The organism is Aliarcobacter skirrowii CCUG 10374, from assembly GCF_003544835.1.
In the GTDB taxonomy this organism is placed as follows: domain Bacteria; phylum Campylobacterota; class Campylobacteria; order Campylobacterales; family Arcobacteraceae; genus Aliarcobacter; species Aliarcobacter skirrowii.
Genome location: NZ_CP032099.1, coordinates 979,280 through 1,094,622, shown reverse-complemented (window position 1 = coordinate 1,094,622; position 115,343 = coordinate 979,280). Strand labels below are relative to the sequence as shown.

Annotated in this window: 127 protein-coding genes and 2 tRNA genes (2 of these 129 running past the window's edge); 86 read left to right on the top strand and 43 right to left on the bottom strand. The window is 27.2% G+C overall.

Features of this window, described 5'->3' with window-relative positions; translation table 11 throughout:
* The 21 genes from ASKIR_RS05740 to galE form a co-directional block, all read left to right on the top strand.
* A protein-coding gene (locus ASKIR_RS05740) for an aldolase/citrate lyase family protein (RefSeq protein ID WP_115588329.1) crosses the window boundary here: on the top strand, positions 1–705 show its 3' portion. 66 nt of this gene lie to the left of the window's left edge; 705 of the gene's 771 nt are visible here — the last part of the coding sequence; its start codon lies beyond the left edge, outside the window; its stop codon occupies positions 703–705.
* Positions 705–1,352 (top strand): cytidylyltransferase domain-containing protein, encoded by a 648-nt coding sequence (locus ASKIR_RS05735; RefSeq protein WP_115588330.1) that lies wholly within the window; start codon positions 705–707, stop codon positions 1,350–1,352. Before ASKIR_RS05740 ends, ASKIR_RS05735 begins: the two co-directional genes overlap by 1 nt.
* A complete protein-coding gene (locus ASKIR_RS05730) occupies positions 1,345–2,268 on the top strand; it encodes an NAD-dependent epimerase/dehydratase family protein (RefSeq protein WP_115588331.1) in 924 nt (307 codons plus the stop codon). The genes ASKIR_RS05735 and ASKIR_RS05730 overlap by 8 nt, the downstream gene beginning before the upstream one ends.
* Complete coding sequence (locus ASKIR_RS05725) at positions 2,265–2,975, top strand: acylneuraminate cytidylyltransferase family protein (RefSeq protein ID WP_115588332.1); 711 nt, start codon at positions 2,265–2,267, stop codon at positions 2,973–2,975. The genes ASKIR_RS05730 and ASKIR_RS05725 overlap by 4 nt, the downstream gene beginning before the upstream one ends.
* A 55-nt stretch (positions 2,976–3,030) precedes the next feature.
* Positions 3,031–3,153, top strand: coding sequence for a hypothetical protein (locus tag ASKIR_RS10420; RefSeq protein ID WP_257122392.1), 123 nt, complete (start codon positions 3,031–3,033; stop codon positions 3,151–3,153).
* A gap of 84 nt (positions 3,154–3,237) precedes the next feature.
* A complete protein-coding gene (locus ASKIR_RS05715; protein ID WP_115588333.1) occupies positions 3,238–4,524 on the top strand; it encodes an AAA family ATPase in 1,287 nt (428 codons plus the stop codon).
* Positions 4,517–5,050 (top strand): hypothetical protein, encoded by a 534-nt coding sequence (locus ASKIR_RS05710; RefSeq protein ID WP_115588334.1) that lies wholly within the window; start codon positions 4,517–4,519, stop codon positions 5,048–5,050. The genes ASKIR_RS05715 and ASKIR_RS05710 overlap by 8 nt, the downstream gene beginning before the upstream one ends.
* Positions 5,051–5,081: 31 nt before the next feature.
* Positions 5,082–5,714, top strand: a complete 633-nt coding sequence (locus tag ASKIR_RS05705; RefSeq protein ID WP_115588335.1) for an HAD family hydrolase — start codon at positions 5,082–5,084, stop codon at positions 5,712–5,714.
* A complete protein-coding gene (locus ASKIR_RS05700) occupies positions 5,711–6,913 on the top strand; it encodes a hypothetical protein (protein ID WP_115588336.1) in 1,203 nt (400 codons plus the stop codon). The genes ASKIR_RS05705 and ASKIR_RS05700 overlap by 4 nt, the downstream gene beginning before the upstream one ends.
* Positions 6,906–8,357 (top strand): lipopolysaccharide biosynthesis protein, encoded by a 1,452-nt coding sequence (locus tag ASKIR_RS05695; protein ID WP_115588337.1) that lies wholly within the window; start codon positions 6,906–6,908, stop codon positions 8,355–8,357. The genes ASKIR_RS05700 and ASKIR_RS05695 overlap by 8 nt, the downstream gene beginning before the upstream one ends.
* A gap of 5 nt (positions 8,358–8,362) precedes the next feature.
* Positions 8,363–9,868 (top strand): glycosyltransferase family protein, encoded by a 1,506-nt coding sequence (locus ASKIR_RS05690; RefSeq protein ID WP_115588338.1) that lies wholly within the window; start codon positions 8,363–8,365, stop codon positions 9,866–9,868.
* A complete protein-coding gene (locus tag ASKIR_RS10425; RefSeq protein WP_272865746.1) occupies positions 9,865–10,506 on the top strand; it encodes an acyltransferase in 642 nt (213 codons plus the stop codon). Before ASKIR_RS05690 ends, ASKIR_RS10425 begins: the two co-directional genes overlap by 4 nt.
* A gap of 3 nt (positions 10,507–10,509) precedes the next feature.
* Complete coding sequence (locus ASKIR_RS05680) at positions 10,510–11,550, top strand: glycosyltransferase WbsX family protein (RefSeq protein ID WP_115588339.1); 1,041 nt, start codon at positions 10,510–10,512, stop codon at positions 11,548–11,550.
* A 33-nt stretch (positions 11,551–11,583) separates the two neighbouring features.
* The gene (locus ASKIR_RS05675) at positions 11,584–12,519 is read left to right on the top strand and encodes a glycosyltransferase family 2 protein (protein WP_115588340.1); all 936 of its coding nucleotides are present in this window, start codon (positions 11,584–11,586) and stop codon (positions 12,517–12,519) included.
* Positions 12,512–13,411, top strand: a complete 900-nt coding sequence (locus ASKIR_RS05670; RefSeq protein ID WP_206731237.1) for a glycosyltransferase — start codon at positions 12,512–12,514, stop codon at positions 13,409–13,411. Before ASKIR_RS05675 ends, ASKIR_RS05670 begins: the two co-directional genes overlap by 8 nt.
* Positions 13,412–13,565: 154 nt before the next feature.
* Entirely contained in the window at positions 13,566–14,771 is a 1,206-nt protein-coding gene (locus ASKIR_RS05665; protein ID WP_115588342.1) for a type II toxin-antitoxin system HipA family toxin, read from the top strand.
* Positions 14,740–14,958, top strand: a complete 219-nt coding sequence (locus ASKIR_RS05660; protein ID WP_066351173.1) for a helix-turn-helix domain-containing protein — start codon at positions 14,740–14,742, stop codon at positions 14,956–14,958. The genes ASKIR_RS05665 and ASKIR_RS05660 overlap by 32 nt, the downstream gene beginning before the upstream one ends.
* A gap of 213 nt (positions 14,959–15,171) precedes the next feature.
* Positions 15,172–16,098: a sugar transferase gene (locus ASKIR_RS05655; protein ID WP_115588343.1), complete on the top strand. Its 927-nt coding sequence runs from the start codon at positions 15,172–15,174 to the stop codon at positions 16,096–16,098.
* 65 nt (positions 16,099–16,163) lie between these two features.
* Positions 16,164–16,406, top strand: coding sequence for a hypothetical protein (locus tag ASKIR_RS05650; protein ID WP_066175799.1), 243 nt, complete (start codon positions 16,164–16,166; stop codon positions 16,404–16,406).
* Complete coding sequence (locus tag ASKIR_RS05645) at positions 16,407–16,739, top strand: type II toxin-antitoxin system PemK/MazF family toxin (RefSeq protein WP_115588344.1); 333 nt, start codon at positions 16,407–16,409, stop codon at positions 16,737–16,739.
* Between the two features lie 29 nt (positions 16,740–16,768).
* Entirely contained in the window at positions 16,769–17,824 is a 1,056-nt protein-coding gene (gene galE / locus ASKIR_RS05640) for a UDP-glucose 4-epimerase GalE (RefSeq protein ID WP_115588345.1), read from the top strand.
* Positions 17,825–17,841: 17 nt separating this feature from the next.
* Here galE and ASKIR_RS05635 read toward each other — a convergent pair whose 3' ends face one another.
* The 3 genes from ASKIR_RS05635 to hemB are packed head-to-tail and all read right to left on the bottom strand — an operon-like array spanning position 17,842 to position 20,556.
* A complete protein-coding gene (locus tag ASKIR_RS05635) occupies positions 17,842–18,501 on the bottom strand; it encodes a response regulator transcription factor (protein ID WP_066351179.1) in 660 nt (219 codons plus the stop codon).
* A complete protein-coding gene (locus ASKIR_RS05630; RefSeq protein WP_066351181.1) occupies positions 18,498–19,580 on the bottom strand; it encodes a PAS domain-containing sensor histidine kinase in 1,083 nt (360 codons plus the stop codon). Before ASKIR_RS05630 ends, ASKIR_RS05635 begins: the two co-directional genes overlap by 4 nt.
* A gap of 1 nt (position 19,581) precedes the next feature.
* Positions 19,582–20,556, bottom strand: coding sequence for a porphobilinogen synthase (hemB, locus tag ASKIR_RS05625; RefSeq protein ID WP_066351321.1), 975 nt, complete (start codon positions 20,554–20,556; stop codon positions 19,582–19,584).
* A 59-nt stretch (positions 20,557–20,615) separates the two neighbouring features.
* On the opposite strand from hemB, the gene ribA reads away from it, so the two are divergent.
* The 9 genes from ribA to ASKIR_RS05585 all read left to right on the top strand — a co-directional run bounded on the left by ribA (position 20,616) and on the right by ASKIR_RS05585 (position 28,044).
* Positions 20,616–21,191, top strand: coding sequence for a GTP cyclohydrolase II (ribA, locus tag ASKIR_RS05620; protein ID WP_066161212.1), 576 nt, complete (start codon positions 20,616–20,618; stop codon positions 21,189–21,191).
* Entirely contained in the window at positions 21,188–21,769 is a 582-nt protein-coding gene (gene rsmG / locus ASKIR_RS05615) for a 16S rRNA (guanine(527)-N(7))-methyltransferase RsmG (RefSeq protein WP_066351182.1), read from the top strand. The genes ribA and rsmG overlap by 4 nt, the downstream gene beginning before the upstream one ends.
* Positions 21,770–21,772: 3 nt before the next feature.
* Entirely contained in the window at positions 21,773–21,979 is a 207-nt protein-coding gene (locus tag ASKIR_RS05610; protein WP_066161214.1) for a PP0621 family protein, read from the top strand.
* Positions 21,980–21,981: 2 nt separating this feature from the next.
* Positions 21,982–22,362 (top strand): hypothetical protein, encoded by a 381-nt coding sequence (locus tag ASKIR_RS05605; protein WP_066351184.1) that lies wholly within the window; start codon positions 21,982–21,984, stop codon positions 22,360–22,362.
* On the top strand, positions 22,359–22,517 hold the full coding sequence (locus ASKIR_RS10265) for a hypothetical protein (protein ID WP_164698883.1): 159 nt from the start codon (positions 22,359–22,361) through the stop codon (positions 22,515–22,517). Before ASKIR_RS05605 ends, ASKIR_RS10265 begins: the two co-directional genes overlap by 4 nt.
* Positions 22,510–24,525 carry a glycine--tRNA ligase subunit beta gene (glyS, locus tag ASKIR_RS05600; RefSeq protein ID WP_066351185.1) on the top strand — a complete coding sequence of 672 codons (2,016 nt, stop codon included), beginning with the start codon at positions 22,510–22,512 and terminating at the stop codon, positions 24,523–24,525. Before ASKIR_RS10265 ends, glyS begins: the two co-directional genes overlap by 8 nt.
* Positions 24,526–24,553: 28 nt before the next feature.
* Complete coding sequence (locus ASKIR_RS05595) at positions 24,554–27,091, top strand: methyl-accepting chemotaxis protein (RefSeq protein ID WP_066351186.1); 2,538 nt, start codon at positions 24,554–24,556, stop codon at positions 27,089–27,091.
* Positions 27,092–27,154: 63 nt separating this feature from the next.
* Positions 27,155–27,838, top strand: a complete 684-nt coding sequence (locus ASKIR_RS05590) for a response regulator transcription factor (RefSeq protein ID WP_066351188.1) — start codon at positions 27,155–27,157, stop codon at positions 27,836–27,838.
* 8 nt (positions 27,839–27,846) lie between these two features.
* On the top strand, positions 27,847–28,044 hold the full coding sequence (locus ASKIR_RS05585) for a hypothetical protein (protein WP_066161218.1): 198 nt from the start codon (positions 27,847–27,849) through the stop codon (positions 28,042–28,044).
* 2 nt (positions 28,045–28,046) lie between these two features.
* On the opposite strand, the gene lgt is transcribed toward ASKIR_RS05585, so the two are convergent.
* Both lgt and ASKIR_RS05575 read right to left on the bottom strand, forming a co-directional pair.
* On the bottom strand, positions 28,047–28,865 hold the full coding sequence (gene lgt / locus ASKIR_RS05580; protein ID WP_066161219.1) for a prolipoprotein diacylglyceryl transferase: 819 nt from the start codon (positions 28,863–28,865) through the stop codon (positions 28,047–28,049).
* Position 28,866: 1 nt separating this feature from the next.
* Positions 28,867–30,147, bottom strand: a complete 1,281-nt coding sequence (locus ASKIR_RS05575) for a (Fe-S)-binding protein (RefSeq protein ID WP_066351192.1) — start codon at positions 30,145–30,147, stop codon at positions 28,867–28,869.
* A gap of 138 nt (positions 30,148–30,285) precedes the next feature.
* Here ASKIR_RS05575 and ASKIR_RS05570 point away from each other — a divergent pair, with 138 nt between their 5' ends.
* From ASKIR_RS05570 to ASKIR_RS05560, 3 genes are all read left to right on the top strand, one after another.
* A complete protein-coding gene (locus ASKIR_RS05570) occupies positions 30,286–30,849 on the top strand; it encodes a gamma-glutamylcyclotransferase (RefSeq protein ID WP_066351193.1) in 564 nt (187 codons plus the stop codon).
* A complete protein-coding gene (locus tag ASKIR_RS05565; RefSeq protein ID WP_066161222.1) occupies positions 30,849–33,059 on the top strand; it encodes a tetratricopeptide repeat protein in 2,211 nt (736 codons plus the stop codon). Before ASKIR_RS05570 ends, ASKIR_RS05565 begins: the two co-directional genes overlap by 1 nt.
* 68 nt (positions 33,060–33,127) lie before the next feature.
* On the top strand, positions 33,128–34,369 hold the full coding sequence (locus ASKIR_RS05560; protein ID WP_066351195.1) for a ComEC/Rec2 family competence protein: 1,242 nt from the start codon (positions 33,128–33,130) through the stop codon (positions 34,367–34,369).
* A gap of 12 nt (positions 34,370–34,381) precedes the next feature.
* Here ASKIR_RS05560 and ASKIR_RS05555 read toward each other — a convergent pair whose 3' ends face one another.
* From ASKIR_RS05555 to tatB, 6 genes are all read right to left on the bottom strand, one after another.
* Positions 34,382–34,711 carry a hypothetical protein gene (locus tag ASKIR_RS05555; protein ID WP_066161224.1) on the bottom strand — a complete coding sequence of 110 codons (330 nt, stop codon included), beginning with the start codon at positions 34,709–34,711 and terminating at the stop codon, positions 34,382–34,384.
* A 12-nt stretch (positions 34,712–34,723) separates the two neighbouring features.
* Positions 34,724–36,049 (bottom strand): sulfite oxidase, encoded by a 1,326-nt coding sequence (locus ASKIR_RS05550; protein WP_066351202.1) that lies wholly within the window; start codon positions 36,047–36,049, stop codon positions 34,724–34,726.
* A 169-nt stretch (positions 36,050–36,218) separates the two neighbouring features.
* A complete protein-coding gene (locus ASKIR_RS05545; RefSeq protein WP_066351203.1) occupies positions 36,219–36,959 on the bottom strand; it encodes an exonuclease domain-containing protein in 741 nt (246 codons plus the stop codon).
* Between the two features lie 9 nt (positions 36,960–36,968).
* The gene (gene queA / locus ASKIR_RS05540) at positions 36,969–37,991 is read right to left on the bottom strand and encodes a tRNA preQ1(34) S-adenosylmethionine ribosyltransferase-isomerase QueA (protein ID WP_066351204.1); all 1,023 of its coding nucleotides are present in this window, start codon (positions 37,989–37,991) and stop codon (positions 36,969–36,971) included.
* 1 nt (position 37,992) lies between these two features.
* Complete coding sequence (gene tatC / locus ASKIR_RS05535) at positions 37,993–38,724, bottom strand: twin-arginine translocase subunit TatC (RefSeq protein ID WP_066161228.1); 732 nt, start codon at positions 38,722–38,724, stop codon at positions 37,993–37,995.
* Positions 38,724–39,101 carry a Sec-independent protein translocase protein TatB gene (gene tatB, locus ASKIR_RS05530; RefSeq protein ID WP_066351205.1) on the bottom strand — a complete coding sequence of 126 codons (378 nt, stop codon included), beginning with the start codon at positions 39,099–39,101 and terminating at the stop codon, positions 38,724–38,726. The genes tatC and tatB overlap by 1 nt, the downstream gene beginning before the upstream one ends.
* A gap of 149 nt (positions 39,102–39,250) precedes the next feature.
* Here tatB and ASKIR_RS05525 point away from each other — a divergent pair, with 149 nt between their 5' ends.
* The 6 genes from ASKIR_RS05525 to ASKIR_RS05500 are packed head-to-tail and all read left to right on the top strand — an operon-like array spanning position 39,251 to position 43,331.
* Positions 39,251–40,006 carry a TerB family tellurite resistance protein gene (locus ASKIR_RS05525; protein WP_066351206.1) on the top strand — a complete coding sequence of 252 codons (756 nt, stop codon included), beginning with the start codon at positions 39,251–39,253 and terminating at the stop codon, positions 40,004–40,006.
* On the top strand, positions 40,006–40,236 hold the full coding sequence (locus tag ASKIR_RS05520; protein WP_066351214.1) for a (2Fe-2S)-binding protein: 231 nt from the start codon (positions 40,006–40,008) through the stop codon (positions 40,234–40,236). Before ASKIR_RS05525 ends, ASKIR_RS05520 begins: the two co-directional genes overlap by 1 nt.
* A gap of 3 nt (positions 40,237–40,239) precedes the next feature.
* On the top strand, positions 40,240–40,461 hold the full coding sequence (locus tag ASKIR_RS05515) for a hypothetical protein (RefSeq protein ID WP_170256945.1): 222 nt from the start codon (positions 40,240–40,242) through the stop codon (positions 40,459–40,461).
* Positions 40,462–40,481: 20 nt separating this feature from the next.
* Positions 40,482–41,234 carry an NAD+ synthase gene (locus tag ASKIR_RS05510; protein ID WP_066351216.1) on the top strand — a complete coding sequence of 251 codons (753 nt, stop codon included), beginning with the start codon at positions 40,482–40,484 and terminating at the stop codon, positions 41,232–41,234.
* 14 nt (positions 41,235–41,248) lie between these two features.
* A complete protein-coding gene (locus ASKIR_RS05505) occupies positions 41,249–42,385 on the top strand; it encodes a DegT/DnrJ/EryC1/StrS family aminotransferase (protein WP_066351219.1) in 1,137 nt (378 codons plus the stop codon).
* Between the two features lies 1 nt (position 42,386).
* Positions 42,387–43,331: a tetraacyldisaccharide 4'-kinase gene (locus ASKIR_RS05500; RefSeq protein ID WP_066351221.1), complete on the top strand. Its 945-nt coding sequence runs from the start codon at positions 42,387–42,389 to the stop codon at positions 43,329–43,331.
* On the opposite strand, the gene ASKIR_RS05495 is transcribed toward ASKIR_RS05500, so the two are convergent.
* Positions 43,328–43,720 carry a hypothetical protein gene (locus ASKIR_RS05495; protein ID WP_066161235.1) on the bottom strand — a complete coding sequence of 131 codons (393 nt, stop codon included), beginning with the start codon at positions 43,718–43,720 and terminating at the stop codon, positions 43,328–43,330. The two genes, ASKIR_RS05500 and ASKIR_RS05495, sit on opposite strands and share 4 nt — an antisense overlap.
* A gap of 168 nt (positions 43,721–43,888) precedes the next feature.
* On the opposite strand from ASKIR_RS05495, the gene ASKIR_RS05490 reads away from it, so the two are divergent.
* Genes ASKIR_RS05490 through ASKIR_RS05480 form a run of 3 tightly spaced genes read left to right on the top strand, consistent with a single transcriptional unit; the run spans position 43,889 to position 45,981 of the window.
* Positions 43,889–44,254, top strand: a complete 366-nt coding sequence (locus ASKIR_RS05490) for a YbgC/FadM family acyl-CoA thioesterase (protein ID WP_066355010.1) — start codon at positions 43,889–43,891, stop codon at positions 44,252–44,254.
* Complete coding sequence (locus ASKIR_RS05485) at positions 44,255–44,725, top strand: phospholipase D-like domain-containing protein (RefSeq protein ID WP_115588346.1); 471 nt, start codon at positions 44,255–44,257, stop codon at positions 44,723–44,725.
* Between the two features lie 35 nt (positions 44,726–44,760).
* Positions 44,761–45,981, top strand: coding sequence for a M48 family metallopeptidase (locus tag ASKIR_RS05480; RefSeq protein ID WP_115588347.1), 1,221 nt, complete (start codon positions 44,761–44,763; stop codon positions 45,979–45,981).
* Here ASKIR_RS05480 and ASKIR_RS05475 read toward each other — a convergent pair.
* Genes ASKIR_RS05475 through ASKIR_RS05465 form a run of 3 tightly spaced genes read right to left on the bottom strand, consistent with a single transcriptional unit; the run spans position 45,971 to position 48,291 of the window.
* The gene (locus ASKIR_RS05475; RefSeq protein ID WP_115588348.1) at positions 45,971–46,879 is read right to left on the bottom strand and encodes a DMT family transporter; all 909 of its coding nucleotides are present in this window, start codon (positions 46,877–46,879) and stop codon (positions 45,971–45,973) included. The two genes, ASKIR_RS05480 and ASKIR_RS05475, sit on opposite strands and share 11 nt — an antisense overlap.
* The gene (locus ASKIR_RS05470) at positions 46,879–48,093 is read right to left on the bottom strand and encodes a molybdopterin molybdotransferase MoeA (RefSeq protein ID WP_066408471.1); all 1,215 of its coding nucleotides are present in this window, start codon (positions 48,091–48,093) and stop codon (positions 46,879–46,881) included. The genes ASKIR_RS05475 and ASKIR_RS05470 overlap by 1 nt, the downstream gene beginning before the upstream one ends.
* A 3-nt stretch (positions 48,094–48,096) precedes the next feature.
* Positions 48,097–48,291, bottom strand: coding sequence for a hypothetical protein (locus ASKIR_RS05465; protein WP_066161241.1), 195 nt, complete (start codon positions 48,289–48,291; stop codon positions 48,097–48,099).
* 111 nt (positions 48,292–48,402) lie between these two features.
* Here ASKIR_RS05465 and ASKIR_RS05460 point away from each other — a divergent pair, with 111 nt between their 5' ends.
* Both ASKIR_RS05460 and ASKIR_RS05455 read left to right on the top strand, forming a co-directional pair.
* Complete coding sequence (locus tag ASKIR_RS05460) at positions 48,403–49,185, top strand: PP-loop family protein (protein ID WP_066351234.1); 783 nt, start codon at positions 48,403–48,405, stop codon at positions 49,183–49,185.
* Positions 49,182–49,682, top strand: a complete 501-nt coding sequence (locus tag ASKIR_RS05455; RefSeq protein WP_066351235.1) for a 2-thiouracil desulfurase family protein — start codon at positions 49,182–49,184, stop codon at positions 49,680–49,682. The genes ASKIR_RS05460 and ASKIR_RS05455 overlap by 4 nt, the downstream gene beginning before the upstream one ends.
* 36 nt (positions 49,683–49,718) lie before the next feature.
* Here the strand turns inward: ASKIR_RS05455 and ASKIR_RS05450 are convergent, their stop codons facing one another.
* Both ASKIR_RS05450 and ASKIR_RS05445 read right to left on the bottom strand, forming a co-directional pair.
* Positions 49,719–49,958, bottom strand: coding sequence for a hypothetical protein (locus ASKIR_RS05450; RefSeq protein ID WP_066351239.1), 240 nt, complete (start codon positions 49,956–49,958; stop codon positions 49,719–49,721).
* Positions 49,955–50,440, bottom strand: a complete 486-nt coding sequence (locus ASKIR_RS05445) for a putative metalloprotease CJM1_0395 family protein (protein WP_066354989.1) — start codon at positions 50,438–50,440, stop codon at positions 49,955–49,957. Before ASKIR_RS05445 ends, ASKIR_RS05450 begins: the two co-directional genes overlap by 4 nt.
* A 119-nt stretch (positions 50,441–50,559) precedes the next feature.
* Between ASKIR_RS05445 and ASKIR_RS05440 the strand changes: the two genes are divergently transcribed.
* Both ASKIR_RS05440 and ASKIR_RS05435 read left to right on the top strand, forming a co-directional pair.
* Entirely contained in the window at positions 50,560–51,117 is a 558-nt protein-coding gene (locus tag ASKIR_RS05440; RefSeq protein ID WP_066161246.1) for a CDP-alcohol phosphatidyltransferase family protein, read from the top strand.
* Positions 51,114–52,037 carry a Ppx/GppA phosphatase family protein gene (locus ASKIR_RS05435; protein ID WP_066161247.1) on the top strand — a complete coding sequence of 308 codons (924 nt, stop codon included), beginning with the start codon at positions 51,114–51,116 and terminating at the stop codon, positions 52,035–52,037. The genes ASKIR_RS05440 and ASKIR_RS05435 overlap by 4 nt, the downstream gene beginning before the upstream one ends.
* On the opposite strand, the gene ASKIR_RS05430 is transcribed toward ASKIR_RS05435, so the two are convergent.
* On the bottom strand, positions 52,034–52,828 hold the full coding sequence (locus tag ASKIR_RS05430) for a flagellin (protein ID WP_115588349.1): 795 nt from the start codon (positions 52,826–52,828) through the stop codon (positions 52,034–52,036). The genes ASKIR_RS05435 and ASKIR_RS05430 overlap by 4 nt on opposite strands.
* A gap of 159 nt (positions 52,829–52,987) precedes the next feature.
* Between ASKIR_RS05430 and ASKIR_RS05425 the strand changes: the two genes are divergently transcribed.
* The 5 genes from ASKIR_RS05425 to ASKIR_RS05405 all read left to right on the top strand — a co-directional run bounded on the left by ASKIR_RS05425 (position 52,988) and on the right by ASKIR_RS05405 (position 59,051).
* On the top strand, positions 52,988–54,685 hold the full coding sequence (locus ASKIR_RS05425; protein WP_066161249.1) for an acetolactate synthase large subunit: 1,698 nt from the start codon (positions 52,988–52,990) through the stop codon (positions 54,683–54,685).
* Positions 54,685–55,182 carry an acetolactate synthase small subunit gene (ilvN, locus tag ASKIR_RS05420; RefSeq protein WP_066161250.1) on the top strand — a complete coding sequence of 166 codons (498 nt, stop codon included), beginning with the start codon at positions 54,685–54,687 and terminating at the stop codon, positions 55,180–55,182. The genes ASKIR_RS05425 and ilvN overlap by 1 nt, the downstream gene beginning before the upstream one ends.
* 1 nt (position 55,183) lies before the next feature.
* Positions 55,184–56,131, top strand: coding sequence for a UDP-3-O-(3-hydroxymyristoyl)glucosamine N-acyltransferase (lpxD, locus tag ASKIR_RS05415; RefSeq protein ID WP_066351247.1), 948 nt, complete (start codon positions 55,184–55,186; stop codon positions 56,129–56,131).
* Between the two features lie 113 nt (positions 56,132–56,244).
* Entirely contained in the window at positions 56,245–58,308 is a 2,064-nt protein-coding gene (locus ASKIR_RS05410) for a DNA translocase FtsK (protein ID WP_066161252.1), read from the top strand.
* A gap of 35 nt (positions 58,309–58,343) precedes the next feature.
* Entirely contained in the window at positions 58,344–59,051 is a 708-nt protein-coding gene (locus ASKIR_RS05405) for an SDR family NAD(P)-dependent oxidoreductase (RefSeq protein WP_066351254.1), read from the top strand.
* Positions 59,052–59,080: 29 nt separating this feature from the next.
* Here the strand turns inward: ASKIR_RS05405 and ASKIR_RS10260 are convergent, their stop codons facing one another.
* Positions 59,081–59,233 carry a hypothetical protein gene (locus ASKIR_RS10260; RefSeq protein WP_164698885.1) on the bottom strand — a complete coding sequence of 51 codons (153 nt, stop codon included), beginning with the start codon at positions 59,231–59,233 and terminating at the stop codon, positions 59,081–59,083.
* Positions 59,234–59,337: 104 nt separating this feature from the next.
* Here ASKIR_RS10260 and hpf point away from each other — a divergent pair, with 104 nt between their 5' ends.
* From hpf to ASKIR_RS05335, 14 genes are all read left to right on the top strand, one after another.
* Complete coding sequence (hpf, locus tag ASKIR_RS05400) at positions 59,338–59,868, top strand: ribosome hibernation-promoting factor, HPF/YfiA family (RefSeq protein ID WP_066161254.1); 531 nt, start codon at positions 59,338–59,340, stop codon at positions 59,866–59,868.
* An 84-nt stretch (positions 59,869–59,952) separates the two neighbouring features.
* Positions 59,953–61,419 (top strand): ribosome biogenesis GTPase Der, encoded by a 1,467-nt coding sequence (gene der, locus ASKIR_RS05395; RefSeq protein ID WP_066161255.1) that lies wholly within the window; start codon positions 59,953–59,955, stop codon positions 61,417–61,419.
* A 2-nt stretch (positions 61,420–61,421) separates the two neighbouring features.
* A complete protein-coding gene (locus ASKIR_RS05390; protein WP_066351255.1) occupies positions 61,422–62,063 on the top strand; it encodes a uroporphyrinogen-III synthase in 642 nt (213 codons plus the stop codon).
* A 233-nt stretch (positions 62,064–62,296) separates the two neighbouring features.
* On the top strand, positions 62,297–63,565 hold the full coding sequence (gene purD, locus ASKIR_RS05385) for a phosphoribosylamine--glycine ligase (RefSeq protein ID WP_066351257.1): 1,269 nt from the start codon (positions 62,297–62,299) through the stop codon (positions 63,563–63,565).
* A gap of 9 nt (positions 63,566–63,574) precedes the next feature.
* Positions 63,575–64,006, top strand: coding sequence for an RDD family protein (locus tag ASKIR_RS05380; protein ID WP_066161258.1), 432 nt, complete (start codon positions 63,575–63,577; stop codon positions 64,004–64,006).
* Positions 63,999–66,131 (top strand): LPS-assembly protein LptD, encoded by a 2,133-nt coding sequence (locus tag ASKIR_RS05375; RefSeq protein WP_066351260.1) that lies wholly within the window; start codon positions 63,999–64,001, stop codon positions 66,129–66,131. Before ASKIR_RS05380 ends, ASKIR_RS05375 begins: the two co-directional genes overlap by 8 nt.
* The gene (locus ASKIR_RS05370) at positions 66,118–66,771 is read left to right on the top strand and encodes a phosphoribosyltransferase family protein (RefSeq protein WP_066161260.1); all 654 of its coding nucleotides are present in this window, start codon (positions 66,118–66,120) and stop codon (positions 66,769–66,771) included. The genes ASKIR_RS05375 and ASKIR_RS05370 overlap by 14 nt, the downstream gene beginning before the upstream one ends.
* Positions 66,772–66,777: 6 nt before the next feature.
* Positions 66,778–68,922 (top strand): polyribonucleotide nucleotidyltransferase, encoded by a 2,145-nt coding sequence (locus ASKIR_RS05365; protein ID WP_066351261.1) that lies wholly within the window; start codon positions 66,778–66,780, stop codon positions 68,920–68,922.
* A gap of 76 nt (positions 68,923–68,998) precedes the next feature.
* Positions 68,999–69,367 (top strand): response regulator, encoded by a 369-nt coding sequence (locus ASKIR_RS05360; RefSeq protein ID WP_066161262.1) that lies wholly within the window; start codon positions 68,999–69,001, stop codon positions 69,365–69,367.
* Positions 69,368–69,381: 14 nt separating this feature from the next.
* Complete coding sequence (locus tag ASKIR_RS05355) at positions 69,382–71,403, top strand: chemotaxis protein CheA (RefSeq protein ID WP_066351262.1); 2,022 nt, start codon at positions 69,382–69,384, stop codon at positions 71,401–71,403.
* Between the two features lie 6 nt (positions 71,404–71,409).
* Complete coding sequence (locus ASKIR_RS05350) at positions 71,410–72,255, top strand: CheR family methyltransferase (protein ID WP_066161264.1); 846 nt, start codon at positions 71,410–71,412, stop codon at positions 72,253–72,255.
* On the top strand, positions 72,252–72,926 hold the full coding sequence (locus ASKIR_RS05345; RefSeq protein WP_066351266.1) for a chemotaxis protein CheD: 675 nt from the start codon (positions 72,252–72,254) through the stop codon (positions 72,924–72,926). The genes ASKIR_RS05350 and ASKIR_RS05345 overlap by 4 nt, the downstream gene beginning before the upstream one ends.
* 20 nt (positions 72,927–72,946) lie before the next feature.
* Positions 72,947–74,020: a protein-glutamate methylesterase/protein-glutamine glutaminase gene (locus ASKIR_RS05340; RefSeq protein WP_066351268.1), complete on the top strand. Its 1,074-nt coding sequence runs from the start codon at positions 72,947–72,949 to the stop codon at positions 74,018–74,020.
* A gap of 148 nt (positions 74,021–74,168) precedes the next feature.
* Positions 74,169–75,221 (top strand): tyrosine-type recombinase/integrase, encoded by a 1,053-nt coding sequence (locus ASKIR_RS05335; protein WP_066161267.1) that lies wholly within the window; start codon positions 74,169–74,171, stop codon positions 75,219–75,221.
* Here ASKIR_RS05335 and ASKIR_RS05330 read toward each other — a convergent pair.
* The 5 genes from ASKIR_RS05330 to hemW are packed head-to-tail and all read right to left on the bottom strand — an operon-like array spanning position 75,218 to position 79,982.
* Complete coding sequence (locus tag ASKIR_RS05330; RefSeq protein ID WP_115588350.1) at positions 75,218–75,493, bottom strand: hypothetical protein; 276 nt, start codon at positions 75,491–75,493, stop codon at positions 75,218–75,220. The genes ASKIR_RS05335 and ASKIR_RS05330 overlap by 4 nt on opposite strands.
* The gene (locus tag ASKIR_RS05325) at positions 75,493–75,990 is read right to left on the bottom strand and encodes a coiled-coil domain-containing protein (RefSeq protein ID WP_066161269.1); all 498 of its coding nucleotides are present in this window, start codon (positions 75,988–75,990) and stop codon (positions 75,493–75,495) included. The genes ASKIR_RS05330 and ASKIR_RS05325 overlap by 1 nt, the downstream gene beginning before the upstream one ends.
* A 56-nt stretch (positions 75,991–76,046) precedes the next feature.
* The gene (locus ASKIR_RS05320) at positions 76,047–78,014 is read right to left on the bottom strand and encodes a M3 family metallopeptidase (RefSeq protein WP_115588351.1); all 1,968 of its coding nucleotides are present in this window, start codon (positions 78,012–78,014) and stop codon (positions 76,047–76,049) included.
* Between the two features lie 11 nt (positions 78,015–78,025).
* Entirely contained in the window at positions 78,026–78,877 is an 852-nt protein-coding gene (gene prmC / locus ASKIR_RS05315) for a peptide chain release factor N(5)-glutamine methyltransferase (RefSeq protein WP_115588352.1), read from the bottom strand.
* Between the two features lie 13 nt (positions 78,878–78,890).
* Positions 78,891–79,982 (bottom strand): radical SAM family heme chaperone HemW, encoded by a 1,092-nt coding sequence (gene hemW / locus ASKIR_RS05310; protein WP_115588353.1) that lies wholly within the window; start codon positions 79,980–79,982, stop codon positions 78,891–78,893.
* 55 nt (positions 79,983–80,037) lie between these two features.
* Here hemW and ASKIR_RS05305 point away from each other — a divergent pair, with 55 nt between their 5' ends.
* Genes ASKIR_RS05305 through folP form a run of 5 tightly spaced genes read left to right on the top strand, consistent with a single transcriptional unit; the run spans position 80,038 to position 84,075 of the window.
* Positions 80,038–80,529, top strand: a complete 492-nt coding sequence (locus ASKIR_RS05305) for an RNA pyrophosphohydrolase (RefSeq protein ID WP_066161273.1) — start codon at positions 80,038–80,040, stop codon at positions 80,527–80,529.
* A gap of 17 nt (positions 80,530–80,546) precedes the next feature.
* Positions 80,547–81,758 carry an aspartate kinase gene (locus ASKIR_RS05300; protein WP_066161274.1) on the top strand — a complete coding sequence of 404 codons (1,212 nt, stop codon included), beginning with the start codon at positions 80,547–80,549 and terminating at the stop codon, positions 81,756–81,758.
* Positions 81,759–81,760: 2 nt separating this feature from the next.
* Complete coding sequence (locus tag ASKIR_RS05295) at positions 81,761–82,312, top strand: HobA family DNA replication regulator (protein WP_066351279.1); 552 nt, start codon at positions 81,761–81,763, stop codon at positions 82,310–82,312.
* A gap of 3 nt (positions 82,313–82,315) precedes the next feature.
* Positions 82,316–82,939, top strand: a complete 624-nt coding sequence (locus ASKIR_RS05290) for a DNA polymerase III subunit delta' (RefSeq protein WP_228137898.1) — start codon at positions 82,316–82,318, stop codon at positions 82,937–82,939.
* Positions 82,936–84,075, top strand: coding sequence for a dihydropteroate synthase (folP, locus tag ASKIR_RS05285; RefSeq protein ID WP_066351282.1), 1,140 nt, complete (start codon positions 82,936–82,938; stop codon positions 84,073–84,075). Before ASKIR_RS05290 ends, folP begins: the two co-directional genes overlap by 4 nt.
* Positions 84,076–84,095: 20 nt before the next feature.
* Here folP and ASKIR_RS05280 read toward each other — a convergent pair whose 3' ends face one another.
* The 10 genes from ASKIR_RS05280 to ASKIR_RS05240 all read right to left on the bottom strand — a co-directional run bounded on the left by ASKIR_RS05280 (position 84,096) and on the right by ASKIR_RS05240 (position 91,979).
* Entirely contained in the window at positions 84,096–84,623 is a 528-nt protein-coding gene (locus ASKIR_RS05280; protein ID WP_066351284.1) for a DUF3833 domain-containing protein, read from the bottom strand.
* Entirely contained in the window at positions 84,620–85,846 is a 1,227-nt protein-coding gene (locus ASKIR_RS05275) for an SAM-dependent methyltransferase (protein ID WP_066351287.1), read from the bottom strand. Before ASKIR_RS05275 ends, ASKIR_RS05280 begins: the two co-directional genes overlap by 4 nt.
* A 2-nt stretch (positions 85,847–85,848) precedes the next feature.
* Positions 85,849–86,613, bottom strand: coding sequence for a DUF1365 domain-containing protein (locus ASKIR_RS05270; RefSeq protein ID WP_066351288.1), 765 nt, complete (start codon positions 86,611–86,613; stop codon positions 85,849–85,851).
* Positions 86,614–87,852: an NAD(P)/FAD-dependent oxidoreductase gene (locus tag ASKIR_RS05265; RefSeq protein WP_066351289.1), complete on the bottom strand. Its 1,239-nt coding sequence runs from the start codon at positions 87,850–87,852 to the stop codon at positions 86,614–86,616. It abuts the gene before it with no gap.
* A complete protein-coding gene (locus tag ASKIR_RS05260) occupies positions 87,849–88,337 on the bottom strand; it encodes a lipocalin family protein (protein ID WP_082946385.1) in 489 nt (162 codons plus the stop codon). The genes ASKIR_RS05265 and ASKIR_RS05260 overlap by 4 nt, the downstream gene beginning before the upstream one ends.
* 56 nt (positions 88,338–88,393) lie before the next feature.
* On the bottom strand, positions 88,394–89,641 hold the full coding sequence (locus ASKIR_RS05255; RefSeq protein ID WP_066351290.1) for an MFS transporter: 1,248 nt from the start codon (positions 89,639–89,641) through the stop codon (positions 88,394–88,396).
* Positions 89,638–90,396, bottom strand: a complete 759-nt coding sequence (locus ASKIR_RS05250) for an SDR family NAD(P)-dependent oxidoreductase (protein ID WP_066351292.1) — start codon at positions 90,394–90,396, stop codon at positions 89,638–89,640. The genes ASKIR_RS05255 and ASKIR_RS05250 overlap by 4 nt, the downstream gene beginning before the upstream one ends.
* An 87-nt stretch (positions 90,397–90,483) precedes the next feature.
* Positions 90,484–90,960: a glutathione peroxidase gene (locus ASKIR_RS05245; protein WP_066351328.1), complete on the bottom strand. Its 477-nt coding sequence runs from the start codon at positions 90,958–90,960 to the stop codon at positions 90,484–90,486.
* 60 nt (positions 90,961–91,020) lie between these two features.
* Positions 91,021–91,146 (bottom strand): SRPBCC family protein, encoded by a 126-nt coding sequence (locus ASKIR_RS10415; protein WP_257122393.1) that lies wholly within the window; start codon positions 91,144–91,146, stop codon positions 91,021–91,023.
* Positions 91,147–91,148: 2 nt separating this feature from the next.
* Complete coding sequence (locus ASKIR_RS05240) at positions 91,149–91,979, bottom strand: prephenate dehydrogenase (protein ID WP_066351293.1); 831 nt, start codon at positions 91,977–91,979, stop codon at positions 91,149–91,151.
* 105 nt (positions 91,980–92,084) lie between these two features.
* Here ASKIR_RS05240 and bamA point away from each other — a divergent pair, with 105 nt between their 5' ends.
* From bamA to ASKIR_RS05210, 6 genes are all read left to right on the top strand, one after another.
* Complete coding sequence (gene bamA / locus ASKIR_RS05235) at positions 92,085–94,325, top strand: outer membrane protein assembly factor BamA (protein WP_066351295.1); 2,241 nt, start codon at positions 92,085–92,087, stop codon at positions 94,323–94,325.
* A 1-nt stretch (position 94,326) separates the two neighbouring features.
* Positions 94,327–95,388, top strand: a complete 1,062-nt coding sequence (locus ASKIR_RS05230) for a dehypoxanthine futalosine cyclase (RefSeq protein WP_066351297.1) — start codon at positions 94,327–94,329, stop codon at positions 95,386–95,388.
* Positions 95,389–95,449: 61 nt separating this feature from the next.
* On the top strand, positions 95,450–96,688 hold the full coding sequence (locus ASKIR_RS05225; protein ID WP_115588355.1) for a M16 family metallopeptidase: 1,239 nt from the start codon (positions 95,450–95,452) through the stop codon (positions 96,686–96,688).
* 4 nt (positions 96,689–96,692) lie between these two features.
* Positions 96,693–97,994 carry a glutamate--tRNA ligase gene (gltX, locus tag ASKIR_RS05220; protein ID WP_115588356.1) on the top strand — a complete coding sequence of 434 codons (1,302 nt, stop codon included), beginning with the start codon at positions 96,693–96,695 and terminating at the stop codon, positions 97,992–97,994.
* Positions 97,991–98,266, top strand: a complete 276-nt coding sequence (locus ASKIR_RS05215) for a YggT family protein (RefSeq protein WP_066351304.1) — start codon at positions 97,991–97,993, stop codon at positions 98,264–98,266. The genes gltX and ASKIR_RS05215 overlap by 4 nt, the downstream gene beginning before the upstream one ends.
* A 1-nt stretch (position 98,267) precedes the next feature.
* Positions 98,268–99,914 carry a lytic transglycosylase domain-containing protein gene (locus tag ASKIR_RS05210; protein ID WP_066408536.1) on the top strand — a complete coding sequence of 549 codons (1,647 nt, stop codon included), beginning with the start codon at positions 98,268–98,270 and terminating at the stop codon, positions 99,912–99,914.
* On the opposite strand, the gene ASKIR_RS05205 is transcribed toward ASKIR_RS05210, so the two are convergent.
* Positions 99,883–100,359: a hypothetical protein gene (locus ASKIR_RS05205; protein ID WP_066161286.1), complete on the bottom strand. Its 477-nt coding sequence runs from the start codon at positions 100,357–100,359 to the stop codon at positions 99,883–99,885. The genes ASKIR_RS05210 and ASKIR_RS05205 overlap by 32 nt on opposite strands.
* A gap of 87 nt (positions 100,360–100,446) precedes the next feature.
* Between ASKIR_RS05205 and mobB the strand changes: the two genes are divergently transcribed.
* The 5 genes from mobB to ASKIR_RS05180 are packed head-to-tail and all read left to right on the top strand — an operon-like array spanning position 100,447 to position 104,965.
* Entirely contained in the window at positions 100,447–100,944 is a 498-nt protein-coding gene (mobB, locus tag ASKIR_RS05200) for a molybdopterin-guanine dinucleotide biosynthesis protein B (protein ID WP_115588357.1), read from the top strand.
* The gene (locus ASKIR_RS05195) at positions 100,945–101,787 is read left to right on the top strand and encodes a class 1 fructose-bisphosphatase (RefSeq protein ID WP_115588358.1); all 843 of its coding nucleotides are present in this window, start codon (positions 100,945–100,947) and stop codon (positions 101,785–101,787) included.
* A complete protein-coding gene (locus ASKIR_RS05190) occupies positions 101,771–101,980 on the top strand; it encodes a hypothetical protein (protein ID WP_336376872.1) in 210 nt (69 codons plus the stop codon). The genes ASKIR_RS05195 and ASKIR_RS05190 overlap by 17 nt, the downstream gene beginning before the upstream one ends.
* A gap of 13 nt (positions 101,981–101,993) precedes the next feature.
* Positions 101,994–103,961, top strand: a complete 1,968-nt coding sequence (gene metG / locus ASKIR_RS05185) for a methionine--tRNA ligase (protein ID WP_115588360.1) — start codon at positions 101,994–101,996, stop codon at positions 103,959–103,961.
* Positions 103,961–104,965, top strand: a complete 1,005-nt coding sequence (locus ASKIR_RS05180) for a peptidoglycan synthetase (protein ID WP_115588361.1) — start codon at positions 103,961–103,963, stop codon at positions 104,963–104,965. Before metG ends, ASKIR_RS05180 begins: the two co-directional genes overlap by 1 nt.
* Here ASKIR_RS05180 and ASKIR_RS05175 read toward each other — a convergent pair.
* Positions 104,962–105,618: a S24 family peptidase gene (locus tag ASKIR_RS05175; RefSeq protein ID WP_115588362.1), complete on the bottom strand. Its 657-nt coding sequence runs from the start codon at positions 105,616–105,618 to the stop codon at positions 104,962–104,964. The two genes, ASKIR_RS05180 and ASKIR_RS05175, sit on opposite strands and share 4 nt — an antisense overlap.
* Before the next feature lie 182 nt (positions 105,619–105,800).
* On the opposite strand from ASKIR_RS05175, the gene ASKIR_RS05170 reads away from it, so the two are divergent.
* From ASKIR_RS05170 to pckA, 3 genes are all read left to right on the top strand, one after another.
* The gene (locus tag ASKIR_RS05170) at positions 105,801–106,019 is read left to right on the top strand and encodes an OadG family protein (RefSeq protein WP_170256942.1); all 219 of its coding nucleotides are present in this window, start codon (positions 105,801–105,803) and stop codon (positions 106,017–106,019) included.
* 6 nt (positions 106,020–106,025) lie between these two features.
* A complete protein-coding gene (locus ASKIR_RS05165; RefSeq protein WP_118868767.1) occupies positions 106,026–107,834 on the top strand; it encodes a biotin/lipoyl-containing protein in 1,809 nt (602 codons plus the stop codon).
* 63 nt (positions 107,835–107,897) lie between these two features.
* A complete protein-coding gene (pckA, locus tag ASKIR_RS05160; protein WP_066161294.1) occupies positions 107,898–109,475 on the top strand; it encodes a phosphoenolpyruvate carboxykinase (ATP) in 1,578 nt (525 codons plus the stop codon).
* 55 nt (positions 109,476–109,530) lie between these two features.
* Here the strand turns inward: pckA and ASKIR_RS05155 are convergent, their stop codons facing one another.
* Complete coding sequence (locus ASKIR_RS05155) at positions 109,531–110,562, bottom strand: bifunctional 3,4-dihydroxy-2-butanone 4-phosphate synthase/GTP cyclohydrolase II (RefSeq protein ID WP_066161295.1); 1,032 nt, start codon at positions 110,560–110,562, stop codon at positions 109,531–109,533.
* 106 nt (positions 110,563–110,668) lie between these two features.
* Here ASKIR_RS05155 and ASKIR_RS05150 point away from each other — a divergent pair.
* Positions 110,669–110,743, top strand: a tRNA-Gln gene (locus tag ASKIR_RS05150).
* Positions 110,744–110,752: 9 nt separating this feature from the next.
* Positions 110,753–110,829, top strand: a tRNA-Met gene (locus tag ASKIR_RS05145).
* A gap of 6 nt (positions 110,830–110,835) precedes the next feature.
* Here the strand turns inward: ASKIR_RS05145 and ASKIR_RS05140 are convergent.
* The 6 genes from ASKIR_RS05140 to ASKIR_RS05115 all read right to left on the bottom strand — a co-directional run.
* On the bottom strand, positions 110,836–111,795 hold the full coding sequence (locus ASKIR_RS05140) for an LPP20 family lipoprotein (protein WP_115588364.1): 960 nt from the start codon (positions 111,793–111,795) through the stop codon (positions 110,836–110,838).
* Positions 111,796–112,851: a CsgG/HfaB family protein gene (locus ASKIR_RS05135; protein WP_115588365.1), complete on the bottom strand. Its 1,056-nt coding sequence runs from the start codon at positions 112,849–112,851 to the stop codon at positions 111,796–111,798.
* A 15-nt stretch (positions 112,852–112,866) separates the two neighbouring features.
* Positions 112,867–113,379, bottom strand: coding sequence for an LPP20 family lipoprotein (locus tag ASKIR_RS05130; RefSeq protein WP_115588366.1), 513 nt, complete (start codon positions 113,377–113,379; stop codon positions 112,867–112,869).
* 129 nt (positions 113,380–113,508) lie between these two features.
* The gene (locus ASKIR_RS05125) at positions 113,509–114,219 is read right to left on the bottom strand and encodes an anaerobic ribonucleoside-triphosphate reductase activating protein (RefSeq protein WP_228254667.1); all 711 of its coding nucleotides are present in this window, start codon (positions 114,217–114,219) and stop codon (positions 113,509–113,511) included.
* Complete coding sequence (gene nrdD / locus ASKIR_RS10410; RefSeq protein ID WP_109158265.1) at positions 114,170–114,334, bottom strand: anaerobic ribonucleoside-triphosphate reductase; 165 nt, start codon at positions 114,332–114,334, stop codon at positions 114,170–114,172. The genes ASKIR_RS05125 and nrdD overlap by 50 nt, the downstream gene beginning before the upstream one ends.
* On the bottom strand, positions 114,312–115,343 hold the end of the coding sequence (locus ASKIR_RS05115; RefSeq protein ID WP_115588368.1) for a ribonucleoside triphosphate reductase. It continues 1,083 nt past the right edge of the window; the window shows 1,032 of its 2,115 coding nt (coding positions 1,084–2,115); its start codon lies off the right edge, out of view; its stop codon occupies positions 114,312–114,314. Before ASKIR_RS05115 ends, nrdD begins: the two co-directional genes overlap by 23 nt.

Sequence of the window (115,343 nt, the reverse complement as noted above, 5' to 3'; positions counted from 1 at the left end):
GGTATAAAAGCAGAATTTGAAGCAGAAGGCTCATCTTTTAGAGATCTTATGAGGCTTAGAAGACTTACATCAAAAGCAGGTGTGAAACTTTATCTCAAGATTGGTGGAGTAGAAGCTGTACGAGATATAAAAGATGCTTTAGAGATAGATGTGGACGGACTTATCGCCCCCATGGTTGAAAGTAAGTTTGGAGCAAAAAAATTTTATGATAGCTTAAAAAAAGTCTATGGCGACCATAAAGTACATACTACTCTTAACCTTGAGACAAAAAATGCTATGGAACAACTGGATGAGATACTAGAATTTGCAAATGGTAAATTTGACAATGTCACAATAGGTCGTTCAGATTTAACAGCTTCATATTTTAATACAGAGATAAAGCCTGATAGTAATTTTACTTTTGAGCTTTTACAAAATATAGGTAAAAAAGTAAAAAATGCAAATTTAACTTTCACAGTAGGTGGAAGTACTTCGGCTAAAACTATTGAAAAAATAAATACAGAATATACAGACCTAAAAGAGATTATCTACAAACTAGAAACTAGAAAAGTAATTCTTCCTACAAAATCATTTTTGGAAAAAGAAAATGCTATAAAAGAAGCTTTAAAATTTGAAGAGCTCTATATTCTATCAAAAAAAGAGTTTAGTGATGTTCAGATAGGCTCTGAAATAGCTAGACTAACAGAACTAAAAAGGAGAATGTAATGATTTTTGCTATAATAATACCTGCTCAGGAAACAAATAAGTATCATAAACTAGGCGATTTAGCCCCATTTGGAGATACTACACTTTTAGAGTGGAAAATATCACAATGCAAAGAGTTTGCTTCATCGTCTCAAATATATATAAGTTCTGATAGTGAGATAATAGAAGAAATTGCAGAAAAAGAAGAAGTGAATTTTATTAAACGAAAAACAGGACTTAATTATCAAGATATGCTAGTTGAAACTATAGATAAAGTAGATACTACTGATATTATTTGGATAAATACAACTTCTCCTTTTATGAGTGCTAATGTTTATAAAACTATGTATGAGAAATATCAAACTGAAGCTTTAAGTTCATTAGTATCTGTAGAGAAGAAAAAAGAGTATATATTTTTTGATAACCACAAGCTAAACTTTAGCGATGATTTTATATCAAGAAAAGATGTAGAACCTATTTATATCATGACAAATGGCTGTTATATAATCAAAAAAGATATAGCACTACAATCTAAAAATCTTTTATCAAATAATCCTGAATTTTATGAAGTAGATTCTTTTGTAGCTAGTGAGATAAAAGATGTTCATGATTATACTATAGCAAAAGAGATGATCTCTATATACTTTAGAAAGGAGTTTGATGTCTAGTGTACTTATAACTGGTGGTGCAGGATTTATAGGAACTGCACTTGCTAAAAAATTAAAAATTTTAAATCATGATGTAACAATTATAGATTTAGAAAAAAAGTTTACATCTTTACATGATGGTTTTGCTAAATATAGTTTAGATATTAGAAGTTATGAAAACTTTAAAAAAATTGAGCATTTAGAATTTGACTATATATTTCATTTAGCTGCTCAAACTGCAAGTGCAATCTCTCAAGAAGAGCCAGAACTAGATGTTGATACAAATGTAAAAGGTACACTAAATATTTGTAACTATGCAAGAAAATGCAAAGCAAAAAAGATTATTTTCACATCATCTATGGCAACTTATGGAAATAAAGAAGGAAAGATCAAAGAGAGTGATATTCAAACACCTTTGTCAAACTATGGAGTATCAAAAGTGGCAGGTGAGTACTATATCAATATGTTTAAGTACTTTGGTATAGAAAGTACTATTTTTAGACTATTTAATGTCTATGGTCCAGGACAAGATATGTCAAACCTAAGACAAGGTATGGCAAGTATATTTATGGCTCAATCGATTATTTCAGAGGAGATAAAAGTTACTGGTTCTTTTGAAAGATATAGAGATTTTGTCTATATAGATGATGTAGTTGATGCTTTAATACTTGGACTTGATAGTATTACAGATGGTCAAGTTTATAATGTGGGTTCAGAAGAAGCAACTACTGTAAAAGAATTAATTGATTTGATAATAGAAGTCAATGATAAATCAAAAAGTCAATTTAAGATCACAAATATAGGCTCTCATGAAGGGGATCAGTTTGGCTCAAAAGCAAATGCAACAAAACTAAAAAGTTTGGGTTGGACACCAAAGACTGATTTGAAAGATGGATTAGAAAAAATGTACATATATGCAAAGGAAGTTTTGATATGAATATAGTAGCACTTTTAACAGGAAGAGGGAATAACACTCTTTCTGATAAAAATATCTTACCTGTTTTAGGTAAGCCTTTGATTAGTTATCCTGCAAATGCTGCAAAAAATGTAAAATCTATAAATCATTTTTATGTAAGTAGTGATGATGATAAAATATTGGATATAGCATACGATTTGGGGTATAAAAAAATAAAAAGACCAGATGAGCTTGCAAGTCCAACTGCAAAACATATGGATGCCATACTTCACGCAGTTGAATATATGAAAGAAAAAGACAACTTAGAACCAGATATTTTGATAGTGTTTTTAGCAAATTCTGCAACAGTTAAAAGTAAGTGGATAGAAAAAGGTATAAATCAAATACTAAATGATGAATCTATAACTTCAGTAGTCCCTGTATATCAAGAACAAGATCATCACCCATATAGGGCAAAAAAACTTAATGAAAATGGTAGTTTAGATACATTTTTTGATTTTTCAGATATGGAAGTATCTACAAATAGACAAGAGTTAGAGCCTTGCTATTTTTTATGTCACAATTTTTGGATTTTAAATATGAAAAACTCTCTCTATAGTAAAAATGGTCAAAAACCTTGGATCTTTTTAGGTAATAATACTAAACCAATTTTTGTGGATAGATGTTTTGATGTGCATACAATTGAAGATTTAAAAGAGTGCGAAAATTGGATAGAAAAGAATTTATGAAAATGTTTACTAACTTTGTGCATTACATATAAAGTTTAATAAATATGATTAGGAATTGATTAAAACAATATTTTGGGATTTTGATGTTGTAATACTTGATAGTATGCCAATACGAGATTATGGATTTAGAGAAATATTTGAAGAGTTTAGGAAAATAAAATTACATTTTTATGTTTAACCACAATAATACTATGAAACTAAGTTAATTTTATATATAATCTTTTCTAAAAATTACGATAAAACACAATAATAAAGAGAAAAAATGCAAATAAAACTTAAAAATATAGGAATGTTGGAAAAAGCAGAGCTTAATCTAAACTCTTTGACTCTTATTGCTGGTGAAAATGACAATGGGAAAAGCACTATTGGTAAAGTTATATTTTGTATCATAAAAGCTATAAATAAATACAAAGATGAGTTACAAGAATCAAAAGAGCATAAATTAAAAGAGAGATTAGACAATCTTTTTTTCTTTGTTAGAAATATTTTAGCACATAATACAGTTTTAAAAAATACAGAAGATATATATTTTTTAATTTTAGATGAATATACACTAGAAGAGAAACTTTTAAAGCTAGAAGAGTTAATATTAACAGTTAGAGATAAATCTGATTTAAAAGATATTGAAAAAATAGAAAAAGTTTTAAAAGAAATATATATTATAAAAGATGAGCCAGAAGATGAGAAAAAATATATTGAAAGTGCATTAAATAAAGCTTTTTTTTCTGAATTTGATTCAAGTATTCTTTTTAATGGTAAAGAAGATGGGCAAATAACTCTTTTGGAAAATAGTTTAGAGTTAATTAATATAAGAATAAGCAAAGACAATAAATTATCTCTTATAAAAGATGTTGAACCAATACAGCTAAAAGATGCAACATTTATAGAAACTCCACTTATACTAAACAACCATGATTTACTTATAAGAAGCCAATCAGGACTTAGTTTAAATAAAAGAAGTATAGAAAGATTAGGTATTCCATATACTACTTTACATACAAAAGATTTGTTTGACAAGCTTAAAAAAATATCTTTTTCTATATTTTTAAATGATGAATTTGAAGATACTATCTTAAAAGAGATTCAAAAGATTATAGATGGAAATATAGTTTATGATAATAAACAAAGAGATTTTATTTATAGTAAAAATGAGAAAGCTATCTCTATAAAAAATACAGCAAGTGGTATAAAATCTTTTGGTATATTACAGCTTCTTTTAGAAAATGATATATTAAATCAAAATTCTATTTTGATAATAGATGAACCAGAAAATCATCTGCACCCAAAATGGCAACTAAAATATGCAAAAGTTCTTGTAACATTGGCAAAAAATGGAGTAAAAATTTTAATAGCTTCACATAGTCCATATATGATAGAAGCTATAAAAAGATATAGTGATTCAGAAAATTTAGAAGAGAATACAAATTTTTATTTAGCAGAAAATAGCATAATAGAACCAAGAAACAGACTAGAAGATATTTTTAAAACTCTTGAAGAACCTTTTGAGATTTTTAGGCAGATGGATATGGAAATATTGTTAGATGAGTAAATATAATCTAAAAGAGTTTTTAGAAAATAAGCTAAAAAAATATCAATCGACTTTTAAAAATACAAGCTATGATGATACAAACAATAGATACTTGTGTAACGACGAAACTACTTTAAATGTTTATGATTTTGATAAATATATTAAAGAAAATTTTGATAAATCGAAACTTCCATCATCTCCAGATGCTATTTATTTGGAAAATAAAAGATTCTACTTTGTAGAGTTTAAGTATCAAAAAGCATCATATATTGAATCCAAAGAGATAAAATCAAAATTTGAAAAAGGTACAAATATTTTAAAAGATATGTTAAAAAAGTTTACTCCCAAAGATAATATATTTATTTTTTGTGTAGTTTTTGAAAATCAAAGAATAGGAAGATATTTTGATTCAAGGCATATAGAAACAAATAGTATAAGGTTTGGGCTAGATGAACTAAATAAAAATCTTGGTGGTTTTTATGACAATATAATCACTCAAGATATAAATTTTTATAAAGATAATTTTAAAAAATTAATTTGTAAATAAATATAAAAAATAGTTTTTTTGGAGGAGAAAATTGATTAAAACAATATTTTGGGATTTTGATGGAGTTATACTTGATAGTATGCCAATAAGAGATTATGGATTTAGAGAAATATTTAAAGATTTTGATAAAGATATTGTAGATAAGCTTGTAAGATATCATACTTTAAATGGTGGTTTGAGTAGATATGTAAAAATAAGATATTTTTATAACACTCTTTTGGGACAAGATGTAAGTGATGAAAAAGTTCAAGAACTAGCAAATAGATTTTCTACTATTATGAAAGCAGAACTTACAAATAAAAAATATTTGATAGATGAAACAGTATATTTTATAGAAAAAAACTATAAAAACTACAACTTTCATATAGTTTCAGGTTCAGATGAAAAAGAGCTCAATTATCTTTGTAAAGAATTAGAAATTAGTAAGTATTTTAAAACAATAGAAGGCTCTCCAACACCTAAAAATGATTTAGTGAAAAATATATTGGAAAAATATAACTATAATTCAAAAGAGTGTGTTTTAATAGGTGATAGTATAAACGACTATGAAGCTGCAAATGTAAATGCTATGAAGTTTTACGGTTATAACAATGAAAAGTTAAGAGAAGTTTCAAATTTCTACATAGAGAAGTTTAATAATTTAAATAAAATTGATCAAGTATGAATAACTATAAAAAAATAAATATAGAAGATTTAAAATCAAGTTATCAACAGTATTTTAAAGAATATAAAATAGGAGATTTATCTATATGCGATGAATTAAAATTATCCATAGATAAAGAACAAGATGAGAGTTTATTATATTTTATAATTTGCAATAAAAAAAATGAAATTTTAGAATTTACACATATTGATTGTATTAAAACAACTAAAGAAGAAGATAAATTTTATTTTATAATTTCAAAAAATTATAAAATTTTAGAAGATATAAAATATTATAGAAATCAAATAAATAAAGATGAATTTAAGTTACTAGCTTTTGTAATACCAATTCATAAAAAATATGAAAATATAATAGAAGAAATAGAGAGTTTTTTTATAAAAGAAGATAAAACTAAAAAGAAAAAAAATATATTAGGAGCTAAAAAATATAACAATATTTTGGAATCTATTTTTAAATTTCAGATATTTGTATTGTTTCCTATAGTTTATTCAATATTACTACCTTCATTTATATTAATATATTTAAGTGATATGACAAATCTACCATTTAGTGCTTTAGGTTTAGAAAATTTTATTATATCATATTTTGGATATTTGACTTTATTCTACATAGCAGGTTCCAAAATTATATTAACAGTTTTAATTTTATTGTTTGTTTATTTGTTTTTCTTATTGGAGCCAGTGTATAAATATATAGATATCTTTATAGAAAAAATTAAAAGTTATTTTAATAAGAATCATATTATTTATAAAATAAGAATAAATCGTATTAAAAAATTAAATAATATAAAAGCGAATGAATATTGGTTAGCTGGACACATTAGAATGTTTATGATAATTTTTATTCTTATATTAATATTACTTGTCATTCCAGCTAATATTAATTTTAAAGAGTACAAAAATACATTTATTGGAAAAACTTCAGAATTTTTTTTCTTAACAAATAATAAACCAGAAATCGTAAAGTATAAAAATCAGAATATTCTTTATTTAGGTGCAGATAAACAAAGATTTTTCTATATAAATTTAGGAAAAAATATATCGATAAATAAAAATACAAAAGATAACTATGTGTTAGAAATATTAGATAAATATAAAAATCGAATTGAATCAAAATCATTAGCAGAAACTATAGATTATTTAAATATAGAAGAACAAAATGAAATATTTAATTCATTGATGGAAAAAAGTATTGAATAAATCTCTAAAATCACAAGCCATCCACGGACTCTCATGGAGTCTTGCAGATAAACTTATAAACCAACTTGGCTCATTGGCTGTAACTATTTATTTAGCACGGCTGATTGGTCCTGAGAGTTTTGGATTTATTGGGATGCTTATGATTTTTATGCTTTTGGCTGAGAGTGTTATAAGTGGTGGATTTATGCAAGCACTAGTACAAAAAAGCAAAGAACTCACAGAAGCAGATAGCTCAACTATCTTTTATGTAAATATGCTTTGGGGATTGTCTATGTATGTAGTACTTTATATATCAGCACCATATATAGCTGAGTTTTACAGACAACCAGTTTTGGAAGAGATTTCTAGAATATTATTTTTGGTTGTTATTATAAATTCATTGAGTATTGTAGCTAGGGCTAAACTCACTATTTCTATAGATTTCAAAAGTCAAACTATAGCTAGTACAGTTGCTACATTTTTTGGTTCTATTTTGGCTATTTGGCTTGCTTTTAAAGGGTATGGATACTGGGCATTGGTTTGGCTTATTTTGTCAAAAGCTTTGTTAAATACAATAACTCTTTGGTTTTTTTGCAGATGGTTTCCATCACTTGTATTTAGTAAAGACTCTTTGAAGTCACTGTTTAAATTTGGATCAAATCTTATGATAGCTGGATTTGTAGCAACTTTTGTAAATAATCTTTATGTAGCTTTGGTGGGAAGATATTTTAGTGCTACAAGTGTGGGATACTTTACTCAGTCTGTAAATCTTACAAACGCTCTATCTGGAGTGATAAGCTCAACTCTGCAAGGTGTGACATATCCTATTATGACATCTGTAAAAGAAGATAAGGGGAGATTGGTAAATATATATAAACAACTTATATCTATAACTATGCTTTTTTCTTTACCAGTATTAGTCGGATTTGCAGCTATTGCTGATAGCTTTGTAAAACTATTTTTAGGAGAAGAGTGGCTTTTGGCTATACCTTTGATAGTAGCACTAAGTTTTGCAAGAACTATCACTCCAATAAGTGCAATAAATATGAATATATTAAATGCAATAGGAAGGTCAGATTTATTTCTTAAAGTAGATTTATCAAAGCTTCCTATGTCTTTGATAGCCTTATTTGTGGCTATACCTTTTGGGATAGAAGCTTTGGCTTGGGCTATGGTATTTACTAGTTTTATAGCTTTTTTTATAAATGCTTATTATCCATACAAGCTGTTTGATTTTGGACCTATAAAACAGCTAAAAATAGCCTTTAATTATATATTAGCTAGTGTGGTTATGTATTTTGCTGTTATATTTCTAGATATTGGTGGTGGAATTTTTGAATTGATCTTAAAAATAGTTGTTGGTGCTATAGTTTATATTCTTTTTTTATGGCTAAGAAAAGATGAGTTTTTTATGAAGATTGTTGGAGAGGTTATGAGTAAAATAAAATTTGGAAATAAGGTTTAGTAAATATGAATCTAAAATTTGTAGAAAAAGATTTTAATAAATTAAAATTTTTAATAAAAGTAGAAATAAAAAAAAGAAATTATAAAAATGCATGTTCAATAATTCAATGTTGTGCTAACATAGCATATCATTTAAATTTTAAGTATGTTGATGAAGAATTAGAAAATTTTTTATTCGAAATGTCTCAAGATTTAATTTCATCACCAGAATTTATTCCTAATAAAAATAGATGGGTTTTTTATGATAGCTTTGGATTAGATAATAGAGGATTAACTCAACAATATTTAAATGCATTAGATTCTTGGGGTGTTGAGTATTTATATATTCTTGAAAAACCAAAAGATATGAATAGTTGTAGAAATATAATTAAACAAGTAAAAAACAACAAAATGGCACAATTATATATAATTGAATCAAATGATATTAACAATTTGAATTTTATGGAAATTCAAAAAAGAATTGATGAATTTGCTCCTAATAATGCTTTTATTCATATTTCTCCGTGGAGTGTTTTTGCTATTATGATATGGATAAAATATAAAAGCTTAGTTAAAAGATATTTAATCAATCTCACAGATCATGCTTTTTGGCTTGGAAAAAGTTGTTTAGACTTTAGTATTGAATTTAGAGATTATGGTTGTAATGTTTCAAATAAATTTAGGAGCATTGAAAATAATCAAATAATTAAACAAATCTATTATCCTATTTTAATTTCTTCAGATTTTAAAGGATTACCGAAAATAGAGAAAGATAAAATAGTTCTTTTTACAGGTGGTTCTTTTTATAAAATGTATGGTGAAAATTTTTCATTTCTAAATATTCTAAAAAGAATATCAAATGAAAATAATAATTCAATTATATTAATTGCTGGTAACGGTAATGAAAAACCTTTGATTGAATTTATTAAAAATAATAATCTTATAAATAAAATATTTTTAATAGGTAATAGAACAGACATAAGTGAAGTATTTAAAAGGATAGATGTATATATCAATACCTATCCTTTTATAGGTGGATTAATGAGTCAATATGCTATTATGAACAATAAGCCATTAATAGGATTTAATGACAAAAATATTCCATGTAATAATGCAGAAGGTTTATTTGAAACAAATAATTTGAAATTTACATATTTTAACTTAGAAGAGTTTCATCATGAAATAAATAAATTAATTCAAGATTCAAAATATCGAAATGAAAAAAAGTTAAATTATGAAAACTTAATACCTAGCAAAGAAAAATTTTCTACAGATTTACAAAATAAATTATATAAAAATGAAATAGCTGTATATGAAGATATTGAAATTGATATAATTAGATTTTCTAATATTTATTTTGATATAGAAAATAATTACTTAAAAGAGTATGATTTAATAAAATTTAGATGGCTTGGTTTGAAATATTTTAAGTATGATTTTTTTGGTGCTTTTATTTCAACTATAAAAATTTTAATAAATCATAGAAAATTGATAATAAGAAAAATAGTTAAGAAATTAAAGTTGGTAAAATGAAAATACTAATCAAAAATATAATTAATGCTTGTTCTAAGGTTATTGCATTTTTACTCCATAAAAAGTTTGTGAAGTTTATATCATTTTTAATAACTAGTTTAAATACACAATATATTGTAAAACAACTAAAAAGCTGTGGTAAAAATCCAAATATTATGTTTCCTATAACTACAAATGAATTAGAGAATATTTCTATTGGAGATAATTTTAGTCTTTGTGCTAGAGCTAGAATTGAAACTTACTCAAAGCATCTTGATAATAAGTACACTCCAGAAATGATTTTTGGAGATAATGTAAACATAGGTTATGATTGTCATATAGGGTGTGTCAATAAAGTGATAATAGGAAATAATGTTCTTATGGCAAGTAAAATATTTATTACCGACCATTTTCATGGTGATACTTCTATTGACTCTTTAAAATTACCACCAAATGATAGAAAAGTTACATCAAAGGGTTCAGTAATAATTGAAGATAATGTATGGATAGGAGAGGGTGTAGCTATAATGCCAAATGTGACAATTGGAGAAAATAGTATTATTGGAGCAAATTCCGTAGTGACTAAAGATATTCCAAAAAATAGTGTTGTTGCTGGTAATCCAGCTAGAGTTATTAAGAATATAGATTTGGAGAAGTAAAATATGAAAAAAAGATTGATAGCATATCATCTACCACAATTTCATGAAATAAAAGAAAATAATGAATGGTGGGGAGAAGGTTATACTGAGTGGACAGCAGTGAAGAATTGGAAGCCATATTTTAAGGGTCATCAACTTAGAAAACCATCTGAAGAACTTGGATATTATGATTTAAGCAATCCTCAAGTTCTAGAGAAACAGTATGAAATAGCATCAAATTATGGTTTAGAGGGTTTTTGTTTTTGGACATATTGGTTTGGAAATGGTGAAATGTTATTAGAAAAACCATTAGAGCATCTTTTATTGCCAAATAGTAAAGTAAAATATTGTTTTGCTTGGGCAAATCACTCTTGGTGGGATAAATCAACTTGGAGACTTTTAAAAGAACAAAAATATCTAGGGAAAGAGGATTATATAAATTTTTATAAAACACTTTCTCCACATTTTAATAATCCAAATTATATAAAAAAAGATAATAAATTGTTACTGAGTATATTTATGCCACAAGATATTCCAGATTTAGAATTATTTATTGATACATTAAACAGATTAGCTATAGAAGATGGGTTTAATGGCTTTTATTTCATATCTGACCAATGTTTGGATGAAGTAAGAAATAAAAACCTTTTTGATGCGTATATGCATAGTACAGCAATGTTTAGAAATAGAAATATATTTCAAAAAATTGTTGAAAGGTTAGTAAGGTACCACTCTTGGACTTTTCTTGGACCAATAAAGTATTCATATAAAAAAATGATGAAAGATATGTATAAAGACTTATCAAAAATACCAAATTTTATTCCTAGTATATTCACAGGATGGGATACAACTGCAAGACATGGTAATAGAGGAGTTATATTAAAAGATTTTGATGTTCAATCATTTGATAATCATGTTAAAGAAGTATTTAATCTAAATATGAATAATGAGTTTATTTTTATAAAATCATGGAATGAATGGGCAGAGGGAAATATTTTAGAACCAGATGATATTTTTGGTAATGAATTGTTAGAAGTAATAAAAAAAGCAAATACTGCTAAGTAAAAATTTGTGGAATAAAATATTTAGGAATAATAAATGATAAGATTTTCTATAGTAATACCTTTATATAATAAAAACAAGTGTATATTAAAAACATTAAATTCAATTAAAAATCAAAATTATCAAGATTATGAAGTAGTAATTGTAAATGATGGTTCAACAGATAATAGTAAAGAAGTAGTAGAAAATTTTATAGAAAAATTAAATTTAGAAATAAAACAAAAGTTTAAATTGTTTAATAAAGATAATTCAGGTGTTTCATCAACAAGAAATTATGGAGTAAAAAATTCTTCTTATGATTATATTGCATTTTTAGATGCAGATGATTATTGGGAAGAAAATCATCTATTAAATTTTGTTAATTTGATAGACATATATTCTGATAAAGTTGATATGTTTTCCAATGCATCAAAACAATTCCAAAATGGAAAATTTATTTTTCCAAAATTATCAGATTATGAAAATTATATAGGAATAGTCGATTATTTTAAAGTTTCTTTGATTAGTAATGGTTTTATTAATTCATCTAGTGTTTGTGTCAAAAAAAATATTATGAATAATAATTTATTTCCACTTGGTATGAAAAATTTTGAAGATATGATAACTTGGGCAAGAATAGCAAATAATAAAGGATTTGCATTTTCTTCAGAACAAACATCAATATATGTGATTGATAATGCAGAAGCATCAAGTCATATAAACTTTGAAAATTATTTAAAATATGAAGAGTTATTGAATAAAATAAATTATAGTTATTTCAAACTCAAGATGTACTCTATAAAGTTTTTTTTATTGCATATACTTTATGCAAGAATGAATATGAATTTAAATAGTTATATAAAAGATTCTTTTAAAGTATTTGGAAAAAGTTTTATAATTTCAACATGTTTAGTTATAGGTTTATTTTTTCCAAAATTTATATTAAATATCTTTAGAGATTATAGAAAGAAGAAAAAGGATAAAAGTGCATAAAAAAATAGCAGTATTATTAGCTTCATACAATGGAGTAAAATATATAAAAGAACAGGTAGATAGTATCTTAAATCAAAAAGAAGTAGATGTTACTATATTTATAAGTGATGATTTATCTACAGATAAAACTATTGAATATTTACAAGATATTTATAAAGATTTTAAAAATATAGTTTATCTACCTAGTGGTTCAAAATTTGGAGGAGCTGGAAAAAACTTTTTTAGACTTATAAGAGATGTAGATTTTAGTTCTTTCGATTTTATCTCTTTTGTAGATCAAGATGATATTTGGTATGATGATAAACTTATCCGAGCTATTAATACTATAAAAGATAAACAAATAGATGCTTACTCTAGCAATGTTTTGGCATTTTGGGAAGATGGCAAAGAGATGATTATAAATAAATCAAGCTTACAAGCTAGATATGATTATATATTTGAGGCAGCTGGTCCTGGATGTACTTATGTGTTAAAAAAAGATTTAGCTATTTTTCTTCAAAAGTTTATTTGTGAAAATTGGGAAGAAGTAAATAAAGTAGAACTTCATGATTGGTTTATATATGCATTTGCAAGAGAAAATAACTACAAGTGGCATATAGATGAAAAACCATCTATGAGATATAGACAACACACTTCAAATCAAGTTGGAGCAAATGATGGTTTGAAAGCCAAACTAAAAAGACTTAAAAAAGTTTTGTCAAGTTGGTATAGAGAAGAGATAATAAAGATTATAAAAGTTTTAAGATTGGAAAATAAATATAAATTTTCTAAATATATTTTAAATAAGAGTTATCTAAATAATCTTTTGCTTTTAAAATATAGTTTTGAGTTTAGACGAAATAAGAAAGAGAAAATCTTTTTGTTCATTTTGTTTATTTTTGGAATATTTTAGTTTTTATAATTAACTTTATTAGCAATTTTTAGCTAAAATCAAGCTTTATTTTATGGGATAAAGTTAATGATAAATGGTGAATAGTTGTATAATTTACTTTACAAAATATAACTTTTATAGTATAATTGCAAAGTAATTTATACAAGGAAGCGAAGTGATAGAGATATTTCACCATCAAAAAGCAGTTGCATCATTTATTAAAGATAATAGAAACTTTATAATAGACTATAAAAATTTTGATATCAAAAACTCCATAGCACTATCATTGCCAAATACTCAAAAAATATATCTGTATGACTATAAATTTCCACCTTTTTTGGAGAGTTTCTTACCTGAAGGATATTTGTATGATATATTTAAAAATCTTTTATCAAAAGAGTATGGAAAGGTAGATGACTATCTTATATTTTCACTTCTTAGCTCAAATATAAGTTCAAGAATAGAGTTTAAAAGTGATTTGCAAAATAGTGTAGAGTTTCCTGAGTTTAATATTGAAGAGATATTATCTAATGATACAAATGATACTTTTAATAATCTTCTTCAAACTTTTTTAAACAAAAATGCTATTAGTGGAGTTCAGCCAAAAACAATAGCACTTTTAAAAGATAAAGAAAAAATAGATACCAAAGAATACATCATCAAAACTTGGGGAGATGAATATCAAGACTTAGCTCTCAATGAATACTTTTGCCTAAAAGCTGTTGAAAAAGCAGGAGTTAAAACTGCCAATGTAAAACTTTCACAAAACAATAAGTTTTTAATAGTAGAAAAATTTACACTAAAAAATGATGGTAGTTTTTATGGGTTTGAAGAGATATTATCTTTACTAAATAAAAACAAAGATAGCAAATATGATGGTAGCTATGAGCAAATAGCAAAAATTATCTATAGCTACACTACTAATAAAAAAGAATCTATGATAGCTTTTTATAAAACTGTAGTAATGAATTATTTGCTTAAAAATGGTGATGCACACCTTAAAAACTTTGGATTGTTGTTTGATGATGATTTTAAAAATATTTTTTATTCTCCTGTATATGATGTGGTAAATACTGTAGTATATATACACAAAGACAAACCAGCACTTATGCTTGATGGTAAAAAGATATGGCATTCAAAAGATACACTTATTAAGTTTGGACAAAAAAGTTGCCTATTGAGTCAAAGTGAAGCAAACAAATATTACAAAGAGTGTTATGAAGCACTTATTTGGGGTATAGATGAGCTTGAAAACTATTTGAATGAATATCCAGATTTTAAAATTGTTAAGATGATATTGGATAGCTGGAAACTATCACTTAAAGAAGTTAGTATAAAGGAGCTTGATAATGATATTATCAGAACTTGGAAAAACTATTAAAGATTTACGAAAACAAAAGGGATTATCTCAAGAAGTATTGGCAGAGCAGTCTGGTATCTCAAGAGCGACTTTATCAAAGCTAGAAAATGGCTATATAGCAAATATAAGTATAGTGACAATCAATCAAATACTTTCACTTTTAGGCTATGAAATAGATATTAAGCCAACGAATCCATTTAGAACATAAGGAAAAAATAGATGATATATATAATTTTACTTTTACTATCTTTTGTATTAACATACTTTATAAAAAACTATATGATAAAAAATCTAATTTATATCTAAGAGACTTACAAAAGATTGTTGAAATTTTTTAAAATCATTATTATTTTTATAAATTTAAAATATATATTTATATAGTTTTAGTTAAAATCAAGCTTTATTTTATGGGGAAGAGAAAATGATAGTTTTAGGTAGAAAATACAAGTTCACAGAGTTTGAAAAATCAAGGTTAAATAAAAAGTTTAAAAACCAGTTTATTATCAAATACTCACAGAGAGACCCATTTGAAGTGCTTGAAGAGCTTAAGTGTTTGCTAGATAAAACAAAAGTTAAAATTATTGTACTAAATACAAGATATACTGTACCAAATGAAGTTATAAAATACCTTACAAACTTACAATTTGAAAGAAATATCAAACTCATCACTATAGAGCAGTTTATGGAAGAGTATCTACACAAATGCTATATTCCAGATGATCACACAGATTTAAACTATCTTCAAAATATCAAGCCTTTTAATATTTTTGAATACTCTATGAAAAGAGTTATGGATTTTTTAGGAATTTTTTGTTTATATGCTTTTACTTTTCCTATCATGGCATATTCAAGAAGAAGAATCAAAAAAGAATCCCCAGGAACTAGTATGTTCAAGCAAGAAAGAGTTGGAATAAACAATAAAGAGTTTAAGTGTATCAAGTATAGAAGTATGAGACTAGATGCAGAAGTTTGTGGTGCACAATTTGCATGTCAAAATGACCCTAGGGTTTTTCCTTGGGGTGAGATTATGAGAAAAACAAGAATAGATGAACTTCCTCAAATGCTAAATGTACTAAAAGGAGATATGCATCTAATTGGTCCAAGACCTGAGAGAAAATTTTGGATAGAGCAGTTTGAAAAAGAGATTCCATACTACAATGAAAGACATCTTGTACGACCTGGAATTACAGGTTGGGCTCAGGTTATGTATCCATATGGAGCTGGTGTTGAAGATGCAAAACAAAAGCTTATGTATGATTTGTACTATATAAAACACTACAGCATTTGGTTGGATATAAAGATTATTTACAAAACTATTTTGGTGGTTTTAGGTAAAAAAGGTTTGTAGAATTTAATTTTATTCTTAATTTAGTATGATAAAATGTATGAATTATAATCATAAAGGAGTTTAAAATGTTAAGAAAAACAGTAACAATAAATGATAATTTATATAATATGTTAATATCTTCTAAAATTACAGAAAAATATAGTTCTTTTTCTGAATTAGTTTCTACTTCATTGGAGCTTCTTATTGAAAAAAACAAAAAAGAACAGTATAAAAAAGCTATGATAGAAGCCTCTAAAGATAAACTTTATCTTAAAGATATGGAAGATATAGAAAATGATTTTAAATATGTTGATTTTGAAGAAAAATAGATGCAACAATATGATATTTATCTAGCAGATTTAAATCCTACTTTAGGAAAAGAGCAAAAAGGTACAAGACCAGTTTTAATAATATCAAATGAATATGAAAATATTTTAGATATTTTAACTATTATTCCAATAACTTCATTGAAAAATGGAAGAAAAGTATATCCAAATGAACTTTTTTTAGAACATGAATTAGAAAAACCATCAATTCTTTTATGCCAACAAATAAGAACTATTTCTAAAGAAAGATTGGTAAAAAAACTGACAACTATCTCTAGTTTAAAAACACAAGAAAAAATTTTACAAATACTTTGTAATAGATTTGAAAAAATATAAAATTAAGAGATTACAAAAAAGGAAACAAAATGATACTTATCACAGGCGGAGCAGGTTATATAGCAACTCACACTTTAATAGAACTAAAAAAAGCAAACTTTGATTTTGTAGTTTATGACAATTTGTCAAACTCTTCAAAAGAGGCTCTAAAAAGAGTAAAAAAAATAACAGGAGCAAAAGTTAAATTTGTAAAAGGTGATATACGAGATAAAAAAGCTTTGAGAAAAGTTTTTAAAACATATAGCATAGATTCTGTTATTCACTTTGCTGGACTAAAAGCTGTAGGAGAGAGTGTTGCAAAACCACTAAAATATTATGATAACAATGTTGTAGGAACTATTAAACTGCTTGAAGTGATGCGTGAGTTTGATTGTAAAAAGATAGTATTTTCTTCTAGTGCAACAGTATATGGAAATCCAAAAAGCTGTCCAATAGATGAGAGCTTTGATGTTGGAGCTACTACAAATCCATATGGAACTAGTAAATATATGATTGAAAGAATATTAGAGGATTTATATATAAGTGATAATAGCTTTAAAATTGCTATTTTAAGATATTTTAATCCAGTTGGTGCACATGAAAGTGGACTTATAGGTGAAAATCCAAATGGAATACCAAATAATCTTATGCCATATATCTCTCAAGTTGCTGTTGGTAAATTAAAAGAGCTAAGTGTATTTGGAAGTGATTATGAAACAAAAGATGGTACGGGAGTAAGAGATTATATCCATGTAGTTGATTTGGCAAATGCTCATGTAAAAGCTATAGAATATCTTTTTGGAACAGGGACTTTAGTCCCTGTAAATAAAAAAGATGAGACTAAGGTCTCATTTCCACTTATTTTAAATATTGGAACAGGAACTGGATATAGTGTTTTAGATATGATAAAAGCTTTTGAAAAAGCAAGTGGACAAAAAATACCTTATAAATTAGTTCCTAGAAGAGCAGGGGATATTGCTACTTGCTACTCAAACTCACAAAAAGCAAAAGAGATTTTAGGATGGGAAGCAAAACATAATTTAGAAGATATGTGTAAATCTAGCTGGAATTGGCAAAGTAAAAATCCGAAAGGGTATGGCAAATAGTGAAGAATATATGAATATTAAAATAACACCATATATCCACAAGAAGAGACATTTTCTATAAGCTCTTTTGAGGTTTTGGCTCTTAATCTTTTAATAAAAGTTCTAAGCCTCTCATCACTTACAATCTCATTTTCCCAAAGAGTTTTTTTAATATCAAAAGTAGTTACATATGAGTTTTTATTTTCAATCAAAAGAGCTAAAAACTGCCTCTCTCTTTTTGTAAGATTTACCAAAATATCATTTTGATACAAAGATAAATTGTTGAAATCAAAGATAAAATTATCTTTTAATTTTATAGATTTGTTTTTATTTATCTTTTTTGATAACTCTTTTAAATACTCAATAAACTCTTCAATATCAAAAGGCTTTATAAAATATTTTGAAATTCCCAAATCAATAGCTTCCAAAAGCATCTCTTTGTGACTATGAGCACTTAAAATCACAATAGGAGTTTCACTATATTTCTCTTTTATTTTTTTGCTCATCTCTAAGCCATTTAAATTTGGCATCATAATATCACTTATTATAATATCAGGTTTGAAGCTATCAAATTTTTTTATAGCCTCTAAGCCATCTTTTGCAATTACAACTTTAAAAAATAGCTCTTTTATTGAAGATTTTATCAAATTTGCTAAATCTATCTCATCTTCCACAATCAAAACTTTTAGATTTTTCATACTTCAAACTTTATTGGAAATTTTAGTTCAAATTTTGAACCATTTTGGGTATTTGTGTTAGAAATTTCACCTTCAAAACTATTTTCTATAATAATTTTAGATATAAACAATCCAAGACCAGTTCCGCTACTTTGGTGTTTTGTAGTAAAATATGGCTCATACATTTTATCTTTTATCTCATCATTTATTCCAAGAGCATTATCAACTATTTCAAGATATATAAAATCATCTTTTTTATATGTTTTTATACACAATTCTCTATTTTTAATACCATTTTGTACAAAAGCATCTTTGGCATTTGAAAGTATATTTAGTAAAACTTGCGTTAGTTCATTTTTTACTCCAAAAATCTCTAAATCTTTTGTAATATCAAATTTGATATCTATTTTCTCATCTTTAAAAATTTCATTTAAAATCTTCAAAGCCTCATTTATAGAGATGTTTAATAAAAAAATCTCTTTTTGTTTTTGTGGAGAAAAGAAGTTTGTAAAATCTTCAATAGTATTTGACATACCCAAGATTAGGTTTTTTGAGTTGCTATAAAAATCTTTAAACTCTTTTTTGTTTTGCTTTTCAAAAGATTTTTTTAGATTATATAAACTTAGATTTAATTGAGTTAAAGGTTGTCTCCATTGGTGAGCAATATTTGCCAACATTTGCCCTAAACTTGCCATTCTTGATTGCAAAAAAAGAATTTTTTGTCTCTCTTCAAGCTCTTTTTGAAGCAATACTTCATTTGTAATATCATATCTTATAGCTACAAACTCTACAATATTTTCCTCTTTTTCATCTAAAATAGGAACAATAGTTGTATTTAAATATATATCTTTTTTATCTTTTGATAGATTTTTAACGGTAGCTTTATATACTTTTTTATCTAAAATTGTCTCCCAAAGAGCTTGAAAATTCTCTTTTGGTGTATCTGGATGCCTTACAATATTGTGATTTTTACCAATAAGCTCATCTTTTTTAAAACCAAAAAGTTTACAAAACTCATCATTTACAAAAGTTATGATTCCATTTAGATCTGTTTTTGATACTATATTTGAGTTTTCTATTGCTTTTTGGTAGTTGTTCATTTTACTTTCTATTTAAAATCTCACAAACCTCTTTTGCATGATATGAAATTATTATATTTGCTCCAGCTCGCTTAAATGCAATCATAGTCTCCATCATAACTCTTTCATAATCAATAAGTCCAGCAAGTCCTGCATGTTTTAACATAGCATACTCACCACTTACATTATAAACACATAAAGGAAGTTTTGTCTCATTTTTAATATCTCTTACAATATCCAAAAATGCTAAAGCTGGTTTTACCATTAAAATATCTGCACCTTCTTTTTCATCTTCAAGTGATTCACTAATAGCTTCAAGTCTATTTGCCACATTCATTTGATATGTTCTTCTATCACCAAAGCTTGGAGTTGATTCAGCTACATCTCTAAATGGTCCATAATAACCACTTGCAAATTTTGTTGAATAAGCCATAATAGGTAAATCTTTAAAACCATTTTCATCTAAAGCACTTCTAAGTGTTGTAATAATTCCATCCATCATTCCAGATGGTGCAATCATATCAGCTCCTGCTCTTGCATGAACTAGTGCTTGAAGGGCTGATATTTCAAGAGTTTTATCATTGTGAACACTTTGAGATTTGGGATCAAGTATTCCACAATGCCCATGATCTGTATATTCACAAAAACATAAATCTGTAACTACAAACATATTTGGATATTTCTCTTTTATTGCTTTTATTGTTCGTGCAATTATACTCTCATCACATAAACACTCACTTCCAACTGAATCTTTAATATCTGGAATAGCAAAAAGAATAATAGAGTTCAAACCTATTTTTTGCAAATATTCACACTCTTTTAAAATCTCATCAATACTCATTTGAAATACACCTGGCATTGAAGAAACTTCAGTTTTAATACCTTTTCCTTCTCTTACAAACAGTGGATATATAAAATCATCTTTACAAATTGTTGTCTCTTGAACTAAATTTCTTAAAGTCTCATTTAATCTTAATCTTCTAAATCGTTTAAACATAATATTTACCTCTTTTGGATATAATCTTGCGATTTTAACAGTTAAAGGTTTAAATACAAATGAATATAATTGAATCAAATATAGCAAACCTTCCTACAAAATATGGAAATTTTAGAATAAAAGCATACAAAGATGGACATCAAGAGCATTTAGCAATAATGAGTTTAGATTTTGAAACTTTAGAAACTCCATTTGTAAGAATTCACTCAGAGTGCCTTACGGGCGATACTTTGGGAAGTTTAAAGTGTGATTGCCAAAACCAATTAGATCTATCTTTGAAATTTATTGCAAAAAATGGTGGATTGGTAATTTATCACAGACAAGAGGGCAGAAATATAGGTCTTGTAAATAAAGTAAATGCTTATGCACTGCAAGACAAAGGAAGAAATACAATTGAGGCAAATGTTGAGTTAGGCTTCAAAGAGGATGAGAGAGATTATAGAGTTGTTGGATATATTTTTGAAAATTTAGGAATAAAAAAACTAAAACTAATCACAAACAACCCAGTAAAACTAAAATATGTTGAGTCTTTGGGAGTTGAGATTGTTGAGAGAATTCCAGCAATTATAAAATCAAATAAATACAACGAACTATATTTATCTACAAAAAAAGAGAAGATGGGACATCTAATTTGAGTTTAAAATCTTTACTTGAAAAAAATAGTCTAATCTATGAAGATAGCTTTTATAAAGATATCGAAACTTTTGTACAGCTTTTAAAAAAGTGGGGCAGGGTTCATAATCTTAGTGGAAATTTAGATGATCAAACTATTTATGAAAATATCTTAGACTCTTTATACCCTTTGAGTTTTATAGAAGATTTTAAAAGCTTTGCAGATATTGGAACAGGAGCTGGATATCCAGGTCTTATAATTGCAATTGCAAAAAAAGATAAAGAGGCATATTTGATTGAGCCAAGATCAAAAAGAGTTGCTTTTTTAAATATTGTAAAAGCTACTTTAGGGCTAAAAAATTTGACAATCTTACAAAAAAGAGTTGAAGAGCTTGAAGATTTAAAAGTCGATTTAATAACAAGTAGAGCTGTTACAAATACAAATTTACTTTTAAATCTAACACAAAATATAAAAAAAGAGTCTAGCTCATATCTTTTTTATAAAGGTAGTATGCTAGAAAATGAGCTAAAAGAGGCAAAAATAAAAAACTATAAAGTAGTTTGCAAAGATGATAGAAACTATTTGTACATAAAGGAATAAAAGATGATTTATAAAATAATATTTGTTGCACTAGTGCTTTTTTTAATATATTTAATATTTTTTAAAAAGAGTAGAAAAAAAGATCAAAACTTAATTAGCGATGAGATGGTTGAATGCCCAACTTGTAGCACTTTTGTATCTTCAAAAGAGGCTATTTTGTCAAATGGAAAGTTTTATTGCTCAAAAGAGTGTTTAAATAAAAGAGGTTAATTATGAAGATAATTGGTGATAGTTTAGTTCCTTTTGAAGAGTTTTTTATAATCTCTTCTATTGAAGATATAAAAAATACAGCTTCTAATTCACTACTTTTTTTTGATTTTGATGAAGAGCTTTTAAAATATTGCAAAAAGCAAAATTTGAACTTTTTTGTATCTATAAAAACAATAAAAGAGGGGATTTATGCAAATAGTTTTAATGCAAAATATGCTGTTTGTACTCAAGATTTAGCAAAAAAGATGCAAAAAATAGCAGATAATTATATGTTTGATACAAAAATTCTAGCTTTGATTGATACAAGTGATGAGCTTGAAGATATTGCAAATGAAGAGATTGATGGAGCTATTTATAGTGAAGTTTTGAAGGATAAAAATTGAAAGAGATATTAGATTTTATAGTTTTAACTCTTTTTATTTTTATGCTTGCAATGTTTGTGATAAATTTCAACAGACAACAGATAAAAAAATATACAGATAAACTTGAAGAAATAGAGAAAAATAAAAACCAAGATAAGGAAAAAAACGATGCTTAAACCACTTTTGATTGAGATTGGAGTTGAAGAGTTACCAGCTATTCCATTTTTACAAGAGCTTCCAAATATTGAAAAAAAATGGCAATCTATTTTAGAAAAAAATAGTTTACTTTGCAATTTTGAACTTTTTTATACTCCAAGAAGATTAGTTTTATGGCATAGAGAGTTTAAAGTAAAACAAGATGATATTGAGGCTGAAAATATTGGAGCTCCAAAAGCTATAGCTTTTAAAGATGGCTCTTTTACAAAAGCAGCACAAAGTTTTGCTCAAAAGTGTGGTGTAAGTGTAGATGAGTTAGAGTTTAAAGATTTTGGAAAAGGTGAAGTTTTATATTATAAACAACAAATTAAAGGATTAGAGTCAAAAGAGCTTTTAAACTCTATGATAAATGAGTTTATATCAACTCTTAATTTTGGTAAATCTATGCGTTGGGGAAGCAGAAGTGATAGCTTTATAAGACCAATTAGATTTTTAAGCGTTATGCTTGAAAATGAGATTATTCCTGCACAACTTTTTGGAGTTGATTCTTCAAATATATCTTATGGTCATAGAATGCAATCTTATGAGCCATTTGTTTTTAATGATGTTGGTGATTATTTTTGTAAACTTGATAAATATGGTGTTATTTTATATCAAGATGAAAGAAGAGAGAAGATTCTTAAGCAGTTAAAAGAGATTGAGATTAAACACAATATTCAAATTGAGCTTGATATGGAACTTTTAGATGAAGTTGTTGCAATTACAGAGTATCCAACAGCTTTGATTGGTAAATTTGATGAGGAGTTTTTAACTCTTCCACCTGAAGTTATTGTTACATCTATGAAGGCAAATCAAAGATATTTTGCAGTTTATAAAGATGGAAAACTTACAAACAGTTTTATAGTTGTTTCAAATGCTCTCACAGATGATTTTGGATATATAATTGCTGGAAATGAGAAGGTTTTAAGACCTAGACTTGCAGATGCAATGTTTTTTTATAAAAATGATATTAAAAATGGTTTATCAAATGAAGGGTTAAAAAAACTTGTTTTTGTTGAAGGTTTAGGAACTGTTTATGATAAATGTGAAAGAGAAGCAAAAATAGCATCTTATTTAGCAAATAAACTAGGTGTAAATGAAGTTGAACTAATTCAAAAAGCAGTAATGCTTTCAAAAGCTGATTTAATGAGTGAGATGGTTTATGAGTTTACAGAACTTCAAGGACTTATGGGGTATTACTACTCAAAAATTGCAAAAAATGATGAAAAAATTAGTTTAGCATTAAAAGAGCAATACCTTCCAACTGGTGAAAATAGTGAGCTTCCAAGCTCTATTTTCTCTTCAATAGTTGCAATGTCAAATAAGATTGATAATCTTATGGCTTTGTTTAGTGTTGGAAAAATTCCAACAGGTTCAAAAGATCCATTTGCTCTAAGACGAGCAGCTTTTGGAATAGTAAGAATTGCTATTGAGCATAAACTTAATATTGATTTTAAAACTATAGTAGAAGATTTAAAAGTAAATTATAAAAATCTTGATATAAAAGTTTTATTAGATTTTTTCAATGATAGACTATTTAAAATTTTTGATGTAAATCCAACAGTTTTAAAAGCAGTTTTAGCTAGTAAAGAGTCAAATATATATAAAATTTTCCAAAAAGTAGAGGCTTTAAATCCAATAGTAGAAAGTGATAGTTTTAAAGAGTATAGTGCTACATTTAAAAGAGTTGCAAATATTGTTAAAGATGTTGATTTAAATAGTAATTTAAGTGTAGATGAGAGACTTTTTGAGCAAGATGAAGAAAAAACTCTTTTTGCAAATTATTCAAAAATCAAAGATAAAAAATTTGATAGTTTTGAAGAAGAGCTTGATGCACTTTTCTCATTAAAATCAAATCTTGATAACTTTTTTGAAAAAGTTTTTGTAAATCATGAAGATGAAAAAATCAAAACAAATAGAAAAAATTTAATATCACAAGTATATTTAGGATTTAGAAATATAGCTGATATTAAAGAGATTACAATATAATATTAAAAGATACAAGGGAGAGTAAAATATGAATAGATTTGGGATTGGTTTAAAGTTTACAATTATAAGCGCTGTTGTTACAGTTATTGCTTTAATTGTTGGATATTTAGTTTTAAATAGTTATAAAAACAGCCTAGAAGATGAAGTTCAATCTGATGTTGTAAAAAGCTTAAAAAACTTAAAAGATATTAGAGTTGGTTCAAAACTTGATGTTGGAATCTCAAATGCAATATCTATTGCAAATGATTCAAATCTTCAAAGTGGATTACTATATGCAGATAGAGATACTGTTGTAAAATCTGTTGATTTACTTGGTTTGAAAATGAAAGAGTCAACACCATTTAAAAATATTAAAATCCATATTCATACAAAAGATAATCACTCATTTTTAAGATCTTGGAATCAAAAAAATCATGGAGATGATTTAAGTTCATTTAGAGCAAGTGTTGTTGAAGTAAATAAAACAAAAAAAGTTGTAAATGGTTTTGAGATTGGAAATGCAGGTTTGGAGTTAAGATCTGTGGTTCCTGTTTTAAAAGATGGTGTTCATGTGGGTTCTTTAGAGTTTATGCAAGGATTAAACTCTGTTGCTATTGATTTTGATAAAGAGGGTAAAGCATATCTACTTCTAATGGATACAGCCTTAGCGACAGCTAAATATGATGATAAAAAAGTTATAAATAAATATTTGATTTCTCAAAAATTTGTTAATGAAGATTTTTTAGCAGATGCAAAAACAATAGATTTTGATAAGTTATTAAAAGATGGTTATTTGGTATCAAAAAAATATTTTTATACATATGATAATGTTGTTGATTTTCAAGGTAAAAAATTAGGTATTACTCTTTTAGCAGAACCTATAAGTAGTGTTCAAAGTGCAATAGAACAAGCTTCAAAAATAGTATATGTTGCTTTAATTATTTTAGTTCTTGCTTTATTAGTTACAATGATAGCATCTTTGATAAATATGAAAATAGGTATTTTAAATCCTATTTTGAGTCTTAAAAAAACTATTGACCAAATAACTCATACATCATCAGTTGAAAGTAGAATAGAAGTTATATCAAATGATGAAATAGGAGATGTTGTAACTAGTTTTAATAGATATTTAGATTCAATCGAAAAAGGTCATATTCAAGATCAAATTGTTATTGATGAGACAAAAAAAGTTATAGAAAAAGTTAATGCTGGATTGTTAAATGATAAAGTTGTAGGAGTTGCAAACTCAAATAGAGTAAACTCTTTAGTTAAAGAGATAAACAAAATGATTGAAAAAACTCAATCAAATTTATTGGTTGTAAATGATGCAATTATTGCTTTATCAAATGCACAGTATGATTACAATATTAAAAATATAGAGAATACTTCAGGAATTATCTCATCATTAGTAAATGGAGTAAGAGTTACACAATCAAGTATAAATGAAATTATGTGTCTAATTTATAAATCAAATTTAGATTTAAATGATAGTTCAAAAGAGTTGTCAATTGCATCTTCAAATTTAAGTGAATCATCAAATATTCAAGCTGCAAGTCTTGAAGAGACTGCTGCTGCTATTGAAGAGATTGCAGCAACTATTGAAAGAAGTAGTGAAAATGCAACAAAAATGGCTCAATATGCACAAAATGTTACAAAATCTACAGCTATTGGAAAAGAGTTAGCACAAAAAACAGCTATTTCAATGGATGAGATTAACGATCAGGTTATGGCAATAAATGAAGCAATTAGTGTAATTGATCAAATAGCATTCCAAACAAATATCTTAAGTCTAAACGCAGCTGTTGAAGCAGCAACTGCTGGAGAAGCTGGAAAAGGTTTTGCAGTTGTTGCTCAAGAGGTGCGAAATCTTGCAAGCAGAAGTGCAGAAGCTGCAAATGAGATTAAAAATATTGTTGAAAATGCGACTTTAAAAGCTAAAGAGGGTAAAAATAGCACTACAAATATGATAAATGGATACAATGAGCTAAATTCAAATATCGATGTAACTATAAAATTAATTGAAGATGTAGCAACAGCAACAAGAGAGCAGCAACAAGCTATGGCTCAGATAAATGATACTGTAAATAGTTTGGATCAAGCAACACAACAAAATGCTAACTTAGCTTCAAGTATTAATGAGATGGCAAAACAGACTGCACAACTTGCTGTTAGTTTAGATCAAACAATAAGTCAAACAAGTTTTGATAAGAGTGCAAGTAGCAGAATTTGTGATTCAAATATGATTGTAAATATTAATAAACTAAAATCAGATCATATTAATTTCAAAAATATTAACTTTGCAAAATGTAATGTAGGAAATAAATTTACAGTTGCAACTTCAAAAGAGTGCAACCTTGGAAAATGGATGAGAGAGAATGAGCATAGAGATTTTGCAAAAACAAAAGAGTGGGAAATTTTAACAAAAGCTCATAACAGTGTTCACTCATTGGTTCAAGATACTGTAGATTTATATGCAAAAAAAGCTTCAAATGAAGAGATTTTTGATGTAGCTGTTCAAATTGAAGAGAATACTAAAATTGTATTTGATATGTTAAATAAAGTAAGAGAGGTAAACTGTGCCTCTTAAATTTTGTTTATATTAATATTGTTTTTGTTATTATTTATAAAAAATTATACATAAGAGAAGAAAATGAAAAAAGCAGTTAGACAAAATAAAAATGCAAAAGTCCTTTTTATAAGCGAAGATGAGCAAATAAAAGAGGGCTTTAAAGACAAATTTAAAGAACTAATTATATTAAATAATAAATTATTTTCAAATACAATAGATTTGGAAAATTGCGATATTATTGTTCTTGATTTTGATCAAAATGCTATTTTTTTGGATAATATTATTCAACTTATACAAAAAAAATTAGCATTTGTTCCAATTATTGTAATAAGCAAGAGTGATTCTCAAGATAGTATAGAAAAAGCTATAAATTTAAAAGCTTATACATATATTTTAAAATCTTGTCCAGTATCTTCTATACTAATATCAGTTTTAATGTGTTTAAACCAGACTCAAAGATCTGATAAATTTAAATTAGCTGAGGGAATATATTTTGATAGATACAAAGATCAATTCTTTGATAAATCAAATAATATGATTGAGTTTACAAGACTTGAAAAAGGATTTTTGAAACTTTTAATTAGTAGATTAGATGAAGTTACTGATTATGATTTAGTTCAAAAAGAGGTTTGGAAAGGTAAAAAAATGTCAATTTTTACTATGAGAAATATTGTAAATAAAATAAGATTAAAAACTTACTACTCAATAATTAAAAATCATTCAGGTAGAGGATATACAATAGATTTAACTCATTATTCAAAATAAGGATAAATTTGGAAGAGCTAATTTTAAGTAAGCAAGATTTGGTAAAACTTTTTAAAGAGGAGACTCTAAAAGATACAGGTAAATCTTGGCTTTACAATGATAAAAGAGTTGATATTATTGCTTTGCATAAAATTGAACCAAAGTTCTTACAAGATTTAACAAAAGCCGAATTTTTTAAGATTGTTCCAAAAAAAGATACAAAGTAGGGCTATTTTTTTAGCACTACTTTTAATTTCATATAATATATAGCTAAACATATAAATAAAATTCCAAACGATTGTAACATTCCCATAGTTAGCCAATTTCCAGCTAAAAATCCTAATTGCCAATCTGGTTCTCTATAAAACTCTGCAATAATTCTTGCAATAGTATAGAAAATTCCATACATTAAAGCTAATTGACCATCAAATTTTTTTCTATTTCTAAAATAAACAAGTATTAAAAATACTAAAACTCCTTCTAAAAAGGCTTCATATAACTGAGAAGGGTGTCGCAAAATCCCATCAACATAAATTGCCCAAGGAACATCTGTAACTCTTCCTACAAGCTCTTGATTAAAGAAGTTTCCAATTCTACCAAATACATAAGCAGCACTAATTCCTAAAACAGAAATATCTGTTATAAACCAAAAATTAATATTTTTTCTTCTACAAAATAGAAGTGAAGCTATAATAAATCCAATAAATGCTCCATGATAACTCATACCAGCAATTCCAACATAAACACCATTTACATAAGGATTAAATATCTGCCAAGGATTTGTTAAGTAGTAAGTTGTATTTGGATCATAAAATAGGATATATCCAATTCTTGCACCTAAAATAACACCAATTTCAGCCCACCAAATATATGAATCAAAAATATCTTGGCTAATATTTATTTTGTCATATTTTATAAACCACTTTGCAATAAATATAGCACTTAAAAGTGCTAATGCATACATTATTCCATACCAATGAACTGCAATCTCACCAATTCTAAAAGCTACAGGATCAAATTGTGAGTATATATTTTGCCAAAATTCCATATTAATCTTCTAAAGCTTCAGCAATTAACTCAATTGGATTTTTAAATACCACATCAACATTTGCATGATATAAACTATCTGTTATTTGCATTCTGCAAGCACTACACTCAGCACTTACTATTTGAGCCTTGCTATCTCTTATCATTGCTGCTTTTGGAGCACCTGCTGCTCTTGCAAAACTAAATTTTTCTGTTTGCATAGTAACTCCACCAAATCCACAACATCTATTTGAATCACTCATCTCTTTTAAAATATAGTTTTGTTTTAAAAGTTCTCTTGGCTCTTTCCAAACATTTTGCATCTTTTTTGCATGACAAGGGTCGTGATAAGTTACCATTTGATCAATTTTTTTACCACTTTTTGACAATATATCTTTTAACTCTGTACTATTTTCTAGCCATTTTGTTGCTAAAAATATTTTTTTAGATAGTTTAACAGCTCTTTGTTTCCACTCTGGTTGGTCATGTAAGTAGTGTTCCCAATCTTTATTTATCATTGCACTACATGTAGCTTCTGGAATAATAACAGCTTCAACATCATCTATCCAAGATTCAAAATATTCAATATTTTTTTTAGTTAGATAATCAACTGTATCAAAAGCACCTGTAAAATATGCAGGTGCTCCACAGCACAACTGTTTTTTTGGAATAAATACATCATATTTTAGTTTTTTAAGAATTTTTACTAAACTATCTCCTGTATTTGTATAAGTGTAGTTACTCATACAACCAATAAAAATAGCAACTTTTTTTCTTTTATCTTCAACACTAAACTTCATATTTTCAGGATATTTATTTAAAAAACTAATGCTATCTGCATATGGCAGGGCTCTATCTTTTTTTACAATAGGAAGGCTAAATCTAGGAGTTGCACTTTTTGTTTTTTCATCTATTTTAATAGCACATGTTTGAAACATATATCCTAGTTTTGACATAAAATCCATAATTTTTCTATGTCTTAAAAGGAAGAAGAACAATCTTTTATACCAAGCTATTCCAAACTTTTTGGCAATATCACTTCTTACTTGCTCAATAATCATATCAGTTGGTAAATCATTTGGACAAACTTCAACACAGTTTGTACATAAAAAACATGATTCAAATATCTCTTTAGCCGTTTTATCTAGCTCAAGCTCATCTCTTTTATAAGCTCCCAAAAGGTCTATAAATCCTCTAGGACTTGTTGCTTCATCTTGATTTATATTAAATATTGTACATACAGGTTTACACTTTCCACATTTAATACAATCATCAGATATCTTTGTATAATCAAATTTATTCATTTTAAAAAAGCCTTAAAAATTTTATAATAAAAGGATTAATATACTCAAAAAATGGTTAAAAAGTGTTAAATAGGCAATATATAAGCTCTTAAATTAAAAAACGATACTATTTATGAATTTATATATGAAAGGTTTTATATGTATTTGTTTGGATTTGGTTCGTTAGTAAATATAAAAAGTGCTCAAAATTCATTTAAAAATAGAGAGCTTAAAAAAGAAGATTTAATTCCAGTAAAAATAAAAGGATATAAAAGAGTTTGGAACTCTATTGAGTCTATTTATTTTGAAAAAGAGCTTGTAAATGGTGTCTTTTTAAATATACAAAAAGATGAAAACTCTTATATTTTTGGAGTTATGATAAAAATAAGTGAAGAAGAGTTTGAAGTTTTGAAATTAAGAGAGAAAAATTATAGTTGTATAACTATAAAAAAAGAGAATATTTTTAATCAAAATTTAGATGAAGATTTAATAGCTTTTATGACAACTAAAGATGATAAAATAGCAAAAATTGGACAAGAAAACTGTTTTATTCCTTCAAGATATATCGAAATTGTAAAAGGGGGAGTTGAAAATTTCTCAAAAGAGTTTCAAGATAACTTTGAAGATATATTTTCTAATTTTCCATTTGAAATAAAAGAGGGTATTTATACTTTTAGTGATCCAATTCAAAATCAAGCTGCAAAAAATAGTAAGAGATTATAATGAATAAAAATATAAATTATTTTATTGTCACATCAAAATTATCACAAAACAGAAGAGAAAAAAAAGAAGATAGCTCAATTTCTAAAGAAAAAAATAGTTTAAATATAACATATTGTGAAAATGACTCTTTGGATAAATTTGAAGAAGATATAAATAGTTTGATTGGCAAAAATAGAACTTTTTCCTATTTTGTAAATAAAAGATTTATTCCTTTAACTATCTCATTTATCTCAGTATTTATAATTTTAATTGCATTTTTAACAATCTCAATTTATGAAGATTTTTTAAAAAAAATAGTTCTTGAAACCCCAAGTAGTTTTGAATTAAAAGATTATATATCTTTAGGATTTGTGATTTTTTTATTTTTATCTCTTCTATTTATGCCAAAAATTTTGGATTCAGAAGGAAATGAACTAAAAAACTTGATTAACTCATGGTTTAATAAAGATATTAGAAAAGCAAAGCGATTAAAATTAGCTTATTCAAACTTTGATATAAAATCAGAAATTCATCTATATAACTTTGACTTAGAGGAGCAAAATCACTGGCTTTGGTCTATTTTTGTAAATATTATTTTAAATAGATTTGAAAATATATATTTTTATGTAAGGTCTGATAAAGTTCAAGTTATTCAAAAAAATCTTGAAAATATAGGTGTAAAAAATATAAAAATAGTTAAAAATGATAAGATAGAAAAAAAATCAAATATTGATGTTTTATTATCACAAAAAGAGCAAATTTTTTACTCTTTGCTGCAACTTTGCTCTACAAAAATTGTTAAAAGTAAAGATAAAAAGATATTTACATCTTTGGAACTTTTTGAATATTGTGGAAAAAATTTTATTAAATCTGAAGATGAAAATCATTTAGGTTTTGGTTTCCAAAGTTTTATAAATAGAAGTTTTGAAGATTTTAATTTTTTATCTCAAGAAAAATCTTTACAAATATTTTTTACAAATAGTGTAAAATTTAAGGATTTAAAATCACAAAAAAAAGAGTTATCTCAATATTTGAGAAATCATCTTGAAGATTGTGTTTTAAAATTTGAAAATCCAATCTCTCTTTTAATTTTATATTACTATGTTAAAGATTTAGTTTTAGATGAAAAAAGAGTTATTAAAATATTAGAAAAGTTTATAATCTCAATCAAAGATAAACAACAATATGAATTAATAAATGATTATTGGTTTGAAATAGCTGGATTTATGTTTGATTCAAGCGATATTAATAGTTTCGAAAACTCTTCAAAATCTTATTATAGAAAATTATCAATAAGTACATTAAATGATTTGGCATTTTTATTTGAAAGAAGTGGATATTTTGAACAAGCGATACTTTTAAATAAGTATTTATACGAGATTAATCCAAATAAATATATATTAAATATATGCTCTTTATATGAAAGAATGGGGCATTTTGAACAAGCATATAATAGTTTACCAAAAGAGCTAAAACTTGGTAAAAATCATAGACCATCAGATATTGAAGTAAGATATTATCAAAGAAAAGCCGCTTGGATTATAATTTCTCAAAGAAATGCTACTTTAAAACAAGAGGCAATAGAATCTTTAGAAACACTAGAAAAACTACTTTTTTCTCACAATGAAGACAATGTTCCTTTATGGTTGTGGCATTTTTACAATATCAAAGCAAATCTTTGTGAATGGGAAGAGAACTATGATGATGCTATAAATTTTTATAAAAAATGTTTAGCAATACCAGCTTTAGGACCTTTTGAGTATGGAGCAACTTTTGTAAATATGGCAATATCTTATAGATTTAAGTATATTTTAGATGTAAATAAAAATGATGAAACTATAAACAAGGCTATAAATTTTGGAAAAATTGGATTGAATTTAAAAGAGTCTGTTGGAGATAGAGATGAAATGCCAGTTGTTTTACATAATTATGCATTAAATATTTTATATAAAATCTCAAATATTTTTGATAAAGAACTTTGTAATATTGTTTTAATAAAGACAAATGAGGCTCTTGAAATTTTGGAATATACAAAATCTATAAAAAGATTAGGAATGGTTTTAATAGAAAATTATATTGCAAAAAGTTTATTACAGCTTGATACAAAAGATGTTGTAGATAAACTTAAAAAAAATATCTCTATTTTTAAAGAGAGTGAATTAAAACAGATGAGGCATATTTATAATCAATTTATAAAAAATAATAAAATAGAAAAGTTAGATTTTTTATAGAATGTTACTTTTTAAATATATATACAAAAATTAGTAATAATCTTTTAAAATCTTGTATAATTTAACTTATGCAAGATTTACAAGTATCAAAAAATAGTATATTTTTTACTCTTTTTCTACTTTTTGTTTTTATGATAAATATTTTATTTAACTATTTGTCGTATAAAGAGTTAAAAAAAGAGTATATTTTTGAAACAAAAGCCGAAGTCTTAAATATCTACCCAAAAGAAAAATTTGATGTTATAAAGCTAAAAGGCGATGGCTTTGAATTTTTTGCCTCTTTTTCAAAAGATAATAACTTTGAAAAATTAGATTTAATAAATGTTGTAATTGATACTAGAAATATCTCTTTTTTTGATTATTTAAAAGGTTTTTTTACAAAAGTTTTATACTTTGATAGAGGTGAAAAAAGATATGAATTTAAAGATAAAATTTTAGAAAATATTAAAAATAATCATGAGGATGCTATGATTATTGAGCTCTTTGAAGCTCTGTTTTTAGCAGTTCCAGTTTCAAAAGAGCTTAGAGATGTAATAACAGCTTATGGAATAGCTCATGTTGTAGCACTTTCAGGTTTTCATTTAGCAGTTTTATCTTTTGTTATTTATTGGATTTTGTACTATCCTTATAAATTTTTACAAGATAGATTTTTTTCATATAGAAATAGAAGATATGATATTTTATTAATTACAATATTTATAATGTTCTATTATCTTATTTTAACAGATATTGTTCCATCGCTTTTAAGAGCATTTGTACTTTTTAGTCTAGGGCTTTATCTTTTAAGAAGTAATATAAAAGTAATCTCATATATAACACTTTTTTATACTTTTTTGATAGTTATTGCACTTTTTCCACAATATATTTTTAATATTGGATTTTGGTTCTCTATTTTTGCAGTTTTTTATATCTATTTGTTTATTCAATATTTTAAGAATGGAAATAAAATTTTACTTTATATATTTTTTAATATTTGGATGTTTTTAATTTTTAATCCAATTGTTCACTATTTTTTCCCTCAAACAGCTATTGAACAGTTTTACTCAATACCTATTACTATATTTTTTACAATATTTTATCCACTTGAAATAGTTGCACATATTTTTAATATATCTTCCTATTTTGATAATTATTTAAAAATTTTTTTAGAAAATAAAATCTATGTTTATGAAGTTTTTACACCTTTATATTTTTTTATTTTATATATTTTATTTTCATTTTTTTCAATTTGGAGTAAAAAATCTTTTTTTATATTAAATATTTTGATGATAGGATTTAACTTTTATTTATATATAAGTGGGTATATTTAAACCCACTTATTGCTAATTTGGCATATCTTTTAATTTTAGGTTTGCTCTTCTTGAAGCTTTTCCTGGAGGATAGTTTGTCTCAAGATAAGTTAATATCTCATCCTCTATTTGAGGCGTAAATTGCCATAAACCTTGAGTTTTTTGCATCCAAACAATCATAGCTTTCCAAGTATCTCTATCACCTTTTTGTGTAGTAATAAATTTTGCACTATGACAAACAGTACAGTTTGCTTTTACGGTTTCAAAACCTTTTGCAATAATCAATCCAGATTCGCTATCAACTTTTTGAGCTTGAAGGAAAAGAAGTGATGATGCAAAAATAAGGAATAATCCTTTTTTCATAAATAACTCCTTTTATACAACTTGAACAGCGATTCTGTGACAAGCGTTGTTTAAATAACCTCTTGGATTCCACCCTGGAATAATAACTGGCTGCATTTTTCCACTACTATCAGTTGCCCTTGCCCAAACTTCATAGTATCCTTTTTGTGGGAATTTAACACTTGCTTCCCAAGTTTGCCACGCAGTTTTATTTAGTGGTTTATTAATTTTTGCTTTTTCCCAAGTTGCACCAAAATCTATTGAAACATACATATCTTTAACTTTTAAATCTCCAGCCCATGCTTTTCCATTTAGCTTTAATTTATCATTTAAAGAGTGAGTAATACCTGATTTTGGGAATGTGATTAGTGATTTTACAGGCATAGATTCAATTATACACATATTTTCATTTGGTACATTTGCTCCTGGAGCAACAGGTTCACAAGGCATTCTATATGATTGTCCCATCATTTTTTCACCATCATGAACTTTATTTCTAACTACAATTTTGCTTAACCATTTTCCAGAAACAGAAGCTGGCCATCCACCAATTACAAGTCTTAAAGGATAACCATTTTGATGAGGAATATCATTTCCTTCATAAGCCCAAGCTATTAAAACTTCATTTTCTAAAGCTTTTTCAATCGGAACTCCTCTACTTATTGAAACTTTAGTAGGATCTCCACTTAAGTGAGTGTCTTTCCCGTAATATCCAATATAAACGGCATCTTTTTTAATTCCACAAGACTCTAAAACATCTTTTAATCTAACTCCTGTCCATCTTCCACAACCAATAGCTCCAAGCTCCCATTGATTTCCTTTTGTAGGTGGATTAAACTCAGCTCTTCCATTTCCTCCACACTCTAGTGTTAATGCATAAGTGTAGTGTTTGAATTTACTTTTTAACTCATCAATAGTAAATGTTGTAGGATTTTTACAACTCTCCCCTGATATTTCCAAAGTCCAATTTTTCACATCAATATCTTGCATAGCTGGTGGTGTACCATTGTTTCTAATAAAGAAATGTTTATCAGGTGTAAACTCATCATTTAATAAATGAGGTGGTGTTTCAGCATTTATTGGTCTATCATTTAAGTAAATTAAACCCTCTTTACCAGGAATTGAAAATGGTAAATCAGAGTTTGCTAGTGCTGCTGGAATTAATCCACTTGGCATATTTTGTGCGTATGGAATATTTGATCCAACAACAGCAGCCATTGCCAAAAGTGAACTCTTTTTCAAAAATCCTCTTCTTGTTGTTGGATTAGCCTCTCTTCCAAAGATATCTAAATCAGCTTTTATTGGATCATTTGCATAAGCCTCATGAATTCCAATAGTCTTAACTTTTTTATTACTCATAAACTATCTCCTTAGTTTTTATTATGGTATTAAGATAAATCCTAATTAATAATTATATTAAGAAAATAGGAATAATTGATAAAAATTAAGTTTACAAGCTAAAATTAAGTTAAAAAAATAAGAATAGTTACTTTTGTTTACATTTTTTATACATAATAATCTATCTTAACTATTTTTCTAGAACTTTATCTAAAGTATATTGCATATCTTCATCAAGCTCCATATTGTTTCTCATCCAGTTTAAATAGTTTGGATCTTTTTTTGCAACATCTTCGATATTTTCACCCTTATATTTTCCAAATTTAAAAGTTTTTATAAATACTGGAGTAAGTGTTAATTCAACCAGTTTTTTCATAGGATTTATACTTGGAAATTCATCTTTTATTTTTGCAACAAGTTTTGATAAAAATAGCTTCATCACAAGTACATCTCCTATGGCATCGTGAGCTTTTATAACTATATTTAGTTTTTTTGCCTCTTCATCTTCATTTTTATAAAGTTCAAGTGCATATCTTAAATATTGAAGTCTATGATAAGGTAGTTTAGGATATATATGTCTTGCACATCTTAAAGTATCAATTAGTTGAAGTTTGTTTTTAAATCCCTCTTTTTCTAACATCTGTAAATCAAAATTTATATTGTGTGCTATTAGATAGTTTTCACTACTATTTAGCTCAGCCAATCTTTGATAAAATTTTGTTTCACAAGCCCTTGGTTTATCTTTTATCATATCAGTAGTTATATTATGAACTTCCATAGCTTCAAGTTTTATGGGTATATCACTAAAACATAACTCATCAAAAACTTCTAAATCACCTTTTTGATTTAAAATCATACTTCCAAATTGAATAACTCTATCCTCTTGTGCTGTACCTGTTGTTTCTGTATCAAATAAAATGTAATGTATCAAAATTTATCCTTAAATTATTAGCATGGCATCGCCATAAGAGTAAAATCTATAGTTGTTTTTTATAGCTTCATTATATATTTCTAAAGTTTTTTCTAAACCAATAAATGAAGCAACCAACATAATCAAAGTTGATTTTGGAAGATGAAAGTTTGTAAGAAGATGATTTACAATAATTGGTTTATTACTTGGATTTAAAAAAAGATCACACTCTCCACAAATCATATTTTTTCTTGCATAAAACTCTAAAGTTCTTGTAACAGTTGTACCAACTGCTAAGATATTTTTTGCTTTATCTATTTTTGTTTTACAATCAATGCTTATCTCAAAATATTCACTGTGCATTGGGTGAGATAAAATATCTTCAACATCAACTGGTTTAAATGTACCAGCTCCCACATGAAGTGTAAGATAGTTTAGACCATATTTTTTTTCTAGTTCTTCTAAAAGTTCACTTGTAAAATGAAGAGAAGCTGTAGGAGCTGCTACTGCTCCATAATTTTTTGCAAAAAGTGTTTGATAATTTTTTTCATCATCTTTATTATCTTCTCTATTCATATAGGGGGGAAGTGGGATATGCCCAATTTTATTTAAAATTTCAATCAAAGAGGTAAAATCTAATTTTTTATTATCTAAATAAAACTCTACAACTCTAGTTCCATCTTCATTTAGTTCTAATACTTTTGCTTTTAGCTTTTCATCAAAAGTTAATGTTGCTCCAATTTTAACTTTTCCTTTTATCAAAACTAAAAATCTATCCATAAAAAGTGGTTTATTTAATAGAAGTTCTATGTTAGCACCTGTCTCTTTTTTACCAAAAACTCTAGCTTTTATAACTTTTGTATCATTTAAAAATATTGTCAAATCTTGTGGTAAAAAATCTAAAATATTTTTAAAAATTGTGTGAGTTATAGTATTGTTTGCTCTATTATAAACTAAAAGTTTTGCACTATCAGCAGGAATTGCTGGAGTTGTAGCTATTAGCTCTTGAGGAAGAGTAAAGTCATAGCTTGAAGTTTTTAAAAAATCGCTCAAACTACTCCTCTTCCTCTTCATCTTTACTTGCTGGATTAAATACTTTTGCTATGTAAATTGAAACTAAGTATAAAAGTATTAAAGGAAGTGCCATTAAAACTTGACTTATAACATCAGGTGGAGTTAAAATAGCTGCTAAGATAAATATTAGAACAACTGCATATCTAAAGAAGTCTTTTAACATTCTATCATCAACAACTCCAATTTTTGCAAGGAAGAATGTGATAACAGGTAGTTCAAAAGCAACTCCAAAACCAATCATAAGTTTTGTAAAAAATCCAACATATTTACCAATACTTGGTAATACATTAACAACATTAGAACCAAATGCAATTAAAAAATCAAAACCAATAGGAACAACAATATAGTAAGCAAAAGATGCACCTATTAAAAACATTAAAGTTGCAAAAAATACAAAAGGAATAACAAGTTTTTTCTCATGGTCATATAATCCAGGAGCTAAAAAGAGCCATAATTGCCAAAAAATAACAGGAAGAGATATTATAAATCCACCAAAAAATGCAACCTTCATAGCTGTGAAAAATGTCTCTTGAATCTCAACAGCAATCATAGAAGTTCCAGTTGGAAGTGCATCTTTTACAGGAACCATCATCCACTCTAAAATAGGTTCATAAAAAGCAAAACATACAAAAAACATAGCAATAACGCTAATAGCAGATATAGTTAATCTTTTTCTTAAATCCGCAATATGTGGTTTTAAATCTTCAAACATTATTTACTATCCTCTTTTATATTTTTATCAATCTCTTTTTTTTGAAGGCTATCATCTTTTTTTGTCTCAACTTGATTCTTTTTTGTAGTCTCAAAATCATCATTTAAAATCTCATCAAGACCTAAATCAAGCTTTGATTCAACCATTAAAGAGCTTTTTGTATCTTCAATTTGAGCTTTAAATTTATTTGCTTCAGCTTTTAATTCTGATATATTTAATTCATTGTCTAAAGTTGTTTTTGCATCACTAATACCTTTTTTTACGCTATTAAACATTCTTGCAATTTTAATCATAGCTTCTGGCAATTTATCAGGACCTAATACAATAATTGCAATTATTGCAATTAAAAGAATCTCTGTCATTCCTAATCCAAACATATTTTGCTCCATAAATTTTATAAGGTATGGATTTTATCTAATTTGAGCAAAAATAATAATTAATTTAAAAGAGCATCTTTATTGCTATTATAAATTCTTAGAGTAATTTTGATAAAATTTATCCCAAAATTTAAATAAATAGGAAGATAATGGAATTAATAGTTTTAGCAGTTGTTATTGCAATTTTATTTATTATTGGAAAAAATTATAAAACTGAAGAGTTTAAAAATATAAATTTAAATCAAAAAGAGATTTTTAGAGGTGATTTATTAAATCATGAAGCTGGTCTTTTAGTTGCACTTATGGCAAAAGTTGCAAAAGCAGATGGAAAAGTAGGTGAGCTTGAAGCTGAGATTTTAAAACATACATTTACTGATATTTCAACTCATTTTGAAAATTCACAAGAGGTAAGAGATGGCTTAAAAAAGCTTTATGATAGTGAAAAAGATAATTTTCAAAATTTAATAACTATTTGTAATAGATTATTTACTCTTACAAAACATGACTATAATAAAAGAGTTAAATATCTTGAATATATGTTAAATCTTGCATTTATAGATGGTGATTTTTCAAAACAAGAGCAAGAGATAACTGAAGATATTGCTCAGGCTTTAAAAATAGATTCAAAAGATTATTTTAATTTAATATCAAATTTTGAGAATTTTTATAAAAATAGAGCAAATGAAAAAGCACTATCACTAGAAAAAGCTTATGAGATTTTAAAATCAAATCCAAATGATGATGATTCAACTTTAAAGAAAAATTACAGAAATTTAGTAAAAAAATATCATCCAGATATTATTACAGGGCAGGGTGCATCACAAAATATTATAGATGAAGCTACAAAAAAACTGCAAGAGATAAATGAAGCTTATGAAATTATTAAAAAACAAAGAGGTATTTAATGGCAAAAAAATTTCCTCACTCATTTATTGTTTGTGATTGTAAGCAGGTAAGTCTTGGCGAATTAATATATGCAATAAAGGAAAAAGGTGCTAAAACACTTGAAGATTTAGAAGATTTAACAGATGCTGGAAGTTCATGTGGCTGTTGTAAAAGTAGTGAGTGTGATATAGGTGAGCAAAAAATGGAGCTATATTTGGATGAGATTTTAAAAAAGTTTAACAAAGAGTAAGAGTTGATAGATATAAAAGAAGAGTTAATAAATGAGATAAAAGAGCTTTTAAAAAGTTCAGATGATGATACTATTCAAATAAATCCTAACTATTTAAACTATTTTAGTGAAGATGAGTTAAAAGATATAATTTTTAGATTAATTGATAAAAAAGTTGAGCAACAAAATGGAAATCAGAGCTATTTAGATGAGATTTATCAAAAAACAAAGAAAGATGATATATAATCTTAAATTGAGGTTTAAAAATGAATAAATATGAAAATATTAAGCAAAAATTAATAAACTTTTTAAAAGAAGAGATTCACAAAACTGGTTTAAAAAGAGTTGTTGTAGGACTTTCAGGTGGTTTAGACTCAGCTGTTGTAGCAGTTTTGTGTAAAGAGGCATTTAAAGATAATTTAAATTGCGTTTTAATGCCATCACAATACTCATCTAAAGCCTCTGTTGAAGATGCAGTAGAGCTTTGTAAAAAGTTTGATATAAAATATGAGATTGTTTCAATTGAGCCAATGTTAAGTGCATATTTAAAAAATATGGAAGAAAATAGCCTTAGAATAGGAAATTTTAGTGCAAGATTAAGAATGTCAGTTTTATATGATATTAGTGCAAGAGAAAACTCTTTGGTAGTTGGAACTTCAAATAAGAGTGAATTACTCTTAGGATATGGAACTATTTTTGGAGATTTGGCTTGTGCAATTAATCCAATAGGAGATATTTATAAAAGTGATCTGTTTGAGTTTGCAAAATATTTAGGTGTGAATGATAGTATAGTAAAAAAAGCACCTAGCGCTGATTTTTATGAAGGTCAAAGTGATGAGGCTGATTTGGGATATAGTTATGCTAAAATTGACTCTTTATTAAAAAAGATGATAGATGAGAATAGAAGCAATGATGAGCTTTTGGATTTTGGATTTGAAGATAAATTTATTGAGAATATTAAAAAAAGAGTAAAGATAAACGAATTCAAAAGAAGATTGCCAATTATTGCTAAAATATAGAAATTGAGGTAAAGATGAGAAATATTGCAATATATAAAGCAACTTTAGATAATGAAGAGATTGATCAGCTAAAGTCAGTTCTTCAAGCTAAAGATGATTTATCAAAAGTTTTAGAGTTTGAAGAGAAGATGGTTAAGTATGTTGGAGCAAAGTATGCTATTGCAACAGCAACTTCAACAGCGGCTCTTCATTTAGCTCTTAGCTCTATGAGATTAAAAAGAGGCGATAAGGTTTTAATGTCTGTAAACTCTTTTGTAAACTTACCAGAGACTGTAAGACATTTTGATGCAGAACCTATATTTGTAGATATAAATTTAGAGGATATGAATTTAGATATTGAGAAGTTTGAAGATGCAATTATTGCAAATAAATCGAAAAAATTACGCGCAGCGATTATCACTTTTATTGGTGGACTTGCTCCAAATTTAGACAAAATTTATGAAATAGCAAAAAAATACAATATTCTAATAATAGAAGATTGTAGAGCTGCATTAGGAACTACATACAAGGGTCAAAAAGTTGGAAATTTAAGTGCTGATATGACAATATTTTCAACAAACCCATCTCCATCAAAATATGCAATTAGCCGTTCAGGAGTTTTAGTTACAAATAATGAAGAGATAGCTAGTAGAGCAAAACTTTTAAGAACACATGCAATTACAACAGCATACGATAGTTATGGAAACTTAGATTATATTTATGATGTTGATGATATTGGACATAAATTTGATATTTCTGAACTAGATGCTGCTTATGCTATTGCTCAATTAAATAAAACAGATGGTTTTATAAAAAGAAGAAAAGAGATTGCAAAATTATATGAAGAGAGATTAAAAGATATTAAACATATCACTATTTTACCTCATAAAAATGAGCATATTTATACTCAATATATTATAAAAATATCAAGAAATAGAGATGCTTTTGCAAGAGCCTTAAAAGAAAAAGGTGTTTCAACAGCATTAAACTATATTCCTCTTCATCTTTTATCTTATTATAAAAGTAAATACTCAATAAAAATTACAGCATTTCCAAATGCTTTGCATAACTATCAACAAATATTATCTTTGCCAATATATGCAGGACTTAGCAATGAAGATGTAAATTATATTTGTGATCAAGTTATTGATGTAGCAAAAGAGTGGATATAATTTGAAGCAAAAGCTTATTCTATGGCTTGAAAACTATCTTTTTTTTCCAAATAGTTTTCAAAAAATATTATCATATTTGCTTTTGCCACTTAGTTTTATATATCTTTTAGTAATTTTATTTAAAAGATTAAAAGCTTCAAAAATAGATTTTAATATACCAATTATCTCTGTTGGAAACTTAACTATTGGTGGAAGTGGAAAGACTCCAATAACAATTGAGTTAGCTAAAAATTTTAAAGATATTTGCGTTATTTTAAGAGGTTATGGAAGAGAGTCTAAAGGGCTTTTTGTAGTTAGTTTAAAAGGTGAAATTAAAGTTGATGTAAAAACAAGTGGTGATGAAGCTATGCTTTTAGCATCAACTTTAAAAAATGCAACAATAATAGTAAGTGAAGATAGAGTAAAAGCTATAAAAAAAGCAAAAGAGTTAGGCTGTAAAATAGTATTTTTGGATGATGGTTTCTCAAAATATAATATTAAAAAATTTGATATTTTATTAAAACCAAAAGATGAACCTACAAACTCATTTTTAATACCAAGTGGAGCCTATAGAGAACCAAAGAGTTTTTATAAAAAAGCTAATCTGGTTTTAAAAGAGGATATTGATTTTAAAAGAGTTGTAACTATAAAAAAAGAGAATAAAGAAGTAGAACTTCCTAAAAAAACTATTCTTTTAACAGCAATTTCAAAACCAAATAGACTTTTAGAGTTTTTACCAAAAAATATAGAGACAATATTTTTTGAAGATCATCATAACTTTACAAAAGATGAGATAGATAATATTTTGAATAACTATAGAGATTTTGCAATTGTAACAACACAAAAAGATTTTGTAAAACTTGAAAAGTTTAATTTAAAAAATCTATATATTATGGATTTAAGTATAAAAATTAGTCAAAAAGTTGATTTTACAGCTTTAAAAAACTATATAAAAAGTTATAATTAAATATCTTTAAAATTTGCAAAAACACCCTCAACACTTGGAACAGTTTTATAGTGAGTTTTTGTAAATCTTACATTTTTTGTTTTTAAATCGCATATTGCTATTCTAAAATTAGAGCCAACAAAAGGCTCTATTACACAAATAATTTTATCTTCAATCTGTCTTGTTGCATAAACAGTTCCTTGAAGTTCTCTAAAAAAGTATCTAGGATAACTAAGAGGAGTTATCTCTACAATATCTATATTCTCTTTATTATTAAGTGTTTTTACAACATCCATAGCATCTTCATAAGTATCAAATGATATACACCAATCATCAAATTTTTTATTAAAATGTTGTAGATCTTCATCTAAAAATCCACCTGCGATTGATTGTAAAGCAAAAATTGACACAAAAACACCTTAAAAATTATATTTATAAAATATGATTTTATCATATTAAAGTTTTAAATCTAAGAAAATACTCTTTAGAAATATCGAATATTTGGGTATTAAAGAAAGAAGATAATATAATCTTTTTTATTAAACATATTATAAATGTTTATAAAAAGGAGAATTAACTTGAATATTAGAGTTTATTATGAAGATACAGATTGTGGAAATATGGTTTATCATGCAAACTATTTAAACTATTGCGAAAGAGCTAGAAGTGAGCTATTTTTTAAAAAAGGATTACTTCCTCACTCTCAAGATGAGTTTTTTGTAGTAAAATCGTGTGAAGCAAACTGGATAAAATCAGCAGTTTTTGCAGATATTTTAGAAGTTAAAACAGAACTAATTGAGAAAAAATCAGCCTCAATTATTATGAAACAAGAGATTTATAGAGGAAGTGAGCTTATTTTTGAAGCAAAATTTAGATTAGCTTTTTTAAAATATGGAAAACCTTCAAAAATTCCAAATCATATATTTGATATTTTGGAGAGTTAAATGAAAAAAATTATATTTTTACTTTTATTTGTAGGCTCTTTAGTAGCAAATGATATTTTTGTGCTTCCAAAAGATTCAAAAAAGTTAGAAGATAGATTGTCTTATGAGATTTTAAATGCAAAAAAAGATATTTTTATTGCAATGTATAACTTCTCTTATAAAAAAATAGCAAATGATTTAATAAATTCTTCAAAAAATGGTGTAAAAATCACTGTTTTACTCGACAAGAGTAAAGTAGAGGATGATAGTGAAGTTTATAATCTATTAAAATCAAATGATATTAATGTTGTTTTTAAAGATAGTGTAAAAAAGATGCATCTAAAAACAATTCTTATTGATAACAGATTGGCTATGATAGGTAGTATGAATTTTACAAAAAAGTCATTTAAAGAGAATCTTGATATTGTATATTTTTCAAATGATGATGTTTTAATCTCAAAATTAAAAGAGATTAGAGCAAATTTTAAATAGAATATAGTTTATAAAATTTATTAAAGGATTAATTAGTGTTAGAAATTTTTATTGGTTTGTATTGTTTATATTTTGCTTTTACAATTTATACATCATTTATGCAAATTGGATTTGTAAAAGATAGTATGAAAAATAAAGCTTTGATTTTAGAGCAAAACTCTTATATTGAAGCTGGAAACTATGCAGTTGATAAAGAGAAATTGTCAATTTCTAGTTCATTTGCTGATTTTGTTATATTTATTTTTTGGATTGGTTTTGGTCTTAAATATTTAGACTCATTAATTCAAACAGACTCTTATATATTAAAAGCTGTTTTATTTATAAATTCTTTTATTATTGTAAATTGGATTTTAACTCTGCCTTTTGATATTTATAAAACTTTTAAGTTAGATAAAAAGTATGGATTTTCAACTATAACTCCTGCTTTATATATAAAAGATACCATAAAGTCAGCTATTTTAACTTTTGTTTTTGGTTCAATTGTTGTTGCTGGAATTTCATATATTATTTTAAATTTTCCATCTTGGTGGATATTTGGATTTATATTTGTTTTTGCTGTTATTATTTTAATAAATATGCTTTATCCTTTAATTAGAGATAAGATGTTTGATAAATTTGAGAAATTAAAAGATAGTGAGCTTGAAGCAAAAATTGAGAATCTTCTAAAAGAGGTTGGTTTTAGAAGTAGTGGAGTTTTTAGTGTTGATGCTAGCAAAAGAGATAATAGATTAAATGCTTATTTTGGTGGACTTGGAAGTACAAAAAGAGTTGTTTTATTTGATACTTTAGTGCAAAAACTATCTCATAATGAACTACTTGCAGTTTTAGGACATGAGTTGGGGCATTTTAAAAACAAAGATATTTTAAAAAATATTGGAATTATGGGATTTATTATGTTTATTTTTTTTGCCATATTTGGAAATTTAAATGATGAGTTATTTTTAAAACTTGGATTAAATAATGAGCCATATTCAATTATTGCAATATTTTTAATATTTTCAACAGCTTTAAGCTTTTTTTTAATGCCTTTAATCTCACTAATTTCAAGACACAATGAGTACGCTGCAGATGAATTTGGATCAAACTTATCTAGCAAAGAGGATTTGGTAAATGCTTTATTAAAATTAGCAAATGAGAATAAAAGTTTTCCTCACTCTCACAAGCTTTATATGTTTTTCTACTACTCTCATCCACCTTTAATTGAGAGATTCAAAGAGCTTGGATATGATGTAGAAAAGAAAGAGTTTATAAATTAATTAAACTCTTTTTTCTAAACAGTCTAAAAAAGTTTAGATTGTTTAGAATATATATTGCAATCATTGCAAAAACTACTCCAATAATTGTTGTAAATTCAATCTTCTCATCTAAGAATATATTTCCAATTATAATAGCACTTGCAGGAACTAAAAATACAAAACTAGATACCTCTTTCGCTCCATATTTTGCTGCTCCAAAAAAGTAAATTGAAGTTGCAAATGTTGTACTTAAAATTGTAATTACAAACATATTAAACCAAAAGATATAATCAAACTCTAAAATTTTTGTAAATATTGAGCTATCTATGTATAAAAAGTATAGACTAGCACTTGAAATTAAGTATGTGTAAGTTGTAAATACAAAAGCATTTATTTTTAGTGATTTTGAAGTAATTATTGTAATAATTGCCCATAGTGTTGAAGCAATTATAAAATATATATTATCTTTACTAAAAATCTCTTCAAGATTAAATTGATAGATATTTATCATATTTAAAACACCATAAACACCTAAAATTAGAGCAAAAGAGTGTTTTAGACTAATTGTTTTTCTACTTAATATTGCTACAAAAATATATGTTATGATTGGAATCATTGAAGGAACCATAGCTCCTCCTAAACTTCCAGTTCCATGCTCAACTCCCCAAAACATAAAAATAGAGTATAAAACTAAAAAAAGTGATGCAAATATGATTAAAATAAAAGTTTTTAAATCTAATTTGTAATTCATTTTTGAGAAAAAAATTATTGGAGCCATTGATAAAAAGCATATTCCCATTCTTAAAAATACCATTTCATAAGCATTAATATAGTTTGTTAAAACTTTTGTACTAATCCAAGAAGCTCCCCATAGAATCATAGAGACAACTATGAGAAAGAAAAAGATATTTTTTGACACTATTTAAAGCTATTTAGTAAAATAATATCTACCAAATCCCCGCTTTTTAACAAGTTATTCTCTTCTTGAATCAAAAGTGCAGGGCTTCCTAACATATTTGTTAAAATAGCACTTGTTCCAGATTTTTTACCAACAAAATCAATAATATACTCACCATTTTTATACTCAACATTACAAGCTGTAAATATCTTTTTATTTGTTGGATTATTTAAATCTTGATTTATTTTTGCTTTTACAATTGGAAGTTTTTCATTACTATTTTTTAATCTATAAATCAAAGGAAGTACATATAAAATTGCACAAACAGTTGAAGAGTATGCAAAACCTGGAAGGGCAATAATTATTTTTTCATCTTTAATTGCAACTAAAATATGCATTCCTGGTTTTACAAAAACACCATGAAAAAGAACTTTTGCTTTTAATTTATCTTTTATAACATCTTGAACAAAATCATAATCTCCAACACTAACTCCCCCAGTAGTAACTACAATATCAGCTTTTTTTAAAGAAGTTTCAAAAAAGTTTGTAATATTCTCTATATCATCATCAACAGGACCATTTTGAATAACTTCAGCACCACATTGAGTAAAAAGTGCCTCAAGAGTTAGGTGATTTGAGCTTCTTATTTGAGAATCATTTGTTTTTTCAACTCCAAGATCTAAAATTTCACTTCCTGTACTAGCAACTGCAATTATAGGTTTTGAATAAACTTTTATTTGAGGAATATTTAATGATGCTAAAACTCCAACTTCGCTAAATCCAATAATCGTTCCTTTTTTAATTAAAACTTCATCTTTTTTGTAGTTCTCACCAACATCTCTTACGGCAAAACCTTTAGGAACACTTTTGACTATTTTTATTCTATCTTCTAAAACTTCAACATTTTCAATAGGAACTAAAGTATCACTACCTTTTGGCATTAATGCACCTGTAAAAGTCTTAATACATGTTTTACTTACCACTTCTTTTTCAACTACATAACCAGCTGGATTTTTTTCTATTATTTTAAGTTCACTATTTATATCTTCAAACTTAAAAGCATAACCATCCATTCCAGATGTAGGAAACTCTGGGCTATTTTCCAAAGCTATAATATCTTCAGCCAAAACTCTTCCAAGAGCATTTGTTAAAAATAGTTTTTGAGTCGATTTTTCAACTATATTAATACTATTTAAAACCTCTATTGATTCATCAAAAGTTATAAAATCTCTCATTCTTTATCCTAATCTGTTATATTTCATAATTATTATTTGTTCATAAAGCATGTTTGCAAAACCTTTTGGAAGATTTTCATTTGTATCTTCTACATTTTTAATAATTTTTTTTATAGAATCATCATCTAAATATATTGCTATTGGTAAAATTGTCTCTTTTATTTTATCTATAAATATTTGTTGTTCTTCAATTGTCATTTTTCTGTCTTCTGTTTTAAATTTTAAAAGTAAGATTATATTATCTTTTCCTAAAATAATATATTAAAACTTTTTTGATATAATCCCAAAAAATATTTAGGATAAGATAAATTGATAGAAATAAGTAAAAAAATAACTTCAAATGTAGCAAAAGTAAATGCAGAGTATGAGTTAATAAAAGAGGGCGATAGAGTAATGGTTGGATTTAGTGGTGGAAAAGATTCACTAACTTTACTTCACACTCTAAATAGAATGAAAAAAAAAGCACCTTTTAAATTTGATTTTAAAGCTGTAACAATTACTTATGGAATGGGTGAACAAATAGAATTTTTAAGTAATCACTGCAAAGAGCACGGAATAGAACATGAAATAATTGATACTCAAATTTTTGATTTAGCAGGTGAAAAAATAAGAAAAAACTCATCATTTTGTTCATTTTTTTCAAGAATGAGAAGAGGGTATTTATATACAACAGCTTTAGAGCAAGGTTATAATAAAGTGGCTCTTGGTCATCATTTAGATGATGCTATGGAATCATACTTTATGAATCTATTTTACAATGGAACAATGAGAACAATGCCTCCAAAATATACTGCAAATAACGGTTTAGAAGTAATAAGACCACTAATATTTTGTAGAGAGAGACAATTAAGAGCATTTGCAACTTCAAATGAGATTAGAGTAATTGGAGATGAGGCTTGTCCAGGGCTTAGATTTGATGTAAAAATGCCTCACGCAAGAGCTGCTACAAAAGAGTTATTAGCAAAACTAGAAGAGCAAAATCCAAAGATTTTTGTATCTATGAAAAGTGCATTTAGTAATATACAATTACCTACATTTTTTTATAAAGATTTAAAAGATATAAAATTAAATATTGAAGATGAAACTATATGAAAATATTAGTCTCATCTTGCCTTTTAGGTGAAGATACTAGATATGATGGTCTTAATTCAAGTATTGCTATGAGTCCTAAATTTAGATTTAGCCAAAAAGAGATTTTTATGGATATTTTGTGTGAAAATGAGATATTTTCAATTTGTCCAGAAGTTGCTGGTGGTTTATCCATTCCTAGAAATAAATCTGAAATTATAAGTCATAATAAACCTTTTAAAGTTTTAGATATTGAACAAAATGATGTAACAATAAATTTTTTAATTGGTGCAAAAAACGCTTTGGATATTTGTATAGAAAATGGTATTAAAGTCGCTTTATTTAAATCAAAATCACCATCATGTGGTAATATTGAAGTTTATGATGGAACTTTTTCTCAAAAATTGATTAAAGCAAAAGGTTTAACAGCAAGACTTCTTGAAGACAATGGAGTTAAAGTTTTTAATGAATTTGAGTTGGATGATTTAAGAAAATATATAAAAAAAGAGAGTAGAAAATAGTCTAATTTATTATTAACTTAGACTATTTTCTTACTGCTAAGCTTTTAAATCAAGTAGTCTTTCCATTGCAACTGCTTGTATCTCAATACTCTTTGCATTTGCACTATATGCAATAATCTCAGGAATTTGTTCAAGCATAGCAGAAGTAAAATCTCTTGTTGATTCTTGAAATTCAGGAACAGATGCAACATTTGCAACTTCAGCAATTTTATTTGCATTATCTTGTATTTGAATAGCAGAGCTCATCATAGCTCCTAAATTATTATCAATTCTCATAATATTGCTCCTTCTTGCATAGATTGTATTAACATTTTATTTAAATTTGCAGCTTGAGCTATTGAACTATCGGCTCTACTTAAACCATCTGGTGCACTTGAAGCATCTTTAAGCTCATCTAGTTTTTGAATTGCTGCTTCTTTATCTTGAGGAATAGAGGTGTCAAACCTAACACTTCCTCCTGTAGCATAAAGTTTTCCATCTGGTCCCACTTGATAGTTGTAGCTTATTGGAGTAGTTGTAGTTCCTAAGCTAGCGTGTAGTTGTTCATGACTCCTTACTTCACTATCACTATTTTTAAATCTATTTAAAACTCTTTCATAATCTTTTTCATCATATTTTGATATCTCATTTGCACTATCATATTTTTCAAATGTTGATTTTTCAAACTCATTTTTATCGATATTTGCTAATTGACTCTTTTTTAGCGCAAGCTGGGAATATATAATAGATGCACTTGCATAACTATCTGAAATTTCCATAAATACTCCTTTTAAAAGGTTATTAAATAATAGCAAAAAAAAGTATAAAAATAGATAAATTATAAATTGAGAAAATTTATAGTAATATTTCGAAGTTTCAAAATAAAAAAAGGATAGAGATGAATTTCTTGTTTAATAAATATAGTCACTTTAATTTGGCAAATATAGTAACATTTTTTAATATATCTTGTGGAATTATAGCTATATATTTTCTAACTCATAATGAGTTTATTGGTGCTGCACTTTTTGCTTGGTTGGCAGGTGCTTTTGATATATTTGATGGAAAAATTGCCAGAAAATATAATCTTTCGACTGAATTTGGAATACAACTAGACTCTTATGCTGATTTTTTATCTTTTGTTATTGTTCCTGCAATGTTTATATATTTTGCTATCTTTGATGGCAAAGAGGAACAGTTTAATATGGCTTTATTGGCAGGTGTATTTATATATTATATTATTTGTGGATTAAGAAGATTGATTCAATTCAATATAAACTCTGAAGAGGGTGAAGTTGAGAGATATTTTATAGGTGTTCCAACACCTCTTGGTGCAATTTTACTTTGGATTGTATATTTAATTTTTTTGACAGGTTTTATAAATGAGTATATAGTTTTATTTTTAATGATAGTTATTGGATATCTTTTAAACTCTAAAATTAAGATAAAACATTTATGAAAAAAGAGATTATTACTATTGATTTAGGATCAAACTCTTTTAGAGTTTTAAAGTTTGATTGTGAAAATTTTAAAATATTAGATGAGTATCATCAAGTTGTTGGTTTAGCAGATGGATTAATAAATACACAAGTTATTAGTCAAGAGGCTCAAGAAAGAGTTATAGAAGCACTAAAAATTGCTAAAGAGAAATTAAAGTTTGAACCAAAAGATGCTATTTGTGTTACAACAGCAGCAATGAGAAAAGCAAAAAATTCTCAAGAAGTTTTAGAGTTTTTTAGAAGAAATGGTGGTGTTAACTTTACAATAATAGATGAATATGAAGAGGCTAGACTCACTTTTTTAGCTATAAAGTACGCTTTAAAAAGAGAGAATATTCCAAATGAAAAGTTTATACTTTTGGATATTGGTGGTGGTTCAACAGAGCTTGTAATATCAAATAAAGATGATTTTCTTACAAAAAGTTTTGATTTTGGAATAGTTACAATGACTCAAAAAACAAAAAAGAATAAACAACTATTGGATTTGGAGTTAAAAAACAAAAAAGAAGAGATAAAAGAGTTTATAGCTAATTTAGGAATAGATTTAGAATCTTATTTCTTTGTTGCAACAGCAGGAACTCCTACAACAATAGCAGCTATAAAACTTGGATTTAGTTATTTTAATTATGATAAAAATATTGTAAATGGAACAGTTTTGCAAATAGAAGATTTGGAAGATAGCTTAACTTTACTAAAAGAGACATCTTTTGAAGATTTGATAAAAATAGCTGGAAAAGGTAGAGTTGAATATCTTGAAGTTGGAACTTATATCTATAAAATATTTTTTGAAGCTTTAGAAAAAAAGAGCTCTATAGTTTTAGATGATGGGCTAAGAGAGGGTGTTGCAATAAATTTTGCACTTAATCAAAGTAAGGCTTAAGATAGTAGCCTTACACTTTGCTCTTGAACTATATTTGCTTGAGAAGCAGCTAAATAACCAGCATTTATATTTATATTAGCTTTTGTAAAATCACTTGACTCTCTTCCAAAATCAATAACATTGTTATTGTATCTTTGCTCATCAATTCTATTTCTTACATCTTCTATTAGTTGTTTGGAAAAATTTTCAAACTCATTTGCAATATTTCCAATTTGAGTTGCTGTATCTTCAACTGATTTAATAGCTTTTTGTAAGTTTTCTGGATTATTTAAATCACTATTATTTATTGCATCAAAAATATTATTTGTAAAGTTTGCTATGTTTGGTTTAGTAATTGAGTATAAGCTTCCATTTGCACTAAGAGTTATAGAGTCTTGATCATCGCTATATCTACTTGCAATTAGATTTTCATCTTTATATTTTGTACTAAAAGCCAATTGATTAAAATCTCTTAACTCTTGATTTATCTCTTGCTTTAAATCATTTTTATTTTGAAGATTTTCGCTATTTTGTAATTTTTGGTCTATGTTTTTTAAAAAATCTTGAAGATTGTTCATAGATGCTTCTGCTATTTTTGTTTTTGCTATAGTCTCATTTGTAGATTGTATATCTTGAGAAAATTCACTTCTTATTATTGAGCTTTTACTTACAGCTAAACTAGTTGATTCACTACTTTGAAAATCTTCTACGCTATACTTTAGTTGAGACTTCTCTAAAGCTATATTTTGATTACTATTTAAGTTGTTTAAGTTTTGAATACTGTTTGTATTATTTATAGCATTTATATCCATATTTGTGTCTCCTAGAAACATTTTGTGCATCTATTGTATCATATTTTAATTAATATATATTTTTTGACTTAAAAAACATAATTAGTTCTTTAAAATTAGATACTTTAATGCTACTTTGGGTAAAATATTCACTTAATTTTTAAGATTATGGAGTATGAGATGAAAATAAATGGCGCAAGAATGGTTATAGAATCATTACATCAAGAAGGGGTAGAAGTTGTTTTTGGATACCCAGGTGGTGCCATTATGAACGTCTACGATGAAATTTATAAACAAAATTATTTTGAACATATTTTAAATAGACATGAACAAGCTTGTGTAATTGCTGCTGAGGGTTATGCAAGAAGTACAGGAAAAGTTGGAGTTGCAATAGTTACTTCAGGACCTGGATTTACAAATGCAATAACTGGAATTGCAGATGCTTATATGGATTCAATTCCATTGGTTATAATCTCAGGTCAGGTTCCAACAACAATTATTGGAACTGATGGTTTTCAAGAAATAGATGCTGTTGGTATCTCAAGACCTTGCACAAAGCATAACTATTTGGTAAATAAAATAGAGGATTTACCAAGAATACTTAAAGAGGCGTTTCATTTAGCAAAAACAGGAAGACCAGGTCCTGTTCATGTTGATATACCAAAAGATATAACTGCACAAATTGGTGAGTTTGAATATCCTACTGAAGTTAATATGCCAACTTATAAGCCAACAATTAACTACAATAAAAGACAGTTAAAAAAAGCTATGGAGGCTATTTCAAATGCAAAAAAACCTCTTTTATACATAGGTGGTGGAGCAGTTTTATCAAATTGTGGATATGAGATTAGAGATTTAGCAAAAAAATTAAATATTCCTGCTGTTGAAACTTTAATGGCAAGAGGAGTTATGGGTGATGAAAATCCACTTTTCTTTGGAATGCTTGGAATGCATGGAGAGTATGCTGCAAATATGGCAGCTTATGAGACAGATTTATTAATATCTTTGGGAGCTAGATTTGATGATAGAGTAACTGGAAGATTAGATGAGTTTGCAAGTAAAGCAAAAGTAATTCATATAGATATTGATCCAACAAGTATTGCAAAACTTGTGGTTGCTGATTATCCAATAGTTGGTGATTTGAGATTAACTGTAAAGGCAATGCTTGAAGAGTGTGAAAATTATGAATTTAATGATTTTTCAAATTGGGTTGAATTATTAAAAGATTATAGAGAAAAAGAGCCCTTAAGATATTTTGATACAGATGAGTTAATTAAACCTCAATGGGTTATTGAAAAAGTTGGAAAAGTTTTAGGAGATAATGCAATTATTTCAACAGATGTTGGACAACATCAAATGTGGACTGCGCAATTCTTTCCATTTTCACATCCAAGACAGTGGATAACAAGTGGTGGATTAGGAACAATGGGGTTTGGTCTTCCAGCTGCACTTGGAGTTGCAAGAGCATTCAAAGATACAAATAGAGTAGTTGTAAACTTTACAGGAGATGGCTCTATTTTAATGAATATTCAAGAGTTAATGACTTGTAGTGAGTATAAACTTCCTGTTATTAATATTATTTTAAATAATAACTACCTTGGAATGGTAAGACAGTGGCAAACAATGTTTTATGATAATAGATTAGCGCAAACTGATTTAACAAATCAACCAATATTTAAAACTCTTGCTGAATCATTTCACTGTTTAGGATATACAGTTTCAACAAAAGATGAGTTTGAAAAAGCATTAAAAGATGCAGTTGAGCAAAGAAAACCAGCAGTTATAGAGGTAATTGTTGCTAGAAATGAAGAGGTTTTACCAATGGTTCCAAATGGACACTCTTTAAATGAGATGACTTTATTAAAAGGAGATAGATAATGAGTAATTTTAACAACTATTATAATAGTGAAACAATAAGACAAGTTATCTCTGTAGTAGTTTTAAATGAACATAATGTTTTATCAAGAATTGTAGGACTCTTCTCAGCTCGTGGTTATAATATTGATTCTTTAACGGTTGCTCCAATGGCTGAGAGCCAATACTCAAGAATGACAATAGTTACAACTGGAGATAAAAGGGTAATTGATCAAATTGTTAAGCAATTAAACAAATTGATTCCAGTATTAAAGGTAAATGAGCATAGAAATGTTATTGAAAAAGATACAGTTTTAATGAAGTTCTCAATTGATAATAACTTATCAGATATAGATGTAATAGCACGTGCTTATCATGGATCTATTCAAAATGTTACAGATGAAGCAATTATAGTTTCTGCAACAGATTCAAGTGATAGAATTATTAATTTTATTAAAGTAATGGAAAAGTTTAATCCACTTGAAGTTGTAAGAAGTGGAATAGTTGCTATGGAGAGATAATATGACTTTAAAACAAATAGCAAATTATTTACAATTAGATTGTGATACGGATATTGAAATTACAGCTTTAAATAGTTTAGAAGATGCAAATATTAATGAGTTATCATTTTTAGAAAATCCCAAATATGTTGAGAAATTAAAATCTACTAAAGCAGGAGCTGTTTTTGTAAATAAAGAGCTATTAAATGAAGTTCCAAAAGGTGTAGTTGCATTAGTTTGTGATGAACCATATTTGAATTTGGCAAAAGCTAGTAAGCTTTTTGCACCAAAACTTTTTGAAACTGAAGGTAAAGAGCCAATTATTGGTAAAGATACAATTATTATGCCAAATGTTTTTATTGGTAGAAATAGTATTATTGGAAGTAACTGTACAATTATGGCAGGAAGTTTTATTGGTGATAATGTTCAAATTGGTAATAACACAATAATTTATCCAAATGTAACAGTTTATAGAGATTGTAAAATTGGAAGTGATTGTATAATTCACTCTGGAACTGTTATTGGAAGTGATGGATTTGGATTTGCAAATACAAAAGATGGAAAATATATAAAAATCTATCAAAATGGTAATGTAATAATTGGATCTGATGTTGAAATAGGTGCAAATTGTACTATTGATAGAGCTGTATTTAAATCTACTATTATTGAAGATGGTGTAAGAATTGATAATTTAGTTCATATCGCACATAATTGTAAAATAGGAAAAGGTTCTGTTTTGGTAACTCAAGTTGGAATTGCTGGTTCTACAACTTTGCAACCTTATGTTGTGATGGGTGCTCAAAGTGGAGCTGCTGGACATCTTGAAATTGCAGCTTTCTCAACAATTGCAGCTCGTGGTGGAGTTACAAAAACTATTAAAGAACCTAAAAAAACTTGGGCAGGTTTTCCTTTGATTGAGCATAGAAATTGGCTTAAACTTCAAGGAAAAATATCTAATTTACTTAAATAAAAGGATCTGTTATAGCTAAAAAAGTCATCTCTCTCATTTTTTTAACTATTATTTTATATTTTGAGTTTACTACTATTGTAAGCTCAAAGGATAGCGTTGGAAATATTGGAAGTATGTTTGCAAACTTCTCTTTTAAATATTTCTCATATTTATCATATGTTTATTTACTATTTTTACTTTATCCTTTATATTTAATAAACTTTAAAAAAGAGTTGGATAAAAAAGATTTATATTTAAATCTATTATCACTTTTTATATTTTTATTTATAGCATTGATTTTTCAAGCACTTATTGTGGAAAATCCTTACAATAGGGGAGAACTTGGAAATATTTTTGTAGATACATTAACTCCATTTATTGGAAAAGCTGGTCTATATCTATTTGTTATTGTTGGATTTGTAATATCTTTATTAATTATTTTTGAAACAATGGATTTAAATTTTGATGATATTAAAAAATTTAGAGCTAGAATAAAATTAAAAAATCAAAATGAGAAAAAATTTACAATAACAAAAAATAGAACTAAAACTATTGATAATCAAAAGAATCTACCAATTGTTCAAGAAGTAAATAAAGAGTTGAAAAACGATAATAAATCAATAAAAGATGAAGATGTTTTAGATGCAGATCTTATCGAACTTGATAATGAAATTGAGGTTAAAAACAAAGGTGCTAATACTAGCAGTTTGATTATTGATGAGCTTGAAGAGAATGCAAAACTTCTTTCAGAGCTTGAGTTTGGAAAAACTGAAAAACCAAAAGATTTTATACTTCCACCAACAAACTTTTTTCAAGATGCTCCAAAAGAGAATAAAACAAAAGTAAATGAAGCTTTTATTGATAAAAAAATTGCTGATTTACTTGATAAACTTGCTATGTTTAAAATAGATGGGGATGTTGTAAGAACTTATACAGGACCTGTTGTTACAACTTTTGAGTTTAAGCCAGCTCCAAATGTAAAAGTATCAAAAATATTAAGTCTTCAAGATGATTTAGCAATGGCTTTAAAAGCTCAAACAATCAGAATTCAAGCTCCAATTCCAGGAAAAGATGTTGTTGGAATTGAGGTTCCAAATGAAGATACTCAAACAATTTATTTAAAAGAGATGCTTGATAGTGAAATTTTCCAAAACTCTAAATCTCCTTTAACTATGATTTTAGGAAAAGATATTGTAGGAAAACCTTTTGTAACAGATCTTAAAAAACTTCCTCACTTACTAATTGCTGGAACAACTGGAAGTGGAAAATCTGTTGGAATAAACTCTATGATATTGTCACTTTTATATAAAAACTCACCAGATAATCTAAGGCTTGTAATGATTGATCCAAAAATGCTTGAGTTTTCAATGTACAATGATATTCCTCATCTTTTAACTCCAGTTATTACAAAAGCTGTTGATGCAATAAATGCATTAGCAAATATGGTAGCAGAGATGGAAAGAAGATATTCATTGATGGCTAAAACAAAAACAAAAAATATTGAAAACTTCAATGAAAAAGCACAAAAAGAAGGTCTTCCTACAATGCCATATATTGTTGTTGTTATTGATGAGTTAGCTGATTTAATGATGACAAGTGGAAAAGATGTTGAATACTCAATAGCAAGACTTGCTCAAATGGCAAGAGCTAGTGGAATTCACTTAATTGTAGCAACTCAAAGACCTAGTGTTGATGTTGTAACTGGACTTATAAAAGCAAATTTACCAAGTAGATTATCATATAAAGTAGGGCAAAAAGTAGATTCTAAAATTATTCTTGATTCAATGGGAGCTGAATCACTTTTAGGAAGAGGAGATATGTTGTTTACACCACCTGGAATGCCAGGACTTGTAAGAATACACGCTCCTTGGAGTACTGAAACTGAAATTGAAAAAGTTGTAGAGTTCTTAAAAAATCAAAGAGAAGTTGAATATGATATGAACTTTATAAAAGATAAAAATATTAGCTCTCTTACTGGTTCAAATAAATCAGGAATAAATAGTGATGATATAGAGTTAGATGAGCTTTATGAAGATGCAAAAGAGGTTATATTTACTGATAAAAAAACATCTATCTCATATCTTCAAAGAAGATTAAAAATTGGATACAACAGAGCTGCAACAATTATTGAACAACTTGAAAAAACAGGTGTTTTAAGTGAAGTTGATGCAAGGGGAAATAGAGAGATTTTATTGTAAAATTACATTTTAAAATAATTAATAAGGATTATAAAATGTTTTTTGAAAATAAAGTAGTATTTATAACAGGTGCAAATGGTGGTTTGGCTAAATCATTTATTGAATCGCTTTTAAAAAATCGTGTTAAAAAGATTTATTGTACAGCAAGAGATTTAAGTAAGCTAGAAGAGTTGAAAAAATTATCACCAAAAATAGAGATTTTTGCTTTAGATATTACAAAAAAAGATGAACTTGAAAAAGTCGCTTCAAAGATTGAAAATATTGATTTTTTAATTAATAATGCTGGAGTAAATAGCCAAAAAAGAGTTATTGATGATAGTAAAATAGATTTTGAAGTAAATCTGTTTGGAACACTAAATAGTTGTCAAATATTATCTAAAAAATTAAATAAAAATGGCTCTATTGTTAATATTACATCAATTTTAGCTTTAATAAATCTTCCTATAATGGGTCTTTATTGTGCTTCAAAAAGTGCTTTACACTCAATAACTCAAGCTTTTAGAGCAGAGTTACAAAAAGAAAATATAAAAGTTTTTGAAGTTTTACCAGGACCAATTGATACAAATATGACAAAAGGGCAAGATATGCCAAAAAGTTCAACTTCGGCAATAGTTGAGGCTGTTTTGGAAGGAATAAAAAATAGCGAACTTGAGATTTATCCTGATGAGTTTTCTAAAATGGTTAAACAAAGATTGCAAAATGATAAAGATAGTTTAGAAAAAGAGTTTTTGAACTTGCTATAAGTTTTAAATAAGATTATTTATAATCTTATTTAATCAAACATTTTAAAGTTATCATCTTCACTTCCATCTTTTTTTCTATTTTTAAATTTCCACATTGTAATAAAATATTTAATACTTGCGAAACTCAAAATAATAGCTATTAAAAACATTAAAAAATAAGATATAAACATTAATATTTCCATAAATAAGCCTTTTATTTCTATTAAGTAAAAAATTCTATCAAAATTTCTCAAAGAATAAAAGAAAATTATGCTAGAATAAAGAGATTTTATTTTAAGGAGTAATTATGAATACAAGTATAGTAGGAAGACATATAAAACTTACGGACGCAATAAAAGATTATATCAATAGTTCAATTGATACATTTAAAAAATATAACTTGGATATTATTTCGGTTACTTCTACAATTGTTGGAGATGAAAAAGCAAAAGGTTTTACTTTTGAATTCTCTTTAAATATTGCAAATATTGATACAGTTGTTATTAAACAAAAAGATAAAGATTTATACACTGCAATTGATATAGCAACAGATAGAGTATCAAAGGTTTTAAGAAGACACAATGACAAAATAACTGCTCATAAAGCAACTAAATTTAGTGAAGCTGTTGAAGTTGAAGATGGTGTTGCAAAAGAGCTTGAGAGGTTTGAAGATGAGATTATTCCTCAAAGATTAACTTCTTATAAACCAATTGATATAGAAGAGGCTTTGGAAGATTTGAAAAACTCTACTGCTTTATTTAAAGTTTTTTATGATAAAGATGATAATATGAGAGTTTTATACAAAGCAAATGCTGCTGGAAAATTTGGTTTATACTAAGATTTAGTAGTAAAAAAACTAAAAGGGTATTAGAAAAAGCTAATACCCTTTTTTAATTTAATTGAATTTAGGATTTAAAAAAATATGCAAAATGACTTAAAAAAAGTTGCACTAATTGGGCAACCAAATGTTGGAAAATCATCACTTTTCAATAGACTTTCAAATAGAAGAATAGCAATTGTTTCAGATGTTGCAGGTACTACAAGAGATATTAGAAAAAATGAGATAGAGATAATTGATAGAAGTGCAATTCTTCTTGATACAGGTGGAATTGATGATACAAATGATGAGATTTTTTTAAATGTAAAAAAACAAGCAATAAAAACTGCCAAAGAGGCTGATATTATACTTTTTATGGTTGATGGTAAAAATATTCCAGATGATAAAGATAAAGAGCTTTTTTATGAGTTATTAAGATTAGGAAAAGAGTTAGCATTAGTTGTAAATAAAATAGATAATGATAAAGAGTTAGAGAGACTTTGGGAGTTTTTTGAATTTGGAATAGGAGATGAAAATCTATTTGGAATATCAGTTTCTCACAATCGTGGAACAAAGAAATTATATGAATGGATCTATGATAAACTTCCTGAAAATCCAGAAACAGTTGCTAGACAAGAGCAAGAAAGAAGACTAGAAGCTCTAAAAGAAGAGCATGGTGAGTTTTATGAAGATGATGATGAAGATTTTTCTATAGGAGAAATTGAGGATATAGAAGATGAAAAAATAGAAGATGACACTTCTATAAATGTTGCAATTATTGGAAAAGTTAATGTTGGAAAATCATCTATTTTAAATGCACTTGTTGGAGAACAAAGATCTGTTGTATCACCAATTGCAGGAACTACAATAGATCCAGTTGATGAGACATATTTTTATAAGGACAAAAAAATTACTTTTGTAGATACAGCTGGATTAAGAAGAAGAGGAAGTATTGAAGGAATTGAGAAATTTGCTTTAATGAGAACAAAAGAGATGTTAGAGAAAGCAAATGTTGCTTTAGTTGTTCTTGATGCCTCAAATGAACTTGCTGATTTAGATGAAAAAATTGCTGGTTTAGTTGATGAGTACGGATTGGGTACAATTATTGTTTTAAATAAATGGGATGAAAATATGGATACATTTCAAAAAATGGAAGAGGAGATTAGAAGAAGATTTAGATTCTTAGCTTATGCTCCAATTTTAGCTGTTTCTGCAAAAACTGGAAGAAGTATAGATAGATTAAAGGATAAAATTGTTGAAATTTTTGATAACTATACACAAAGAATTCCTACTTCAAAACTAAATAAAGTTATAGAAGAGGCTATTAGAAGACATGCGCTTCCAAGTCCAAATGGAGCAAGATTAAGAATTTATTATGCTACACAATTTAACTCAAGACCACCAAGAATTGCACTTGTTATGAATAAGCCAAATCTTTTACACTACTCTTATAAAAGATATTTAATAAACTTTTTACGAGAGCAGTTCAATTTTGAAGGAACACCAATTCATGTTGTAGCTCGTGGAAAAAATGATAAAGTTGGTGATGAAGAGTATTTGGAAGATAAATAGTTATGTCAAAAATCTATCTTTTAAATAATCAAAATTTTGAAGGTGTAGTTAATTTAGAAGTTTTTAAAGTAAAAAGTCTAAATTATAATCTTGACACTACAAAATATGATGCTTTGGTTTTTACTTCAAAAAATGCGATATTTTCATTGGAAAAAAATTGTATTGATTGGAAAAAAATCCCATCATATTTAATAGCATCAAAAACAGCAAAAGAGGCTTTAAAACTTGGTGCAAACATAGCATTTGTTGGAGAAAGTGGTCATGGAAATGATTTTGCAAATGAGTTAATTCCTCATTTAAAAAACAAAAAAGTATTATATTTAAAAGCTTTGAAAACAGTATCAAATCTTCCAGAAATTTTAAGAGAAAATAGTATAGATTTAGATGAAGTTGTAGTTTATGAAACAACTTGTAATGATGATTTAAAAATAATTGATTTAGAAAAAAATTCAACTATAATTTTTACATCTCCTTCAAGTGTTGAGTGTTTTTTTAAGAAATTTTCATGGCATAGTAGTTTTAAAGCAATTGTTATTGGTAAAACAACAGCTTTGTATCTGCCAGAATATATAAAAGATTATCAAATTAGTTCAACGACTGATGTTAAAGAGTGTGTAAAACTTGCTTTGAGTAATATTGCTTAAATTTAATTACTATTTTAATCTTTTTTAGATAAAATCTCCAATTCTAAGTAGTTCGGGATTTCCATTACTTGCGGGTCCGATAATATTTTATTTTATACAAATTTGTAGTTATACAGTGTGTAGCGTTTCTTTTGTTTACGCTCCTAAAGTATTCTCTTGTATATATACTTGGCTTTTAGGGCCACCTTATGGTTATCGGCTACTTGGGTTTTAAAAATAATAAAGGGAAAAATATGAATATATTAATACTTGGAAGTGGTGGTAGAGAGTACTCTATAGCACTAGCACTTAAAAAAGAGAATTCACACAAACTATATTTTATGCCAGGAAATGGTGCAACTTCTGATTTAGGAACTAATATTAATATAAAAGATTATAATGATTTAGCAAAATTTGCAAAAGAAAATTGTATTGATTTAACGATTGTTGGACCAGAAGCTCCACTTGTAGATGGTGTTGTTGATATATTTAAAAAAGAGGGTTTAACTATTTTTGGTCCTTCTAAAAAAGCTGCTCAACTTGAGGGTTCAAAAGCTTATATGAAAAATATATTAAAAAAGTATAATATACCAACAGCAGCATTTATTGAAACATCTAATAAAAAAGATGCTTATGATTTTATTGATAATATGAAAAATCTTCCAATAGTTGTAAAAGCAGATGGTCTTTGTGGAGGTAAGGGTGTAATTATTGCACAAAGCAAAGAAGAGGCTAAAAATACAGTTGATGATATGTTAAATGGTAGTAGTTTTGGCGAAGCAGGAGAGACTGTTATTGTTGAAGAGTTTTTAGATGGTTATGAACTTTCAGTTTTTGCAATTTGTGATGGTGAAAACTATAAAGTTTTACCAGCTGCTCAAGATCATAAAAGAGTAGGTGATGGGGATACTGGACCAAATACAGGCGGAATGGGTGCATATGCTCCAACTCCTTTGGTAAATGATGATATTTATAAAAAAATAGAAGAGAGAGTAATTAAGCCAACATTAAAAGGGATGCAAGAAGAGAATGCACCATTTGAAGGTGTTTTATTTATTGGTATCATGGTTGTAAAAGGTGAACCAATAGTTTTAGAATACAATGTTAGATTTGGTGATCCTGAGTGTGAGATTTTAATGCCTTTGATAGAATCAAAAGTTTCTGAACTATTCTATTATGGAGCAACAAAACAGCTTGATAAGCTTGATATTAAGTTTAAAAATAAGTTTGCAGTTGGTGTTGTTATGGCAAGTGCCAACTATCCATATAGCTCTTCTGCCCCTTCAATTATATCTTTATCAAATATCGTTGATAAAGAGCTTTTAGAAAATAGTCATATCTCTTTTGCTGGTGTTGAAAAAAAAGATGGAAATCTTATAGCAACAGGAGGAAGAGTTGCTGTTTGTGTTGCAATTGGAGATAGTATTAAAGAGGCTAGAGATAGAGCTTATTTACTTAGTTCGGAAATATCTTTTGATGGTAAAAAGTTTAGATCAGATATTGCATATCAAGCTTTAAAATAGAGATTTAAAATGCAAAATAGTGAGAATTTACAGTTAGCTTCTATGCGTTCTAGAGCTTTTGCTTTTGTAATTGATGATTTAATAGTTACGCTACTTATAAGTTTAGTTTATTGGGATAGTATTGTTGCTGCTGGTAATAATACAGAAGCATTAATATCACTTTTATCAACTCTTGTATTACCTTTATTGGTATTAAAGATTATATATCATACTTTTTTTATTTGGTATTATGGTCAAACTTTAGGTAAAAGATTAGCAAAAGTTAGAGTGATTGATGCTAATCATTGGGGAAGAGTTACATTTTTTCAATCTTTTTTAAGATCAGTTGGAAGAGTAATATCTGAACTATTCTACTATATAGGTTTTGCAATAGCTTTTTTTAATGATGGAAGAAAAACTTTTCACGATTTTACAGGTAAAACGCTGGTTGTAGATGCTTAAAAATTTATTTTTGATTATATTTTTACTCTTTAATTTTTCCTATGGAAATGAAAAAAAAGAGAAACTTCAATTGGTTGCAAAAAATATAGAGGCAAAAGATAATACTATAATAGCATCTAATAGTGTTATAGCATATTCACCATCTTATTATATTAGTGCCGATAAATTAATATACGATAGAGATAAAGAGAGTTTAGAACTCTTTGGAAATGTTTTAATAATAAAAGATAACAAAATTCAAACACAAAGTAATTATGCTTATTTGGATATGAAAAATGATACAGCTTTACAAGAACCTATATTTTTATTAGATGAGAGTACAAATATTTGGGTAAATGCGAAAGAGTTAACAAAAGAGAAAGAGAAATTAGAGCTTATTGATTCAATAATTTCATCTTGCGACTGTTTTGATCCAGCTTGGAGTATTAAAGCAACTAGTAGTAATTATGACACAAAAGAGATGTGGATAAATACCTTTAATACAAGATTATACATAAAAGATGTTCCTGTGTTTTATCTACCATATTTTGGTTTTCCAACAGATACAACAAGAAGAACAGGACTTTTGTTTCCAACTATTGGTTATGCTAAGAAAGAAGGACTTTTATACTCTCAGCCAATATTTATAGCACCCGCAAGTAATTATGATTTTGAACTATCTCCTCAAGTAAGAACTCAAAGAGGATATGGAGTTTATGGTACTTATAGATATGCAAACACTTTAAATAGTATGCTTAGAATTAAAATGGGTTACTTTAAAGAGAGTGACTCTTATGTAAAGGATAGAGAACTTCAAAGTAATCAACATTATGGAGCAAATTTAGATTATGAGCAAAAATATATTTTAACAGATGAAAATAGTGTTTATCAAGATGGAACATACGCATCTTTGAACTATTTAAATGATATTGAACATATTGAACTTGAAAAAATTAGTGGAAGTGTTTCAACAGATCGAAATGTAGAATCTAAATTAAATTACTATTTTAATACTCCAAACTATTATGCTGGTACTTATTTAAAATATTATATAGATACTCAAGCAAATAGCAATGATGCGACTATGCAAGAGCTTCCTCAAGTTCAGCTACACTCATATAATAAAGCTTTATTTACAAATAATTTAATATATTCAGCAGATTTAAAATATCAAAACTTTACTAGACAAAAAGGTCTTGAATCACAAGTTTATAATTTAAATATACCTATTGGATATACTAGAAATATTTTAAATGATTATATCTATATAGGAGTTGATAATAAAACACTATTTACTAGTTACAGATACAACAATTCAAATATTAACTATGAAGATGGTACTTTAATACAAAATTTAACTACTTTTAAAGTTGGTACAGATTTGATAAAGCCTTATAAAAACTATATTCATAGTATGAATTTAAGCTTTAATTATGAAATACCAGATAATCTTCATAAAGATGGAGATTTATACAATGTAACAGTAAAAGAGGAGAATGATTTAGCAAAGTTTGAAGAGCTAAAAACATTTCCAACTATTCAAAATAAAAAAAGAGCTATTTTAAGATTAAATCAATCTATTTATGCCAAAAATAGTCATAAGCAGATTATTAATCACCAGTTGAGTCAAAGTATTTATTATGATAAAAGTGATAATGCTAAACTTCAAGATTTGGAGAATTATTTAAGAATTAATTTTAAAAATACAACTTTTTCTGGTAAAGTTGTATATAATGCTGAAGATAAAAAGATAGTTGAAACTAGTCTTGATGGTACTTTTGATTTTGAAAACTTTAGTGTAACAAGTGGTTATTATAGCTCTGTAAAAACTAATAATGAGTTTTTTAGTAGAGATGACTTAGAATCTTTTAGGCTTGATGCAAAATATAATTTTAATAAATATTATTCAATGAGATATTATGAAAATTATGATTTGCAAGAGAAGATTAGAAATAGACAAGGAGTTGGTTTTTCTATAAATGAGAGCTGTTGGAGCTTAGATTTAAGGTATGAAAGAGAGATAATTCCAACTTCAAGTAGTAGTTATAGAAGTAGAGAACAGGATATAGTTTATGCTACTTTAGTTTTAAAACCAATTGGTGGAATTAGTCAAAATTATAAGGTATATGATAGTGAGCAAAGATAAAATATTTTTCAAAGATAGAAAAGAGGCTGCAAAGCAACTTCTTGAAGTTCTTCCACTTGATTCAATGAGACTTGAAGAGTGGATTGTAATATCTAGTTCTTATGGTGGTTATGAAATTGCTAAAATTGTTGCAGAAGCATTAAATGCAAAATATGAAATAATGTTTAATGAAAAAATTTATGCTCCAAATAATGATGAGTGTGAAATAGCTGTTGTAACAGAGTTAGAAGAGGTTTTAATACATGAAGAGCTTGTAAAATCATTTGATATAAATCTAGATTTAATATATTTGTACTCAAAAGAGATTTTTGAAAATAAAATAAGACCAAATATCTTTAAATTTAGAGCAGGTGAGAGATTACAAAAATTACACGGTAAGAATGTTTTAATAGTTGATGAAGATGTAAATGTTGGTTTGGTTATGATGGCTTGCATAAAAACTATTATAAATCAAAAAGTTAAGTCTATTAGTGTAGCAACTCCTATTCTATCAACCACTAGTATAAAAGCAATTGATGCAATTACAGATGATCTATATTATGTAAAAAATTTAGATCACTATATAGAGGGTAACTTTTATTATGAAAATTTAAATAGTTTAACTATAGAAGATATTGAAAAAATTAAAAATGAAGGATAAATAAATATGGCAATAGTATGCGAATTGGAATTAAATAGACAAAAAGAGATTTTTGAGTTTGAAAAAGTAGCAAAACAAGCAAATGGTTCTGCTCTTGTTAAAGTAGGAAATTGTGTGGTTTTAGCAACTGTTGCATCTGAATTTGATAATCCTGTTAGTGAAGATTTTACTCCATTAACTGTTCAATATATTGAAAAAACTTATGCTGCAGCAAAACTGCCTGGAGGATTTATCAAAAGAGAAGGAAAACCAAGTGATTTTGAAACATTAACTTCAAGAGTTATAGATAGAAGTTTAAGACCACTTTTTCCTAAAGGTTTTGTTTATCCAACAACAATTACAGTTATGGTTTTAAGTTCTGATAAAGATGTTGATTTACAAGCAATCTCTTTAAATGCAGCTAATGCAGCACTTTATACTTCAAATTTACCTATTAAAAAGTCTGTTTGTGGAGTTAGAGTTGGAAAAATAGATGAAAATTTAATAATTAATCCAACTAAAGAAGATTTAGAAAAATCGACTTTAGATCTATTTATAGCTGGTTCAAAAGAAGAGTTGTTGATGATTGAGATGAAAACAATATCTTCTTTAAATGATTCAAAACATCTTACAAATGAGATGGAAGAGTCTGTTTTAGTTGATGCTATAGCTTTTGCACAAGAAGCACTAAAAAAAGCAAATATTTCATATGAGACAAATTTCGAAAAAGCTTGTAAACAAAAAGCAAATGTTGAACTTATTGAATTTTCAATAGCTAAAGAGATAATTGATTATGTAAGAGATAATTTCTCAAATGATATAAAAATGGCTATAAAAAAACTAGCAAAAAGTGAAAGAGCTGTTGAATTAAAAGAGCTTGCAAAAGAGATATCAAAAAATGATTATTGCCTTAAAAATGAATTAGAGTTTTCAACAATTTATGAAGCTGTTAATATTGTAAAAAGAGAAATAGTTAGACAGATGATTGTAAATGAAAAAGTAAGAGCAGATGGAAGAGGACTTAAAGATGTAAGACCAATATCTATTGAGACTAATATTCTTCCTTCAGCTCACTCATCTTGCCTATTTACAAGAGGAGAGACACAAGCACTTGTTATTGGAACTCTTGCTGGAGCAAAAGATGGTCAAATGTATGAAGTTTTAGCAGATAGATCTACATCTATGGAAAATTTTATGGTACATTATAACTTTCCAGGTTTTAGTGTTGGTGAAGCAAAACCTATTTTTGGTGTTGGAAGAAGAGAGCTAGGGCATGGTAATTTAGCTAAAAAAGCTTTAGAGGCAACTATTAATCCAAACTTTAAAGATACAGTAAGATTGGTTTCTGAAATTTTAGAATCAAATGGTTCATCTTCAATGGCAACTGTTTGTGGTGGTTCAATAGCATTAAAAGCAGCAAAAGTTCCTATTTCAAACTTAGTTGCTGGTGTTGCAATGGGAATGGTTGTTGAAGGTGATAAATACTCTATTCTAACAGATATTATGGGACTTGAAGATCATGATGGTGATATGGATTTTAAAGTTGCTGGAACAGTTAATGGTATTACAGCTTTACAGATGGATATAAAACTTGGGGGAATAGAGTTAAGCGTATTAAAAGAGGCACTTTTACAAGCAAAAGAGGGTAGAGTGCATATTTTAAATATAATGGAAGAAGCATCAAAAAATATAACAGATAGCTTAGCTTTACCAAAAAGTGAAGAGTTCAATATCGATAGTTCAAAAATGATGATAGTTATTGGTAAAGGTGGCTCTACTATAAAAGAGATTATAGAAAAATATAGTGTAAATGTAGATTTAGATAGAGATAATGGTATTGTTAAGTTAAGTGGCGAAGACTCTTCAAAAATAGCCGAAGCTACTGAGTTTATCAAAGATTTAGTAAATAACTCAAACTCTTTTAAGCAGACCAATAAAATAGATTTTGAAAAAATATATAATGTAGATGAAATTGTACATGGGAAAGTAGAGAGATTGGTTGATTTTGGAGCATTTATTCTTCTTGAAAAAGGTGGTGAAGGATTGTTGCATATCTCAAAAATATCAAAACAAAGAGTTGAGAAAGCTAGTGATGTATTAACTCTTGGACAAGAGATAGATGTTAAAGTGCTTAAAATACAAAAAGATAGAATAGAATTGAGCTTAAACTAGAGGATAAATAATATTAAATTAATATTTTTTTTGGTACGATAGTAAAATTTTAAATGAAGATAATTAAGGGGTTTATATGGCCAAGCTTTTAATAGTAGATGACTCTACAATGTTAAGAGATATGTTAAACTATGCTTTAAATGAGGGTGGATATACTGATGTTGTTGAAGCTATTGATGGTGTAGATGGTTTAGCAAAAGCAAAAAGTGCTACTTTCGATTTGATTATAACAGATATAAATATGCCAAATATGGATGGAATTGATTTAGTTAGTGAACTAAGAAAAATTCCTCAATACTCAAAAACTCCTATCTTAGTTTTAACTACTGAAAGAAGTGATGAGATGAAGGCAAAAGGTAAAGTAGCTGGTGCTACAGGATGGATTGTTAAACCTTTTGTACCTGATCAGCTATTAAAAGCTGTAAATATTGTACTAAGCAAATAAAGAAGGGGGATAGTATGTCGTTTGATATTTCAAAATATAGAGAGATGTTTTTAGAAGAGGCTGTTGAGCTTTTTGAGTCAGCAGATAATGTTTTACTAGAAGCTGAAAATAATGGTAGTTTAACAGACGATGAAATGGGACAGCTATTCCGAGATGTTCATACACTAAAAGGTAGTGGTGCTTCTGTAGAGTTGGCTTATTTTGCAGAATTCACTCATGATGTTGAAAATCTTATGGATAAATTAAGAAGCCATAAAATAGAGTATAAACCAGAAATGGCTGAAACTTTAATTGATGGTTTAGATGTTATGAAAGAGATTTTAGAATTAGAAGTTGCAAATCAAATGACTAGAGAAAAATTTGAAGAGATGACTAAAGAACTTTTAGAAGAGATTAGAGCTTATTCAAATAGCGATAGCTCTTCTAAATCAACTACAAAAGAGAACCCTAACCCTACTCAAGCATCTCAAAAAGTAGAAAGTGTAAAACCTCAAGAAAATAGTAATAATTCTAAAAAAGATTTTAGAAATAGAGCTTTTGGTATTTTTGCAGATGAAGAGGAAAATTCAGAGAGTTTTGGTTTCTTTGATGATAGTTATAGTAGCTCTTCTAATGGTTCTGGATTTTTTGATGATATGCCTAAAATAACTCCAGATTCAGTAATGGAAATTGGTGAAAATAATAGCATAGATGAAAATGAATCAAATGAGAATAATGAAGTTAAAGATGATAACTCAAATCAAGAAGTTTCATCTGAAAATAAAAGATCAAGAGATAAAAATAAAGTAGATAAAGAAGAGTCTAAAAAATCTATATCAAACAATAATAATAGTATTAGAGTAAACTTAGATAAAATTGATCTTTTAATGAACAATGTAGGGGATTTAGTTATTACAAATGCCATGCTTACTCAATTTTCTTCAACAATTGAAGAGTCGAAAATAAGAGGTTCTGTATTAGAAAGATTAGAACTTCTTGAAAGACATATTAGAGATATGCAAGATAGTATCATGAGTATTAGAATGGTTCCTATGGACTCTATTTATTCAAAATTCCCAAAAGTAGTAAGAGATATATCTAAAAAACTTGGTAAAAAAGTTGAGTTTAAACATTATGGAGATAATGTTGAAATAGATAAAGCTATGATTGAGGGATTAACAGATCCATTAATGCATATTATTAGAAACTCTTTAGATCATGGTATTGAAATGCCTGAAGATAGAGTAAAAGCTGGTAAGAGTGATACAGGAACAATATCTATATCTGCTGAGCAAGCAAATGGTCAAATGATTATTACAATTGAAGATGATGGTAAAGGTGTTGATAGTGAAAAAATTGCTCAAAAAGCTCTTGAAAAAGGACAAATAGATGAGCATCAATATAGTTCAATGTCAAATAATGAAAAAGCTCTTTTAATTTTTGGAGCGGGTCTTTCAACAGCTGATCAAATTACAGATATTTCAGGTCGAGGCGTGGGAATGGATGTTGTAAAAACAAATATTCATAAGCTTGGTGGGGTTATAAAACTTGATACTGAGATTGGAAGAGGAACTACAATTACAATTATGCTTCCTCTTACTCTTGCAATTCTTGATGGGCTTGATATTAGAGTAGGTGATCAAAAATATATTCTACCTCTTAGCTCAATTGTTGAATCTTTACAGCCAACAGCAGATATGATTAAAAAAATTGGAGATGGAACTCAAGATCTTTTGATGTTAAGAGAAGAGTTTATTCCTGTTGTTAAACTTCATAAGCTATTTGGACTTAAAAAAAGTTTTGAAAATTTAGAAGATGGTATGTTAATCGTTGTAAGATCTGGAAGTACTAAAGTTGCTTTATCTATTGATGAGTTCTTAAATCAACATCAGGTTGTTGTTAAACCTTTAGATAAAAACTTTAGAAGTGTTCAAGGAATTGGAGCAGCAACAGTTAGAGGAGATGGAAGTATCGGATTAATTTTAGATGTTCTAGGAATAATTGATGCACAAATTAAAATTGAAAGAAAAATGAATTCATCAAAAAAGGCATCATAAATTGATATGCGATACACAACACAAGATGTTCACAATAGAATAAAAAAGATTCTTTATTCTCTAACTGGTATTACACTTACAGATAATAAAGATATTATGATTTCTAATAGAATTGATAAATTAAAAAGAAATTGTAATAATTATGGTGATATTATGGAGCTTTTAAACTCTGTTGAAAATGGGCAAAATGTAACTGAGTTTATTAATACATTTACTACAAATAAGACACACTTTTTTCGTGAAGATTTTCATTTTGAAGATTTAAGGGATAGAGTTCTGCCTAATTTTGTAAACTCAAATAATCAAATATCAATTTGGTCTTCAGCAGCATCAACTGGTGAAGAGCCTTATTCAATTGCAATGACTATATTTGAAGCGAATAGTATTTTAAATTCAAATATAAAAGCAAATATCATAGCAACCGATATTGATACAAATGTTCTTCAATATGCAGCCGATGGAATATACAGATATAGTAAAGCCGAGAAAGAGTTTCCAGACTGGATAAAACCTCAAAAATATTTTAAAAGAAGAGTTCAAAAAACACTTACAAGCGAAGAGATCTTGATAAAAGTGAATGATGAATTAAAAAGATTAATTAGTTTTGGAATGTTAAATCTAAATGATACAAACTACCCATTTTCTAAAAATCAGTTCGATGTTATCTTTTGCAGAAATGTACTTATATATTTTTCAGCAGAAGATCAAAATATTATTCTAAAAAAAATATTTAAATATTTAAAAATTGGTGGGACATTATATCTTGGTCATTCTGAGAATCCACAGGATTTAATAAATTATGTAAAAAGAGTAGGTCAAAATATTTTTATTAAAGAGAAAGAGATAATATGATTATTGTGGGTAAAAAAGATGGTTCTATAGAAAAAGTTCCATCTTCATCCATATCACAAAAAATAAAAGGTTATGATACTTATACTGTTTTAGGTGGAGAGTTTGCAGTAGTAGCAGATGATAAAAACATAGCATTAAAGACCCTTTTAGGCTCTTGTGTTGCTTTAATGTTTTACGATAGAAAAAAAAAGATAAAGAGTATGAATCACTTTTTACTTCCTAACACTAGTGACAAAATTTATGATATGAAATATGGACTTTACTCTGTCGAAGCAATGCTAAATGAGATGTATAAACTAGGGTGCTTAAAATCAGATATTGTTGCTAAAATATCAGGTGGAGCTGATATTATGAATTTGAATTTAAAAAACTCAATAGGATCTAGAAATGTTGAGTTTGCTCAAGAGTTTTGCCAAAAAGAGGGCTTTAGAATTATCTCTGAGCATACAAGAGGAACTCATGGAAGATTGATACTTCTTGCAAATAATTTTGAAACATTTATTAAAGTTACTCAAAAAACTGAAACAGATAGTAAAATTGCTTCTAGTGAAAAATCATTACAAGTTGAAATTACTAAAGCACCAGTTATTAAAGAGTACCCAAGTGCGATTGAACTTTTTAACAAAAATAATAAAAAGCTTGAACCAAAAATGGAAATTGAGCTTTTTTAAAATATTTAGGATTATAATATATGTATACAGTATTAATAATAGATGATTCAGCTTCAATGAGAAGAATTTTAAAAGATATGATAAATTCAATAGATGAGTTTGAAGTAGTTGATGTAGCAAATGATGCTTATGAAGCTAGAGAAAAAATAAAAGAGTATGAGCCTGATTTGGTAACTATAGATATAAATATGCCAAAGATGGATGGCGTAACTTTTTTAAGAAATCTAATGAGACTTCACCCTATGCCAGCTGTTGTAATATCAGGAGAGAGTGTTAGAGGAAGTGATATTTTTGATGATGGAGCTGTTGGATTTATTCCAAAACCATCAACTGGTGAAAGTATGAAATCGTTTGAATCAAGAATAAAAGATACTTTGCTAAGTCTTACATTCTTACTAAAAAGGTATACACTTAAAAAACCTCAAGCTAAAAAGAAAAACTATACTCAAACTACAAATGTAGATTATAAGGTACACCCAGATGAAGTTATTCCTTTAAGAGCAGCTCCTTTTGGTGGGCAAAAATTAATAGCAATTGGTTCATCAACAGGTGGAGTTGAGTCGCTATTAAGAGTATTTAGTAAATTACCAAATGATTTACCACCAATTTTAATAACTCAACATATACCATATGGATTTTCCAGCTCTTTTGCACAAAGATTAAATGATCATTCAGATGTTGATGTATGTGAAGCAAAAGATGGAATGATATTAAAAAGAGGGCATGCTTATTTGGCTCCTGGAAATATGCATCTAACAATTGAAAAGTATGGAAATGAGTTAAGAACAAAACTTCTTGATACAAAAAAGGTAAGTCAACATAAACCTAGTGTTGATGTTCTTTTTAGGTCTGTAAATAATAGTGTAGGTGGATCTGCTATGGCTGTTATGATGACTGGAATGGGAGATGATGGAACTATTGCTATGAAAGAGTTATTTGATAATGGTGCTTATACAGTAGCTCAAAATGAGGCTAGCTGTGTTGTTTTTGGAATGCCTATGAAAGCTATACAAGCAGGTTCTGTTAAAGATATAATACATCTAGATGATATTGCACAATACATAATTGATTTTTCAAGAGGAAAGCGTAAATAGTGAACTTATAAAACATATAGAAATCTATTTAATTTGACTATATGTTTTTGTTTTAGTATTGAAAACTATAATTTTCAAACTAAAACTAATATCTATTTTGATATACTCTTTTATAAAATTCATTAGCATTTAAATATAAAGGTAAATTATGAGATATGATTTAGATTTCAAAAATAGTTTTCAAGATACTCTACTTTTTTGGATGGAGAGATTTATAAGAAATAAATTAACAAATCTCTCAAATAGACAAGTTATACAAAAAGATAGATTAGCAACAATATTGCAGACTTTAGCCAAAGGGATAAAATCTATAGATGAATTAGAGTTATTAGTAAAAGATGCTAGAAATATAGGTTTAAGTGGAATAAATACATACTTTAACCCTCTTTTAAAGCTATACAAATATACAACAAATTTAGGTTTAGCATCAATGAAAGAGATTGATGAAGAGTTATTAAGTGATTTTTTAGCTACAGAAACAAGCTCTTTGTCGGATGCTACTAAAAAAAATCATAGAATTGCCCTACTATCTTTTTTCTCCTACATTGATAAACAGAATGAAAATGAAGATGGAAGTTCATATCTGTTTAAAATAGAGCTTAAAAATTGGGGTGGATTAAGTGGTAAAAGTGGTACAAAACTGCCCTCTTTTATGAATAAAGATGAGATTGATAGATTTTTAGATGCTATTGAAAAATTTGAGTTTTCAGAAAATACTGGATATAGAAATCGCCTTATTATAAAAATTATTATATACACAGGTGTTAGGGTTAGTGAAGTTTTAAATTTAAAAATAAAGGATATTTTTAATGAAAATGATGTTTATATGTTACAAATTAGAGGTAAAGGTAACAAACCAAGAGTTGTAATGATAAAAAAGCATATTATTGAGTATGATTTAAAAAACTGGTTAGATACAAGAATAAGCGATACTGATCTTTTAGTTTGTAATCAAAAAGGAGATAGATTAACTCAAGCATATGTTAGTAGAATTGTAGAAAATATTTTAATAAGTGCTGGGATTAGAAAAGAGAAAAATGGAGCACATATGTTAAGGCATAGTTTTGCAACACTTTTGTACCAAAAGCATCATGATTTAATATTAGTTCAAGAAGCTCTAGGTCACTCAGATATAAATACAAGCCGTATTTATACACATTTTGACAAAGAGAGACTTAGAAAAACTACAGATATATTTTAAAAAAGTGTAGCTTCATCACTTAAGTTATTTTCAAATGATTCTAAATATATATTTTCATCATAATCTAAATATAGGCTAAAAGAGCCTATATTTAAGCTATTTTGTATATTTCTTTTATTTAAAAAGCTCTCAATCTCACTATTTGAAAAAAAAGTTTCAAGATGATATTCAGTTAAAGATGGAGAGAAATTATCTATTATGGTTTCTAAATGGAGAAAATTTTCTATATTAAATATAGAAAATAGATCATTCTTCTCTATTTGTTTTATCATTATTGCATAATTCCAAGAAGTGAAGATAGTCTCTCATCATTTAAATCCAACTTATTGCTATCTTTTTTTGGCTCCTCTTTTTGCTCAGGAGTAAAACTTAATAGATTATTATTCTCAGATGAGTTAGAATTATGATTACTCTCATCTAATTTATCTTCCAAAAACTCTTCAACTTGCGAGACTATCTCTTTATCATCCTCAATAGTATCTTTATTATCTATTTTTGTATCAGAAGATGTTTTACTACCTCTACTTAAAATATTTTCAATTTGTCCTAGCATTGTAGAGATTGTCTCTTTATCATCTTCTGTATTACTTTTTAACTCATTAACTTTTAATAGTAAAGAGCTATTTTCATCTTTTACAGATACTAATTCACTATTTGCTGCTTCAAGATTAACTTTTAGCTCCTCATTCTCTTTTTGAAGCTCTTGGTAAGCATCCATTAATCTATTTAATGCACTATTTAATTTTGAAATTGTTTCTGTATTTGTCATAGCTTTAAATCCTTTATTACTTATATAAAAATTCTAAAAGCATATTATTACAAAACTTAGCTAATAATTCCATCAATTTTTAGTAGAGAATCAACTTTTGGTTCTCTTTGTGCAAAATCATAAAAAAGTTTATCCATATTATAAGATCCTCCTTTGCTTAAAATTGTATTTTTATATTTTAAACCTAATTCTTTATTAAATATATTTCCAGACTCTATAAACATATAAAAAGCATCTGCACTAAGTACTTCTGCCCATTTGTATGAGTAATACCCTGCACTATATCCACCTGAAAATATATGAGAAAATCCATTTTGAAACTTATTATAAGATGGTGGAATAACTACTGCAAACTCTTCTCTAATTTGATTTAATAAATCTTGAACCTCTTTTTCTGTTTTGTATAGCTTTTGATGTAGTTTAAAGTCAAACAATGCAAACTCAATTTGTCTTACTGTTGCCATAGATGATTGAAAATTTCTAGCTTTTATTAATCTATTTATAGCTTCATCATCCAAAGTTTCACCAGATTTGTAATGTTTTGCGAATAATTTTAAAACATCTCTATCATAAGAGAAGTACTCTAAAAATTGTGATGGAAACTCTACTGTATCCCAAGTAACTCCAGCAATTCCACTTACATTTACCTCTGCTACTTTACTTAATAGATGGTGCAAAGCATGTCCCATCTCATGAAACAAAGTTACAACATCGCTATGTCTTAATAAAGATGGAATATCTTTTGTAGATTGTGGAAAATTTCCAACTATATAAGCTGTTGGAAGCTTTGTATCACCATTTGAATCTATATAATAAGAGTGCCAATTATTCATCCAAGCACCACCTCTTTTATCTTTTCTTGACTCTAAATCTATATAAATTCTTCCAATAATTTTTCCATTTTCATTTAAATTGTAAACTTGAACTTTCTCATCCCAAGTTAAAGCATCTGTTTTTGTGAATTTAACTTCAAACATCTGCTCTAAAAAGTCAAAAAAACCTTTTAAAACTGAGTTTTGCTCAAAATAAGGTCTATAGTACTCTTCGTCAATATCATATTGAGCTTTTTTTAGCTTCTCAGAGTAATAAGCTAAATCACTTGGTCTAAAATCTTTTATACCATCTTTTAAAGCTAAAGATTTAACCTCTTCTAACTCTTTTTTTGCTTTCTCTTTTGCTTTTTTACCTAAATTTTCTAAAAAAGATATAACTTCATCTTCGTTTTTAGCCATTTTTGTAGCTAAAGATAAAGAAGCATAATTTTTAAAACCTAATATTTGTGCCTCTTCATATCTTAAAGCTAATATCTCTTCTATTAATTTACCATTTTCACTAGCTCTTGTTGTATATGCTTTGTAAAGTTGTTCTCTTTTATCTCTTGATGTTCCATATGTCATATATGCAATGTAAGATGGCATATGTAAAGTAAACTTATATTTAGTAGTTCCATTATCATCAAATTTTGCCAATTCTAAATCAGATTCTGGCAACTCTTTTACATCTTCAAAATTTTCAACTATAAGTTCATAACTATTTGTAGCATTTAAAAGATTTTGTGAAAATTTATGTGACAGCTCACTAAGCGTTAAATTTATCTCTTCAAGTCTTTTCTTTTTATTATTTTCTAATTGACAACCTGATAATTCAAACTCTCTAATCTCATTTTCAAGCACTTTATTTTGTATATCATTTAAAGTACTTTTTTCTTTAAACTGTATATCTTTTAAAGCACTATAAATATTTTCATTTTGACTTATCTCACTTTCATATTTAGAGATAATAGGAAGGCACTCTTCATGCACTTTTGAAGTTATTTTTGAATTCTTTACAGAATCGATATGAAATATAGGAGTTATAAATTCGTTAATATCCTCCCCTATTTCTTGAAATAAAGTAACAAAGTTTTTGTATGTTTTATTCTCTATTTTTAAAAGCTCTTCTATTTTATTTCTGCTAATATCCAATAACTTTTCTAACTCTTTGCTAGAGTTCTCAAAGTTTTCTAATTTAAATTCTTGAAACATTTTTATCCTTTTTAATATTTAAATTTTAGAGTAAAACCTCTATCAAATTTTTCATAATCTTTGTAAAATTCATAGAATTCTACACTAAACTCTTTAAAATACTCCTCTAAAGGACTCTTTTGATCATAACCCATCTCACAAAGTAAATATGGAATTTTTCTTATAAATGTGTTTTTTATAATATCTTTTAATAGCTCATCTCCAATTTCACCACCAAAAAGAGCATTTTTAGGTTCAAATGAAACATTTTTTGGTAAAACATAACTATTTTTTATATATGGTGGATTTGAAATAACCATAAAAATATCATTTTCTTTAACATTTTCAAATAAATTACTATGTATAAAATCAATTTTGTGATCTACATTTAATTTTTTAGCATTTCTACTAGCTAAAGATAGAGCCTTTTCATTTATATCAACAGCTGTTATCTCAATATTATCAATCAGTATTGCTAGCATTACAGATATTATCCCGCTTCCTGTACCTATTTCTAAAACTTTTATGGGTTTATCTTTGTATTTTTCTACATTTTTTAATTCAAACTCTATGATATCTTTTGCATTATCAACTAAAAGTTCTGTCTCTGGTCTTGGTATTAAAACACCCTCTTGCACAATAAAACTCTCTCCATAAAAAGATGCTCTATTTGTAATATACTCCAAAGGAAAATTTGTAGCTCTTTTTTTTACTAATTTTTCTAACTCTTCTAGTTTTGTAAAACTATTATCATAGTTAAGATGTAACCAAATTACATTTTTTTCCAACAAATGCATTATTAATATCTCAACCTCTTTTGCTGGAATATGTGTAATATCTTTTAAATATATTGCGTATTTTTTTACGCACTCTTTTATTGTCATTTTTATTAACCTTTTAATCTAAAATATATAAAGCTAACTCATCTGCTAATAGAAAATTATTATTGTAAACCCTATTTTCAGATATACAAACTCTATTTATCTCTAATAAATCTTCTATTTTTCTAAGTTCACTATTTGTAAATATTTCTAAATCTACACCAAACTTACATCTAAAACCTAACAAAACCTTTTCGCTTTTTATATCTTCATTTGTTAATTTTTCAATATCAACTAATAAAGGATTTGCAATATAGTCCTCTATACTTTTTTGTGAATACTCTCTTTGTTTATCAATAAAAGCAACAGCTCCAGCACCAACTCCTAAATACTCATTGTGACTCCAGTATCCGTAGTTATGCTTTGATTCATATTTGCTCTCTTTTGCAAAATTTGCAATCTCATATTGATTAAATCCTATATTTTTTAGATATTCAAAAATCTCATAAGATAAATCTTCATCATCAATCTTTAAGCTTCTGCTTCTTTTTTGAAGCTCTTTTTCCTCTAAAAAGAATTTTGTATCTTTTTCAATTATCAAAGAGTATGCACTTATATGCTCAACTTCTAACTCTAAAATTGTATCAAAATCCTTTTTTAAACTTTCGAAACTATCATTTTGAACACCATAAATTATATCGCAATTAATACCATTAAAACCTATACATTTTGCATTTTGTATAGCTTTAATAGCATTATCTCTATTATGATTTCTTCCTAATGTTTTTAACTTTTTATCATCAAAACTTTGAACTCCAAAACTAATTCTATTTACACCTAAATCATACATTCCTTGAAGCCAATCTTGTGTTGCAGAGTTTGGATTAGCTTCACTTGTAATTTCACAACTATCTTCTATGTATGGTTTTAATAAATCAAAAATATCTTTAAATAAAGATGGTTTTATAGTTGATGGAGTTCCTCCACCAATAAAAACCGTTTTTAGTTTTCTATTTTTATCTCTTAAATGTCTGTTAATATTATTTTCAAGCTGAATTTTTAGAGCTTTCATATAGTTTTCTTTCAGATTTGACTTTGAAGTATATGAGTTAAATGCACAGTAAAAACATTTGCTATCACAAAAAGGTATATGTATATATAAAAGCAATTTTTAATCCTATATTCTATAAAATATCGCTCTTATTATAAGGAAAAATAGATTTATGGCTAATAAAAAAGAGAATGAAAAAGAGAAAAAAAATTTAAGACCAAATGTAGCAGCAATTATACTATCTTCTAAATATCCACAAAAGTGTGAAATTTTTATCGCTTCAAGAGTTGATATAAATAATGCTTGGCAATTTCCTCAAGGAGGAATTGACGAGGGTGAGAGTTCAAAAGATGCTCTGTTTCGTGAACTTGAAGAGGAGATTGGAACAAAAGAGGTTGAAATAATTGCTGAATATCCAGATTGGGTATCATATCTTTTTCCACCTGTAATAGCCCAAAAAATGTATCCTTTTGATGGGCAAAAGCAAAAATACTATTTGGTTAAATTAAAAAAAGGAGCTAAAATAGATATAAATACTCACACTCCTGAGTTTAGTGAGTATAAATTTGTATCTACAGAAGATATTTATAATCATATAACTTTTTTCAAAAGAACTGTATATAAACAGGTTTTGAAATATTTTAAGCAAGAGGGATATATTTAAATGAAGGATGAAAATAGATGTTAAAAGTTTTAAAATTTGGTGGTACAAGTGTTGGTACGCTTGAAAGAATTGCTAATGTTGCACAGATTATCAAAAAGATAAAAGATGAAGGTCATGATGTTATTGCAATTGTTTCAGCAATGAGTGGAGAGACAAATAAGCTAATAGAGTATGCTGAATACTATAGCAAAACTCCAGATTCAAGAGAGCTTGATATGCTTTTAAGTTCAGGTGAAAGAGTTACTTCAGCCCTACTTTCAATTGCATTAAATAGTATTGGATATAAAGCTATTTCAATGACAGGAAGAGAAGCTGGTATTATGACAACAGCAACTCACACAAAAGCAAAAATTGAAAAAATTGATACAACAAAGATGAAGCAAGCTTTAAAAGATGGAAATACAATCATAGTTGCTGGATTTCAAGGAGTTACACTTGATGGTTCAAGAGTAACAACACTTGGTCGAGGTGGAAGTGACTTATCTGCTGTTGCAATTGCAGGTGCTATTAATGCTGATGTTTGTGAGATTTATACAGATGTTGATGGTATTTATACAACAGATCCACGAATTGAACCAAAGGCTAAAAAATTAAAAAAAATATCTTATGATGAGATGCTAGAACTTGCAAGTTTAGGTGCAAAAGTATTACAAAATAGATCTGTTGAGATGGCAAAAAAGTTAAATGTAAATTTAGTATCAAGAAGTAGCTTCACTCCTGAAGTTGAAGGAACATTAATAACAAATGAAGAGGAAATTATGGAAAAACCAATAGTAAGCGGAATAGCTTTAGATAAAAATCAAGTTAGAGTTGGAATGTATGGTGTTGTTGACAAACCAGGTGTTGCTAGTGCAATTTTTACAGCTCTTGCAGATGCAAATATAAATGTTGATATGATAGTTCAAACAAGAGGTCTTGATGGAACAACAGATTTAGACTTTACAGTTCCAACAACAGATTTAGAACTTTGTAAAAAAGTTATGGAACAGTTTAAACCTCAAGCTAAAAATATTGATTATAATGAGGCTATTTGTAAAGTTTCAATAGTTGGAGTTGGTATGAAATCTCATACAGGAGTTGCTTCAAAAGCATTTACAGCTATGGCAAATGAAAATATAAATATTAGAATTATCTCTACAAGTGAGATTAAAATATCTATGATTATTGATGAAAAATATGCAGAACTTGCTGTTCGTGCACTTCATGATGCATATGAGCTGGATAAATAAAAGTGCAAGAGTTTTTAAACTGGACAGTTGATACAATAAGGCAAGATAAAATAATCTCGCCTTGGCTAGAGGAGAAAAAATTTGAATGGACTCCTTTGGTGTCAAAAAATATTATAAACGTACTGGATAAAAACTTCTCTGTATTAATTATCACAGATAGCGATAGAGAGTGGTTTTTAAACTACATTTTATCAAATATAAATCTAACAAAATATAATAGACCTTTTTTGCCATACTATGATTTTAGAGCATTTTTTAAAAATATAAATAGTATTCGTTCAGAAGAGGATATTTCAAACATAAAAGATATGTTAAAAATATCTTTTCCAAATGGCTACTGTTTTTGGTATATTGGCAAAAGTCAAGATCCAAGGGCAACTTTAGCAAAAGTTACAAAGAGTTCTTTTTTGTGGATATTTGATGAAGAGAGACAAGGTGCAATAAATCTAAAATCAAATGATGAGGAGCTTGATATAAAACTTCTTCAGATGTTTAGATTATATAATAAAACAATTAGTGCAGCACTTTTTGCACAAATAAATGTAGAGAATTAAATTTTGCATCCACTACAAAGATCATCTATTTTAGTTGTAAATAGTATAGATACATCTCTTGAGGAGATATTGGCTTTTTATCCAAGCCACTTTACAAGAGTTATAAAAAATAGTGAAAAAAATGAGTTTCAAATAGTTGATGCTCAAAATGCAATAAAAGAGGCATATATTGCTACAAATGAGACAAAATATATATTTTTATGTGGAGCAACATTTAGAAGTGAAGCTCAAAATGCTTTATTGAAAGTTTTAGAAGAACCACCTTTAAATATTGTTTTTATTATTCTTGTAGAATCAAAAAGTTCAATATTACCTACAATTCACTCAAGACTTTTATATAAAAATCTAAAACAATCTGTTTTGGAAGAGGATATAGATTTAGATTTAAAATATTTGGATTTAAAAACTCTTTATAATTTTGTTAAAGAGAATCAAAGAATTTCAAAAGATGAAGCTATAAAACTTGTTGGAAAGCTAGTATTGAAAATAAACAAAGATAAAATTAGTTTAAACGAAGATGAGCTAGAGAGTTTTTCAAAAGCAATAACTCTTTTAAATTTAAACTCAAGACCAGCTCCAATTCTAGCATATCTACTACTTACAATTTTAGAAAAAGAGAGACAATGAAAGCTTATAAACTATCCTTAGAAGATATAAATAATTTTTTAGAAAATCTACAATGTGATAGTGGTGGTATTAAGATTATGTCAAAAAAAGCTAAAGTGCACACACTATTTATAAAAAATTTACATGTTGGAGCTGCAAATATTTTAAAACAAGATGCCTTATCTATTGGTGCTGATTTAGCAGTTCCAAGAGGAGTTATAATTGCAAAAGAAAAATATGTTGATGCTCTTTTAATAGGAACTACAAAACATTTTGAAACACTTGCAAGAAAAGAGTTAGCACAACCTTTTGGATTGAAAGAGTTAGCAAAAGTTTTAAAAGATTTTGTAAAAGAGCAAAAATACTCTACAAAAATCATGGGTGTTTTAAATGCAAATGAAGACTCATTTTTTAAAAATAGTAGATTTGATAACTCTCAAGCATCTTTTAAAATTGAAAAAATGATTGAAGATGGTGCAAATATAATTGATATTGGGGCAGTTTCAAGCCGTCCTGGAAGTTTACCTGTAAGTTCTGACGAAGAGTTAAATAGAATCAAAGATATTGTTCAAACAATATATAAAAATAGATATTTTGAAAAAGTTGATTTCTCTATTGACTCTTATGAACCAAAAGTAATAGAGTATGTTTTAGATCATGGATTTAAAATAGTAAATGATATTACAGGTTTAGAAAATGATGAAGTTTGTAAACTTACTGCAAAATACAGTGCACAAGCAGTTATTATGCATATGCAAAATAATCAAACAAATATGCAAGAAGATCCTTTTTATGAAGATGTAATAGTTGAAATTGATGACTTTTTTAAACAAAGAGTTGAAAAAGCAAAAAGTTTTGGAGTTGAGGATATAGTTTTAGATGTTGGAATTGGTTTTGGAAAAACTTTAAAGCACAACCTACTTTTACTAAAAAATTTAGAACATTTTAAACATTTTGGATATGAACTTTTAATTGGAGCTAGTAGAAAATCTATGATAAATATGATAACTCCAACAGAAGTTTCAGACAGACTCCCAGGAACTTTATCAATTCATTTAGAATCTCTTAGAAATGGTGCATCTATTATTAGATGTCATGATGTTAAAGAGCATTTTCAAGCAATTAAAGTTTTTGAAGCAATACAGAATATTAATTAATTCTATATCGCTTCTAGTTTTTACTCTTTAATTATTGTAATTACCAACTCTCCAACCACAAATCCAAATTTTTTCATTTTTGAGTGATTAATAATTACACCATCATCTTGTAGATGCAACCAATCTTGCACACTTAAATCAATAGTTGAGCTTTTATATGGAGTTCTCATAACATAATCAATCATAACTGTATTTCCATTTGCAATCATAGAGCTTTCTCCTACTATATCATTAGCAGTTGCTATAAATTTTTTATTTTCAATTGGTTTTAGAGTCCAAACTCTTTTCATCTCTTCACCATCATCATAAACAAAAAACTCATCTAAAGTTCCAATACCATTTTTATCCCAAGAACCAATCATCTCTCCTTTGAAACTTCTAATAATCTTTCCGCTTCTATCTTTTACGATTCCATAAGCTCTTAATTTTCCATTAAAATACTCTTGAGGAATAAACTCTGGTTTTGTATTGTTAAAATCTTCTATTTTCATACTTGCACATCCTGTTAATAAAATTGTTGTTATAAAAACTAATAATAAATTTTTCATGCGATTAATCCTTTATTTAAATATATATTTTGATCTCTTGTAAAAACTAGTTGATGAAGATTTATATTTCTTGTTAAAAATCCAGCTTCACAATAGTTTAGATACATTTTCCACATTCTTATAAAATAGTCATCAAATCCTAGCTTTTTAACTTCATCTAAATTATTCTCAAAATTTTCATGCCAAATATTCAAAGTTTTAGCATAGTGTTCTGTAAACTCCTCAAGATGATTTAAATTAAGTCTTGTGTGCTTAGAAGTTGTCTCTAAAATTTTTAAGATACTTGGCAAATGTCCACCTGGGAAAATATACTTTTGTATAAAATCACTACCTTTTGAATAGGCTTTATATCTTTGATCTGGAATTGTAATTACTTGTAAAACCAAAACACCGCTTGGTTTTAATAGCTCTTGACACTTTTTAAAGAATATATGAAAATACTCCCTACCAACAGCTTCAAACATCTCAACAGCAATAATTGCATCAAACTCTCCTTTTAAATCTCTATAATCTTTTAATAAAATATCGATTTTATCTTCAATACCCTCTTTTTTAAATCTCTCTTTGCAAAGTTTTTTTTGCTCAACACTTAATGTTACAGTTGTAACATCACATTTTTTATCTTTTGCTAAATGAATAGCCATAGCTCCCCATCCAGAGCCAATCTCTAAAACTTTTGAACCATCTTTAATATTTAGTTTTGATGATAGTTTTTCAAGTTTGTTTTTTTGAGCATCATATAAATCTTGATCTTTATTTTCAAAAACTGCACTTGAATACATCATTGTTTTATCAAGCATAAGTTTGTAAAAATCGTTTGATAAATCATAGTGAGCAGAGATATTTTTTCTTGCATTTGTTTTTGAGTTTCGTCTTAAACTATGTTTAAATCTATTAAAAAATGGCATTAAGTTAATAAGCTTTCTTTTTTCATTTTCGCTTGTAATTCCAAGATATTTTGAATTTAAAAGTGCAAGTTCTATTAGTTTTGTAAGATTTGAAGTCTCAAAATCTCTATCTATGAAACTTTCAGCAAATCCAATATCTCCATAAAGAACTGTTTTTATAAAAAATCTATTACTATTTATCTCTAAAGTGATTTTATCTTCAAGTTTTTTTTCGCCATAAAGTTTTGTTGTTTTATCTTTAAAGACAACCTCTAATGTTCCTATTTTAATCTTGGAAAAGAAGTTATCTGCAAATTTATTCCACAATTTTTTCATATTTAATACCTTTTTATTTTGTCATTATCTCTTGGAGAGTAGATTTTTAAACCCTTTAAATAAAGCCTAAAAGCATGATAAAATGTTCTACTTACCACTAAAAAAGTGCTAAACATATATCTTATAAAAACTTTTAATATATTTTTAAAACTATAAGGCTTTGCTTTTGAGTTAAAAATTGCTGTTAATTTGTGTTGTTGATTTTCATATAAATCTATTTTTATAAATAGCTTTTGTTCATCATACTTTAGCTCAAACTCATAAACCCCTTCATACTTAAAAAATGGAGATACATACATATCTTTTTTTACAGCTCCAAAGTATGATTTTGCATTTTTTTCATCTTTTTCAAGCTTTATACAATAGACAACTCTTCCACCATTGTAATTATGAACTTCAGCTAAAATATGCCTTGGATTACTCTCTTCATCAAATAAAACCAACACACTAATTGGATTAAAAACAAAGTTTAAAACTCTTGGAAGTGTTAAAAATCTCATCTTTGAACTAGCTTTTAAATCAAATTTTTCTAAAAGCTCCTCTATGTTTTTTATAAAATCTCTACTTTTTCCAAAGTGATCAACACTTTTTAAACTCATTAAATTAAAACTATTTATAGAAAAAATCTTATTTTCTAAACTTTTTAAATCAAAAACATCAATATCAAGAAGGTAAAAATTATATTTAAACTCATGTTTTTTTGGAAGATATCTTTTATGATAAATTGTTCCTTCAAAAATATTATGATTTGATCTATTATTTAGCATTTAAAACTCACACATAAGTTTTGAAGCAACTTTTGTAGCACTTAAAAGTCCATCTTCATGAAATCCATATCTCCAGTAAGCACCAGCATAATAAGTATTATTAACTCCACAAATCTCATCTTTTCTATCTTGCATCAAAATTGCTTTTGAATCAAATTGAGGATGATCATATGATATGTTTTCAATAACATTTTTAATACTTTTTGTCTCATTTAAAGATACAAAATAATCTTTTTTTGTCTTTAAATTTTGTAAAGAGTTTATCCAATAAGTTAAAGTAACAGCTTTATTTTCTATATTTGAGCTTGTATAGTTCCATGCTGCATACATTTTTCTATTTGGATGTAAGATATTATTATCACTATGTAAAACAGCGCTATTTGCTTTATATTTAAAAGTACTTAAAATCTCAACTTCTTTAGGTGATGGATCTTCTAAAATCTCTAAAGCTTCAGGTGCATGCATAGCTAAAATAACTTTGTCATAAAAAGTTTTTCCACCATCTTTATGTATTAAATATACACCATTTTCAACTCTTTTTATCTTTATAACATCTGAGTTTAAAAATATCTTGCCAGATATTTTATCTTTTATTTTTTCAACATAATTTATACTTCCATTTGAAACAGTAAGCCATTGATGATGTGTAGTTACTCCCAAAAGTCCATGATTTTTAAAAAACTTTAAAAATGTTCTTGCTGGGAAGTTATTCATCTCACTGCTTGGTGTTGACCAAATAGCAGCCCCCATTGGAAGAAGATATCTATTTTTAAAAGCTTTTGAATAATTTTTTATATATTCACCTAAAGTCTTATCTAAATCTTTTGATTCAACCATTAAATCTCTGTTTGCTTTTTTATTAAAAGCTAAAATATCATTTATCATTTGATAGTGAGAAAAAGAGAATAGATTTCTTTTTTGAGCAAACATCCCTTTTAAAGATGAACCATTGTAGGCTATATTTTTATCTATATCCCAAAACGCAAAACTCATATCAGATTTCTCTATTTTTACATCAAGCTCTTTAAATAGCTTTGTCAAAAGAGGATAAGTTTCATAATTAAATACCAAAAACCCAGTATCAACTCCAAAAAATTTATCATCTTCTTGAACAAGAGTTGTTCTAGCGTGTCCACCTAATCTATTCTCTTTTTCATAAAGATCTACATCATATTTTTTACTTAAAATATAAGCACTTCCAAGTCCGCTTATTCCAGCTCCTAAAACAGCTATTTTCATCTATATCTTCCTTTTGGGTCAAGTTTTGTAAAAGTCAATTTTGAAATATCCATCTTATTTTCTAAATCTTTTAAGATATTATCTAGTTCATCTTTATTAATACTAGGAGCTCTACTCATAATCCAAAGATTTGAGTAATCACTATTTGCTACAACAGCTGTTTTATAATCATTTATATAATCAATCTTATATGAACTTCTAAAAATAAAAAAATATCTCATATAAAGTTGATTATCTTCTAGTTTTGCAAAACCGTTATACTCTATTAATTTTCCATTTAATTCATTTTCAAAACATCTATTAAAAACATTATAAGTTCCATCATCTTCTAGTACATACTCAACACTTGATGCAACACAAGATGTTTGAAATTTATTTTCAACTCTTGCTATTTCATACCAAAGACCTGAAAATTTAACTTTATCAATAGAATCTTTTGAAAATGAAAAAGATATAAACAAGAAAATGAATAATAAAATTTTCAATTAAACTCCTAATTTAAGTTTAGTAATTTATTATAAATTTCTATAGTTTTGTACACTCATTTTGTCATTTCATATCTATTTAAAAAAAATATTGCAAAAATTTTAAAAACTATTGGAAGAGTTGAGTATAAAAATATTATTGCAAAAATTGAATATTCGTTTATGTTTTGTTTGTCAAAACCTGTAAACTCTAAAGTTATAAATGATATTGCAAGAGCAAAAGCAAGAGATAGTTTTGTAATCATTGCCCAAAAACCAAATAAAACAGAAGTTAAATCCTCTTTTTGTTTTATAAAATTTGCAACATCTGCTTGAATTGAAGAAGGAATAGCCATATCAGCACCAAGACAAGCTCCTGTAAGCATACAAATTATAGAAAAAAAGAAAAAATCACCCTCATTTAAAAAAGAAACAAAAATAAATGCACCAATAGCAACACAAATAGATAAAATCCAAGTTGATTTTTTTGATATTCTTTTTGAAATTTTTATCCATATAGGAAAAGCAACAATTGCACTTAAAAAATATATTATTAAAAATAGTCCTGTATGCTCTTCTAAAATCAAAATATATTTAACAAAAAACAAAAAAAGAGTTGCTGGAAGTGCATTTGCTAAGCTATTAAATAAAAAAGCAAAAAATAGTGTTTTTTGATTTGGATAATTTTTAAATAGTGTTTTTAAAGATTTAAAAAAAGTGTTAAGAGCTATATTTTCACTTTTTATCTCTAAAGATTTAAGCTTTTTATAAAAGATTATTAAAGCTATTGGAAATATAATCAAAACAAATAGTAGTAAAAGCTCTAAACTCTTTTTTGAGTCACTTGAAACTAAAAATACATATGGAAGTAAAAGTGATAATAAAACACCAAAAATTATAAAAATCTCTCTTGAAAAAGCAAGTTTTGTATTATCAAACTCATTTTTGCCTAAAATGGCATTTAAACTTAAATATGGAATTAATACAAAACTATATGAAATATAAGTGATAATTGAGAAAATAAATAGATAAAAATAGCTATTTAAGATCGGTTTTATTAAAAAATATAAAGAGATAAGTAAAAAAATAGATGATATTAAAATAATTTTAAGTTTTGAACCGTAAATATCACAAAATCTTCCAATAAATGGGTCTGCTATCATATCTATTAATCTTGCAAACAATAAAATAACTCCAACAAATCCAATATTTAAACCTATGTGTTCAACATAAAAAGGAGGTAAATATATATACAAAGGAAATCCTAAAAAGGCAATAGGAACTCCTAAAATACCATAAAAAAATAGCGTACTATTTTTGATCATTTTAGAAATTTACTTGTGATTTTTAGACTGATTTTATATGGTAAAATTGATAAAAACTTTAAAAAGCTTGATAAAAATAGTGGAAATGTTATATCAAATCTATAAGATTTATTAAGCTCTTCAAATATCTTTTTAGCAGCAAAATCTGGCTGCATAAGTTGAGGCATTTTAAAATCATTTTTAGAAGTGAGTCTGCTTTTTACAAATCCATGATTTATAACTTGAAGATGGATATTTTTTCTTTTTAATTCAGGTTGAATTGATTGTGCAAGATTTAATAAAGCTGCTTTTGAAGCACTATAAGCTCCACCATAAGGCAATCCAAAATAACTAGCCAAACTACAATTTAAAACTATTTTTGAAGGATTTGATTGATTCTCAAGATGGCTAATTATTGGTTTTAAAACTCTAATTGCTCCAAGATAATTTGTATTTATCATAGATTCAAAATTTGTTATATCCCACTCTTCATAACTCATAGATTCATAAACAGCAGCATTATAAAAACAGATATCAAGCCCATTGAAATTATTAAAAGCTTCATGAGCAACCACTTTAGAAGTTTGTTCATCTAAAACATCTATATTTAAAAGCTTCAAATCTGTTTTGTATTCACTTTTTAAGTTCAAAAAATCTTTTGAATTTTCAATATCTCTTGAGCTTGCAACTACTTTAAAACCATTTTTTAAATATATTTTAACAAGCTCAAAACCAATTGCACCATTAGCACCAACAATCCAAACTTTTTGTTTCATAAAAACCCTTATAAATTTTGAGTAGTTTATTACAGAATAAAGTTTTTTTGTATTACTAATATGTTAATTGGTAAATATATTTAACTTTTATAGTAAATCTAAAATATCTTTTTCAATATCACTTGGTTTTGTACTAGGAGCATATCTTTTTACCACTTTACCATTTTTATCAACTAAAAATTTTGTAAAATTCCATTTTATAGCCTCTGTTCCTAAAACTCCTTTTGAACTCTCTTTTAAAAATTTATATAAAGGGTGAGCATTCTCTCCATTTACATCAATTTTACTAAACATTTCAAACTCTACACCATAAGTTAATGAGCAAAACTCTTTAATCTGCTCTTCTGTTCCTGGTTCTTGTGATAAAAACTGATTACAAGGAAAACCTAAAACTGATAATCCTCTATCAAAATATTTTTTATGTAACTCCTCTAAACCCTCATATTGGTTTGTAAAACCACATTTACTAGCAACATTTACAATTAACATTACTCTATTTTCATACTTTTTCATAGTAAAAACTTTACCATCTATATCTTTTACTTCAATATCATATATACTCATATTTTCATCTCCTAATAAAGTTGTTATAAACAAAAAAAGTCCCAAAATAAATCTCATATCTTAATCCAATAGCTCCACTTTTGTATGTTTTGGAGTTATTAGTTTAATATTATTTGTATCAAGATGAAAATCAAATAGCTCTTTTGCACTACAATCTATTAAAGTAGTTTTTTCAAATGTTTGCATATTTATAGTATCTCATGTAAAGTGTTTGCTTTTTTCATCCACTCTTCAAGCTCTTCATAATCTTCATTTTCAATCATTTTTTTAGCACAAGATAGTTGATTTTCAAAAGATTTTATAGATTCAAGAAGGTTTTGTCTATTTTGTTTAAATATATCCTTCCACATTATTGGACTTGATTTTGCAATTCTACTCATATCTTTAAATCCACCAGCTGCAAGAGCAATTATCTCTTTTGGATTTTGATGACTCATTACTGTATTTGCAAGAGAAAAAGAGATAATATGAGGTAGATGTGATATGTAACAAGCATTTATATCGTGTTCATGGCTATCCATAACCACAATTCTCATACCAATTTCTTGAAAAATCTTAAATGCTCTATTTACATGTTTATTTGCATTTGCCTCTAAATCACAAAAAACTACAGTTTTTCCTTCATATAGGTTATCAATTGCAGCTTTTGGTCCAGATTTTTCAGTTCCAGTCATTGGATGTGCTGCTATAAAATTCTCTCTTATTTGTGGTGGTATATTTTTTATAATATACTCTTTTGTTGAACCCATATCAATAATTGTTGTATCTTTTTTTATATCAATAAAGCTTGGAAACATAGATATAATTGCATCTACTGGAATTGATAAAATTATTACATCACAAATATCTTTTAAAGTATTTAAATCAACCAATTCATCAACAAGCCCTAGCTCTTCTATCTCTTTTCTGTTTTTTTGGCTATTTGTAAAACCATATACTTTTGATGCAATACCATATCTTTTTACAGCTTTTGCAAAAGATCCACCCATAAGTCCTAATCCAATAATTCCAATCTTCAAAATCTATATCCTTATATTTCTTTAAATAGAGCAAATTATACCCTACTTTAGATTTATGTAAACAATATTTGGATATATTATTGCTTTATTTTTTAAAGGATTTTTTTGAAAAGATATCTATTTTTATTTGGATTAAGTCTTGGGTTTATTGAAGCTGAAGTAGTAAAATCTATTGAGTATGAAGGTGTTAGCAGATTATCACAACAAAGTTTAAATGAAACAGTTGATATTAAAGCTGGTGATAAGCTTGACGAAAAAAAGTTAAATATTGCTTTAAAAAAACTTTTTAGTTTTGACTATTTTGATGATATTTATATAGAGGATAAAAATGGTGATATTAAATTTGTTTTCAAAGAGAAACCATCTATTGCTAAAGTTGATATAAAAGGTTATAAAACAAGAAGTGAAGAGAAAGATGCAATAATTAAATTAATTAAACTAAACAAAGGTTCTATGTATAGCGAAAAAAAGATAGACGAGGCAAAAAAAACACTTTTATCTATTCTTGAATCTGAAGGTTTTATAAACTCTGTTGTTGAAGTTGATATAGAGAAATTAAATGAAGAGTCACTAAGCATTATAATCAATGTAAATAAAGGTGATGAGATTATAATTAAAGATGCAAACTACTATGGTGCAAAACAACTAACTCAAGAGGAGTTTAACACTGTAACTGCAAATAAAGAGAAACAGTGGGCTTCTTGGTGGTTTGGAAGAAGTAGTGGTGAACTTAAAATTGATCAACTAAAGTATGACTCAAGAAGAATGAATGATTTATATTTTGAAAGAGGTTTTTTAGATGCAATAGTTCAAGAGCCATATATGAGTATAGATTTTGCATCAAATCAAGCAAATATGAACTTTTTTATAACTGAAGGTGAACCATACACTACAAGTGATATTAAAATATTTATAGACTCAACTATTGTTGATCCAGAAGATTTATATAAAAATTTAAGATTAAAAAAAGAGAAAATATTTAATATCGCTCAACTAAGAAGAGATCAAGAGTATATTAGAACCAAAGTTGCAGATAAGGGTTATGCTTATGCTGAAGTTTTATTTGATCTAAAAAAAGATGAAATTACTCATAGAGTTGATGTAATTTTTAATGTAATTCCAGGTAAAAAAGTTTATATAAATGATGTTAAAATTTCAGGAAACACAAGAACTCTTGATAGAGTTATTAGAAGAAATGTACTATTAGCACCTACTGAATTATATAGTTTAACAGATATAAATGACTCTAAAAATAGATTAAGAAGAACAGGCTTTTTTGAAGATGTAATTTTAGAAGAGAAAAGAGTTAGTGAAGATAAAATGGACTTAATTGTAAAAGTTGTAGAAGCACCAACTGGAAGCTTAATGCTTGGTGGTGGATATGGCTCTTATGATAAATTTATGATAAATGGTTCAATTAGTGATTCAAATATATTTGGAAGTGGATTAAGACTTGCTTTAAGTGCTGATTTATCAAGTAGATCTAGCGTTTATGATTTAAGTTTAAGTAATCCATCTATTAATGATAGTGACTACAATGGACAAATCTCTATCTATAGAAAAGATTATGAGATTAGAAAATCAAGATATGATGAAGATTTAAAATCAACTGGTTTATCTTTGGGTCTTGGTAAAGAGGTTGTTAGAAATACTTATGTTGGAGCTACTTATAGTTTAGATTTTATAAAAGAGAGCTATACAAATTATGATAGTAGCGTTCCAGAAGATAAAAGATTTCAAGATGCTGATTATATAAATAGTTCAATTACTCCTTATATAAACTTTGATAATACAAACGACTACTACTTTCCAACACAAGGATTTAGAGCCAATGCTTCTGTTGAGTATGCTGGAGTTGGTGGAGATTCAAAATATGTAAAACCAAGTACAATTATAAGATACTACTACTCTTTGGAAGATTTAACTGAACTTGATTGGGTAATAAGATTAAAAACTCAAGCTAGAGTTTTAATAGATAACGGTCAAATAAATCAAGGAGACTCTTTATATCTTGGAGGTCCTAGAACTTTAAGAGGATATAAATCTTATGCATTTCCTAAAAATGATGATGGATATAGACAAGATCCATATACAAAAATGTGGGCAAATAGTGCTGAAATTAGTTTTCCTTTAATAAAGAGTGCAAAGATGAGATGGGGAGCATTTTATGATTATGGAATGATTGGGAAAGATAGTTTTAGTGAAATAAAAAGAGCTGGAACTGGAATTTTACTTGAGTGGATCTCTCCTATGGGACCATTACAGTTAATATTCTCTAAACCACTTATGAAAGAAGAAGGTGATGATACATCATCTTTTGAATTCTCTTTTGGAGCGACTTTTTAATATGAAAATAGATTTTAGTAAAAGATTAACAAACCAAGAGGCACTTTATTTAATTAAAAATGCTCCTCTTTTAGAATTAGCAAAGCTAGCAAGTGCAAAAAAACTTGAACTTCATCCTGAAAAATTAACTACTTTTATAGTTGATAGAAATATAAATTATACAAATGTTTGCTGGGTTGATTGCAAATTTTGTGCATTTTATAGACACAAAAAAGATGATGATAGCTATGTTTTAAAATTTGATGAGATTGATAAAAAAATTGATGAACTATTAGAGATTGGTGGAACTCAAATACTATTTCAAGGTGGAGTTCATCCAAATTTAAAAATTGATTATTATGAAGATTTAGTTGAACATATTAGTAAAAAATATCCTCAAATTACAATTCATGGCTTTTCATCTATTGAGATTGATTTTATAGCAAGAGTTTCAAAAATATCAAAACTTGAGGTCTTAAAAAGACTTCAAGCAAAAGGCTTAAGCTCTGTTCCAGGAGCTGGAGCTGAGATTTTAAGCGATAGAGTAAGAGATATTATTGCACCTAAGAAACTTGATACTGCTGAATGGCTAAAAGTTCATGAAGATGCGCACTCTATTGGAATGAAAACAACTGCAACTATGATGTTTGGAACAGTTGAAACAGATGAAGAGATAGTTGAACATTTTGAACATATTAGAAAACTTCAAGATAAAACAGGTGGATTTAGAGCATTTATTATGTGGAGTTTTCAAGGAGAGAATACAAAACTACTAGAAGAGTATCCAGATATAAAACCTCAATCTCCAAATAGATACTTAAGACTTCTAGCAGTTGCTAGATTATATTTAGATAACTTTAAAAATCTTCAAAGCTCTTGGGTTACACAAGGCTCATATATTGGTCAAATGGCACTAAAGTTTGGTGCAAATGATTTAGGAAGCACTATGATGGAAGAGAATGTTGTAAAAGCAGCAGGTGCAGTTAATAGAATGAATCAAGATGAGATGATTAGACTAATCAAAGATATTAAAGAAATACCAGCAAAAAGAGACACGGCATACAATATTTTAGAGAGATTTTAGTACAATGCGAAAATTATTTTTAAGATTTTTTATAATATTTTTAATTTTTCAAGGAACATTAATGGCAGTGATAAAAAAAGATATAAATGTAAATGGAGTAATTATCCCTGTAATTTTTGAAGAGCAGAAATCTCTTCCTATTTTAAATCTACAACTAATTTTTAAAAATAGTGGTTTTTCAAAAGATAATTCAAATATTGGAGTTGCATCTTTATCTTCAAGAGTTTTAAACGAAGGAAGTATGGATTTAAAATCAACAAAATTTGCAGAAATATTAGATGAAAATGCAATTACTCTTCACAGCTCAATTGGATTTGAAACTTTAGTTTTAGAACTATCTAGTTTAAAAGAGAAAAACGATTTAGCAATAAACTTATTAAGTAAACTTTTAAAAGCTCCAAATTTAACAGCTGAAGCTTTAGAAAAAGTTAAAACTTTAGCTATTGGAAGTTTAAAAAGAAAAGAGAATGATTTTGATGATATGGCAAGTAAAGGCTTAAATGCCCTACTTTACAAAGGAACAGCACTTGCAAATCCAGCTAGTGGAACGCCTGAGTCAATCTCAAAAATAGATTTAAAAGATGTAGAGATTTTTTTAGAAAATAGCTTAACTTTAAATAACTTAACTATAGTTGCAGGTGGAGATATTAGCTTTGAAGAGTTAGAAAAAAAATTAACTCCTATATTAAAAGATTTAAAAGTTGGAAAAAAAGAGCCTAGCTTAAAAATTGATTTTGTTTCAAAAAATCAAAAAGAAGAGATTATAAAAGAGACAGAACAAGCTTATATCTACTTTGGTTCAAACTTTAATGCATCTTCTAAAGATGAAGATAACTATAAAGCAAAAGTAGCTTCATTTATATTGGGTGGAAGTGGTTTTGGAAGCAGACTCATGGAAGAGATAAGAGTAAAAAGAGGTTTAGCATATAGTGCTTACTCATCAATTTCAATAAATAGAGCGTATTCAAGCTTTAATGGTTATTTACAAACAAAAAACGAAAGCTCAAACGAAGCAGTTGAGATAGTTAAATCTTTGGTAAAAGATTTTGTAAAAAATGGTGTTACACAAGAGGAGTTGCAAGCTGCTAAAAACTTTTTAAGTGGAAGTGAACCTCTTAGAAGTGAAACTTTAGCTCAAAGATTAAATAGAGCATTTATGCTTGATTTTAGAGGTTTAAGTCTTGATTATCCAAAAATAGAGCTAGAGAAGATACAAAATCTAAAACTAGAGGATTTAAATAATTATATAAAATCTCATAGTGAATTAAATAATTTAACATTTTTTATTGTAAGGAAATAATTTTATGCTAAGATTTGCACCAAGCCCAACAGGAGATATGCATATAGGAAATTTGCGAGTTGCAATATTTAACTATATAGTATCAAAACAAAGAGATGAAGGTTTAATAATTAGAATTGAAGATACTGATAAAGAGAGAAATATTGAGGGAAAAGATAAAGAGATTTTAGAGATTCTAAATCTTTTTTCAATAGAGTATAAATCTGTTTTTTATCAAAGTGACAATCTAAAGTATCATCAAAAGATGGCCTTACAACTTATGACTCAAAAAAAAGCTTTTGCTTGTTTTTGTAGTGATGAGAAGCTTGAAGAGTTAAAAGAAGAGAGTATTAAAAAAGGTATTCCTTTTAGATATGATGGATTTTGTGAAAATTTAAGCGATGAGACTGTTTTAAATTTTAATGCACCTTTTACAGTAAGATTAAAAAAACCAGATCATAATATAAAATTTACTGACCTTTTAAAAGGTGATTTTGATTATGCACCATTTGATGTTGATAGTTTTATTATTTTAAGACAAGATAAAACTCCAACTTATAATTATGCTTGTAGTGTTGATGATATGTTAATGGATATAAGTATTGTAATAAGAGGAGAAGACCATGTTTCAAATACTCCAAAACAGATACACATAAGAGACTCTTTGGGATATACAAAAAAAATAGATTATGTACATTTGCCAATCATATTAAATGCAAGCACAGGCAAAAAAATGAGCAAAAGAGATGATGCAAGTAGTGTAAAGTGGCTAATTGAACAAGGTTTCCTACCAAGTGCTATTGCAAACTATCTTGTACTTATAGGAAATAAAACTCCAACAGAGATTTTTACTCTTGAAGAGGCTATTTCTTGGTTTAAAATAGAAAACATCTCAAAAAGTAGTGCTAAATTTGATATTGATAAACTAAGATTTATAAATAGAAAACATTTAGAGATGCTTGATGAGATGAGATTATCAAAAATTTTAGGATTTGCAGATAATGATATAGGAAAATTAGCAAAACTATATTTAGAAGAGACAAGTACAATAAAAGAGATAAAATCAAAACTTGACGATATTTTTAGTCATAAAACTTCACTAGAAGGTTTTGAAAGTGAGTGTCAAAAAATTAAAGATGCATTAAAAGATGCACCATATTTTGAGAATTATGATGATTTAAAAGATTATGTTGTTCAAAAAACAGAACTAAAGGGTAAAAATCTATTTAAACCATTAAGATATATCTTAACAGGTGTTGAAAATGGTCCAAATTTATCAGATATTTACCCATTTATTAAAAACTATTTAGGAGAGATTATAAAATGATAGATGCACTTATTGGCTCATTTTTAACTATATTTTTTACAATTATATTTTTATATAAGTGGATTGTAATTATTTCAGCACTTTTAACATGGGTTAGACCAGACCCTTATAATCCAATAGTTCAAATGCTTTATAGATTAACAGAACCTGTTTATGCAAAAATTAGACAATATATTCCAACAACTTTTGGGGGACTAGACTTAGCACCTTTAATTTTAATTTTTGCATTAATCTTTTTAGAGACTTTTTTACAAAAATTACTACTAGGTTGATATGTCTATAGTATTTAAAATATTTTTAGTTTTTGCTCTATTCTCATCTTTGTTTTCAGCCGATTTTATGGAAAAAGATTTCAAGGTAACACTTGAGTGGCTTGAAAATAAACCAAAATCAAATGAGAGAGATTTTTTTATAGTTCAATTTTTAAACTATGATACAACTACAAAAGAGGAAGCACAAAAAGCCTATGATTTAAGAAGAGGTTATAATGCCTCTTTAGAAAAATTATATAATCAAAAATTTGCACAAGAGCTAAATGAAGAGGAAAAATTTTGTAAAAATGCAGATTTTAAAACTTTAATAAAACAAGATAGCTCTTGCATACAGACAGCTTTAGATTCAGTAAACAAACTATTTAAATTATCAAAAAAAGAGTTACACTATTTAATTCCAAAAGTTAAAGATGAGAATTTAAAAGAAAATCTTCAAATATTGGCTTCAAAAAATATTTTTAAAGAGCTTTCGGTTAATAAACATAATAAATTTATAGAGTTTTTCTTTGCAACAAATGGTCAAGATAGACTTAAATATTTTAATAGAAAATTAACCAAAGAACTTTTAGAAAATATTGTTTTAGATAGAGATTTTGATAAATTTTTAAGAGTTGTAATTTTCAATAACGAATATAAAAATATCCAAAAATCACTTTATATTTTAAATCAAAACCAAAATCTTACAGCATATAACTCATTTTTACTTGGAATTAATGAGGTAAATCATAATAATAGTAAACTTGCAAACAATTTTTTTAAAATATCATATAAAAAATCATTTTTAAGAAGTCAAAAAGATAATGCCCTATTTTGGCTCTATTTAACAAGTGATGATAAAAATTATTTAGAAGAGTTGGCAAATAGTTATGATACAAATCTATACTCTTTGTATGCAAAAGAGATTTTAAATAAATATCCAACAAATATTATATATTCATTAGATACAAATAAAAATAGTTCTAGTTTTAATATTTATGATAGTTTTGCTTGGTTTGATATTAATAATGATGTAAGATCTGAGTTAAATGAAGAGAAACTTGCAAAATATTATGATATTTTAGATACAAAAGAGACAAAAACTCACCTTGCATATATTTTAGAAAGATATGATAACTTTAAAACTCAATATTTTTTAACTCCATATAGAGATATTATAAAAGAGCAAGGAATTTTTAAAGAGCTTTTAATTTATGCAATAGCAAGACAAGAGAGTCGTTTTATTCCATCTGCTATTTCAGTTGCTGGAGCTCAAGGAATTATGCAAATAATGCCATTTTTATCTGAAGATATTGCAAGAAGATTAAAAGAACCATACAATATTTACGAACAATTTATTCCAGAAAAAAATTTAAAATATGCTAGTTTTCATCTAGATAATTTAATAAAACAGTTTGACAGCAACCCTTTATTTGTGGCATATGCATATAATGGAGGAGCTGGATATACAAAAAATCAACTAAAAAAAGGTCTTTTTACAAAAACAAATAAGTATGAGCCATTTTTAAGTATGGAGATGATTTCATATCAAGAGACAAAAGAGTATGGAAAAAGAGTTTTAGCAAACTTTTATATATACAATAACTACTTAAATAGTGAAAATAAAATTTCACTATCAACTATTTTTCAAAATTTAAAACAGCCTCAGTAGTTTTTGGTTTTAAAACTAATTTTAGTTTTGAAACTTCCTCTTTGTTATTAAAAGAGATTAAAAAATATTGTCCCCAAGAGTTTTTTAACATAAACTCATCATATTTTTTACCATCCTTATCTAAAAGCTCAACACTTTTTGGAGTTTGTCCATTTAATAAAACTTCATAACCATTTTTTCTATAATCTTGCTCTTCAAGAGCTGTAAAATATGTATAAACCAAAAAAATATCTTCACTGTCATCTATCTTTTCATCAACTTTATTTAGATGAGTTGCCATAAATATAATTTCAACTTCATTTCTTAAAACAATATCAGATTTTTTTGTATTTTTAATTGCATTTATCTCATTTTCACTCTTGTCAAAAAACCTCAATGCACTATTTTTTTCACCACAAGCTACAAAAACAAATGGGATTATAAATATAAGTAGACTTTTTTTCATAATTTTTCCTATTTTTTAAAGCAAAGATTATACATTATAATCACTTTAAAATATATTTTTAACAATCATTTAGATAAAATTGCTTTCATGAATAAAAAAAGATTAGTAGTAGCATTTTCAGGTCCATCAAATAGTGGTAAAACAACAGCTATTGTTAAAGTTGCAAGTATTTTGCAGGATAGTAATTTTAAGGTGTGTATTATAAAACACGATCCAAAAGATAAAGCGATGTTTGATAGAGAGGGTAAAGACTCATTTAAATTCTCTCAAACAGGTGCAAATGTTGCAGTTGTTAGTCCAAATAAAACAACTATTTTTAAAAAAGAGAGTTCAACTATAGATGAACTAATAGATATTTTTGAAGATTTTGACTATCTTTTGGTTGAAGGTTTAAAAACTTTAGAACTTCCTAGAATCTCTGTTTTTAGAAATAGTCTTGATGAGAGTTATTTTAATGTTTCAAATGCAATTGCTATTGATGAAACTATAAATAAAAATAATATTCCAAAAAGTCTTGATATTTTAGATTTAAATAATCCAGAAGAGATAATAAACTGGATAGATAAAAATGCAAAAAGGGTTTAGATGCAAGAGATAATTAAAGCTATACAAGAGGCTTCTATAAAAATAAAATATTTAATAGAGACAGGAGATACAGGAAAATCTCAAAGCGAAAATAGTACAGGAGATGTTCAATTAAAACTTGATATTCAAAGTGATCAGATAATTGAAGAGATTTTCTCAAAAGTTCCAAATATTAAAGCAATTGTCAGTGAAGAGCAAGATGAGATTTTAAACTTAAATAAAGATGGAGAGTATCTAATAGCTTATGATCCACTTGATGGTTCATCATTGGTTGATGTAAATTTAAGTGTTGGTTCTATTTATGGTATTTATAAAAATGAGTTCAATGCAAAAAATATAGTTGCTTCTGTTTATGTAGTTTTTGGTCCAAGAGTTGAGATGGTTGTAACTACAAATGATGTTAAAATGTACAGACTTTTAAATGGTGAGTTTAAATTTATTCAAAATATTAAACTTAATGAAAAAGGAAAACTTAATGCTCCTGGTTCTACTCAAAACTGCTGGGCACCATTTCATAAACAGTTAATTGATGATATTTTTAATGATGGATATAGATTAAGATATAGTGGTGGTATGGTTCCTGATCTTCACCAAATTTTATTAAAAGGTGGAGGACTATTTTCATATCCAGGAACTAGTGATAAACCAAAAGGAAAATTAAGACAACTATTTGAAGTTTTCCCATTTGCTCTTGTGTATGAAAAAGCTGGAGGAGCTGCTGTTGATGGATATAAAAGAGTTTTAGAAATTGAAACTTCTCATATTCACGACACAACTCCTTGCTTTTTTGGTTCACAAAATGAGATAAAAAGAGTTTTAGAAGTTTATGGAAAAAATGTCTGAAGAAAAAGTATTGGATATTTGGGAACAAAGATTAGAGGATACGCTTCAAGAGCTTAACTCTTGTCAAAATAAAAATGGTTTAAACTCTTGCAAACCTTGTAATGAGTTTTTTGATTGTGAACTTAGAAAAAAGTATGTACTTGCTGTTTATGAGTCTATGAATAAAGGCTCAAGCGGTGGATTTGAATTTTAAAAGAAGGTAAAAAATGCAAAAAGAGTGTAAAAATGTTTATATTACAACTCCAATTTATTATGTAAATGATGTAGCCCATATAGGTCATGCATATACAACAATAATTGCTGATATGTTAGCTAGATATTCAAGATTAGTTGGTCATAACACATATTTACTAACAGGAACTGATGAGCATGGACAAAAGATTGCTCAAAGCGCAGAAGCTAGAGGAAAAACGGCAAAAGAGTATGCTGATGAAGTATCTGGAAAATTTAGAGCGCTTTGGGATGATTTTGACATATCTTATGATAAATTTATTAGAACAACAGATGAAGATCATAAAGCTGGTGTTCAACATGCATTTTTAAAGATGTATGAAAAAGGCGATATTTACAAAGATGAGTATGAAGGTTTTTATTGTGTACCTTGCGAAACTTTTCATACTGAATCAAACCTTGTAGATGAGCAGTTTTGTCCAGAGTGTGGAAGAGCTACAATAGTTGTAAAAGAGGAGAGTTACTTTTTTAAGTTATCTAAATATGAAGATAGACTTTTAAAATGGTATGAAGATAATCCTGATTGCATTTTACCAAGAGCAAAGAAAAATGAGATTGTAAACTTTGTAAAAAATGGTTTAAAAGATTTATCAATCTCTAGAACCTCTTTTGATTGGGGAGTTAAGCTACCAATTTCTATGAATGAACCAAAACATGTTATGTATGTTTGGCTTGATGCTTTATTAAACTACACAACAGCTTTAGGATATGGAACGACTGAAAAAAATATGAATTTTTGGCCTGCAAATATTCACTTAGTTGGAAAAGATATTTTAAGATTCCACGCTATTTATTGGCCAGCATTTTTAATGAGTTTAGAACTTCCTCTACCAAAACATATTGCAGCTCACGGTTGGTGGACTAGAGATGGTGAAAAAATGAGTAAATCAAAAGGAAATGTAGTAAATCCTAAAGAGGTAGCAGATGCTTATGGACTTGATGCATTTAGATATTTCCTTTTAAGAGAGGTTCCATTTGGTCAAGATGGAGATTTTTCACAAAAAGCATTAATTGATAGAATAAACTCTGATTTAGGAAATGATTTAGGAAATTTACTAAATAGAATTATAGGAATGAGTGGAAAATATTTTGATTTTAATGTTAGCTCAAAAGATGTTCTTAAATTTCATAAAAAAGAGATTGATGAGATAAATATTATTATAGATTCACTAGAACAATATATTTATAATATGCAAATAAATAGATATCTTGAAGAGATTTGGAAGATTTTAACTATTGGAAATAAAGCTATAAATGATTATGAACCATGGAATTTAATAAAAGATGGTAAAAATGATGAAGCTATGGCTTTAGTTGCATTAATATCAAATATCATGGCAAAAGCAGCTTTATTATTAGATTGTGTTATGCCTCATAAAATCAAAGATATAGCAACTTGTTTGGGTCTTGAAATATCAACATCAAACTTTAATAAACTAATTGTAAATAAAGAGCTTTTAGATGATATTAAAATTACAAAAATAGATGCCCTATTCCCAAGAATAGAGGATGTTAAATTGGCTCAACCAGATGTTTCAGATGTTACTGTTTTACAAAAAGATGAGAGTAAATATGAAGCAAAAGAGGAGTTAGAACCACTAAATTTAGATGGAATAAATCTAATAACAATTGATAAATTTTTTGAAACAACAATAAAAGTTGGAACAATAATTGAAGCGCAAGAGGTTCCAAAATCATCAAAACTTCTACAACTAAAAGTTGATTTAGGTGAAAATCGCCCTAGACAAGTTGTTGCTGGAATTAAAGAGTATTATAGTGTTCAAGAGTTAATAGGAACTCAAGCTTGTGTTGTTGCAAATTTAAAACCTGCAAAATTAATGGGACTTTTAAGTGAAGGTATGTTACTTGCAGCTAAAGATGAGAGTGGTTTAAGTCTTATAAGACCTGAAAAACCTAAAAAAATTGGAACAAAAATAAGCTAGTGAAAATCTCTTCAATAATAGATATAGTAAACGGTGAACTTTTAAATAAAGTTGCTATATCTTCTATTAATAGTATAAAAACAGATGCTTCAAAGGTAAAAACTGCTGATTTATTTATAGCAAAAGATTTTAACTCTATTGAAATTGCAATTGAAAATGGAGCTTATGCTATTATTTTTGAAGATGATTTTAAAGCTATTGATTCTGAAGTTGCATTTATAAAAGTAGATAGTTTAGAACTTGCTATTTTAAAAATATTTAGATTTAAACTTGCAAATAAAAAAGTTGATGCTTTTTTGTGCAATACAATTAGTTATGAACTTTTAAAATCACTATTTGGAAATATGTTTAATAAAAAAGTTTTTATACTTCCAAATAGTTTAGAAAAAATCTTTAAATTTATTGATATTATAGATGATGACAGCATTGTTATTTCAAAAAATGAAAGAGTATTAAACACTATTTTTAGCCAATTTAAGATATTTGAAAAAGATATTGATAAGTTATCTATAAAAAATTTAACTATTCATTCACTATTTGAACTAAGCTTCTCCTATAAAAGTAGATATTTTTCAAGAGTTAAAATTGCAGCTTTATATATAAAAAGCTTAATAAACTGTTTAGAATTTTTTAAAGATATTGATTTAGATTTATCAAAGCTTAGTAATTTTAAAAACTTAAAAGCTCTATTTTTAGATAAAAATCTAAAAGTAATTGAATTTGGAAAAAGTGATACTTTTTTAATTTCTCAAGATGATATATCTTTGGTTGAATATGAGATAAAGTTTATAAAAGAGTATTATAAATATGCAAAAACAATATATATTACTAATAAAAAATTAGATTTTTTAGATGAAAAAGATCAAATTATTATTAAATCAATAGATGAGCTAAAGAGTGTTTTAAATAAAAATATATTTAACTGTGCTTATATAGTTGGTTTTAAAAATAGTGATGTTCTTGATTATTTTTCAAAATCAAAAAACATACCATCTTTGTTTTAGTAAACTTTCCCAAAACTACTAATAACTTTTCCTAAGATTGTTATATCATTTTTATCTAAAATTTGAATTGGATAATCTTTATTATCTGAAATAATATCAAGCTTTCCATCAACTCTTTTTTGAACTCTTTTTACAAAAAGACCATAAGGAGTTGTAAAAGCATATATTCCATCTTTACTAATATCATTTTTTGTTTTATCTATAAAAATAATATTATTTGAGTTTAAAGTTGGCTCCATTGAGTCTCCAACTACATTTATAGCATCTATATTTTTAAGTTTATCCTCTCCACCTAAAATATCTAAAAAATATGTAGGAAGTTCTAAACTTTCAAATGAATCTTCATCATCATAAGCTCCTCCTCCAGCACTTACTCTAATACTTGGATAATATTTAACAAAATATTTATCAGTACTATCTATTAAAGAGTTTGGACTTTGATTATATAAAAGCCAATTAATTGAGATTTTTCTTTTTGCACAAAAATTCAAAATATTTGAATATGGAATTTTTCCTCTATTTTTCATAGTTGCAAAGTTCGCTTGAGTTAAATCTAAAGCTTCAGCTACCTCTTTATCGAAAATCTTTTTACCTTTGCTATCTTCTATAAGTATTGATTTTAATTTTAAAATTATATCTTCTATATTAAACATTTTATTCCTTTTTGAAATGATTTTGACATTATATTACAAAATGTTAGATTTATCAATACACTTTTTTTACAATTTTGTACTTTTGTAACTATATATAAAGCTTAATTTCTATATTATTTCGTTTTAATTTTAATTCATTGGGAGACAATATGCTAACCTTGATTGAAGGCTTTTTTATAATTATGGGGATAATTTCTACTTCTTTATTAATTATTGGATTTTTATTAAAAGCAAAAGGTGTAACTTTTGTTGAGTTTTTCCCAAAACCAAAAACTATTGCTCCTCAAAATATAGTTTACAACAATGTAATCTCACAAATTCCACAAAACTCTTATGGAATTGATTCAAAAAAAGTAGCTGCTATTGTAGCTGCAATAAAACATCACAATAATAAAGGTTAAAATTTAATGGCAAAAAAATACATAGATATTATGGATACAACTTTCAGAGATGGATTTCAATCTGTTTTTGGAGGAAGAGTTTTAATGAATGACTTCTTTCCAGCTGTTGAAGCTGCAAGAGATGCTGGAATAACTCACTTTGAATTTGGTGGAGGGGCTAGATTTCAATCTCTGTTTTTTTATCTAAATGAAAATGCATTTGAAATGATGGATAAATTTAGAGCTATTGTTGGTCCTGATGCAAACTTACAGACTCTAGCTCGAGGTATTAATACAGTTATGCTTGATACTGGAAGTAGAGAATTAATTGATCTTCACGCAAAACTATTTGCAAAACATGGAACAACAACTATTAGAAATTTTGATGCATTAAATGATGTTCAAAATCTTGAATATAGTGCTCAATGTATTAAAAATCATGGATTAAAACATGAAGCTGTTGTAACACTTATGGATTTGCCACCAAACTGCACAGGTGCTCATGATGTTCCTTTTTATGAAAAGACTCTAAGAAATATTTTAGATAGTGGATTACCATTTGACTCTATTTGTTTTAAAGATGCAAGTGGAACAAGTAGTCCAAATAAAATTTTTGAAACAATTAAGATGGCTAGAAAACTTTTAGGTGATTCTACTCATATTAGACTTCATACTCACGAAACAGCTGGAGTTTCAGTTGCTTGTTATCTTGCAGCACTTGAAGCTGGTGCTGATGGTATTGATTTAGCTGCATCGCCAGTAAGTGGAGGAACAAGCCAACCTGATATTCTTACAATGCTTCATGCAACTAAAGGTATGAACTATGATTTAGGTGGATTAGAAATTGATAAGATTCTAAAATATGAAGAAGTACTTGCAGATTGTTTAAAAGATTACTTCCTTCCACCTGAAGCTACTCAAGTTTCACCTCTTATACCATTCTCACCAATGCCAGGTGGTGCACTAACTGCAAACACTCAAATGATGAGAGACAATGGAACACTTGATAAATTCCCTGAAGTTATTAAAGCTATGCAAGAAGTAGTTGTAAAAGGTGGATTTGGTACAAGCGTAACTCCTGTATCTCAATTTTATTGGCAACAAGCATATGCAAATGTTATGTTTGGACCTTGGAAACAAATAGCTCCAGGTTATGGAAGAATGGTTTTAGGATATTTTGGTAAAACTCCAGTTCCTGCTGATAAAGAGATTATTAAATTAGCAAGTGAAAAACTAAAACTAGAACCAACAACACTAAATCCTTTGGATATTGCTGATGCTGATCCTAAAAAAAGAGTTAGTGTTTGGAAACAAAGATTAGAGATTGAAGGTATAGAAGCAACTGAAGAGAATATTTTTATTGCTGCTGCTTGTGATGAAAAGGGTATTACATATTTAAAAGGAGAAGCTCCTTTAAATGTTAGAAAAAATTCAACAAAAGATGAATCTAGTAAAAAAGGAGAAAAAATGTCAAATGGTAACTATACAGTTGTTGTAGATGGTCAAAGATTTAATGTATCTGTTTTTGATGGCAATGTTCAAAACATTCAAGTAGCTCAACCTGCTGTTCAACAACAAACTGTTCAAAAAACTGAAGTAGTGACTTCAAAACCTACTTATTCTGGAAATGAAGTTACAGCTCCTGTAAATGGAAATGTATGGAAAATTCTTGTAAAAGAGGGGGATGTAGTTCAAAAAAATCAACAAATAATGATTTTAGAGGCTATGAAAATGGAAATCGATGTCGTTGCAACTGCAAATGGAACTATTAGTAAAATCCTTACAGAACCATCAAAAGCGGTTGATGAAGGTCAAGTTTTAGCGGTTATAGCATAAAAGAAAGTTTTATCTTTTTTTGGATAAAATTTCTCATTAAAAATTAGAATAGGAATATAAGTTATGTCTAATATTAAAGACTCATTAGGTTTAGAAAACGTTGGTACTATATTTAGGAATTCAGATATTGATTTTTTAATTGATTTTGCGGTTAAAAATGAGGGTGCTAAAATATCTTCAACTGGTGCTTTGATGATTGATACTGGTATTTTTACTGGTAGAAGTCCAAAAGATAAATTCTTTGTTAATCAAGACCCATCAAATAAATATATAGCTTGGGGTGATATTAATAGAAAAGTTTCTAAAGATGTATATGAAGATTTATTAAAACTTTCAAAAAAACAACTTAGCAATAAAGATATTTTTATAACAGATGTTTACTGTGGTTCTTCACTAGATTCAAGAAGAGCTGTTAGATTTGTAACTGAAGTTGCTTGGCAAGCTCATTTTATTCAAAATATGTTTATTCTTCCAACACAAGAAGAGCTTGAAAACTTTAAACCTGATTTTACAATCTATAATGCATGTAAAACAGTAGATATGTCTTATGTAAGTCATGGTTTACACTCTGAAGTTTATGTTATATTTAATGTGGAAGAGAATCAAGCTATTATTGGTGGTACTTGGTACGCTGGTGAGATGAAAAAAGGTGTCTTCTCTATGATGAACTACTGGCTTCCATTAGAAGGAAAACTTCCAATGCACTGCTCTGCTAATATTGGAAAAGATGGTGATACAGCACTATTTTTTGGACTTAGTGGAACAGGAAAAACTACACTTTCAACAGATCCAAACAGAGCTTTAATTGGTGATGATGAGCATGGTTGGGATGATAAAGGTGTATTTAACTTTGAGGGTGGTTGTTACGCAAAAGTAATCAATCTTGATCCAGATAGTGAGCCTGAAATTTTTGGTGCTATTAAAAAGGGTGCTATTTTAGAAAATATTGTTGCGGATGAGAATGGAGTTGTAGATTACTCTGATAAATCAAAAACAGAAAATACTAGAGTCTCTTATCCAATTGAACATATTGAAAATCATGCTCCAACAATGAGAGGTGGTCATCCAAAAAATATCATATTCCTATGTGCTGATGCTTTTGGTGTTTTACCTCCAGTTGCAAAACTTGATAAACAACAAGCCATGTACTACTTTTTAAGTGGTTATACTGCAAAAGTTGCTGGAACTGAAAGAGGAATTACTGAGCCAATCGCAACATTCTCTTCATGTTTTGGAGAGGCTTTCTTACCTTTAAATCCTACAGTTTATGCTGAACTTTTAGGTAAAAAAATAGATGAGCATAATGTAAATGTATATTTAGTAAATACAGGTTGGACAGGTGGTCCTTATGGTGTTGGAAAAAGAATGAGTATAAAAAACACTAGAGCTTGTATTAATGCTATTTTAGATGGTTCTATAAATGATTCAGAGTTCCAAAATATGACTATATTTAATTTAAAAATTCCAAAAACTCTAAAAGGTGTAGATACTCATGTATTAACTCCTAGATATACATGGTCAGATCCACTTGAGTATGACAAAGCAAAAAGAAAATTAGCAGAGATGTATATAGAAAACTTTAAAAAGTATTTAACACTTGAAAGTGAATATGATTTTACAGCTGCTGGACCACAGTTATAATAAAAAATAAAGGGGTTTTTAAACCTCTTTATTGAAACATACAATAGAAGGTTTTTTATCCCTCTATTTGTATCTCTTCTAAAATCTCCAAACCAAAACCTTGAAGTCCTACAAAAGAGTGTTTTCCTCCACTTGTCATTAGCTTAATTTTTTTAATTTTTAAAGAGTTTAGTATTTGAGCCCCTATTCCATAGTTTTTTTCTAATTCTTGATTTTTATTTGAGTTATTTAAAAATATCAAAACTCCACCCTTTGCTTGTAAAAAGTTGATAGTTTTTAACATAGAGTTTAATTTATGGTCATTTAAAAATATTTTAATATCAGGTCTTATTGTATGAAATTTTACATGATTTACATCTTCTTCTTTTCCAAAAAGAATAACTGTATGAATATTTTCAAGATGGTCTTTAAACTCTTTTTTAATAGCTTCTTTACCAAAAAATTCGATATTTGAGCTAGAAACTTCACAAACTAAAGTTTCATTTGCAAGTCTATATTCAACTAAATCTGATATATATATCTGTTTTAAATTATGTTTAGCTGCAAAAATATCTAAATCATCTCTTCTAGCCATTGTTCCATCTTCTTTTAAAATTTCACAAATAACAGCTTCACCTTTTAATCCAGCTAACTTACATAAATCAACACTTCCTTCTGTATGACCTGTTCTAACTAATACTCCACCATCTTTTGCAATAAGTGGAAATATATGTCCTGGTCTTACAAGCTCTGTAGCTTTTGATATTGGATTTGCTAAAATTTTTATTGTATTGTCTCTTTCTATTGCACTAATTCCTGTTGCTGCATTTGCATCATCAACAGATACTGTAAATGCTGTCTCATAAGAAGATGTGTTTGATGTTACCATTGGATTTAGTTCAAGTCGTTTAGCTGTTTCAAAAGGAACACTAACACAAACTAAACCTTTGGCGTGAGTTACCATAAAGTTTACAAGTTCAGGCGTACTTAATGCTGCTGAATATACTAAATCTCCTTCATTTTCTCTATCTTCATCATCAAGCATAATTACCATATTGCCTTTTTTTATCTCTTCTATTGCTTCTTTTACTCTTGTTATTGCATCCATATTATTTTCTCTTCATTTAAATTTTTGCAAATTATATCAAAATAAGTAAAATCTAATATAAAAACTTGACACAACATCGATTTTTTGGTACAATTTCTGTTCTTCTTGGGGTATCGCCAAGCGGTAAGGCAACGGTTTTTGGTACCGTCATTCGAAGGTTCGAATCCTTCTACCCCATCCACTTTTAAATCGCGGAATAGAGCAGCTAGGTAGCTCGTCGGGCTCATAACCCGAAGGTCACAGGTTCAAATCCTGTTTCCGCAACCAACAAGCTTAAAATGGTAGTATATTTTCTTCTTCTTGAAGCTCTTTTAGCTCTTTAATAGAGTTTAATCCTGCATCTTCATAATTTCTTGAACTAGCACCCTTTAACTCAATAACATTTGTTTTAACTTCATGTTTACTAGCATCAAGCAGAGTTGCACTTAATATATTTTCAACTATATAAAATCCTTGTGGAGATTTTCTTGAAACTTCTGAGCTTAGATTTAACTCATAAAGCCCACCACTATTTAAAACTTTAAATCCTCTTTTTATAAGACTATCTTTAAATATGTTTTTATATTTTGAAGACTCAAAATCTGAACTTATATAGAAAGTTGTTCTATTTTTCAAGCTATTTACTTCATTTCTTAGAGAGTTTGTTTTTGAAATAAACTTACTATCATATCCTAATGAATCAAGTACTTGAGCTTTGTTTGAACTTGCATAAAACTTATCTAAAAGCTCTTGCTCTTTTAAATATAAATTTAAAGTATCATCAGACTGTTTTTTTACAAAATCAAGTTCACTATAGAGTGCTTCAATATCATTTTTTAGAGTTTGAATCAAATCATCTCTTTTTATACTTACTTGCACTAAATTCTTTCCACCATAATAAACACTATAATCAACCTTGTAATTTTTTAATCCAAGCTCTGCTGTTTGGCTATTTATTTCAGAAGTTGTAGTACTACTTGCGTATTCTCTAAAGTCTCTATATGATTTTTCTGATATTGTTGTATTTGATTTTACTGTAACTAAAAGTCTCGAAGAGAGATTTTCCAAAGCACTTTTTGTAGCTTCATTCAAATTTCTACCCTCTCCTACTCCATAAAGATATATCATACCATTTGGTGTAGGATTTAAATACCAATTTGGATATCCAGTAGCCTCTTGCTGAGGCTGTGGATTTGTTTTTGAACAAGAAACTAAAAATAGTGCAATTATTAAAAAAATAATTGACTTTTTCATCTATTTTTTCTTACCTTTTGTTTTTGAAGCTTGATTATTTAATCTATTTTGATCATTAATCGCTTCATTTATTCTAACTATTGCTTCATTTATAGTTTTATTTGGTTTTAGAGTTAATCTATCAGCTAAATTATAAAGTTGTTTTGCATTTTCTAATTCACCCTTAGCCTCTTTTATAACACCAAGATCATATGCTGCAACAAAACATTTATCATTTGTTGATGTTAATAAATCACTTAAAATCTCTTCAGCTCTATCAGTTCTACTATGTTTTAAATACTCTAAAGCAGCTTCAAGTTTAGCTGTTTGCTCTTTTGTATAACTAATTTCTGGACTATCTAAAACTACAACATAGAATTTATGAGTTGTTGGAGCAATATTTGGTAAAAACTCTTTTACTACTTCATCTGCCATTCTGTCATAAACAACATTTTTTTCAGGTCTTTTATCTTCAAGTAAACTAAGCCCTAAACTTACAATATCATTCTCTTGAGGACACTCTTTATAATCTTTTGATTTAATATAGTTATTTGAGTAGATTAAATCTCCTCTTTCAACATCAACCATAGATAAGTTTGCACCTAAAGAGTATTTGTATAGATTACAAGTAACATAGTAAGTTGTATAACCCATACATTTACCTTTGCTATCTGTATAAGAGCATCTAGTTCTTTGTTCTCTTACATAACTTTCATTTTCACCTGTATTTACTTTTCCGATAATAAGTGCTTGAGCACCTAAAAGTTCTCCAATTTTCACATTGTCTTTAGTGCTAGCAAGTCCAGAGTATTGAAATTTTTGCTCTTTTAAAATTGTATCAATAGCATTTCTATTTACAATAGTAAAAAAATGCTCATTGTTTACCATAGTGCTATTTAAAGCAGACTCTATTTTTCCACCTAAATGAACTGTATCTTTATTGAAATCCATAACAGCAATCTTCTTTTTAGATGCTGCTCTATCAAGTTTTGCTGGTTTTGTAGTCTCAATTAAAACTTTTTGGCTACATCCAGCAAATAAAAATGCAAAAGCAATTAATAATAGTAAGTTTCTCATATGTTTTTAAATTCCTTATCTTGAAACACTATCAAATGCTTTATTAATTTCATCGTCAATATTTGCTTTTGGAATAGCAATTAAAACATACAAATCTTTTGCAACTGTATCTTCCCAAGAACTAACTTGTGATGTACCTTTTAGTGTTAAACTTGAAATTTGTCTAATAGCTTGCTCTGAAACTCTATTTACAGTAACATTATCATCTATTTGTCTCTCACTTGCTTCTTCTTGAACTTGTGAAATTACATCAGATTTTAAATCATCAGCCATATTTGCTCTAGCTTTTGCTAATGCTTGCTTTCTTGTAAACTCTCTTCCAAGTTTTGACATAGGAGCAGAAGCACTCGCATATTTTTTATCACCTTTGCTTAAACTATCTAAGTTTCCACAAACCCATAGAGGTGCTTTTAAATTACTAACAATACACTCCTCAGGCGCTAAATTTGCCTCAGGGTCTTTTGAACCACATCCAACAAACAACAATGTAGCCGCAGCTACTGGTAAAATAATTTTCGTAAGTTTCATAACTTCTCCTAATAAAAATTTGACTTTGATTATCTTTGAAATTGACTTAAGATAATATTAAAAAAATTTATTTATTTATTTCACTTTTATTTTGGATAAAAATTAATCTACTTTTACACATATTTAATACTATATAGTATCTCTAAACTCTATTTTTAAGATATCTTTTTTGATTAAATCTCTATTTAAATCTCTATTTTGAGTTATATTTCCAAGATTTGATTTGGTTTGCAAGAAATTTTGTATATAATAAGCATTGTTATAACCTATACAAGAAATAGTTTCTATAATTTCGTTTATATCATTTTCATTTAAAAGATTAGTATTTACAGTAGTTCTTAGTTCAAAAGGAAAGTTTATATCTATTAGATACTTAATACTTTTTATAGTTTTTTCATAGCTATCTTTTTTTGTTACAAGTTTATATTTACTCTTGGGTGCTTTAAAATCTATTGATACAAAATCAATAAGATTTAAAGAGATTAGCTCTTTTAATCTCTTTGGATATGTTGCATTTGTATCTAATTTTATTTTAAATCCCATCTTTTTTATCTCTTTACAAAATGGCACTAAATCATACATCAAAGCCTCTCCACCTGATAGTACAACAGCACTTAAAAGCCCTATTCTTGAGCTTAAAAACTTTAAAATATCACCTGAAGAGTATTCTCCTTGTTTGCTCTTAACTATATTATCATTATAACAATAAGCACATCTTAGATTACAAGAGCTAAACCAGACTACACAAGATAGTTCATTTGTGTAATCTGTTGTAGTAAACTTTGTAAAGTCATAAACAATTTTTTGATTCAATAAATTTAACTCTTTGCTTGTGTTCACCTTTTTTTCCTATATTAAAACTTTCAACCGGTCTATGGTAACCCATAACTCTAGTATATACTATACACTTTGTTCTTTTTTCTATATTTTTTTCAAGCAATTTTGTTTTTTCCATCTTCTAGCTCCTTTTTTAAAATTTCATCATCACATTTTGGACAATACTCATATTCGCCATTTAAATATCCATGAATTGGACAAACTGAAAAAAGAGGCGTAATTGTAATATATGGCAATCTAAAGTTTGAAATTACATTTTTTACCATCTTTTTACAAGCTTCAATGCTTGATATCTTCTCTTTCATATAAAGATGTAAAACTGTTCCACCTGTATATTTACACTGTAAATCATCTTGTAAGCTCAAAGCCTCAAACGGATCATCTGTATAATCAACTGGAAGTTGTGAAGAGTTTGTATAGTAGATATTTTTTTCAAATCCAGCTTGAATAATATCTTTGTATCTTTTTTTATCCTCTTTTGCAAATCTATAAGTTGTACCTTCTGCTGGTGTTGCTTCAAGATTGTAAAGATTTTCACTCTCTTTTTGATATTGAACCATTTTATCTCTCATAAAATCTAATAACTCTAAAACAAAATCTATCCCTTTTTTTGTTGATAAATCAACACTCTTCTCAAAAAAATTTTGAAGCATCTCATTTATTCCATTTACTCCAATAGTTGAAAAGTGGTTGTTAAAGTGCTTTAAATATCTTTTTGTATATGGATATAAACCCCTATCATACATCTCTTGTACAAAAACCCTTTTCTTCTCTAAACTATCTTTTGATAAGTCCATCAACTCTTCAACTCTTTTATATAAACCTTTTTTATCATTTTTATACAAATATCCAAGTCTTGCCATATTTAAAGTAACAACTCCAATACTTCCAGTCATTTCGGCACTTCCAAAAAGTCCACCACCTCGTTTTAAAAGCTCTCTTAAATCAAGTTGAAGTCTGCAACACATACTTCTTACATGTCCTGGTTTATAAGCCTCTTCATTTGGTATTTTATTTCCAAATTTATCTTTTTTGTATTGGCTTCCTATAAAATTTTGAAAATAGCTACTTCCTATTTTTGCTGTATTTTCAAACAAAATATCTGTATTTTCTCCATCCCAGTCAAA

What these genes read in the sequence shown, in the direction of transcription:
- ASKIR_RS05550 (WP_066351202.1), bottom strand. Translation starts at nt 36,049, where the DNA reads ATGAGTAATAAAAAAGTTAAGACTATTGGAATTCATGAGGCTTATGCA.
- ASKIR_RS05435 (WP_066161247.1), top strand. Translation starts at nt 51,114, where the DNA reads ATGAAAAAAGAGATTATTACTATTGATTTAGGATCAAACTCTTTTAGA.
- ASKIR_RS05140 (WP_115588364.1), bottom strand. Translation starts at nt 111,795, where the DNA reads ATGAAAAAGTCAATTATTTTTTTAATAATTGCACTATTTTTAGTTTCT.
- ASKIR_RS10260 (WP_164698885.1), bottom strand. Translation starts at nt 59,233, where the DNA reads ATGGAAATATTAATGTTTATATCTTATTTTTTAATGTTTTTAATAGCT.
- ASKIR_RS05265 (WP_066351289.1), bottom strand. Translation starts at nt 87,852, where the DNA reads ATGAAAATAGCTGTTTTAGGAGCTGGAATAAGCGGACTTGGAAGTGCT.
- ASKIR_RS05375 (WP_066351260.1), top strand. Translation starts at nt 63,999, where the DNA reads ATGCTTAAAAATTTATTTTTGATTATATTTTTACTCTTTAATTTTTCC.
- ASKIR_RS05700 (WP_115588336.1), top strand. Translation starts at nt 5,711, where the DNA reads ATGAATAACTATAAAAAAATAAATATAGAAGATTTAAAATCAAGTTAT.
- ASKIR_RS05555 (WP_066161224.1), bottom strand. Translation starts at nt 34,711, where the DNA reads ATGAAAAAAGGATTATTCCTTATTTTTGCATCATCACTTCTTTTCCTT.
- ASKIR_RS05325 (WP_066161269.1), bottom strand. Translation starts at nt 75,990, where the DNA reads ATGACAAATACAGAAACAATTTCAAAATTAAATAGTGCATTAAATAGA.
- ASKIR_RS05320 (WP_115588351.1), bottom strand. Translation starts at nt 78,014, where the DNA reads ATGTTTCAAGAATTTAAATTAGAAAACTTTGAGAACTCTAGCAAAGAG.
- ASKIR_RS05430 (WP_115588349.1), bottom strand. Translation starts at nt 52,828, where the DNA reads ATGGATATAAATGCTATAAATAATACAAACAGTATTCAAAACTTAAAC.
- ASKIR_RS05575 (WP_066351192.1), bottom strand. Translation starts at nt 30,147, where the DNA reads ATGAATAAATTTGATTATACAAAGATATCTGATGATTGTATTAAATGT.
- ASKIR_RS05130 (WP_115588366.1), bottom strand. Translation starts at nt 113,379, where the DNA reads ATGAAACTTACGAAAATTATTTTACCAGTAGCTGCGGCTACATTGTTG.
- ASKIR_RS05735 (WP_115588330.1), top strand. Translation starts at nt 705, where the DNA reads ATGATTTTTGCTATAATAATACCTGCTCAGGAAACAAATAAGTATCAT.
- ASKIR_RS05345 (WP_066351266.1), top strand. Translation starts at nt 72,252, where the DNA reads ATGATTATTGTGGGTAAAAAAGATGGTTCTATAGAAAAAGTTCCATCT.
- ASKIR_RS05525 (WP_066351206.1), top strand. Translation starts at nt 39,251, where the DNA reads ATGGAATTAATAGTTTTAGCAGTTGTTATTGCAATTTTATTTATTATT.
- ASKIR_RS05505 (WP_066351219.1), top strand. Translation starts at nt 41,249, where the DNA reads ATGAGAAATATTGCAATATATAAAGCAACTTTAGATAATGAAGAGATT.
- ASKIR_RS10415 (WP_257122393.1), bottom strand. Translation starts at nt 91,146, where the DNA reads ATGCAAACATTTGAAAAAACTACTTTAATAGATTGTAGTGCAAAAGAG.
- ASKIR_RS05635 (WP_066351179.1), bottom strand. Translation starts at nt 18,501, where the DNA reads ATGAAAAATCTAAAAGTTTTGATTGTGGAAGATGAGATAGATTTAGCA.
- ASKIR_RS05605 (WP_066351184.1), top strand. Translation starts at nt 21,982, where the DNA reads ATGAAGATAATTGGTGATAGTTTAGTTCCTTTTGAAGAGTTTTTTATA.
- ASKIR_RS05590 (WP_066351188.1), top strand. Translation starts at nt 27,155, where the DNA reads ATGAAAAAAGCAGTTAGACAAAATAAAAATGCAAAAGTCCTTTTTATA.
- tatB (WP_066351205.1), bottom strand. Translation starts at nt 39,101, where the DNA reads ATGTTTGGATTAGGAATGACAGAGATTCTTTTAATTGCAATAATTGCA.
- folP (WP_066351282.1), top strand. Translation starts at nt 82,936, where the DNA reads ATGAAAGCTTATAAACTATCCTTAGAAGATATAAATAATTTTTTAGAA.
- ASKIR_RS05205 (WP_066161286.1), bottom strand. Translation starts at nt 100,359, where the DNA reads ATGAAAAAAAGTCTACTTATATTTATAATCCCATTTGTTTTTGTAGCT.
- ASKIR_RS05390 (WP_066351255.1), top strand. Translation starts at nt 61,422, where the DNA reads ATGTCAAAAATCTATCTTTTAAATAATCAAAATTTTGAAGGTGTAGTT.
- ASKIR_RS05275 (WP_066351287.1), bottom strand. Translation starts at nt 85,846, where the DNA reads ATGAAAAAATTGTGGAATAAATTTGCAGATAACTTCTTTTCCAAGATT.
- ASKIR_RS05630 (WP_066351181.1), bottom strand. Translation starts at nt 19,580, where the DNA reads ATGAACAACTACCAAAAAGCAATAGAAAACTCAAATATAGTATCAAAA.
- ASKIR_RS05570 (WP_066351193.1), top strand. Translation starts at nt 30,286, where the DNA reads ATGTATTTGTTTGGATTTGGTTCGTTAGTAAATATAAAAAGTGCTCAA.
- ASKIR_RS05355 (WP_066351262.1), top strand. Translation starts at nt 69,382, where the DNA reads ATGTCGTTTGATATTTCAAAATATAGAGAGATGTTTTTAGAAGAGGCT.
- ASKIR_RS05170 (WP_170256942.1), top strand. Translation starts at nt 105,801, where the DNA reads ATGGGGATAATTTCTACTTCTTTATTAATTATTGGATTTTTATTAAAA.
- ASKIR_RS05190 (WP_336376872.1), top strand. Translation starts at nt 101,771, where the DNA reads ATGGAAAAAATGTCTGAAGAAAAAGTATTGGATATTTGGGAACAAAGA.
- ASKIR_RS05675 (WP_115588340.1), top strand. Translation starts at nt 11,584, where the DNA reads ATGATAAGATTTTCTATAGTAATACCTTTATATAATAAAAACAAGTGT.
- ASKIR_RS05680 (WP_115588339.1), top strand. Translation starts at nt 10,510, where the DNA reads ATGAAAAAAAGATTGATAGCATATCATCTACCACAATTTCATGAAATA.
- ASKIR_RS05660 (WP_066351173.1), top strand. Translation starts at nt 14,740, where the DNA reads ATGATATTATCAGAACTTGGAAAAACTATTAAAGATTTACGAAAACAA.
- ASKIR_RS05690 (WP_115588338.1), top strand. Translation starts at nt 8,363, where the DNA reads ATGAATCTAAAATTTGTAGAAAAAGATTTTAATAAATTAAAATTTTTA.
- ASKIR_RS05175 (WP_115588362.1), bottom strand. Translation starts at nt 105,618, where the DNA reads ATGTTTAATATAGAAGATATAATTTTAAAATTAAAATCAATACTTATA.
- ribA (WP_066161212.1), top strand. Translation starts at nt 20,616, where the DNA reads ATGAATATAATTGAATCAAATATAGCAAACCTTCCTACAAAATATGGA.
- ASKIR_RS05610 (WP_066161214.1), top strand. Translation starts at nt 21,773, where the DNA reads ATGATTTATAAAATAATATTTGTTGCACTAGTGCTTTTTTTAATATAT.
- prmC (WP_115588352.1), bottom strand. Translation starts at nt 78,877, where the DNA reads ATGACAATAAAAGAGTGCGTAAAAAAATACGCAATATATTTAAAAGAT.
- gltX (WP_115588356.1), top strand. Translation starts at nt 96,693, where the DNA reads ATGCTAAGATTTGCACCAAGCCCAACAGGAGATATGCATATAGGAAAT.
- ASKIR_RS05280 (WP_066351284.1), bottom strand. Translation starts at nt 84,623, where the DNA reads ATGAAAAATTTATTATTAGTTTTTATAACAACAATTTTATTAACAGGA.
- ASKIR_RS05365 (WP_066351261.1), top strand. Translation starts at nt 66,778, where the DNA reads ATGGCAATAGTATGCGAATTGGAATTAAATAGACAAAAAGAGATTTTT.
- ASKIR_RS05710 (WP_115588334.1), top strand. Translation starts at nt 4,517, where the DNA reads ATGAGTAAATATAATCTAAAAGAGTTTTTAGAAAATAAGCTAAAAAAA.
- ASKIR_RS05425 (WP_066161249.1), top strand. Translation starts at nt 52,988, where the DNA reads ATGAAAATAAATGGCGCAAGAATGGTTATAGAATCATTACATCAAGAA.
- ASKIR_RS05450 (WP_066351239.1), bottom strand. Translation starts at nt 49,958, where the DNA reads ATGAGAATTGATAATAATTTAGGAGCTATGATGAGCTCTGCTATTCAA.
- ASKIR_RS05650 (WP_066175799.1), top strand. Translation starts at nt 16,164, where the DNA reads ATGTTAAGAAAAACAGTAACAATAAATGATAATTTATATAATATGTTA.
- ASKIR_RS05470 (WP_066408471.1), bottom strand. Translation starts at nt 48,093, where the DNA reads ATGAGAGATTTTATAACTTTTGATGAATCAATAGAGGTTTTAAATAGT.
- ASKIR_RS05440 (WP_066161246.1), top strand. Translation starts at nt 50,560, where the DNA reads ATGAATTTCTTGTTTAATAAATATAGTCACTTTAATTTGGCAAATATA.
- hemB (WP_066351321.1), bottom strand. Translation starts at nt 20,556, where the DNA reads ATGTTTAAACGATTTAGAAGATTAAGATTAAATGAGACTTTAAGAAAT.
- ASKIR_RS05510 (WP_066351216.1), top strand. Translation starts at nt 40,482, where the DNA reads ATGAATAAATATGAAAATATTAAGCAAAAATTAATAAACTTTTTAAAA.
- ASKIR_RS05715 (WP_115588333.1), top strand. Translation starts at nt 3,238, where the DNA reads ATGCAAATAAAACTTAAAAATATAGGAATGTTGGAAAAAGCAGAGCTT.
- nrdD (WP_109158265.1), bottom strand. Translation starts at nt 114,334, where the DNA reads ATGGAAAAAACAAAATTGCTTGAAAAAAATATAGAAAAAAGAACAAAG.
- ASKIR_RS05330 (WP_115588350.1), bottom strand. Translation starts at nt 75,493, where the DNA reads ATGATAAAACAAATAGAGAAGAATGATCTATTTTCTATATTTAATATA.
- ASKIR_RS05560 (WP_066351195.1), top strand. Translation starts at nt 33,128, where the DNA reads ATGCAAGATTTACAAGTATCAAAAAATAGTATATTTTTTACTCTTTTT.
- ASKIR_RS05645 (WP_115588344.1), top strand. Translation starts at nt 16,407, where the DNA reads ATGCAACAATATGATATTTATCTAGCAGATTTAAATCCTACTTTAGGA.
- ASKIR_RS05270 (WP_066351288.1), bottom strand. Translation starts at nt 86,613, where the DNA reads ATGCTAAATAATAGATCAAATCATAATATTTTTGAAGGAACAATTTAT.
- ASKIR_RS05155 (WP_066161295.1), bottom strand. Translation starts at nt 110,562, where the DNA reads ATGGATGCAATAACAAGAGTAAAAGAAGCAATAGAAGAGATAAAAAAA.
- hpf (WP_066161254.1), top strand. Translation starts at nt 59,338, where the DNA reads ATGAATACAAGTATAGTAGGAAGACATATAAAACTTACGGACGCAATA.
- ASKIR_RS05215 (WP_066351304.1), top strand. Translation starts at nt 97,991, where the DNA reads ATGATAGATGCACTTATTGGCTCATTTTTAACTATATTTTTTACAATT.
- ASKIR_RS05725 (WP_115588332.1), top strand. Translation starts at nt 2,265, where the DNA reads ATGAATATAGTAGCACTTTTAACAGGAAGAGGGAATAACACTCTTTCT.
- mobB (WP_115588357.1), top strand. Translation starts at nt 100,447, where the DNA reads ATGAATAAAAAAAGATTAGTAGTAGCATTTTCAGGTCCATCAAATAGT.
- tatC (WP_066161228.1), bottom strand. Translation starts at nt 38,724, where the DNA reads ATGTTTGAAGATTTAAAACCACATATTGCGGATTTAAGAAAAAGATTA.
- ASKIR_RS05250 (WP_066351292.1), bottom strand. Translation starts at nt 90,396, where the DNA reads ATGAAACAAAAAGTTTGGATTGTTGGTGCTAATGGTGCAATTGGTTTT.
- ASKIR_RS05465 (WP_066161241.1), bottom strand. Translation starts at nt 48,291, where the DNA reads ATGACAATTGAAGAACAACAAATATTTATAGATAAAATAAAAGAGACA.
- ASKIR_RS05565 (WP_066161222.1), top strand. Translation starts at nt 30,849, where the DNA reads ATGAATAAAAATATAAATTATTTTATTGTCACATCAAAATTATCACAA.
- ASKIR_RS05195 (WP_115588358.1), top strand. Translation starts at nt 100,945, where the DNA reads ATGCAAGAGATAATTAAAGCTATACAAGAGGCTTCTATAAAAATAAAA.
- lgt (WP_066161219.1), bottom strand. Translation starts at nt 28,865, where the DNA reads ATGGAATTTTGGCAAAATATATACTCACAATTTGATCCTGTAGCTTTT.
- ASKIR_RS05210 (WP_066408536.1), top strand. Translation starts at nt 98,268, where the DNA reads ATGTCTATAGTATTTAAAATATTTTTAGTTTTTGCTCTATTCTCATCT.
- ASKIR_RS05520 (WP_066351214.1), top strand. Translation starts at nt 40,006, where the DNA reads ATGGCAAAAAAATTTCCTCACTCATTTATTGTTTGTGATTGTAAGCAG.
- ASKIR_RS05655 (WP_115588343.1), top strand. Translation starts at nt 15,172, where the DNA reads ATGATAGTTTTAGGTAGAAAATACAAGTTCACAGAGTTTGAAAAATCA.
- ASKIR_RS05485 (WP_115588346.1), top strand. Translation starts at nt 44,255, where the DNA reads ATGAAAAAAATTATATTTTTACTTTTATTTGTAGGCTCTTTAGTAGCA.
- ASKIR_RS05305 (WP_066161273.1), top strand. Translation starts at nt 80,038, where the DNA reads ATGGCTAATAAAAAAGAGAATGAAAAAGAGAAAAAAAATTTAAGACCA.
- ASKIR_RS05410 (WP_066161252.1), top strand. Translation starts at nt 56,245, where the DNA reads ATGTTTGCAAACTTCTCTTTTAAATATTTCTCATATTTATCATATGTT.
- ASKIR_RS05245 (WP_066351328.1), bottom strand. Translation starts at nt 90,960, where the DNA reads ATGAGTATATATGATATTGAAGTAAAAGATATAGATGGTAAAGTTTTT.
- purD (WP_066351257.1), top strand. Translation starts at nt 62,297, where the DNA reads ATGAATATATTAATACTTGGAAGTGGTGGTAGAGAGTACTCTATAGCA.
- pckA (WP_066161294.1), top strand. Translation starts at nt 107,898, where the DNA reads ATGTCTAATATTAAAGACTCATTAGGTTTAGAAAACGTTGGTACTATA.
- ASKIR_RS05595 (WP_066351186.1), top strand. Translation starts at nt 24,554, where the DNA reads ATGAATAGATTTGGGATTGGTTTAAAGTTTACAATTATAAGCGCTGTT.
- ASKIR_RS05730 (WP_115588331.1), top strand. Translation starts at nt 1,345, where the DNA reads ATGTCTAGTGTACTTATAACTGGTGGTGCAGGATTTATAGGAACTGCA.
- galE (WP_115588345.1), top strand. Translation starts at nt 16,769, where the DNA reads ATGATACTTATCACAGGCGGAGCAGGTTATATAGCAACTCACACTTTA.
- glyS (WP_066351185.1), top strand. Translation starts at nt 22,510, where the DNA reads ATGCTTAAACCACTTTTGATTGAGATTGGAGTTGAAGAGTTACCAGCT.
- ASKIR_RS05225 (WP_115588355.1), top strand. Translation starts at nt 95,450, where the DNA reads ATGGCAGTGATAAAAAAAGATATAAATGTAAATGGAGTAATTATCCCT.
- ASKIR_RS05300 (WP_066161274.1), top strand. Translation starts at nt 80,547, where the DNA reads ATGTTAAAAGTTTTAAAATTTGGTGGTACAAGTGTTGGTACGCTTGAA.
- ASKIR_RS05340 (WP_066351268.1), top strand. Translation starts at nt 72,947, where the DNA reads ATGTATACAGTATTAATAATAGATGATTCAGCTTCAATGAGAAGAATT.
- ASKIR_RS10425 (WP_272865746.1), top strand. Translation starts at nt 9,865, where the DNA reads ATGAAAATACTAATCAAAAATATAATTAATGCTTGTTCTAAGGTTATT.
- metG (WP_115588360.1), top strand. Translation starts at nt 101,994, where the DNA reads ATGCAAAAAGAGTGTAAAAATGTTTATATTACAACTCCAATTTATTAT.
- der (WP_066161255.1), top strand. Translation starts at nt 59,953, where the DNA reads ATGCAAAATGACTTAAAAAAAGTTGCACTAATTGGGCAACCAAATGTT.
- lpxD (WP_066351247.1), top strand. Translation starts at nt 55,184, where the DNA reads ATGACTTTAAAACAAATAGCAAATTATTTACAATTAGATTGTGATACG.
- ASKIR_RS05135 (WP_115588365.1), bottom strand. Translation starts at nt 112,851, where the DNA reads ATGAGAAACTTACTATTATTAATTGCTTTTGCATTTTTATTTGCTGGA.
- ASKIR_RS05165 (WP_118868767.1), top strand. Translation starts at nt 106,026, where the DNA reads ATGGCAAAAAAATACATAGATATTATGGATACAACTTTCAGAGATGGA.
- ASKIR_RS05360 (WP_066161262.1), top strand. Translation starts at nt 68,999, where the DNA reads ATGGCCAAGCTTTTAATAGTAGATGACTCTACAATGTTAAGAGATATG.
- ASKIR_RS05255 (WP_066351290.1), bottom strand. Translation starts at nt 89,641, where the DNA reads ATGATCAAAAATAGTACGCTATTTTTTTATGGTATTTTAGGAGTTCCT.
- ASKIR_RS05380 (WP_066161258.1), top strand. Translation starts at nt 63,575, where the DNA reads ATGCAAAATAGTGAGAATTTACAGTTAGCTTCTATGCGTTCTAGAGCT.
- ASKIR_RS05445 (WP_066354989.1), bottom strand. Translation starts at nt 50,440, where the DNA reads ATGGAAATTTCAGATAGTTATGCAAGTGCATCTATTATATATTCCCAG.
- ASKIR_RS05455 (WP_066351235.1), top strand. Translation starts at nt 49,182, where the DNA reads ATGAAAATATTAGTCTCATCTTGCCTTTTAGGTGAAGATACTAGATAT.
- ASKIR_RS05350 (WP_066161264.1), top strand. Translation starts at nt 71,410, where the DNA reads ATGCGATACACAACACAAGATGTTCACAATAGAATAAAAAAGATTCTT.
- ASKIR_RS05335 (WP_066161267.1), top strand. Translation starts at nt 74,169, where the DNA reads ATGAGATATGATTTAGATTTCAAAAATAGTTTTCAAGATACTCTACTT.
- ASKIR_RS05405 (WP_066351254.1), top strand. Translation starts at nt 58,344, where the DNA reads ATGTTTTTTGAAAATAAAGTAGTATTTATAACAGGTGCAAATGGTGGT.
- ilvN (WP_066161250.1), top strand. Translation starts at nt 54,685, where the DNA reads ATGAGTAATTTTAACAACTATTATAATAGTGAAACAATAAGACAAGTT.
- ASKIR_RS05230 (WP_066351297.1), top strand. Translation starts at nt 94,327, where the DNA reads ATGAAAATAGATTTTAGTAAAAGATTAACAAACCAAGAGGCACTTTAT.